This is a genomic window from Glycomyces lechevalierae (assembly GCF_027622945.1).
GTDB lineage: Bacteria > Actinomycetota > Actinomycetes > Mycobacteriales > Micromonosporaceae > Glycomyces > Glycomyces rutgersensis.
The window spans coordinates 129,626-240,440 of record NZ_JAPZVQ010000003.1 but is presented as its reverse complement, the minus strand read 5'-3'; the positions used below and the strand labels follow the sequence as shown (position 1 = coordinate 240,440).

The following is a 110,815-nucleotide window of genomic DNA, read 5'->3' as shown; positions in this document are numbered from 1 at the left end:
CCCGCCGCCGGGCGTGTGCCCGCAAGCGCGGCGGGCCGGGCGTCGGGCGCGGCCCGGCCGCGCGCCGGCGGCGCGCGCCGCGGCGCGCGCTGCCGGAGGACTCAGCCGCTCTCGCGAGTTCTGGGTCCGTTAGTTAGACCCGGCGGTGCCCGCCGGTCGACATCTCCACGGGGTGCGATTACGCCTGGGCGTGCTCGACCTTCAGGACCCGGTAGCCGTTGGCGCTCGCGTGCTTGTCGACTTCCCAGCCCTCATCCCCGAGCCAGCGCGCGAGCGAGTCGGCGCCGAGGTGCTTGGAGACGACGAGCCATGCGACGCCGTCCTCCTTGAGGCGGGGCAGCCAGGTCTCGAGGAGTTCATGCAGCGCCTCCTTGCCGACCTTGATGGGCGGGTTGGACCAGATCTCGTCGAAGCGCAGGTCGGCCGGGACGTCCTCGGGGGCGGCGACGTGCACGGTCCCGGGGGCCTTCTCGGTGTTGCGGCGGGTGAGGTCGAGGGCGCGGCGGTTGACGTCGACGGCCCAGACCTCGGCGTCGTCGCGCTGGGCGAGCACGGCGCTGATCGGCCCGTACCCGCAGCCGAGGTCGAGGAAGGTCCCGGCGGCCTCGGGCGGCACGACCTTGTGCAGCAGCACGCTCGTCCCGGGGTCGAGGCGGTTGCCGGAGAAGACCCCCGTGGAGGTGGTCAGCTCGTATTCGACGCCGTCGAGCTCGAACTCGACGGTGCGCTCACGGTCCTCGACGGCGGGCTGCTCGCTGAAGTAGTGCTCTGGCTGGTCGGCTGGGCCTTTGGACATGCCCCACATTGTCGCGCGCCGGGCCCGAGCCGGTCGCCGGGATCCGCCGGTTAGAGACCTGCGCCGTCCGCCCGGCCCGCAGTAGTGCATGACATACGACCACCGGCCCGATGAGCGGCGGCCGCACCGCCCCTCGACCGGCGCACGACCATCGCTCCCCACCTGACGCGGTGTACCGCGTGACATGTCACCGACTCCCCGGACCGTCGCACCGTTCGCGCGCGTCAAGGCAGTACATGACATGTGATATGTCACGCGGCACCCCTTGTCACCCGGGGAGATGAACGCCGCTCGACCCCGTCCTTCTCCCGGGGGAACGTTTCCCGGTTTCGGCGGTTTCCGGGTCTAAGCTGCCTCCATGGCACATGGCCCGTCACCGTTCGGAGTTCCCCAGGAGACGCAGGCGCCCCGGCCTCCGGACAATCCAGGATTCGACTGGGCGGAGCTCGACGAGCGCTCGCAGATGCGCGCGCCCACGGCGCGACTCAGCCCCGAAGACCGCACGCCGACCGTCCGGCTCGCACCGGGCCGGTCGCTGCCGCCCGCACCGGGACAGCGGTCGCCCGAGGAGGAGATGGAAGCGCACCTGGACCAGATCCAGGCTTCGCGCCCCCTGCGCCGCGCGGCTCAACGCGCCCGGCGCCGCACCCGGTGGTGGCTGGTGGCGCTCGCGGTCGTGAGCGCGCTCGCGGTGGCCGGGGCCTGCGCGGCGGGGGCGTTCATCGTGCTCCGCGAGGGGGAACCGGACCCGTCCGCGTCGAGCGCGGAACCGGCGGCCGACCACCCGTCCTCAGTAGACGAGTCGGCGGCCGCGCCCGAGGTGGTCGATCCGATCGCCAGCCGCGCCACCGACACCGCGCCGATCTCGGTCGAGGAGTTGTTCGGCGCGGACTCGATCACCCCGGCCGGAGGCACGGGGGCGTACGAAGTGCTTGAGACGGAAGAACTCTCGAACTGCGCCGATGCGGGGCTCGACGAGCTCGCCGATCTCTTGGACGACGCCGACTGCACCCAGACCGTGCGCGCGACCCTGATCAATCCCGACGGCGAGTACGCGGCCACGGCCGGCGTCCTCAACCTCGCCGACGCGGCCGAGGCGGACGCGCTGCGCGCCGCGATCGAAGCGGGCCTCGAAGGCGGGTTCGCGGCGCTGCGCACGGACGGCGAGGCGGCGGAACTGGGCCGGGCCGCGACGATGGTCGGCTACAACACCTACGGGCACTACTTGATGTACGTGGTCATCGGCCGCACCGACGGCGAACCGATCGAAGAGGCGTCGGACCCGGTGCGCGCCATCGTGGGCGACCTCGTCGACGTCTGGTTCATCGACCAGCTCAACCCGAGGCGCGACGTCCACTAGCGAGAGCCGGGGCCCGAACGTGAACGGAGGGTCCCGGCAAATCGGACACTTGGGGACCCCCCGATTCCATTCTCCCGCAAGGGCCCGACACCGGATCGCGCCCGGGAAACGTGAAGGGAGGGTCCCGGCAAATCGGGCATTCGCAGGCGCCCCCGAATCGACGATGCCCCGCTGCTACGACATCGATTCGCCGGCCTCCATCCGCGATCGCGCCCAACGCTTCGAACACCGCCGTCCGCCGCCTCCACCGCGCGCTCGCCATCCGCCGTCTCCGCCGCCCGCGCTCTTCAGCGCGGGCGGTTCTCGTTGTGCGCCTCCGCTTTTCGACGAATTTCCGGCCTCACCGCCCAGACCGGGTCGTGTCGGGAATGTGAACAATCTACTGTGACTATTGCCATAGCCGATCATCCCATGATTTGATCAATCCAGGCCTGCGTCCCATCCGTCCCCGGCAGGCCCACCCCGCGACCGGCCCCGGCCGCTCCCCGACCGCCTCACTCAGGAGCCGACATGCCTTCCTGGACCCTTCCCGCCCGCCGCGCGCTGGCCGCGCTCATCGCGACCGCGCTGGCCGTCCTCTCGCTCATCGTCCTCGACGCCGCACCCGCCGAAGCCGTTCGGCCGCCGGGCATCCCGTCCACCTCGACCGCGCAGACCGAGCTCAACGCCCTCACCGTGGCCGCCGAGTCGCACGGCGACACCTACGACCGCGACCTCTTCCCCCACTGGAAGGCCGTGAGCGGCACCGGAAGCTGCACCGCCCGTCAGTACGTGCTCAAGCGCGACGGCCAGAACGTCGTCACCAGCGACGGCTGCCAGCCGACCTCCGGCAACTGGCAGTCCGACTTCGACAACACCTGGACCACCACGGTCTCCAACGCCTCCATCGACCACGTCGTGGCCCTCTCCGAGGCCTGGGCCTCCGGCGCCTGGGCCTGGACCACCGCCCAGCGCCAGGCCTTCGCCAACGACATCAACTCCCCGCAGCTCTGGATCGCCACCGTCTCCGTGAACGCAGCCAAGAGCGACTACGACCCGGCCGAGTGGATGCCCGTCAACACCACCGGCCTGCGCTGCGACTACGTCAAGGCCTGGACCCACGTCAAGTACCTGTACAAGCTCACGGTCGACGCCGCCGAGAAGTCGGCGATCCAGTCGGCCCTGACCACCTACTGCGGCTCCTCCGGCGGCACCCCGACCGACTGCAACGGCTCCAAGACCACCGCCGCCGCGATCCCCGAAGGTTCGCCGCTGAACTCCACGATCGCCCTCTCCTGCACCGGGACCGCGTCCTCCACGAGCTCGGTCACCGTGAACATCACCCACCCGTACAGCGGTGACATCACGATCGCGCTCATCGCCCCCGACGGCACGAGCCGCACCCTCAAGGCCGCCGGCGGCTCCGGCGCTAACATCGCGACCACCTACAGCGTCAACCTCTCCACCGAGAACCGTTCGGGCACTTGGACGCTGCGCGTCACCGACACCTACTCGGGCGGCTCCAGCGGCACGCTCAACAGCTGGTCGCTCAGCATCTGACCCGCAACCGAAGGGGGCCGGGCGCTGGCGCGCCCGGCCCCCTCTCATCCACCGCAGGTGTCAAGATTCGTCCGAAGTGGTCAGTTCCCCAGCCGACCGCTCCAGTGCGCCACGCCGCGGCGGATCGAACCACCCTCGCCTGCTTTGACGCCGCCGCGCTCCTCCCCGTTCCATTCGGGCGACTGCGTCAGATAGAAGAGGTAGCCGAGCGCCGGCGCGACGATCACCGCCGCGATCCCCACGGCCACGAGCAGCCCCTGCAGGGTCGCCCGCGCGCCCGCGCCCTCGGCGATGCTCACCTGGTCGACCAGCACCCACGGGTACTGCCCGATCCCCCACCCGGCCATCACGGCCGCGACCGCGATGACGGCGCTCAGTCGGGCCGGGCCGAAACGCCTGCGCCACAACAGCACCAGCGTCGCGATGCCGCCCAGCGCGGAGAGCGCCATGACGGGCGCGGCGCGGCCGGTCAGGCCGTCCCAGAACGTCGGCGCGTCGTGCTCGATCGGGATGAGCCCGGCGAACACCACGACCCCGGTCCCGGCGCCGACCACAAGGGATCTGATGCGCAACTGCGCGGCCAGCGCGGTCTCGCCGCGCCGGGCGGCGTCCGCCGTCAGGAACGTCGCGGCGAGGAACGCGCAGGTCCCGACCGAGATGAATCCGGTGAACAGCGCGGTCGGGTTGATCCAGGACGACCACGGGTCGCCGTTCCCGCCGGCGGGCACGCGGCCCGAGGCGAGCGCGCCCACGATCGTGCCGAGGAAGAACGGCGCGAGCACCGAGGAGGTCGCGAAGACGATCCCGAACAGCTTTGCCTGCCAGAGGGTCTCGCTGTACTTGCGGAACGCGAAGCTCGCGCCGCGCAGCACGATGCCGACGAGGGCGAGCACGAGCGGCACGTACAGGGTGGTCATCGCGGCGGCGAACGACTCCGGGAACCCGGTCCACCACATGACGAGCACGTAGATGAGCCAGACGTGGTTCGCTTCCCAGACGGGACCGATGCTGTGGTCGATGAGCGTCCGCAGTGGAGCGCCGCGCCGGGCGCCGCCGGCGGTGAGGTCGTGGAAGCCCGACCCGAAGTCCGCGCCGCCGAACAAGGCGTAGGCGACGACCCCGGCGAACAGCGCTGCGGCGACGGCGAATTCGAGCGTCATCATTTCGCGGTCTCCTTCGAGCCGGTGCTCTCGAGAGCGCCCTCTTCTTCATCGGTGCGGTCCCGGGCCTCGGCGGGCCCTTCCGCGGCGAGCTGCTTCGGCCCGTACGGGCTCGGCAGGTCGGCGGCGCCTTCGCGCCAGCGGCGGGCCATCGAGCGGAGGATGACGATCGCGGCGATCGTCATGCCGCCGTAGAGGACCACGGAGCCGCCGTACATCCACCACAGGCCGGCCGAGTGGTCGGCGGCGGCTTCGGTGGTGCGCATGACGCCGTAGACGATCCACGGCTGGCGGCCCACTTCCGTTGCGATCCAACCGGCTTCCATCGCGATCATGGCGAGCCCGCCGGTGATCGCCATGAACCGCAGGAACCACTTGTTCTTCAGCAGGTCGAGTCTCCGCCAGCGCAGGAACCAGTACAGGGCGACGGCCGCGAGGAGCAGCAGGCCGATCCCGATCATGGTCTGGAACGAGTAGTGGGTGAAGTTGACGGGCGGCTCGTCCTCCTCGGGGATCTGGTCGAGGCCGGGGACGGGCTCGGTGAACGAGTTCAGCGAGGCGACCGACGAGAGGTACGGGATCTCGATGGCCCACTTGACTTCGCCGTCGATGTAGAAGCCGCCGATGGTCAGCGGGGTCGCGCCGTCGGCGGTCTCGTCGGCGTACTCGAACGCGGCGAGCTTCGCGGGCTGCCGTTCGGCGAGGTCGTGGCCGAGGAAGTGCCCGGCGAGCGGCTGCGCGAGGGCCGCGATGGTGGCGAACGCGAACGGCACCATGAACCCGAGCCGGTGGTGGCGGTCGCGGCGGCCCTTGAGCATGCCGACGGCGTAGACCGAGGCGATGGAGAAGCCGACGACCATGTACGCGGCGAGCCACATGTGCGCGAACGCGAGGAAGGCGTGCTGGTTGAACAGGACCGCCCAGGGTTCGATGTTCACGACCTCGCCGTTGACGATGTCGAAGCCGACCGGGGCGTTCATCCAGGCGTTCACCGCGAGGACGCAGTAGGTGCCGATGACGCCGGTGATCGCCATGGGCAGCACCATGAGCAGGTGGAGTTTCGGGGGCATCTTGCCCCAGCCGTAGAGGTAGATGCCGAGGAAGATCGCCTCGAGGAAGAAGGCGAGGCCTTCGAAGGCGAAGGGGAGTCCGAGCACGTCGCCGAAGCTGCCCATGAGGCCGGGCCACAGGAGGCCCATCTCGAAGCTGAGGACGGTGCCGGAGACCGCGCCGATCGCGAAGAGCACGGCGGAGACCTTGCCCCAGCGCTTGGCGAGGTTGAGCGCGACCGGGTCGTTCTTTCGGATGCCGCGCAGGTGCATCACGAAGATGATGGCGGGGAACGCGACCCCGAAGCAGGCCAGAATGATGTGCCATCCGAGGGACAGCGCCATCTGCTGGCGCGCGGGCATGAGCCCGGCCGGGTCTGCGGCGGCGACCACATCGGACGCCTGGGCGAGGAGCTGGGTTGCATCCATGCCTTGAAGCTACGGCCTCGAAAACCCGGAATCACGCACTTGTGAATGCTTTCACAAGGGCCGCGAAGGTGAGATCGAACGTGTTCAAAAACTTCGTTACCAGCGAATACACGCCCGGACCTCGGCAACCGGCCGAGCGGCTAGGACGCTGCGACCGCAGCGCTCAATTTCGTCCGCCCGCGCGTCAGAGCGCGTCGGGAAGGCCGAAGCGGCTCAACGGACCCGGGTCGACGAAGCGAATGATGGCGCGGATCCGGTCGCGGCGGAACGTGAGCACCGTGAGCCCCGGCGGGTAGGCGAACCCGGGCCCGGGGTCCATCACGTAGTAGCCGAGGGCGGGCTGGCGGTTCACGCGGGTCGGCAGTTGGCGGACCGTGTGCGCGGCGCGCCATGCCGCGCCCGACGCCAGGAACGCCGCGATCGCCTCGCGGCCATGGTACTCGTGCGGCGCGGGCGGCATGGACAGCCACGCGTCGTCGGTCAGGAGCTCGACGACGCCGTCGATGTCTCCGGCGGTGAGCGCGTCCGCGAACCGCCGCGTCAGCGCCCGCTCCTCCTCCGAGCTCTCGGGCGGTGGATCCTCGCCCGCGCGGTGCCGGTCGACCGAGGCCCGCGCCCGCTGCAGGATTCCCTTGAGCGCGGTCGGGCCGGCGCCGATCATGTCCGCGACCTCGCCCGCGGGGAAGCCCAGCACGTCGCGCAGCACCAGCGCGGCGGCCTGCCGGGGCGGCAGCAGCTGCAGTCCGGTGATGAACGCCAGCTCGACCGCCTCCCGCCCCACGTACCGCGCCTCAGGGCCCGGATCGGCGTCCGCGACCTGGTCGAGCAGCGCATCGGGATAGGGCTGCAGCCACGCCACCTCGTTGCGGCCGTTCGGCTCCGGCACGCGGAACGGCGCGGTCGGCTGCGCGATCCGGCGGCGAGCGGCATCGCGTTTCGCGTTCAGGCAGCGGTTGGTCGCGATGCGGTAGAGCCACGTCCGGATCGCGGCGCGGCCTTCGAACCCGGCGATGCCCTTCCAGGCGGCGACCATCGTCTCCTGCACCAGGTCCTCGGCGTCGGAGAGCGAGCCGAGGATGCGGTAGCAGTGCAGCCGCAGTTCGCCCCGGTACGGCTCCGTGAGCTCGCGGAAGGCCTGTTCGTCCCCGGCGCGGGCGCGATCGAGCACGGTCTGGGTCATGCCCGCATCCTCGCACCGCCCGCCGACATTGTCGCGGCGATCGGGCCGGGACCGTTCCGCCCGGCCCTCCGGCGGTGTCCAACCCAGTGAACCGAGGAAAGGAAAGTGCAATGACCGCAACGAGCACGCCCCTGGAGACCGCCCCCGCCTACTACAAGGCGTGGACCGGAGACGCTTTCGAGCACGCCATGACCTACCTGGCCGATCACGTCGTCTGCGAGACGCCGATCGGGCGCCTCGAGGGCGCGGCCGCGTTCCGCGCGTTCCTCGAACCGTTCGCGCAGCAGCTCATCGGCTCATCGCTGGTCGCGGCGTACGGCGACGAGGACGCCGCGATGCTGATGTACGGCTCGACGACGCCGTTCGTCACAGACCTCATGGCCGCCGAGCACATGACCGTCCGGGACGGCAGAATCACCCGCATCAGACTGGTCTTCGACCAGCTTCCGGGTGTCGAAGCCCGAAAGGCCGCCGGCATCGAGTGACGACGCGGGCCCGGCGCTTCCGCGCCGGGCCCGTTCGGACGCATGCGTCGATCGCGGCGGATCGCCCACCCGAACGCGGACGGGCTACGCCCCCAAGGCCGAGGCGGTCTCGATCAGGTCCGCCAGCTCGTCCACGTCCGGGTCCTCGCTCGTCTCGGCGAGTTCCCGGGCCGCGGGCAGCAGGTCCTCGCAGTCGAACGCCGAGCTGCCGCGCAGGATCTCCGCGAAGGCCGCCGCGACCAGGTCGACGCTCAGGTGCGAGCCCGGGTCCTCGCTCAGATCCTCGGTCGGCAGGACCGCCTCGGCGGTGCCCGTCTCCTCCCCCTCCGGGTCCTGCCAGCGCACGCCCACCGTCGCCACGTCCCCGCCATCGCCCGTGAGCGTCAGCGCGTACAGGGCCGTCACGCTGTGGCCGGGCCCGACCTCGCCGCCGTCCACCCCGTCGTCCTCGAACTCGTCGTCGGCGATCGCGCGGTTCTCGAAGCCGATAAGGCGGTACTCCGCGACGGTCGCTTCGTCGAAGGTCACCTGGATCTTCGCGTCGCGCGCCGCGACCCCGAGCGTCGAGGTCAGGCGCTCGGAGAACACGCGCTCGGCCTCGGACTCGGTGGCGAAGTACACGGCCCAGCCGTCCCCGTTGTCGGCCAGCTGCTCCAGCAGCTCCTGGTTGTAGGAGTCGCCGACGCCCACGGTCAGGAGGGTGATGCCCGCGGCGATGTCCTCGCCCAGTTCGTCGAGCATCGCGTCGTGCTCGGTGAGGCCGACGTTCGCTTCGCCGTCGGAGAGCAGGATGACCCGGTTGTCCTTGGCCGGGTCGAAGACCTCGCCGGCCAGTTCGTAGCCGTCCTCGAGCCCGGCCTGCATGTTGGTGGAGCCGCGGGCGTTGAGCTCGCTGATCGCCTCGTGCAGCTCCTCGCCGTCGCCCACGTCCGTCATGCCTTGCAGCACTTCGGAATCGGACTCATAGGTGACGATCGCGACCGCGTCGGTCGGCCGCAACTGGCTCACGAGCAGGTCGAGCGAGTCGCGGACGAGCTCGATCCGGTCGCCTTCCATGGAGCCGGAGACGTCGATGACGAAGGTCAGGTTCACATCGGCGCGTTCGGTCTCGGGCTCGCTGCGGGTCTGGAGGCCGACGCGCATCACGTGGGTCGCGTCGCCCGCGTCGTACCATTCCGGCAGTTCGGCGCTGTCGACGCTGACCGCGAACCCGTTGCCGTCGGGTTCGCTGTAGCCCTGGTCGAAGTAGTTGACGAACTCCTCGGGCCGTATCTGGTCGGCCGGCGGCAGAGCGCCGTCCTCGAGCGAGCGGCGCGCGTAGTCGTAGGAGGCGGTGTCCACGTCGACCGCGAACGTCGACTCCGGATCATCCGCCGGCGAGACCGGCTCGTTCGTTCCGTACGTCTCGTCGGCGGGCGCTGGCGCCGCCCCTGACATGTCTTGCACTGCACCGGAATCGGAGCCGGGACCGGAGCAGGCGGCGACGGCGATCAGCATGAGGGCAGCCGGAATACCGGCCACGTGGTGGCGTCTCATGGAGGGGTTCCCTTCTCACTCGGGATATCGGGGTACTTCCATGAGACAGCCGTTTCCGCGTTTCGGTTCCCCTCGTTGCCGAACCGTGATGGCGCGGTGAGCAAACAGGACCCGACCGTGACCGGGCCGTCACCGAGTAACAACTCGGTCACTATTGGTCGCAGCAGCCCTTGGCGCGACCTTGGAAGCGACACCTGAAACGAATGCCGGGCCGCATGGGCCGAGGCTCAAGCGGGCAGCGACAAAGAGGTCTGAGGGCGGGTGGGTGTGCCCAGCGGCTGACAGGCAGCGCGGGGGACGCGGGTGATCCCCTCTCGGTTTACCTTGCGCCCCAGGATGTTTGCGGGTGGCGGCGGGGCGGGCCGGGGCGAATATTGATAGTCCTCTATGGAATGTTCACTCTATCGGGTGATGACACCAGCACGATGGGATGTCATCATTGAAGTACGAACAAGGAAGCGAAAACAGCCAGATCATTCGAGAACAGGCGAGGAGGCGAGACCCATGGCCGCATGCGACACCCACACCACTCCGGCCCTCTCCCCCGCCTCGAACCTCTCTGCTTCTGCCGATCGCCGCTCTCAGGCAGCGGCGATCCGCACGGCCCTCGATGAGGCCGCTGCCGGTATCAATGCCTTCCACTCCCAGGTCCTGTCCGCAGTGATTGCGATGAAGGAGCAGGGGCTGCACCGCTCGGAGTTCGGGTTCTCGGCGCTGCGGGATCTGTTGCTGTCGCAGTTCGACTTCACGTACAACACGGCAGGATCCATCGCGGCCATCGCAAGACTGTCAGGGAAGTTCCAGATCCTGGCCAAAGCGGCAACGACAGGAACAGCACGGATCGACCAGGTCGCCTATGCCGTCCGCCAGCTCGACCAGACCCCGGCCATGCGCCTGTTCGCCCGCACCCCCTTCAGAACCCCGGTCCCCTCCCCCTTCGACCCGGACATCCTCTGCGCCACGCCTGAGGCGATGGTCGCCCAGTACTGCGCTCATGCTTCCTTCAAAGACCTGCGCCGACACCTCGATGAACTGTGGGCCTCGATCGCCGAAGAGACCGAACTGTTCGACGAGTTGGGCGAGCAGTCCCTCCAGCGGCTCGAACTCACCGAGACCGGCAACGGCATTTGGCACCTCGAAGGCACCCTGTCCGAGGCGACCGGCAGGCTCTTGGACAAGTACTTGAAGACCGCCTGCCCGCCCCCGCGCCAAGAAGACACCGAGGCCGGCAGCGAAGACGACAGCGAGGGCCTGCTGCCCGCGCAGGCGAACCGGAACGCCGAAGCACTCCACCAGCTCCTGGCCGGGTACGGGTCCTCCCCGCAAGCCGCCACCAGGCATGGGCACACTGCCACCCTGGACCTGGTCGTGGACATCGAGACCCTGCAGGGCAAGGAGACCGGCCGCCTCCCCCTCCTGGAAGGCCAGCCCATCAGTGTCGCCCGTGCCCGCCTCCTCGCCTGCGAAGCCGGGGTCATCCCCTCGGTCTTCAACTACACCACCGGGGAAGCCGTCGAACTCGGCAGGGCCATGCGCCTCCCGAACGCTTCCCTCCGCCGCAAGCTGGAGCTCGAGCAACCCGAAGGGTGCGCTTGGCACGGCTGTGACCGGCCCGTGGCTTGGACTGAGGCGCACCACATCCAGCACTGGGCCGACGGCGGTGTGACGGCCGCCGAGAACCTGATCCTGCTCTGCAGGTTCCACCATGGGCGCATCCACACGACCGGTTGGTCGGTGGAGAAGACCGGCCCGGGCCAGGCGATCATCACCCACCACGACGGCCACGAACCCGCCTTGAGCGCCCCCGGTGCATCCAGGTGCGGCTGCTCCGACTGGCGCACCGATACCGACATGGACACCGAGAACCAAGGCTCGGACTGGGATGTGTTCCCCACCGGGCTCTACCGCTCGGAATGGTCCGAGAGCATGAAACCCGAACTCGATGGGATGGCTGAGGCCATCGACCGCGACCGGGCATTGCAGGCCATGCGGGCCGCCAAGGCAAGATGCCGAGAGAAGTTCAGGGCACCGAGCCCGCCCTCCCCGATACCGGTCTTAGGCTGCCCCAGCAGGCAGACTGCTGGGGGGAAGCGCCGCAAGGGCAACAACCACCATGCAGCGCAGCCTGATCCCCAAGAGGGATCGGGCCCCTCGGCATGCCCGGGGCAGGAAACCAACCCCTGCCAACACCCTCCCATCGCTGCCGGGTTGAACCAGGACCGGATCAGGCAGGGCAGCCGCAGAACGACCGGGCCCTGCCACTACCTCGTTGTCGCTGCCCGATTGAACCTCGACACACTCTGACCGGAAGGCCGGAGGCAGACCAGAGCCCCGCCAACACCTCGTCGTCGCTGCCAGGTTGAACCCCGACACACTCTGACCGGAAAGCCTGAGGCAGACCAAAGCCCCACTCCCGCCTCGTCGTCGCTGCCAGGTTGAACCTCGAAACGATCGGACCGAGCAACCGGAGACCGGCCGGGACCGCCTCAGGCCTCGTTGTCGCTGCCGGGTTTGAACCTCAAGGAGATCGGATCAGGCAGCCGGAGGGCGACCGGGGCCCTGCCACCACCCTGTTTGTCGCTGCTCGTCCTAACCCTGATCCAGCCAGACCGAGCAACCGGAGACCGGCACGGCCCGGACTGCAGGAACTGCGCTCGCTCACACCGTCACGCCGTGACGATGTCGCCTTTCAATGGAACGAGCTTTTCGGCGATCGCTTCGATCGTCGGTCCATCCACGCCGGCCTCGGTAAGAGCGGCCGCGAGATGCCCGACGACGAGGTTGAAATCTGCTTCAGTGATGCCCATACCCTCATGGGCCTTCTGCATCGACCGCCCGCTGTAAGGCCTGGTCGCGCCCAGCGCCATCCCCACGAACCTGGCTTGGTGCCGTTTCAGTCCCTCGATGTCGGTCGCCGCGAAGTAGTCCTTCAGCTCAGGGTCGCCGAGGACCTTCCCGTAGAAGATCTCCACGACCGCCTCAACTGCGGCTTCCCCGCCGATTCGGTCGAAGATGGTATCCGGTGCCTGCGTCTCAGTCATGCCACCGAGCATCGGAGGCGGACGCTACGGGCCGGTCACCATCCGATTCGCGCCGGGTTACTTCGCGCTATCCGGTTTCACACACAGATAAACGATTACCGGAAATGCGGCGTCCAGTCGAACGCGCCTAACGCGTCCGAACCCGGCGCGTCAGATCCACCCGGGCCTGCCAGTCCTTCGGGTCCTCGGAATACGAGACCTCGAGCAGCGTGAGACCGTGCGGGCCGACCACGTGGACGTCGTTCGCCCGCTGGCCGATCGTGAGGATCGAGGCGAGCCACTCCTCGTCGCGGCGGCCGTCGCCCACCGCGAGGGCAGCGCCCACCAGGCTGCGGACCATCGAGTGGCAGAACGCGTCCGCGCGCACCGTCGCCACCGCGACGCCGTCCTCGTCTCGCGCCCAGTCGTACTGATGCAGCTCCCGGATCGTCGTCGCGCCTTCGCGCTGCTTGCAGAAGCCCACGAAGTCGTGCTCGCCGATCAGGCGCTGGCAGGCGGCGTGCATCCGCTCCACGTCGATCGGCCGCTGCCACGCGAGGGTGTCCAAGCGCCGCAACGGGTTCACGCCCCAGGTCGCGTCCGCGACCCGGTACCGGTACCGGCGCCACTGCGCCGCGAACCGCGCGTTGAAGGAAGGGTCGACGGCCTCGACCGAGGTCGCCCGCACGTCAGCCGGGAGGATGCCGCGCAACCGCCACAGCAGCTTCTCCCCCACGGCCTCCCACTTCGCGGTCGGCACGTCGACGTGCACGACCTGCCCGGTCGCGTGCACCCCCGCGTCGGTCCGCCCGGCCACCGTGAAGTCGGCGATCTCGCCGAACAGCAGCTCCAGCGCGCGGATCACCTCGGAGGCCACGGTCCGCAGCCCGGGCTGCAGCGCCCACCCCGAGAACGCGGCCCCGTCGTAGGCGACGCCGAGCCGCAACCGGGTCTTGTCCACAACCTCGTCCACAGCAGTCCTTCCGGATAAAGCAAACCGCGCGCAGAGCGTGAAGCCCTGCGCGCGGTTCAACGGCCTTGCTAGTCGACCAGCTCGATGATCGCCATCGGAGCGTTGTCGCCCTTGCGGTTCCCGGCCTTGATGATCCGGGTGTAGCCGCCTTCGCGGTTCGCGAAGCGGGGCGCGACCTGCTCGAACAGGTCGTGCGTGGCGTCCTTGTTGCGCAGCTTGGCCAGCGCCAGACGGCGGTGGTGCAGCGTGCCCTTCTTGCCGTACGTGATGAGACGCTCGGCGTAGGGGCGCAGGCGGCGAGCCTTGGTCACCGTGGTGGTGATGCTGCCGTGCTCGAACAGGGAGGCCGCGAGGCCCGAGAGCATCAGCTTCTCGTGAGCCGGGGAACCGCCCAGGCGCGGGCCCTTTGTAGGTTTGGGCATTGTCTTGCTCCTCTTGGTTTGACGCGGCCGGCCGTCTTACGGAACCGACCGCCACTGGTCGGGAAGCTTAGAGCTCCTCGGTCTCGCGGAGATCTTCACCGTCTTCTTCGTACTCGTCGTGTTCGGCGACCGGCGACCCGCCGTAGGCCACAGCGGCCTCGCTCGGGTCGAAGGTGCCGGGCGAGTCCTTCAGGCTCAGGCCCATGCCGGCGAGCTTCATCTTGACCTCGTCGATCGACTTCTGCCCGAAATTCCTTATATCGAGCAGGTCGGCCTCGGTGCGGTTGATGAGTTCGCCAACGGTGTTGACGCCCTCGCGCTTGAGGCAGTTGTAGGACCGGACGGTCATGTCCAGGTCCTCGATCGGCAGGGCCAGGTCCGCGGCGAGCTGCTGGTCGGCCGGGCTGGGCCCGACGTCGATGCCCTCGGCCTCGGTGTCGAGCTCGCGGTACAGGCCGAACAGCTCCACCAGAGTCGAACCGGCCGACGCCAGCGCGGTGCGCGGCGTGGTGGACGGCTTGGACTCGACGTCGACGGTGAGCTTGTCGAAGTCGGTGCGCTGCTCGACGCGGGTCGCGTCGACGGAGTAGGCCACCTTGAGCACGGGCGAGTAGATCGAGTCGACCGGGATGCGGCCGATCTCGTTGGTCTCGCCCTTGTTGGCCGGCGACGAGACGTAGCCTCGGCCGCGCTCCACCACGAACTCCATGTCGATGCGGCCCTTGGAGTTCAGGGTCGCGAGCTTGAGTTCGGGGTTGTGGACCTGCACGCCGGCGGGCGGCTGGATGTCCCCGGCGAGGACCTCGCCCGGGCCTTCCTTGCGCAGGTACATGGTGGCCGGCTCGTCGTTCTCCGAGGAGACGCAGATCTGCTTGACGTTCAGCACCAGTTCGACGACGTCTTCTTTCACGCCGGGAATGGTGGAGAACTCGTGCAGGACGCCGTCGATCTTGATCGACGTGACCGCCGCGCCCGGGATGGACGACAGCAGCGTGCGCCGCAGCGAGTTGCCGAGCGTGTAGCCGAAACCGGGCTCCAGGGGTTCGATGGTGAACTTGGAGCGGGTCGGGCTGATCTGCTGCTCGGTGAGCGTGGGCCGCTGAGTGATAAGCACTGTGCGATGTTTCCTTTGTTCGGGGCGCCCGCTATTTGACGCCTAGACACTTGGACGTTGCCGTCGACAAGGCTCGCAAGCTTCGCCTTGGCGGTGACGATCTCCGTAACGGAGCCGCGATCAGACGCGGCGGCGCTTCGGCGGACGGCAGCCGTTGTGGGGCTGCGGGGTGACGTCGTTGATCGAGCCGACCTCGAGGCCGACGGCCTGGAGGGAGCGGATCGCGGTCTCGCGGCCCGAGCCCGGGCCCTTGACGTAGACGTCGACCTTGCGCATGCCGTTGTCCATCGCACGGCGGGCGGCGGCCTCGGCGGCCATCTGCGCGGCGTACGGGGTCGACTTGCGCGAGCCCTTGAATCCGACCTGGCCCGAGGAGGCCCAGGAGATCACGGCACCGGTCGGGTCGGTGATCGACACGATGGTGTTGTTGAAGGTGCTCTTGATGTGGGCGTGCCCGTGGGGCACGTTCTTCTTCTTGGCGCGCGGGTTCTTGGAACCGCCGCGAGTCTTCGGTGGCATCAGCTGGTCTCCTAACGTGCCTTCTTCTTGCCCGCGACGGTCTTCTTCGGACCCTTGCGAGTACGGGCGTTGGTCTTGGTCCGCTGACCGTGGACCGGAAGGCCGTAGCGGTGACGGAGACCCTGGTAGCAGTTGATCTCGATCTTGCGGCGAATGTCCGCCTGCACCTCGCGGCGCAGGTCACCTTCGACCTGGTAGTGCTCTTCGATGTGGTCGCGGAGCTGCACCAGTTCTTCGTCGGTGAGGTCCTTGACGCGCTTGTCGCGGTCGAGTCCGGTCGCCGCGATCGTCTCAAGCGAGCGCGTGCGGCCGATGCCGAAAATGTAGGTGAGTGCGATCTCCAGGCGCTTGTCGCGCGGGAGGTCGACTCCGACCAGGCGTGCCATTCAGGCGTACTCCTAGCGTTGTCGGAGGTCTGACCACTGCCTTCTCGCCGGGGTCTGATCCCCTGCCCTGATGGGCGATGCGAGCCCCGGCCTCCGAGCCGAGGGTTGTGCTTGCGCACTGGCGGCGGTTTCCCCTTCTGGGGCCTTTCTTGCTGGCGTTGTGCTGCTTTAGCCCTGACGCTGCTTGTGACGCGGGTCGGAAGAGCAGATAACCATCACTCGTCCGTGCCTGCGGATCACGCGGCAGTTCTTGCAGATCACTTTGACGCTCGGCTTGACTTTCACGAGTCCTACTTACGTGTAGTCGTCAGGTCAGCGGTAGCGGTAGACAATCCGCCCGCGCGACAGGTCGTACGGCGAGAGCTCCACCACGACCCGGTCCTCGGGGAGGATACGGATGTAGTTCTGGCGCATCTTGCCACTGATGTGGGCGAGTACCTTGTGGCCGTTGGTGAGTTCCACCCGGAACATAGCGTTCGGGAGGGACTCGACGACCTTGCCCTCAATCTCGATGGCACCGTCTTTTTTCGGCATGTCCTCCGCTACCGTGACAACTCGGTCTGAAAACCCCGCACCCCTTGACGGGCCGGAGCTACTGGCACGCCGACCCTAGGTCGGGTCGGCATTGGAATGGCGCGGCGCTTCACCAACGGCGTCCGGGTGCACGGCGACACCCGGAGCGCATGGCTACCCACTTGGGGACGCACTGCACCACTGAGCGAGTCTACTCGCGCTCCAATACCGTCTACCAGGGGGTTGGCGGTGACGGAGGGCACTGACGGCGCCTCCGAAAGACGCGAGCGGAGCGCCGCCCGGATTCCCGGTCGCCCGGGGAGCCGGGCGGCGCTCATTGCACGCTCAGGCTTACTTCGAGTAGTACTCGACGATGAGCTGCTCGTCGCAGATCACGGGGATCTGCTTGCGCTCGGGCACGGAGAGGAAGCGGGCGATCAGGCCTTCGAGGTGAGCCTCGATGTAAGCCGGAGTCGTCTCGCCCGCCCACGCGCCAGCGGCGGCGAGCTGGAACGGCGTGGTCTCGCGGGACTTCTTGCGCACCTGCACGAAGTCGCCGGCCTTGAGCCGGTAGGACGCGATGTCGACCTTGCGGCCGTTCACGGTGAAGTGGCCGTGGTTGACGAACTGCCGCGCCTGGTAGATGGTGCGGGCGAATCCGGCGCGGAGCACGAAGGCGTCCAAGCGGGACTCGAGCAGGCCGACCAGGATTTCACCGGTCTTGCCGGGCCTACGCGTGGCTTCGGCGTACAGGTTGCGGAGCTGACGCTCGGAAACGTTGTACTGCGCGCGGAGACGCTGCTTCTCGACGAGCTGGTTCTTGTAGTCCGATTCCTTCTTGCGGCCGCGGCCGTGCTGCCCCGGAGGGTAGGGACGGCGCTCCATGTACTTGGCGGCCTTCGGCGTCAGAGCGATGCCGAGGGATCGGGAAAGCTTGACTTTCGCCTTAGCTTGCAATGATCTCTCCAGTAATTCATGCGTTGCCTCGAACGACATACGAGGCATAATGCGCCCCTGACCTGCAGAAACGCGTGAGTGTAGCGCGCTCAGTTAAGCCCAGGATGCTGGGGACTGGCGCGCACACGGTGGTACAGCCGGTGCCGAGCCCGGACTGGCCGGGAATCTCCCGTCCGAAGACGGAAGATGCACCCGACCAGGTTACGCGGCGCTTTCGCCGCCGCCCACTCGGGCTGCGGCGAGAGTGACCAGGCGCTCTACGAGCTCGCCGTACGAGATGCCGTAGGCCGCGAACGCCTGCGGCACGCCGCTCATCGGCGTCATGCCCGGCATGGTGTTCACCTCGTTGAGGTAGACCACGCCGTCCTCGCCGAGGAAGCAGTCGACGCGCGCGAGGTCGCGGCAGTCGAGGAGCCGGAAGACCTTGCGGGCGAGGGCCTGGGCCTGCTCGGCCACGCCCTCCGGGTAGTCCGGGTGCAGGTTGAACGGCTCGGGGTTGTCGAGGTACTTGGCCTCGAAGTCGAACCAGCCGTCCTCGCCCTTGGCGAGGACTTCGAGCGGGAAGGTGATCTCCAGGTCGCCGTCGAGGGTCTCGACGACGCCCATCTCGATCTCGCGGGCGTTCTCGAAGGCCGCCTCGAAGACGACCTTGTCGTCGACCTCGCGGGCCTTGGCGACCGCTTCGACGAGTTCGGCGCCCGACTTGACCTTGCTGATGCCGAGGCTCGAGCCGGCGCGCGCGGGCTTGACGAAGATCGGGAGGCCGAGCTTGCCGATGACGGCTTCGGCGTCGAGTTCGTCCCCGGCCTTGAGCACGTCGAACGCGCCCTGCGGGACGCCTTCGGCGGCGAGGAGGCGCTTCGAGAACTCCTTGTCCATGCACAGCGAGCTCGAGAGCACGCCGGAGCCGACGTACGGCACGCCGGCCATCTCGAACAGGCCCTGGATCGTGCCGTCCTCGCCGAACGGGCCGTGCAGGACCGGGAAGAGCACGTCGGCCATCGGCTGCGCGCCGGGGCCGAGGTCGATCGCGACGGCCTTGCCGGCTTCGGCGGTCACCTCGGGCAGCGCCTCGGGGGACTCGATCGCGAACGCGACGTCGGGGGAGAGTTCGACCCATTCGCCGCTGCGGGTGATGCCGATCGTGGTGACGTCGAAACCCCTGTCGCGCAGCGCTTTGGCCACACCGGAGCCGGAGGCGCAGGAGACCGGCTGTTCCACACTGCGTCCGCCGAAGAAGACGGCTACGGTCGGTTTAGTCATTTGTCGGACCTCAAACTGTCGGTTTCGGGTTTGGTCTCGCGTCCCATGAGTTCGGCGACCGCGGCTCTGGGGTCGAGCCCTTCGTGGCAGACCCGTTCCACGGCATCGCAGATCGGCATCTCCACGCCCACCTTGCGGGCGAGATCGGTGATGGAACGGCAGCTCTTGACGCCCTCGGCGGTCTGCTTGGTGACGCGCGCGGCCTCTTCGAGGGTCGCGCCGAGCCCGAGCTGCTCGCCGAAGGTGTGGTTGCGCGACAACGGGGACGAGCACGTGGCGACGAGGTCGCCGAGCCCGGCGAGCCCGGCGAACGTGGTCGGGTCGGCCCCGAGCCGCATGCCGAGGCGGGTGGTCTCGGCGAGGCCGCGCGTGATGATCGTGGCCTTCGTGTTGTCGCCCATGCCCATGCCGGCGGCCATGCCGTAGGCGAGGGCGATGACGTTCTTGACCGCGCCGCCGAGCTCGCAGCCGACGACGTCGGTGTTCGTGTACGGGCGGAAGTACGAGGTGGTGACGGCCTTCTGCACGTCGACGGCCCGGCCGTGGTCGATGCACGCCACGACGGAGGCCGTGGGCTGCTCCTCGGCGATCTCGCGGGCCAGGTTCGGCCCGGAGAGGACCGCGATGCGCGACTGGTGCGCGCCGGTGACCTCGGCGATGACCTCGGTCATGCGCTCGGTCGAGCCGAGTTCGATGCCCTTCATGAGGCTCAGCAGGGTCGCGCTCGGCTCGAGGTGCGCCGACCAGGCGGCGAGGTTCCCGCGCAGGGTCTGGCTCGGGACGGAGAGGACCACGAGGTCCGCGCCGGCCAGCGCCTCGGCGGGGTCGTTGGTGGCGCTCACGAGGGCCGGGAGTTCGATGTCCGGGAAGTAGTCCGGGTTGCGGTGGTCCGCGTTGATCGCGTCGGCGACCTCGGCTCGCCGGGCCCACACGGTGACCGGGGTCCCGGCGTCGGCGAGGATCTTGGCGAACACGGTTCCCCAGGAACCGGCCCCCATGACGGCTGCTCTCACTCGGAAGACTCGCTTTCTTCAGATCGGTGCTGCCGGGGATCGAACAAAGGGGGTGCTTCCTGGCCGCGGATCTCGGCGAGGCCCGCGCGGAGGGCCTCCATGATGCGGTCGGTGACCGCGGCGAGGTCTTCGCGGGTGGGTTCCTTGCCCTGCCAAGGGGAGAGGTCGACGGGCGGGAGGGCCCGGACGGTGACGGGCTTGCGGCCGATCTTGAACTTGGGGTCGCGCTTGCGGTCGTGGATGCCGAGGGCGCCCCACTGCACGATCGGGATCACGGGGGCCCCGGAGTCGAGGGCGAGGCGGGCGATGCCGGTCTTGCCGCGCATCGGCCACCGGTTCGGCTCCTTCGTCACGGTGCCTTCGGGGGACATGATGACCACGTGCCCTTGGGCGAGTTCGCGTTCGAGGGTGCGCAGTGAGTCGGCCGCTTCGGCGCTGCCGCGCTTGACGGGGATCTGGCCGGTGCTGCGCACGAGCGGGCCGACCAGCGGGATGCGCAGGATCGACTCTTTGAGGAGGAACCGCGGGTGGCGGCCGGCGTTGTACACGTAGTGGACGACCAGGAGCGGGTCGATGTCCGAGTAGTGGTTCCAGACCAGGATCGCCGGGCCCTTGAGGGGGATGTGCTCCATGCCGGACCAGGACCGCTTGGAGAGCCCGAGCATGCCGCCTTTGACGATGTTGGCGTAGATCCGGACGTCGGGGCGGAGGGCGTCGCCGCCGCGGCGGCGGAAGGTGTACTGCGCCTCGGGCCTCGGCTCGGTCACCTGCTGGCTCGCTTTCTCGGGGAGGCCTCGGCCGCATGGGTTCGGCCGGTGCCGTCGTGTACGGGATCGTCAGTGCATTGCACTCTAACGCCCGCGCCGGGCCCTTCAGGCGACGGTAAGCAAAGGGTGGGGTTTGACTCCTCGGTTCGGGGTACACGGCTACGTCGCGTGAACCCCCAGGTACGCGGCGCGCGGGCCTCGGGGCGCGAGACGGCGGCGGCGGTACCCGAGGGTTGCGCGAAACCCGCTATGATGTCAACATAGAGTCACAATGACATCTACCTTGCCGACCGGACGTGTCGGCTCGGATCTCGACTCGACTCGGAGTGAGTGACATGAACTGGCGTCTCTTCGGCTGGCTCGCCGCCCTGTTCGGCGGAGCGGTCCTCGCCGTGATCATCGTGGTGAACGTGATCCAATTCGTGCTCGGGGCGATCGGCGGCATCCTCGCCTTCATCTTCAACTTCGCCCTCTTCATCGCCATCGTCGGCGGCGTCATCTGGCTCGGCCTCAAGGCCAAGAAGGCCCTCGGCGGGCGCAACAACCCGCAGATCCGGAAGTAGTTCCGGAAAAAGAGGCCCAGCCGGAAGTAGTTCCGGACAAGGAGTGCAGCCGGAAGTAGTTCCCGAAAAGAGGCGCAGCCGGAAGTAAGAGCACTCGATACCCCTTCGGCACCTGGAATTCGGCGCCCGCATGGGCCAAGCTGAGACCATGCAGGGCACCATCTCGAACTTCAACGAGGACACCTCCGGCGAGGTCGTCCTGGACAACGGCCGCCGCGTCCCCTTCGACGCGGCGGCCTTCGCCGTCTCCGGCCTGCGGTTTCTCCGCCTCGGCCAGCGCGTCGACCTCGACACCGACCCCGAAGGGCGCGTCGTCGCCGTCCGGATCCCCACGATGCACGCCTAGACGCGCGCGGGAGCCCGTACTCCGCGCGAGTGGCAGACTTCCCCCGATTGGGCAAGTCCCAGTACCGTATGAAGCGTGAGTGTGGAACAGGACACTGTCGGGAACGGGGCGCCGCAGAGGCAGATCGCCGCCGCTGGCGGCCTGTTGTGGCGCAACGGCGAGCGCGGCCTCGTCGAGGTGATCGCCGTGTGGCGGCCCAAAGTCGGGAACTGGTCGCTGCCGAAGGGCAAGCTCGACCCCGGCGAGCACCCGCTCACGGCGGCGTGCCGCGAGGTCGAGGAGGAGACCGGGATCCCGGTCATCCCGCAGATGAAGCTGTGCCGGGCCTCGTACGTGCTGCCCAATCCCGCTGGGGACGTGCTGAAGTACGTCGACTACTGGTCGATGCGCACGGAGAAGCCCGATGCGGCGTTCACCGCCGACGAGGAGATCGGCGAGCGGCGCTGGATCACGCTCGCGGAGGCGCGGGAGGCGCTGACGCGCCCGCGGGACCAGCAGGTGCTCAAGGCGTTCGGGGCGCTGCCGGCGGTGACCGCGACGGTGATCCTGGTGGCCCCGGCCGAGGTCGAGCAGGGCTGGGACGGGCCGGACGTGACGCGGCCGTTGAGCGCGCGCGGCCAGGACCAGGCGGTGCGGGTGGCGGCGCTGGCGTCGCTCTACCAGCCGGACAGGGCGTTCAGCGCTACGGGCAGGGCGAGCGTGCAGACGGTCGAGCCGATCGCGCAGGCGGTGCGGTGCCGGCTGGGCGGCGACTCGGCGTTCGACACCGAAGCGCACGAACGCAATCCCGAGCGTTCGAGCGCGCGCATCCGGGAGCTCGCGGGCGGCGGCGGGACGGCGATCGTCTGCGCCGAGCCGGAAGTCGTGAGCGACACGGTCGCGATCCTCGCGGATGAGGACGGCGTCGAGACCGCCGATGTCTCGACGAGGTCCGGAGAGGCCTGGGTGCTGTCCCTGTCGGGCCAGAAGCTCGTTGGTGTGGAGCGACTGTAGGGAAGCGGTTCGCGGGCACGGAGCGAGCCGCTGAGGGCCGTGTTTCGGGCCCCCGAGTGGCAACCCTGACAGGGGGGTACGACATTTCGGCGCCGGCGGTGACGGCGGTCATGCAGATGCCCGGATTCGGGGCGGCTCGACGAACCCGGCATCAAGCCGTTTCGAGATGCGCCGCTCCGCACACGCAGCGAGCCGCGCCCCGTTGGCACGGGCTCATCGAACGCGGCATCGAGCTGTTCGAGATGCGCCGCTCCGCACATGGAGCGGCCCGCACCTCGCTCGCGCGGGTCCCATCGAACCCGAAGTGCACGTGCTCGATCGACCGGCGGGCGCACTCGGGGCGGTCCGGGCGGCCGTCCCGCCCCTCGGACCGCCACGCCGCTCCCTCCCCCCGGTTCGCGGTACCGTTGCCCGCGCGACCGCGCCCTGTCCCCGGTCGCGCAACGATCTTCAATGAGCCACGGTCTTTGTTGAGCACCGTCTAGGAGGAACGCCTTGGCCAGCGCACCCACCGCCCTGCAGAACTGGGCCGGGAACGTCCGCTTCTCCCCCAGCCGCTTCGAAGCGCCCGCCACACTCGCCGAGGCGCGCACCGTCGTCGCGGCCGCGCCGCGCCTGCGCGTGCTCGGATCGGGCCACTCGTTCAACACGATCGCCGCCTCCGACGCCACGATGATCTCCCTGGCGGGCATCGAGCCCGAGGTCACGATCAGCGCGCTCACCGGCACCGTGCGCACCTCCGGCTGGATCACCTACGCCGCGTTGAGCGATGCCGTGCACCGCGCCGGCTTCGCCCTGCACAACATGGCGTCCCTGCCGCACATCTCCGTCGCCGGCTCGATCGCGACCGGCACGCACGGCTCGGGCGACCGCAACGGGAACCTCGCGACGGCCGTGGCGGCCGTCGAGTTCATCGGCCCCGACGGGGAACTGCGCACCGTCTCGCGCGGCGACGAGGACTTCCCCGGCTCCGTGGTCCACTTGGGCGCCTTGGGCGTCGTCTACGCGGTGACCCTGGACCTCCTGCCGGGCTTCGAGATGCGCCAGTACGTCTACGACGGCCTCGCCCTCGACCAGGCGCTCGCGCACTTCGACGAGCTCACCGGTGCCGCCTACAGCACCAGCCTGTTCACCGCGTGGGGCGCGTCCCCGCAGTTCCAGTACTGGGTGAAGCAGCGCACCGCCGACCAGACCCACCCGTTCCCGCAGGCGAACTGGTACGGCGCGCCGCTCGCGGACGGCAAGCGGCACCCAGTGCCCGGGGTCGACCCGGAGGCGTGCACGGTGCAGCAGGGGCAGACCGGCCCGTGGCACGAGCGCCTGCCGCACTTCAAGCCCGAGTTCACGCCCAGCGCGGGCGACGAGCTGCAGTCGGAGTTCCTGATCGACCGGGCGGACGCGCCCGCGGCGCTCGAGGCGCTGGCGGGGATCGGCCCGGAGCTCGCCTCGGTGGTGCAGATCTGCGAGGTGCGCACGATGGCGGCCGACGACCTGTGGCTCTCGCCCGCATTCGGGCGGGACACAGTGGGCCTGCATTTCACTTGGGTGAGTGACTTCGCGAGGGTGGAGCCGGTGATGTCGGCGGCGGAGGAGGCTTTGGAACCGTTCTCACCGCGGCCGCATTGGGGCAAATTGTTTTCGATACCAATGGATGAAGTCCGTTCGCGTTATCCGCGAATGGGCGACTTCGAGAAACTCCGCGCCCGCGTCGATCCAGAGGGGAAGTTCGGCAATGACTTCTCGGAGGCTGTCGCCGGCGGTGCCGCACGCTAGTCGGCGCTGCCGTCTGAGCCGCGGACGCCGGTAAAGCACGGGTAAAGCAACGAGGGCATTCAGGTGGATCCTGAATGCCCTCTCCCCGTGCGAGTCGGACGGGTGCCTCACCGTGCCCCGAACCGGTTCGGGGCCGCGGCATCAGCTACGTCCGCGCTTCGTGGTCTTCTTCGCCGCCGTCTTCTTCGCGGTGGACTTCGCCGCGGTCTTGCGCACGGCCTTCTTCGCGGTCGCGGCCTTCTTGGCCGTGGTCTTCTTCGCCGCGGTCTTCTTGGCCCCCACGCGGCTCGTGGCGGTCGAGCGCGTCGCCGTGGAGGCGGCCCGCGTGGTCTTCTTCGCAGCCGTCTTCTTGGCCGTGGTCTTCTTCGCGGTGGCCTTCTTCGCCGGCGCGGCCTTCTTGGCGGTGGCCGACTTGGCCGCCTTGCGCTTGCCGGTCACGAGCTCCTTGAAGCCGGTGCCCGGACGGAACGCGGGGACGACGGTCTTCTTGACCTTCACCGCTTCCCCGGTGCGCGGGTTGCGCGCCATGCGGGCGGCGCGTTGGCGCTTCTCGAAGACGCCGAATCCGGCGAAGGAGACTTTCTCCCCTTTCACCACCGCGCGCTGTATCTCGTCGATCGCGACATCCACGACTTCTTTCGCAGCGGCCCGGTCGCCAGTGCGAGCGGCGATCCGTTCGACGAACTCTGCCTTGTTCACGAGTCCTACCCTCCCGATAGTCCTTGAAGCCATACCAGCTTGTTAAGCGCACGTTATGACGTTTCGAAAGCGAACGCAACTGTTTCCGCGAAAATAGACCCGTTGTGTCGCAGGGAATTTTTATTCAGGTGCCCGAAATCGACGCTCGCAACCCCGTTGGGAGGGACCCGAACACGCCTGGAGCCGGTGGCATCGCCACCGGCTCCGTACGTGATTGCTAACTGGATCGGGCTCCGGACACTAGACCTGAGCGGGGAGAGTCCTAGGCCGCCAAGCGTCCCGGTTCGACTCGTACGCCGCGATCTTGTCCTCGTCGCGCAGTGTCAGGGCCACGTCGTCGAGCCCTTCCATCATGCGCCAGCGCAGGAACTCGTCGAACTCGAAGCTCCAGGTGCGGTCCCCCGCACGGACTTCGCACTCCACGAGGTCGACGGTGACCTCCGACTCCGGGTGGAGTTCGGCGCGCAGCCACAGCTCCTCGACGGCCGCCTCGGGCAGCTCCACAGTCAACAGACCGTTCTTGAGGGAGTTGCCGCGGAAGATGTCTCCGAAGCGCGGGGCGATGACCGCCTTGAACCCGTAGTCCTTCAGGGCCCAGACGGCGTGCTCGCGCGAGGAGCCGGTGCCGAACTCGGTGCCGGTGACCAGGATCGTCGAGTTCCGGTACTCCGGCTGGTTGAGGAGGAACTTCTCGTCCTCGCGCCACTCGGCGAACAGGCCGTCCTCGAAGCCGGTCTTGGTGACCCGCTTGAGGTACACGGCCGGGATGATCTGGTCGGTGTCGACGTTGGAGCGTCGCAGCGGCGCGACGCTGCCGGTGTGGGTCGTGAACTTGTCCATGATTCCCTGCCCTTCCTACAGATCCGCCGGGCTGGCGAGGTGGCCGGTGACGGCCGTGGCGGCGGCGACGGCCGGGCTCACCAGGTGCGTGCGCCCGCCCTTGCCTTGGCGGCCCTCGAAGTTGCGGTTCGAGGTGGAGGCGGCGCGCTGGCCCGGCGTCAGCTGGTCCGGATTCATGCCCAGGCACATCGAACAGCCGGCGAAGCGCCAGTCGGCGCCCGCTTCGATGAAGACCTTGTCGAGGCCTTCGGCGATGGCCTGCTCGCGGACCTTCGCGGAGCCGGGCACGACCATCATGTTGACGCTCTCGGCGACCTTGCGGCCCTTGATGACCTCGGCGGCGGTGCGCAGGTCTTCGATGCGGCCGTTGGTGCACGAGCCGAGGAAGACGACGTCGACGTCGATCTCGCGCATCGGCGTGCCGGCCTCGAGGCCCATGTACTCCAGGGCCCCGGCGGCGGTGGTGCGCGCGATCGGGTCCTCGAAGTCCTCGGGTGCGGGGACGGTGCCGGAGAGCTCGACGCCCTGCCCGGGGTTGGTGCCCCAGGTGACGAACGGGCTCAACGAGGCCGCGTCGATGACGATCTCCTTGTCGAAGACGGCGCCCTCGTCGGTCTTGAGGGTCTGCCAGTACTCGACGGCGGCGTCCCAGTCCTCGCCCTGGGGCGCGTGCGCGCGGCCCTTGACGTACTCGGCGGTCTTCTCGTCCGGCGCGATCATGCCGGCCTTGGCGCCCCACTCGATGGACATGTTGCAGACCGTCATGCGGCCTTCCATCGAGAGCTCTTCGATGGCCTGGCCGCGGTACTCGACGATGTGGCCCTTGCCGCCGCCGGTGCCGGTGATGGAGATGATCTTGAGGATCAGGTCCTTCGCCGAGACGCCTTCGGGCAGCGAGCCGTTCACGGTGACGGCCATGTACTTCGGCTTCGCCTGCGGCAGGGTCTGCGTGGCGAGCACGTGCTCGACCTCGCTGGTGCCGATGCCGAACGCGATCGAGCCGAACGCGCCGTGCGTCGAGGTGTGGGAGTCGCCGCACACCACGGTCATGCCCGGCTGGGTGAGTCCCAGCTGGGGTCCCACGACGTGGACGACGCCCTGGTTCTCGTCACCGAGCGAGTGGATCCGGACGCCGAACTCCTCGCAGTTGGCGCGGAGCGTCTCGATCTGCTTGCGGCTGGTCGGGTCCGCGATGGTGAAGAGGTTGTCGGTGGGCGTGTTGTGGTCCTCGGTCGCGATCGTGAGATCGGTCCGGCGGACTTTGCGCCCTGCCTGCCGCAGGCCGTCGAAGGCCTGGGGGCTGGTCACCTCGTGGAGGAGGTGCAGGTCGATGTAGAGCAGATCGGGTTGCTGGCCGCCCGTGCGTACCACGTGGGCGTCCCAGACCTTCTGCGCGAGGGTGCGCGGTGCCGTTCCCTCGGATTCGTGTGGTGTAGGTGACATCTCTGTTCCCAGTCGTTGGACTTCTCGAAATATGGGAGGTAATGTTCAGCTCGTGAGAACGAATACTATCAGCGGAGTCGGCGTCCTTGACAAGGCGGTGCTCATCCTCACGGCTTGCACCAACGGCGCCAGCCTGGCTGAGCTCGTGCACGAGACCGGGTTGCCCAGGGCAACGGCCCACCGGCTCGCACAGGCCCTCGAAGCCCACGAGATGCTGCAACGCGACCACGAGGGCCGCTGGCGCCCCGGCCCGAAACTCGGCGAGCTCGCCGGGTCGACGGCCGACGTCCTCCTCAGTGCCGCCGAACCGGTGCTCAACCTCCTCCGCGACCAGACTGGCGAATCGACCCAGCTGTACCGCAGGCGGGCCGACGAACGCGTCTGCGTGGCCGCCGCCGAGCGCGCCTCCGGGCTGCGCGACACGGTGCCCGTCGGCGCAGGCCTCCCGATGACGGCCGGCTCGGGCGCGCAGGTGCTGCTCGCGTGGGAACCGCCGGAAGGGATCCTGCCGCTCCTGCCCAAGTGCCGCTTCTCGTCCAAGACCCTCGCCGAGGTCCGCCGCCGCGGCTTCGCGCAGTCGGTCGCCGAACGCGAACCCGGTGTGGTCAGCGTCTCAGCTCCCGTGCGGGACAAGACCGGCCGCGTCGTCGCCGCGATCTCGGTGTCCGGCCCCATAGAGCGTCTCGGACGCCGCCCGGGCGACCGCCTCGGCATGGCCGTCATCCGCGCCGGCCAGAAGCTCTCCGGCCTCTAACCCTTTCCATCGTCAACCCCTGCACGGCCCGGCGGCACCTGTCGCCGGGCCGTAACGCTGCGCGGAGAGCTGCCTCACACGTGAGCAGGCCATGAGCGTGCTAAATTATAGTCAGACTGGTCAGAATTCCGGAATGAGCGGAGGCGGGCCCATGCACTGGCAGGTCCAAGACGCCAAGAAACGCTTCAGCGAGCTCGTCCGCGCCACCAAGACCGAAGGCGCGCAGTTCATCACCCGGCACGGCCGCGAAGAGGCCGTGATCCTGAGCGTGGAGGACTACCGGCGCCTCGCCGGAGCGCCCTCCTTCAAAGCGCTGCTGCGGGAACCGCCGTTCCTCGACGACTTCCCCGACACCTCGGACCTCCGCGCGGAGCTGCCGCGCGAGCAGGACCTGGGGTTCGACCTGTGAGGTACCTGCTCGACACCGACGTCCTGAGCGAGTTGCGAAGGCCGGAGCCGAATCGCGGCGTCATGCGCTGGTACGACGCGACCTCCGACGCCGAGATGCACTTGAGCGTCATGACCATCGGCGAGTTCCGCAAGGGCCTGGCGAGGCTGCGTCGCAAGGACTCCGAACGGGCCGCAGCGCTCGCGCTCTGGCTCGACCATCTGCTGGTCCCGTACGAATCCCGGGTCCTGCCGGTCACGCCGGAGATCGCCAACGTCTGGGGCGAGCTCAACGACCCCGATCCGCTGCCGATCATCGACGCGTACATCGCCGCGACCGCGATCGTCCACGACATGGTCCTCGTGACCCGCAACGTCAACGACTTCCAGCGGACCGGTGCACGGCTGCTGAACCCGTTCGCCTAGCGCACCTCGGTGTCCGCGAGGGCGGCTTGTGCCTTGGCGAGGTGTTTGGCGTGGGCCCGGTGTTCGCGTTCGAGGACCGGGGAATCGGGGGCGTGGGTTTCGAGGTAGCGGATCGCGACCACGTCGTCCTGGCAACGGCCCAGCAGGTTCTGAAGGCGCTTGGCCTCGGCGGCGACCGTCTCGGCGGGTTCGCCGAGGGCCGTCGCGGCCTCGGCGGTGTAGCGGGTCCGCTTGGCGATGTTGCGGGCCTGGTGCCGGGCCTCGTCCGGGTGGGGCGAGGTCGCGATGGCCGCCACGGACACCGCCAGGTCCCGGCGGGCCGCTTCGACGATCGGGGCGAGCACGGCATCGGCGGGCCGCTCGGCGGCCTCGCTGAAAGCCGGGGCCTCGGCCATGTCCCTGGCGGCGGCCAGCAGGTTGGCGGTCCGCTCGCGGGAGCAGGCCTGGATCAAGGGCCCATAGGCGAGGCGTTCCTGCTCCTCCAGGGCCGCGAACCAGTCGGGCCGCTCGTCGCCGAGGCGCTTCGCGAACCGGATCCGCAGCACTTCGAGGTCGCGGACGTTCCCGAGTTCGGTGGCGAGCCAGCGGAGTCGCCGCCGCCTGAGCGGCACCTCGGCGTAGAGCCCGGAGTAGGTCGACAGCAGCGATCGCAGCCGCCTGGTGGCGACGCGCATGCGGTGCACCGCGTCGGGTTCGCGGCGCATGACCGGCTCCCGAAGTCGCTGCAGCGCCTCGGCCTGTACCGCGAAGTACTCGTGCACTCCCGTTCCGGCGCTTGGTGTTTCAGACATCGGCCCTCCCCCGTCGACAGGCCTCCCATTACACAGCACGGCGCCCCGGCTCCCGGAACGGGAGCGGGGCGCTGTGGCTTCTCTGTTCCCTATGCGGCGTATGCCGTTTTCGGTGGCCTATTCGAGCGGGCCGACCGCGGTTTCGATCTCGGCCTTCAGGGTCGGGCCCTCGACGAGGTGTTTGACCTGTTCGATGACCGGGGCGAGGAACTGGTCCGGGCCGGGCTTGCCGGCGATCGGGGCCACGGCGGCGGTCGCGGCGCGGGCGGCCGGGGACGGGATGAGCGGCAGGCGGAGCTGCAGGCCCTGCGTGGCGGCCAGCATCTCGACCGCGAGGAGGGTGCCGAGGTTGTCGAGGATCGTGCGGAGTTTGCAGGCGGCGGCCCAGCCCATCGAGACGTGGTCCTCCTGCATGCCGGAGGTCGGGACCGAGTCGACCGAGGCGGGCGCGGCGAGGCGGCGGTTCTCCGCGACGATGCCCGCGGCCGTGTACTGGGCGATCATCAGCCCCGAGTTCACGCCCGGGTCCGGACTGAGGAACGCGGGCAGGCCGCGGTTGCGGGTCACGTCGAGGAGGCGGTCGACGCGGCGTTCGGAGATCGAGCCGACGTCGGCGGCGGCGATGCCGAGGAAGTCGGCGGCGTAACCGAGCGGCGCGCCGTGGAAGTTGCCGGTGGACTCGACGCGGCCGTCCGGGAGGACCACCGGGTTGTCGACCACTGAGCGGAGCTCTTGGGCCGCCACGGTCTCCGCGTAGGCGAGCACGTCGCGGGCCGCGCCGGCGACCTGCGGGGCGCAGCGCATCGAGTAGGCGTCCTGGACGGCGTGCGCGAGGTCGTTGCGGTGGGAGTCCATGACCTCGGAGTCCTGCAGCAGCCGGTGGATGTTCGCGGCGCTCCTCGCCTGGCCCGGTTGCGGCCGGATCTCGTGCAGCTCGGGCTGGAACGGGCGGTCCGAGCCGAGCATGGCCTCATTGGACAGTGCGGCGCACACGTCGGCCATCGTCAGGAGGTGGCGCAGGTCCGCGACGGCCAGGATGAGCATCCCGAGCATCCCGTCCGTGCCGTTGATCAGCGCCAGCCCTTCCTTGGAGGACAACGTGATCGGCTCGAGCCCCGCGCGTTCGAGGACCGGCCCGGCCTCGAGGCGCGTGCCGTCGGCCGCGCGGACCCAGCCTTCGCCGAGCATGACCAGCGCGCAGTGCGCGAGCGGCGCGAGGTCGCCCGACGCGCCGAGCGAGCCGTGCCGCGGGACCCAAGGGGTGATGTCCGAGTTCAGGAGTCCGGCGAGCGCGTCCGCGATCACGGGGCGGACCCCGGAGCGGCCCATGGCGAGTGAGCGCAGGCGCAGCAGCATCATGGCGCGCACGACCTCGTCGGGCATCGGGTCGCCGACGCCGGCCGCGTGCGAGCGGATGAGCGCGTGCTGCAGCTCGCCGCGACGCTCGGGCTCGACGAAGGTGTTCGCGAGCGCGCCGAAACCGGTCGAGACGCCGTAGACGGGCCGGCCTTCGCGCTCGATCCCGTCCACGATCGCCCGGCTGGCGGCCATGGCCTCGCGAGCCTCGGCGTCGATCACGACCTCGGCGCGGTCGCGGGCCACCGCGATCACCTCCTCAGGGGTGACCGGGGCCGGCTTGATGTGGACTGTGGACATCGCTCCTCCTCAACGCACTATGTCGCCGTCGTGTACGACGGCCTTCACTAGGGGCGTCCCCGGCCGGTAGGCCAGATGGACGTGGCTGGGCGCGTCGAGCACGACCAGATCGGCGCGAGCGCCGACGGATATGCGGCCGATGTCCTTGCGGCGCAGTGCCTTCGCTCCGCCCGCGGTGGCGGCGGTGAGCGCTTCGGCGGGGGTCATGCGCATCTCGCGCACGGCGAGGGCGATGCAGAACGCCATGCTGCTCGTGAACGACGAACCGGGATTGCAGTCGGTCGCGAGGGCCACGGTCACGCCCGCGTCGATGAGGCGGCGGGCGTCCGGATACGGCGAGCGCGTCGAGAACTCCGCGCCCGGCAGGAGGGTCGCGACCGTATCGCCGCTCGCGAGGGCGTCCACGTCGGCGGCGGTGAGGTGCGTGCAGTGGTCGGCGGAGGCCGCGCCGAGCTCGACGGCGAGGCGGACGCCGGGCCCGGCGGTGAGCTGGTTGGCGTGGACGCGCAGGGCCAGACCGGCTTTCGCGCTCGCGGTGAGGACCGCGCGGGCCTGGTCGCCGTCGAAGGCGCCGCGCTCGCAGAACACGTCCGCCCATTTGGCGTGCGGCGCACAGGCTTCGAGCATGGGGCCGCAGGCGAGGGCCGTGTACTCGTCGGGGTCCGCGCCGGACGGGACGGTGTGCGCGCCGAGGTACGTGGTCTCGGCGGTGAACTCGCTCGCGATCTGCAGCGACCGGGCTTCGTCGGCGACGGTGAGGCCGTATCCGGACTTGATCTCCACTGTGGTTGTGCCCTGGGCGAGCATCTCGGTCGTGAGCTGGGAAGTGTTGGCGCGCAAGCCTTCGTCGCTCGCCTCGCGGGTCGCGGCGACGGTGGTGCGGATCCCGCCGCCGGTGTACGGCTCGCCGCTCATGCGCGCGGCGAACTCGGCGCTGCGGTCGCCCGCGAAGACGAGGTGCGCATGGCTGTCGACGAACCCAGGGATCACGGCCCGGCCGCCGGCGTCGAGTCGTTCATCGGTTTCGGGCGCTGCGGTGTTCGGGCCGATCCAGACGATGTGCCCTTCATCGGCGACGACCGCGGCGTCGTGCAGGACGCCGAGTGTCGGGTCAGCGGTGAACAGCTCGCCGATGTTGTCGATCAGGAGGCTCATCGCCGGTCCTTTCGGAAAGCGGTCGAAAGTGTCGGGACGACGGTGGCGCCGGTCGGCGTTCGCTGAAGCGACGAGAGGGGCGCGGCACGTTCGCTGCGATTTGGATCGTTCATGCCCACAGGCCTCCGATCGAGGCTGCGAGTTCCGCGCCCGCGTCAACCCGCAGGTGCCTTCCACCTGCGACGATGCGGCGGCCGTCGGCGATCACGTCGGTGATGTCGGCTGCCGTGGCGGCGTAGACGACTCCGGCAGGATCGATGCCGGCGGTGCGCGGCGTCCCAAGGTCCACGGTGACCAGGTCGGCCCGCGCACCCGGCTCGATGCGGCCCGCGTCAGGCCAGCCGAGGGTGTCGTGCCTGGTCATCGCGTCGAGCAGTTCCTGGGCGGTGAAACGGCCGCGCTCTTCACTGACGAGCCGCTCGTGCATCTCGACCGCGCGCGCCTCCTCGAACATGTCCACAATGGCGTTCGAGTCGGTGCCGAGCGAGAGCCGCACGCCCGCTTCGGCGAGTGCCCGCGCCGGGCCGAGGCCGTCGGCGAGGTCGCGTTCCGTCGTGGGGCAGAAGCACGCGGACGTGCCCGAGCGGCGCAGGAGGTCGATGTCGTGACCGGCGAGGTGGGTGGCGTGGACGGCGGTGAGGTCGGGGCCGAGGAGCCCGCAGCGCTCGAGCAGTTCGGCTGGGCTGCAGCCGTGCTCGAGCCGGCAGGACTCGTTCTCGGAGCGCTGTTCGGAGAGGTGCACGTGGACCGGGCGGCCCTCGGTCGAGCATGCGAACGCGGCGATGGCCTCCTCCGGGACGGCGCGCACCGAGTGCACCGCGCCGCCGATGACCGCGTGCGCGGGCGGCTTGAGCTTGTCGACGCGGTCGAGCCAGGCCTCCAGGCCGCCGTCGCCGAAGCGCCGCTGCGCGGGCTCGAGCGGCAGGCCGAAACCGCCCGCCAGATAAAGAGTGTCGAGCAGGGTGATCCGGATGCCTGCGTCGGCGGCGGCCTGGATCAGGGCCTCCCCCATGGCGTTCGGGTCCGAGTACGGGCGCCCGCCCGGCGAGTGGTGCAGGTAGTGGAACTCCCCCACAGTCGTGATCCCCGCGAGCGCCATCTCGGCGTAGACCCCGCGAGCCAGGCGGTAGTACGAGTCCGGTTCGAGCCGTTCGGATAGGGCGTACATGCCGTCGCGCCACGTCCAGAACGTGCCGGACCCGGTGTGAGTCCGCCCGCGCAGGGCCCGGTGGAACGCGTGCGAGTGCGCGTTCGCGAAGCCCGGGAGGGTCACGCCCGCAAGCACATCGCCGCGCTTCTTGCTGCCTGGCCTCACTTTGGCGATGCGGCCGTCGGCGACCTCGATCGCCACCGACTCGGCCGGGCCGCCCGGAAGCAGGGCGTGCTCGGCCCAGAAGGTCAGCACGCCAGGTCCCGCAGCACGGCCGCGAGCGCGGCGACGCCGGCGGCGCAGTCCTCGTCGCTGGCCGCCTCGCCGGGCGCGTGGGAAATGCCGTGGGGGTTGCGCACGAACAGCATCGCGGTCGGCACGTGCGCCGAGAGCACTCCGGCGTCGTGGCCCGCCGCGGTCGGCAGGATCGGGGCGCCGCCGAGGAGCCCGGCGATCCGGTCGCGCAGGGACGCGTCGAACTCGACGATGGGCGTCTCGGACTCAGGGCTGATCTCGAAGCCGGTGCTGTCCCGACCCGCCCGTTCGGACACTTTGGACACGAAGCCTTCCAGGATCTCGCTCAGCACGGCCTCGTCGGGGGCGCGGGCGTCGAGCCACGCGGTCACGGTCGAGGCGATCGCGTTGGTGGCGTTCGGCTCCACCTCTACGCGGCCGACCGTGGCGACGCCGCCGGCGATCCGGGCCTCCTTGCGGGCGGCGAGGACCGCGAACGCGAACGTCAGCATCGGGTCGCGCCGGTCGGGCAGGCGCGTGGTCCCGGCGTGGTCGGCCGTGCCGGTGAAGACCATGCGCCAGCGGCCGTGCGGCCAGATCGCGGTGGCGACGGACACCGGCGACTCGCTGCCGTCGAGGGCGCGGCCCTGCTCGATGTGCAGCTCGATGAACGCGGCGAGGCGCGCGAGCCGTTCGGGATCGGGCCCGAGGAGGTCGGGCTCGCCGCCCGCCTCGCTCATGGCCTCGGCGAGCGTGACGCCGTCGGGGTCGGTGAGCGCGCGGGCGCGGCCGGGGTCGATCGCGCCGGTCATGAGCCGCGAGCCGAGGCAGGGGACGCCGAAGCGCCCGCCTTCCTCTTCTGTGAACGCGGCGATGCCGATGGGCCGCTTGAGGATCGCACCGTCGGCTTTGAGTTGGTCGACGGCCAGGAACGCCGAGACGATCCCGAGCGGGCCGTCGTACGCGCCGCCGTGCGGGACCGAGTCGAAGTGGCTGCCGGTCAGGACCGCGCCGTGCGGATGCGGCGCGTCCGGATCGATGACCTGCTCCTTCTCCGCGTCCCACCACGCGTAGAGGTTGCCGTTGCGGTCCTCCTCGTAGCGCAGGCCGCGCCGCTTCGCCTGGGTGTGGAACCAGGTACGGAGGTCCAGGTCCGGCTCGGTCCAGGAGAACCGCACGTACCCGCCCGGCTCTCCCCCGGCAGACGCCGCGCGGCCGATCGGCTCGATCTCATTCCACAGTCGACGGAACTCGCCCGTGTCCATGTCAATCCCCGTTTCAGTTGCGGCCGCGGCTCAGGACTCCTTGAGCGGTACGCGGACCCCGTGATCCTCCGCCACCGCCTCGGCCTCCTCGTAACCGGCGTCCACGTGCCGGATCACGCCCATCGCCGGGTCGTTCAAGAGCACCCGTGCGAGTTTTTCGGCCGCGAGCGGCGTCCCGTCGGCCACGGTGACCTGCCCGGCGTGGATGGACCGGCCGATGCCGACCCCGCCGCCGTGGTGGATCGAGACCCAGCTCGCGCCCGACGCGGTGTTGACGAGGGCGTTGAGCAGCGGCCAGTCCGCGATCGCGTCCGAGCCGTCCTTCATCCCCTCGGTCTCGCGGTAAGGGCTGGCGACCGAGCCGCAGTCGAGGTGGTCGCGGCCGATCACGATGGGGGCCTTGAGGGTCCCGTCCGCGACCATTTCGTTGAAGCGCACCCCGGCGACGTCCCGCTCGCCGTGCCCGAGCCAGCAGATCCGGGCCGGGAGGCCCTGGAACGCGACGCGCTCGCGGGCGAGCGAGATCCACCGGTGCAGGCTGCGGTTCTCCGGGAACAGGTCGAGCACGGCCTGGTCGGTCGCGGCGATGTCCGCCGGGTCGCCCGAGAGGGCCACCCACCTGAAGGGGCCCTTGCCTTCGCAGAACAGCGGCCGGATGTACGCGGGGACGAAACCGGGGAACGCGAAGGCGCGCTTGCAGCCCCCGAGGAAGGCCTCGCTGCGGATCGAGTTGCCGTAGTCGAACACCTCGGCGCCCGCGTCCAGGAAGCCGACCATGGCGGCCACGTGGTAGGCCATGGACTCCCGTGCGCGGTCGGTGAAACCGTCCGCGTCGGCCCGCGCGAGCTCGGCCGCCTCGGCGTGGTCGACTCCGGCGGGCACATAGGACAGCGGGTCGTGCGCGGAGGTCTGGTCGGTGACGATGTCGATCTCCACGCCCCGGCGCAGCAGCTCGGGGAAGACCTCGGCGGCGTTGCCGACCACGCCGATCGACTTCGCCTCGCCACTGCGCTTGGCGGCCAAGGCCTGTGCGACGGCGTCGTCGAGATCGGCCGCGACCGTGTCGAGGTAGCGGGTGCGCACGCGCCGCTCCAGACGTTCCGGATCGACCTCGACGATCAGGCACACGCCCTCGTTCATCGTGACGGCGAGCGGCTGCGCGCCGCCCATGCCGCCGCAGCCGGCCGTCAGCGTGAGCGTCCCTTTGAGACTCCCACCGAAGCGTTTCTCCGCGACCGCCGCGAACGTCTCGTACGTGCCCTGCAGGATCCCCTGCGTGCCGATGTAGATCCACGAACCGGCGGTCATCTGGCCGTACATCGTCAACCCGAGCGATTCGAGGCGCCGGAACTCGGGCCACGTGGCCCAGTCCGGCACCAGGTTCGAGTTGGCGATGAGCACGCGCGGCGCCCACTCGTGGGTGCGCATCACGCCGACCGCGCGGCCGCTCTGCACCAGCAGCGTCTCGTCCGCCTCAAGCGTGAGGAGGGTCCGCAGGATCGCCTTCAGGTCGTCCCGGCTGCGCGCCGCCTTGCCGGTCCCGCCGTAGACCACCAGGTCGTCGGGGCGCTCGGCCACCTCAGGATCGAGGTTGTTCTGGAGCATCCGGTACGCCGCCTCCGCCTGCCAGGTCTTGCAGTGCAGGTCAGGGCCGTGTGGTGCGTGCATGTATCCGCTCCCCGTCAGTGCCGGATCGATCACAGATTGCCGCGCTTGGCCTGCTCCTTCTCCAAGGCCTCGAACAGGGCCTTGAAGTTGCCCTTGCCGAAGCTCAGCGAGCCGTGGCGCTCAATGATCTCGTAGAACATTGTCGGCCGATCCTGTTGCGGCTTGGTGAAGATCTGGAGCATATAGCCGTCTTCATCGCGGTCCACCAGGACGCGCCGCGCCTGCAGCTCCTCGATCGGCACCCGCACCTCGCCGATGCGTTCACGCAGCTCAGGGTCCTCGTAGTAGGCGTCAGGAGCCTCCAGGAACTCCACTCCGCGATCGCGCATCGCGTCGACGGCCGCGAGGATGTCGCTGGTCGCGAGCGCAATGTGCTGGACGCCGGGGCCGCCGTAGAACTCCAGGTACTCGTCGATCTGAGACTTCTTCTTGCCCTCGGCGGGCTCGTTGATCGGGAACTTGATCTTGCGGCTGCCGTTCGCGACGACCTTGCTCATGAGCGCGGAGTACTCGGTGGCGATGGCGTCGTCGACGAACTCGACGATGTTCGTGAAGCCCATGACCCGCTCGTAGTACTTGACCCATTCGCGCATCTTGCCGAGCTCGACGTTGCCCACGACGTGGTCGATGGCCTGGAAGAAGCGCTTCTGCGGCGGCGCGACCATCGGTTCGGCCGCGACGAAGCCGGGCAGGAACGGGCCGTCGTAGTTCGACCGGTCGATGAGGACGTTCCGGGTCTCGCCGTAGGTGCCGATGACGGCGCGGCGGACTGTGCCGTGCTCGTCGGTGAGGTCGTGGGGCTCCTCGATCGCTATGGCGCCCTGCTCGATCGCGTGCTTGTAGTTGTCGTCCACATCGGGCACTTCGAGGGCGACCTCGATGACGCCGTCGCCGTGCGCGGCGTAGTGCCTGGTCGCCTCGGCGTCGGCGGTGACCCCGCCGGCGAGGACGAAGACGACGCCGCCGGACTTGAGCGCGAATTCGGCGTGGTCGCGGAAGCCCTGCTCGGGGCCGCGGTAGGCGAAGAGCGTCATCCCGAAGGCGGTGGAGTAGTAGTGGGCGGCCTGGCGGGCGTTGCCGACGTAGTAGCGGACGTGGTCCCAGCCCTTGATCGGGAAGGCGTCCTCGCGGATGTCGTGTTCGACGGCTCCGACCAGGTCGGCATCAGTGGAGCGGTTGGCAGTGTCGACCATGGCGGCCTCCTCGTCCTCGGTGCTCATTTCCGGCTCGCAAGCATCGCCGGGATGGGCGGTCGACTTGATCATTGTTCAGATCCTGGGACTGGGCAAGCAGTGAGTTTCCTGATGGTCATCTTGCACAGATCTACCAGATGTCTGGCCCATACACTGGTCAATATGACTAACGAAGCAGGGATCGATGCGCTCGACGCGAGACTCATCGAGCTTCTCGAGGCGGAGCCGCGGATCGGCGTGCTGGAGTGCTCGCGGAGGCTGGGGGTGGCGCGCGGGACGGTGCAGGCGCGGCTCGACAAGCTGACCGAGCGCGCGGTGGTGCGGGACTTCGGGCCGAGGGTCGAGCCCGCGGCGCTCGGGTATCCGGTGACGGCGTTCGTGACGTTGGAGCTGCGGCAGGCCGTCGGGCACGAGCACATGGCGCAGCGGCTCGCGAGGATTCCGGAAGTGCTTGAGGCGCATACGGTGACGGGGCAGGGCGACATGCTGTGCCGGATCGTGGCGCGCACGAACGCCGAGCTGCAGGGCGTGATCGACCGGGTGCTGGCGAGCGAGGGGGTCCAGCGGGCGACGACCGTGATCGCGCTGGCCGAGCAGATCCCGTACCGGACCCTCCCGCTCGTCAAGCAGGCCGCGGACCTCAGCTGAGTGCGGGCAGGATCGTCCCGCTCACCTCGCCCAGGCCGATCTGGCCGCCGTTCACGCTGCGGGCGGTCGCGTTGATGACGACCGTGTCGCCGTCCTCCAGGAATGCGCGCGTCTCGCCCTCGCCGAGGTTGACCGGGTCCTTCCCTCCCCAAGTGAGTTCGAGGAACGAGCCGCGCTGGTCCGGCTCCGGACCCGAGACCGTCCCGGACGCGTACAGATCCCCCGTGCGCAGCGAAGCGCCGTTCACGGTCATGTGCGCGAGCATCTGCGCCGGGGTCCAGTACATGCCGCCGAACGGCGGCCGCGAGACCTCGGTCCCGTTCCAGCGCACGGACATCGCCAGGTCGTACCCGAACCGCTCGGCCTCCTGCAGGTACCCGAGCGGGGCCGGGTCCTGCACGGGTGCAGCGGTCTTCGCGCCCGCCAGCGCGTCGAGGGGCGTGACCCAGTGCCCGATCGAGGTTGCGAAGGACTTGCCGAGGAACGGCCCGAGCGGGACGTACTCCCAGGCCTGGATGTCGCGGGCGGACCAGTCGTTGACGAGGACCGCGCCGAAGACGTGCTCGGTGAAGTCGTCCGGGCTGACCGGGGTGCCGAGTTCGGTGCCGACGCCGACGACGAAGCCCACCTCGGTCTCGATGTCAAGGCGCACACTCGGGCCGAATTCGAGCGGGCCGTCCTTGGCCTTGCGCTGCCCGCGCGGGCGGATGATCGGGGTGCCGGAGGGAACGACCGTGCCGGCGCGGCCGTGGTAGCCGACCGGGAGGTGCTTCCAGTTGGGCAGCAAAGGTTCGGCGTCGGGACGGAAGAGCCGGCCGAGGTTCGTCGCGTGGTCCTCGGAGGCGTAGAAGTCCACATAGTCCGACACGGCGAACGGGAGGTGCATGCGGGCCTTGGCGACCGGGGTGAGGAGGGTCGCGGACTGGTCCTGGAAGCGGCGGTCGCTGAGCAGTTCGGTGAGCTGGTGGCGGACGAGGCGCCACGCGGGCGGGCCCATGGCCATGAAGCCGTTCAGGTCGTGCTCGTGGAACGCGGGGCGGATCCAGGGCAGGAAGAACGTGCCGGTGGCGAGGGCGCGCAGGTCGAGGACCTGGTCGCCGATGCGGACGCCGATGCGGGGGCCGGGGTCCTTGGCGGTGGAGAAGACGCCGTACGGGAGGTGGTCGAGGCCGAAGGGGCCGAGGTCGGCGCCCTCGACCCAGCTGGTGGCGGTCATACGGTGTCCCTTTTGTTCGAGGTCCCTCGGTGCAGGAGTCCCAGTTCGGTGAGGTCGCTGAGCGGTTCGTCGATGCTGCAGGAGCCGTAGCCGGTCCAGAGGGCGCGGGGACGCTGCAGGACGCGGCGGGCGCGTTCGGCGAGATCGGCGGTGTCGGTGGAGGCGAGGGTCGCGGCGAGGTCGGCGGTCAGTGCGCCGTCGGAGGCGTCGGCGGCCGCGACCAGGACGTTCAGGAAGCCGTGGTGGTCGAAGCCGGTGGCGGGGTCGCGGTGGCGGACGGCCTGGTGGAGCCCTGCCGTGAGCTTGAACTGGAGCCCGCGGAGGCGGCAGCCGGCGATCGCGGCGGCCAGGGTCTCGGGCGCGGGGAAGAACTCGGCGGCGAGTCCGCCTGTGCGGAACTTCGGGGTGAACCCGGTGGGCCGCACGGCGTCGAGGGCGTCGTCGCCGAAGGGCAGTTCGGCGTAGACGGGTTTGCCCCAGGCGGGCGCGTGCGCGGTGAGGTGTTCGAGCGCGTGCCGCGACTCGTAGTGCAGGACCTCGACCTGCGGCGGGAGTGCGGACACGTCAGCGGCGACCCGTTCGAGCTCGCCGTCGACGATGACGCCGATGCGCAGCGGGCCGCGTCCCAGGTGCTCACTGAGCTCGGCGAGCCGGGACTGCGGTACCAAGAGCGGGCCGATCATGGCCTCGTACCAGGACTGGCGGTACCCGCGGTGGGCGGGGACGGCCGTTTCCATGGGCGCGCTGCCTGGTGGGAAGAGCGCCGCGTCGTCGATCAGGCCCCGCAGCATCGCGGGTATCGGTCCAACCATGAGCCGAGCCTAGGGCTTCGGTGCGGCTCCGGTCCAGCGCTCCGCGCAGCTCGTGCGCGAACGGGCCCGGTCCACGCGCGGGTGCGCGCGGACCACTCGAAATCGAACGGCCGGAAGGTTATCCTCAGGGCATAACCGCCGCCGAGCGGGCGTCACCCTCGCCCGCCGACGCGTACCGACAAAGGAGTCGACGTGCCGTTCTACCGTTCCGTCGGGCAGATCCCCGACAAGCGACACACGCAGTTCCGCCAGGACGACGGGAGCCTGTACTCCGAGGAGCTGATGGGCCAGGAGGGGTTCTCCTCGGACTCCTCGCTGCTCTACCACCGCTTCCGGCCGACCGCGATCTCCTCCAGCACCGAGCACCGGCCCGAGAAGGCCGAGCCGGTCGCGAACCACCCCCTCAAGCCCCGGCACTTCCGCACCCACAAGCTCAACGGCGGCCCCGGCGACGCGATCTTCGGCCGCAACCATTTGCTGTCCAATGCGGACTGCCGCATCTCGTACGCGGTCGCGACCGATCCGTCCCCCCTGTACCGCAACGCGATCGGCGATGAGTGCATCTACGTCGAGGCCGGCGCGGCGCGCGTCGAGACCTCGTTCGGCGCCATCGACATCGGCCAGGGCGACTACCTGATCATGCCGATGTCCACGATCTACCGGGTCGTCCCTACTGGCCCGGAAGCCCTCCGCACTCTGGTGGTCGAGTCGACGGGCCACATCACCCCGCCGAAGCGCTATCTGAGCGTCCGGGGCCAATTCCTCGAACACTCCCCCTACTGCGAACGCGACTTGCGAAGCCCGGAGGAACCCCTCCTGGTCGAAGGCGAAGACGTCGACGTCTACGTCCAGCACCGCGGCCGCGGCTCGGCGACGCTCTGGACGAAGTTCACGTACGCCCACCACCCGTTCGACGTGGTCGGCTGGGACGGCTGCCTCTACCCGTGGGTCTTCTCGATCCACGACTTCGAGCCGATCACCGGCCGCATCCACCAGCCCCCGCCCGCGCACCAGGTCTTCCAGGGCCCGAACTTCGTCATCTGCAACTTCGTGCCGCGCAAGGTGGACTACCACCCGGACGCGATCCCGGTGCCCTACAACCACCACAACGTCGACTCCGACGAGGTGATGTTCTACTGCGGCGGCAACTACGAGGCCCGCCGCGGGTCCGGCATCGAGCAGGGCTCCATCTCCTTGCACCCGTCCGGCTTCACCCACGGCCCCCAGCCCGGCGCCCCCGAGCGCTCGATCGGCGCCGACTACTTCGACGAACTCGCCGTCATGGTCGACACCTTCCGCCCTCTCGAACTCTGCCAGCCCGCCATCGACGTGGAGGACACGAACTACGCCTGGACCTGGAACCGCGACCCCGCCCAATGAATCGTCCCTGAGTCGTCCGTGCTTCGGCCTGGCGCCCTGTTCCCTCTATGAAGTCGATGGCCAGGGCTTTGCCCCAGGCCGGAGCACCCTCAGGCAGACCAGCGGCCTGTGTGCTCGCACGGCAAACTCAATGGCACTTTCGAGGGAAGTACCGAGCTCCCATATCCACTCCAGTCCGGTTGCAACCGTCCATCCATCTCCACGAATAAAAACGCTGGAACCGCTCAGCCATTCCGCGAAGGGATACCATGATCCCCCAAGCTCCCTTTCCAGTTCTTCGGCAAGCACACGATGACCAGATCCCGCCAAGATCGGATCAACGATAAGCGGCGCATCATTACTGAAATTCGGACCGAACTCGTTGCTCGGCATGATCTCGAGCCCACCAAACGAGCGAAGAGCCGAGTCAGCAACCTGAGATAGATCATAGCCCTGAAGGCGTAGTTCCTCCACCCATCGATCTATATCAAATTGACGGTTCACACTCCAACCCGATCGAGCCAAAACATCCAGCGTTTGTCGACTAAAAGTTTCCGCGTGCATATTCGACCTACCCCCAGCTAATATTCAAGGCAGTCAACAATCGATTACATCTTCCACATGGACTCGCGGGCGAGCCATGCTCGCCACTGCGAGAGGACATCGGATTGCGGACGTTGATGGTCTGCATCGTGCCTCCGGTAATCGCGCCGACACCTTCGCGCTTGTATGCCTGAATAAGGCACCCGACCTCAGCACAACCACCGTGATGCCCCGCCGCCTCAACCGCATCCTGCAACTCGGGCATAGCCTCAATTTCTGCACTGGTTCCGTGGCGATTGGTGCTGAGGTAAGTCTCGCCCGAAGGGGAAGTGTACTCCGAGGCGAATTTGGTACCGCCGACCTCTCTTTGGCTGTCTGCAAACTCTTGGAGTCCGCAGTTGTGGGTGAGGAAGTTGCTGTCTCCGGTTGCTACGGAGAAGGTGTGGTCTTCTTCGACCGTGAGGTTGTAGACGGTGGTGAAGGAGGCGTGGACTTCGATCGCCGTGATCTGGGTCCAGGTTCCGGCGCTGGTCCGGAGGAATTGGCCGGACTTCAGATCGACGGCGTCGAGCCACTGGCCGGGCATCGCCGACTCGGGGTTCTCAGCGAAGTCGGCCTCGTCTGCGGCCCAGATCGGGTGGCCGTCCGTCGCAGTGACGGTGGAGTCGGCCTTGCCGTCGCCGTCGGTGTCGACGCTGATGTCGACCAGGATGCGGGCGCCGGTGCCCTCGATGCCGGTGATGACCTCGCGGGCGGCGGTCTCGCCGGTCTCCTCGTCGGTAGCGAGCACCTTGTCGCCGGGCTCGACCTCGCTGATGGGTTTGGTCGATCCGTCGGCCATCACCACTCTGGTTTCAGCGGTGAAGGAGTTGCCGATGCATGATGAGGGCGCATCGCTCGTACCGCCAGCCTCCAGCCGCTTGCGGGCGCGCTCGGTGGCCTCCTCGACGGCATCGTTGTAGCGCTTCATCGTGCTGCGCGCCCAGGACAGTTTCTCCTGGAATGCCGTGACCGCCTTGTAGATCTTCTTGGCGGCCTTAAAGAGCTTCCCGGCAAGCTTCGCGACCTTCGCCCATGGGATCAGGTCCATGAGCAGCGAGGCGCAGGACATCATGTCGCCCGCTCCGACGCACGACATGATGTCGTTGACGCCGATCAGGTCGAGCAGGATTTCCGCGCCGACATCGATGACCACATCGACGATGGAGATGTTCAGGATGTCCTGCGCCGCATCGGCGTCCTGCTGCAGGTCCTCGTCGACGTCGCGTTCCGCGTCGGCCTTCGCCCGTTGTTCGTCGGTGACCGCGCCGGTGCCTTTGCCGGCGCCGCACGCCGCCGAGGTCCCCGCGTACTTCTGGCAGTCCTCCTTGCTGCGCAGATCCTTGTCGTTCTGGTAGTACGAGCAGTCGCCGTCGATGCAGGAGCCGTTGCTGTTGTGCCCCGGGGCGAGTCCAGAAGGGTCGGAGAAGGATACAGGCGAGTGGTTCGCGTAGGAGTACCCGCCCATCTGCTGCGAGTCGGTCGGATTGAGCACCGGGTCCGCGGATATGAAGCGTCCCAGCAACGGGTCGTACTCTCTGGCGCCCAGGTGGGTCAGGCCGGAGGGGTCCTCAGGCGCGCCGAGGAATCCGCGCTCATCGACCCAGGACTCGGCCGGCGTTCCCCGCTCGTTGCCGTAAATGTCGAAGTAGCGGACCTGAACCGCGTGCGAATCCATGTCGACCGCGGCGGTCGAGGTGCCCTGGAGGTCGGCGCCGAGCCACGACAGATTGTCGTCGTTGGTACGGATCGCCACTTGACTGCCGCCGTGCGCGTAGTAGCGCGACGCGCTGAGCGTCCCGTCCGCGGCCTTGACGACCTCCATGCCCGGGAGGAACACCGTCATGGTGCCGTCCGGATCGGTCCTGGAGATCCGACTGCCGTCGGCGGTGTAGTCGTAATCAGTGGTCTTGCCGGCGGTAGAACTCGTTTCAAGTTCGCCCTCAGGTGACCACGTCAGCGTCTGGGCGGCACCGTTCGCGTCGGGACGGGAGGTCGTGTTCCCCGCAGAGTCGTACGCGTACGAGAGGGTCTTCGATCCCGAGCTGTTCGCGATCGTCGCTGACGTGAGGGTGTGCGGTTGCGCCCCTTCGTACTTGTAACCCACGCTCTCCGCGGCCAGGTGGTCAACCTGGCTGCTGCGGTTGCCCGAGTCGTCGAACGTCCAGGACTGCCAGTACGGCGCCGCTCCGCCGACCTGGCTCGTGCTGGTCGGCTCCGCGTCGCAGACTGCCGGAGTCGCGCCGGTCCACGCGTCGGTGATGCGCTTCAGGTAGTCGTAGGCGAAGCACTGCGTGTCCGCGCCGAGGTTCGACTGGTTGTCGATCGAGGTGATCAGACCGCCGTCGGTGTACTCGTATGTCAGGTCCGAGATCACATGGTCGGGACCGGTGGAGATCTCGAAGCTCGACCCGGTCATGCGCCGTGTGCCGTCTTCATAGGTGAAGGCCTGCCAGGCGACCGGTGCCTCCGACACGTTCGGGCCGTCCGGGTCCATCGTCATCTGCGCGATCTCGGCGTACTTCGTGTAGGTCGAGTCGGAGACGTACCACTGCCTCGGCGAGTAGGTCGTCTGCGGCAGACCGAGATCGGAGTAGGTGGTCACCACTTCTTCCGCGGCCAGCCCGCCCGCGGCCGGGTAGGTCACCTGGGCGACCGAGCCGTCCCTGTTGTAGGTGTACCGGAAGTCGAACGAGCGATCGAGCGCACCGAAGCTCCCGTCGAGCGTGTACCGCACGCCGACAGGACGACTCGCGGCGTCATAACCGAGCACGCGGGTCTTGTAGAGGTTGTCGTCCTCGTCCCAGGAGGAGGTCGTCGCAGGAAGACCGAGGCCGAAGAGGTCGTATTCGTAGGCCTCCATGAGCGGGCCGTCGAAGGCGTCCTTCATGACGTACAGGACGCGGCCGAGCTCGTCGTACTCGTACCAGATGCTCTGCTCGGTCGAGGCGGTCACCGGTTTGGTCACCGATTCGGTGAGGCCGTTGTCGTAGTAGGTCGTCTCGGTGCGGCCGGTGTCGGGGTCGTTCACCGCGGTCTGGCGGCCCAGGAGGTCGTACTCGTACGTCCACTCGTTGCCGCCGGTGTCGGTCATCGCGCGCAGCCGGTCGGCATGGTCGTACTCGTACGTGATCGAGTCGTAGGCGCCCGCAGGGTCGGACGTGTGGAGGTTCCGCACCTCCACGGTGTTGCCGCTCTCGTCGACGACCGAGGTGGCCGCGCGGCCGTCCGGGTCGATGACGGTGACTTCCTCACCGTCGTACAGCGTCTTGGTGCGGTACTGCTCGATCCCGTGCTGCAGGAAAACCTCAGCGGTCACCCGTCCGGCGGTGTCGTACTCGTACGCGGTCATGCCCGGGATGTCGTTGTCCGAGGCCGTGAACTGCGAGGTGGACGGCGCCTGGTCGTTGTAGTAGGCGCCGTACTGCTTGTGGACGAGCCCGTGCGTGTCGTAGACGGTGTCGGTGATGATCCGGCCGCCGTCGGGCGCGGGGATCTGGGTCTGGCGCGAGCGCATGAGACCGTCGAACAGCTCGATCGTCGTGGTGTAGGTGCTGTTCGCGTTGATGCCGTGGGTGACGGTGGCCGAGGCCTCGTCGTTCCGCAGCAGGTACTCGAACTTCGCTGACGGTTCGTACCCGTCGGCCTTCGTCCGGTCGGGCGTCCAGCCGGCGACGAGCCTGCCGAGCGCGTCGTACTGCATCTCGGTCAGGTTCTGGTTGGCGTCGGTCGCCTGAAGAACGTTGGCGCGCAGGGGATCCAGAGTCTGGGTGTTCTGGTGTCCGAGCGGGTTCGTCGTGGTCACACCGGTCACGGGCCCGCCGGTGGTGGGCGTATAGGCCGTCGTCGTGACGTTGCCGTCCACATCGGTCGACGTCACGCCGCGACCGTACTGGTCGACCGTGATCGATCCCGTGGTCAGGTAGACCGGCGCGCCGCTCGCGTAGTCCTTCGCGGTCTCCGTCTTGGTGATGTCGCCCTTGGTCGGGGCCGTCGTGTGCGTCGTCGCGTAGTCGTAGTAGACGCGTTCGTCCGAGATGAGGTCCCCAGGGAGCGACGGCGTCGCCGCGCACTTCGCCGAAAGGGTCTGTGTCCGCACAGGCAGGTTCACGATCCAGGCGGTCGTGTTGCGAGCGTAAGTGATCTTGACGCACTGCTCGTCGCCGTCGACGCCGGTCACGCCCGAGGACTCGGTCGAGATGGCCATGCCGTACGAGTCGTACTTGGTCGTCGCGGTGACCGTTCGCCAAGTCCCGTCGGACAGGACGGACGACGAGGCCACGACACTGGTCCCGGTGTGGCGGGCGTACACCGTGCCCCAGTCGCGAACGCGGGTCGCGGTGGGCTCGGAACGCCAAGGCGTGGTGACGGTCTTGGAGATCGGCGCGCCGTCGAGGAACGTCGTCTCGGTGCGGGGGCGTCCGGCGAACTCGTCGTGGTCGGTGATCCCGTCGACCTTGACCGAGGTGGTCGTGCCGTCGGGGAGCTTCTGGCCGTCGAGTCCGCGGAAGTAGGTGGTCTCGCTGACGAACTTGTCGTCGGAGCCGTCGCCGGTGATCGTCCGCAGGCCTGAGTAACCGCGGTAGTCCGACCAGGTCTTGTACTCCTTGTCGGTCAGGCCGTCGTCGTCGGCGTAGCGCCAGGCGGGCTTGCCGATGTACTCGTACGCGGTCGTGACCGGCGGCGAGCCGCCGGTGGTGTCGATCTCGGCGACCTCGGTGACGACGTATTTGTGGTACCAGTCGTACTCGGTGACGCCGTTGTTGTCCTCGGCGAGCTTGGTGACGACCGGCATGCACCGCATGTCGTTGTCCTGAGGGGACGACGGCATGACGCCGGCCTTGGCGTCGCATTCGGTGTCGGTGTAGTTGACGGTGGTGACGCCGCCGGTGCCGTTGCGGATCGCGGAGATCCGGAACCAGTTCATCGGAGCCTTCGTGTCCAGGGTCTTCTGGACGCGGTTGTAGAGCTGAATCCCGTCGAACGTGACCTGCGGCAGCGCAATCGGCGTCGTGCCCGCGAGGCCGGTACGGGTGATCCCGTCGAGCCAGAGGCCGGCGCGGGTCGAGTCGCCGGGGTCGGGCCATGACTGCGCGAGGCCCCACTGGTCGACGCCCTTCCAGGTCCCTCCGGTGTAGACCTGGGTGGTGATGGACGCGAGCCGCTGGTCGGTGAAGAACGTCGGCGAGTAGATGCCTTCGCAGTCGGCGACGGTGCCGTCGCAGTACTGGTCGAGCGGGACGTCGGGCCAGTTCTCGGGGTGGTCGTAGTCGCAGGTCGATCCAGCGAGGCAGCGGTCGGCGAGGTCGAAGACGACACGGTTGACGGCGCCGGTGTAGGCGTCGCCGGAGCGGAGGCCGTAGTCGATGCGGGCCAGGTTCGCGCCGCGGTCGTAGTCGACCGGCTGGTCGGCGTCGAGGTTGAGCAGGTAGTGGTTGGTCTCGCCCTCGTAGAAGTACGCCATCGCGTTGCCGTGGGTGTCGACGACCCAGTCGAGGCGCCAGCGCCAGGCCTGGTCGCACCAGGAGTCCGCGAAGGAGGTCGCGTGGCAGGGCTCGTCGGGGTGGTTCCCGAAGACCGGGACGGTGGAGGTCGACTGGGTCTCGGACTTGCCGGTGCCGTAGCCGGGCAGGCGGTTGAGCCCGAAGAAGTACTGGACGCCGGCGCCGGTGGTGACCTTCCAGTACTCGCCGTTGTCGTCGCCGTTGTTCGCGCCGGAGAGCTTTTCCACGCGGGAAGCGTCGTCGTTCTTGATCTTCCACTTGCCGGTGTCGTCGTCGCGGACGAGCTCGCCGCCGGAGCCGTTGAGGGAGAGGACGGCGTTGTCGGTGGCCCAGCACTGGTCGCCGCCGGTTTCGGCTTCGGCGGGGTTGTTGGCGTCGTCTTCATCGTCCATCTGGCAGGACGTGTAGTTCCGCTCGATGTACCCGGGGTCGAACGAGAAGCCTTCGCCGATAGTGGAGGGCTGGTTGTTCGTGGACTCGTTTCGGCCGTCGACGGCCGAGGACGAGTACGCGAGGGCGATGGAGGGATCGAGGCCGCCGACGGAGGACGGGGCGTCGATCGGGTACGACCAGGCGAAGTCGCCGGTGGGATTCCCGGCGGACCAGGTTGAGGACGGTGCGAGGCTGGTCGCGGCGAAGGTGCCGTTGTCGCCGGAAGCGGAGGCGGCGAGGGTGACGGCCGCGGTGGACGAGCCCTGGGCGTGGCCGCCTTCGGTGCCGGTCGCAGTAGTCGGGACGTAGCCGCCGCCGGTTCCCGTGGGTTCGAGGGCGATCTCGGTGGTGAGCGTCCCGTCGATGCCGTTGTGGGTGGAGGGGATCTCGGCGCCGGACGCGTTGTAGGCCTTGAGCCGGTCGTCCCAGTCGGCGCCGCCCGCATTCCGGTAGGCGCTGTAGTCGAAGACGGCTTCGACGGTGCCGGGTTCGGCGGAGCCGTCGGTGCGTTCGAGGTTCCATCGGAGGCCGTCGGCGGCCGAGGCGGCCCCGAGTTCGACGCGTACACTCGACGGAGCGTTAGCGCCGACGCCACGGATTGTGACGCCGAGTTCGGCGATCTCGACCCGCTCGCCGGGCGGGAGATCGACGTCTACGGATGTCAGTGCCGGGAACGCGACCTCTTGGTCGCCTTCGAGAACGCTGTTCTCGGAGGCGTCTTCAGGCAGTTCGACGTCTTCGGGTGTGAAGTTCTCACCGGGAACGGACAATTCCTGATCTATCTCATCAGGACGGTACTCGGGTTCCCAAACCCCCACCCACATGAGGAACCCAGCGGTAAGCGCCGTGATGCCGGCGAACGTGATGCCGCGCTTGACCAGGGTCTTTCGCGATACTCGCCAGGGCATGTCGACGACGTCCACTATCGTGGGGCGCTTCGATCTAGCCTTGTCGTTGGGGCGCTTGGGCTCGGGCGTACGGGGGGCGTCGTCCACAGGGGCTCCTGGAGGGGTACATGAAGTTGTTTCGGACGGGACTGTAGCAGAGTCCTCACAGAACAATCAACCCCTTCTCGACGAGTCCGTACTTGCGCCCATTTGGTGGGACATGGACTGTCCTCTGACAACTGTCCCTGGCATACTCTCCGCAGCCGCGTGCTCGCACCGGGCCCCGGCGACCCCGAACCAATCGAATAGGGAGCCCCCCTTGCGATCCATACCCCGCAGACCGATCGCGCTGCGCCTGACGGCCTTGGCCGCGGGCGCAGCTGCGTTGTCGGCCTTCATCACCCCGCCGCCTGTGCTCGCGCAGGAGACCCCCGCGGAAGGCGTTCCCCCCGGGTCGGACTCATCGGAGACCGGGACCGACACCGAGATCTCGGACGCCGTCACCGAAGCCGCCGCGACCGGCGCGAACGTCGAGATCGACTCGCTCGCAAGCGCTTCGTCAGAGGTGTTCGCCGCCCCTGACGGGACGTTCGTCGAAGAGATCGCGCTGGAGCCGTACCAGGCGCAGACCGACGACGGCACCTGGGCCGAGATCGACAACACGCTCGTCGACTCGGGGGCGGGCGCCTACGTGCCGGCGAACTCCGACCTCGGCATCGAACTGTCCGCCGGCGGAACCAGCGACCTGGTCACCATCACTGACGTCCACGGCCGCACCGTGACCTACACCTGGCACGAGGCGCTCCCGGTGCCGACGGTCACCGGTGACACCGCGGTGTACGCCGAGGTCCTCCCCGGCGTGGACCTGAAGGTGCGCGCGACGAACACCGGCTTCGCGAAGGTCTTCGAGGTGAAGACCCCCGAGGCCGCCGCCTCCGCGGAAGTGGCGAGCATCGAGCTCGGACTCGTGCTCGACGGCTTCACGGCCGCGGTGGGAACCACTGGGGCACTTGAGATCAGCGACTACGAGGGCAATGTGGTCTTCGGCGGTCCGACGCCCCTGATGTGGGACTCGACCGTCCCCGACGAAGGGGTCGGCGACGCCGTCAGCGACGGCTGGTCCCCCTCGACCTATTCGATGAGCGCGACTGTCGGGGCGGCGTTCGCCGACGGCGTGCTCACCCTCGCCCCCGACCCGGCCATGCTCGCGGATCCGGCGGCGGTCTACCCGATCCGGATCGACCCGGAGGTCGTGAAGCTCGATTCGAGCGCGTGGGCGATGGTCTCGGACTACTCGTCGTACCGCAACCGCAGCTACTACAACGGCGGATCGTTCGAGCGGGACCCCAACGGGACCGCGCGCCTCGGCCGTGCGCACAAGGCCGACGGCTCGATGGAGCAGACCTGGCGTCTGGCGTTCGAGTTCAACACGTCGAAGTTCCGCGGCAAGGACATCATCGACGCGAACCTGCGCATGACCATGACGTACTCGTGGATGCGCTCGTGCGACGGGATCTCGGCCACCGCCGACCTCCACGAGCTCGACGCGGGAAACCTGAAGAACTGGACCTGGAACGACCAGGGCAGCTGGGGCGCCAAGATCGCGTCCCGCGACGAGGGCATCGCCTCCGGCTGCGGCGCACCGCGTCAACTGTGGACGGACGTTACGGACTACGTCCAGGACGTCGCGAACTCCAGCGACAGGAAGATCCAGTTCGGCCTGAGATCCTCGTCGGAGTCCTGCGGCGACCAGTGCCCGAGCTTCCGCCGCTTCGGACCTGAGAAGGTCGGCGACGGCCACACCGGCTTCTACCTGAGCGTCAAGTACAACACCGCTCCGAACAAGCCCGGCTCGTTCACGATCGACGGGCAGTCCTGCGCCCCAGGGAAGACCGTGAAACTCGGCGCGGGCACCTCGTGGACCGTGACCGCGAAGCTCTCCGACGACGAGGGCGACAACATGGACGGCGTCCTGAGTTGGAAGGACCAGGTCTCGGGAACCACGAAGGCCTGGAACTCTTCCGGCGCCGACGCGTCGAGGGCCACCTGGACCGTGAAGGCGTCCGACGTGACGGGCCAGACGTACACGGCCACGGTGGCCGCCAAAGACAGCCGTGCTACGGGCGCGAGTGCAGGCGGCTGCACCGTGCTCATCGACACGACGCCTCCGGTCAAACCGACAGTCGTCTCCACTGACTATCCGGCCGACGGCAAGCAATACGGAGCCGTCGGCAAGACCGGCCGGTTCACGATCGACTCGACCTCAGCGGACACCGCCGGATACTCCTGGAGCATGCAGGACGCCTACGGGGACAACACCGCTCCGGTCTCGACATTGGGCGCAGCGGCGACGATCGCGCTCGACCCGACCGTCAGCGGCACACAGAACCTGAGCGTCTGGGCGTACGACCAGCACGGGAACGTCTCGAGCAAGACCACGTACACCTTCAGTGTCAACCCGAACGGGTCACCGGTCGCGCACTGGAAGCTCGATGAGACCGAGGGCACGACGGCCGCGGACACGAACTACCCCGGCTACCCCACCGACGCGTCCTGGCCGCTGACGCTCACGAACGGCACGTGGACCGGCGGGACTCCCGCCGACGCCGCCGACGACCATCTGCGGTACCTCACCTTCGACGGCGACGACCAGGCGGCGACCACTGCACCGGTGATCCCGACGAACTCGTCGTACACCGTGTCCGCGTGGGTGAGGATTCACCAGACCGATGTGGACTACACTATCGCGTCGCAGGATGGCCTCGTCAACTCGGCGTTCATGCTCAAGTACGACGGCGAGAGCCACAAGTTCCTGATGGTGGCCTCGAACCAGGACTCGACGGCCTCGGGCCTGCTGGCGGTGTCGGCAGGTTCGAACATCACCGCCGAAGCGGGCGTCTGGTACCACGTCACGGGAGCCTTCTCATTCGCAGACCAGAAACTCAAGCTCTACGTCGACGGGCAGCTCCAGAACACCGCGGCGTTCGGCGACGAGTGGCGGTCGACGAAGGGGTTCGCCCTCGGACGTGACCTCTGGGGAGGCAAGAAGGGCACCTATTTCGCCGGTGACGTAGACGACGTCAAGGTCTGGGACCGGGAAGTCCAGATCGGCGAGATCCAGCGGCTCGGTCAGCACGCCGAAGGCAGCTGGGACTTCGAGTCTCAATCTGTCAAGTTCTCTGACATTTCGGGCGGAGGCAATGACCTGACCGGCTCGGGTGCAATCGATCTAGTCGAGGGCTTCCAAGGCTCCGCCGCTCAACTCAACGGCAGCAACGCGACCGCGACCACAGACGGGCCGGTCCTCACCACCAGCGGGGACTTCACTGTCGGCGCCTGGGTGCGACTCGACCGCGACGGCACCACCGCGAACGTGATCAGCCAAGACGGAGCTCACAACGGCGGGTTTTATCTCGGATACCTCAGCGCCCGCGACAAGTGGTCGTTCCGTGCCGCCAGCGCAGACGTCGCCAGCGGGTACACCTGGACCGAGCTCGACGCCGATACGCCTGTGCAGATGGGCCAGTGGACGCACCTTGCGGTTACATACGAGGCCTCGACCGGGACCGCCTCGATCTACGTCAACGGCCTGCCCGCCGGGCAGAAGACCGGGTTCAAGCTCTGGTCGGCCACCGGTCCGCTCAGGGTCGGATCGGTACTGCACCGCGACGCCGTGGCCGATTACTGGCCGGGCGCGATCGACAATCTCAACGTGAACACCGGCGTCTTCGACGACCAGCAGATCAAAGCCCTCGCCGACGGTACGGTCCGCGAAACCCACAGTGAGCTGGTCGCCGGCGACTTCAACGGCGACGGATTCGACGACGCGCTTGCCGTGGTCGAGGCCGACGGGCTGTACTCGGACATTTACTTGATGAAGAACGACGGCGCCGGGAACCTGGTGCGGTCGGTCGATCCGGTGTTCGAGTCCGACTCACTCAACTTCGACGCGACCCGCGACTGGCGCGTGAGCGACGCGGTCTGGCGCTCGGGCGATGTCAACGGCGACGGGCGCGACGACCTCGTGGTTGCAGTCCCCGGCGACGACCACTTCGAGGTCTGGGCCATGCCCGCCTGCGGACCGAGGGACCGCACCTGCACCAAGGACGGAGGAACGTTCAGCCACAATGCGATCGAACGGCTCGACCTGAGCGCCGCTGGAGACTGGGAGCTCGCTGAGACGCAGCTTCAGTTGGAGGACCTGTCGGGCGACCAGGCAGACGATCTGGTGCTGATGCGCGGGGATGCGAACGGCGCCTACTCGATCTGGCGGTCGAAGTTCGTCAAAACCGCTGGCAAATGGTCGTTCGAGGCCCCCGTCCAGGTGGCAAGCGGCACTGGTGACACTCGCTTGATCGAGCTGGCCGCCGGCGATTTCGACGGCGACTGGTGGGGCGACGTCGTTGAGATCCGCACCGGCGCCGACGGCAGCGCCGACATCTACATCCGCTACGGTTCGAAATCCGGACTCGGTTCTCCCGTGTACGCATTGGACACGCCGAACAACTGGGATACCGAGCGATACAAGTTGACGCTCGCCGACATGAATGCCGACGGGCTGCCGGATCTCGTCACCACCTACCGCTTCGACAACCGCATCCGACTCCAAGCCGCCATGACCAAGCCTGACCGGGCCGGCTTCGAACCCAACACCGCTTATGGGTACTCGGACCGTTGCACCGGTTGCCTCTCGGAAATGACGCCATGGGTGCACACCGACCTCGCTGGCGGCGACTTCAACGGCGACGGCAAGGAGGACCTGTTCTTCCTCCGCGCGGGAACCGGCGGCGCCATCGGGGCACTGTGGGCGCGCAAGTCCACGGGCGACAACTTCGCCGGCCCGGAACCGATGTGGGCGGACCCGCAGACGTGCTTCGGTACCGAAGGCGACGTCAACGGCGACGGCTACCGAGACGCGGTCTTGCCACTGCCGGATTACGACGTGAACGGCGTTCTGAACTCCGGCGCGTTCTACTTCGTGGACGGTGCGACCGGGGCCGCGAGCCTCGTGCACCAGGACAGCGCCGGCGTCGAAGGCGCGGCGGAGGCCGACGATCAGTTCGGATTCTCGGTCGCCACCTACGATGCGAACCGGGACGGCTGTGCCGATATCGTCGCGGGTGCACCGGGCGAGAACGGGATCGGTTACGTCCAACTCCTTCCAGGTTCGCCGGAGGGCATCGACCCTAGCGCCGATACGATGCTCGCGCAGAACTCGAGCGGCATTCCGGGCGCGAACGAGGCTGGGGACAGATTCGGCCATTCGGTGACCGCGGCGAACCGCACCGACGGCACTCCTGTGCTGATCATCGGCATCCCCGGCGAAGACGTCCAGACGGATACCACCGGCGCATACCGAGACGGCGACACCGAGATCGCCGAAGTGGTCGACGGCGGTGCGATGGTCTACCTCCAAGGGGACTCGAAGGCCTGGGTCGACCAGAACACGGCCGGAGTGACCGGTGCGGTGGAAGCGGGCGATCAGTTTGGCTGGTCGATCGCCGCCACACGGACACGGTTCATCGTCGGGGTCCCATTCGAGGACGGCGGCACCGCGCAACTGACCGACTCCGGCGGAACGCTCGTGTTCACTCATGAGATCTCCCCCGAAGGCTGGCCGGTCGACACCACCTGGATCGACCAAGAGGACGCCGCACTCGCCGCCGGCCTCGAGGCCGGTGACCAGATCGGTTACGACGTCGCCGCCGTCGACTACCGAGCTGGCGGTACCGGCGTGGAGTCTGTCACCACCGCCTTCGCGATCTCGGTGCCTTGGGAGGATCTAGTGGACAACACGGTGGCCAACGCCGGCATGGTGCATCTAGTCAACATGGACAGTGCGGGCAATTTCACGCTGGGGGCCAATTACACCCAAGGGTCGAATCTCGGGGACAGCGCCGAAGGCTCCGACCACATCGGTTTGAGCGTCGGGCTCTACAACCTCAATCCATCGATAGCCGTGGACAACAACCGTCTGAAACTCGTGATCGGAGTCCCTGATGAGAACTTCGCCACGGGAGACGATGACGGGCTGGTGCATGTCACCGGTGTATCGGCTCCGGCTGCCGGCATCGATACGATGATCAGCGATCCATCGGCGAATGCCAACGGCAAATTCGGAACTGAAGTCGCAGCGACCAACCACGGTGTCTACATGACCGCTCCGGGATCGGGCACGGTGAACTGCCTGGCCTGGAGCGCCGTCCCGGCGGCATCGCGTCAGACGGTGACCGCTCCGCGGCTCTGAACGGGTTAGGAGAGAGTCAAAGGCCGCCGGGCCGAGCGTTCGGCGGCCTTTGGTTGTCTCGCGTCAGGTTCGAGCGGTGAGGCGGGCGGCGATCACGGGGGTGTCGAGGTCGGTGGCGGGGCGCCATTCGGCAGCGTGGACTTCTTCGAGGTGGGGACGGAGTTCGGGGTCGTCGCAGCGGAAGAGGTAGCGGATGTCGTAGTGCCAGTGGGCGCCTTCGGCTTTGCGCGGGTTGGCGGGGATGGGGTGGACGTCGATGTGGATCGGGGTCGGGTCGGCGAGGGTGAGGGCCGCGGGTTCGATGCCGGTCTCTTCGACGGCTTCGCGGAGGGCGGCCGCGGGGAGGGAGTCGTCGGCGGGTTCGAGGTGGCCGCCGGGCTGGAACCAGCGGCCGATGGTCTTGTGGTGGATGAGGAGGACCTCGCCGGCGGGGTTGACGAGGATCGCCGAGGCGGTGACGTGGCCGGTCATGGTCGCGCGGTCGAAGGCGTCCGGGCCGGTGAGGGCGAGGAGCGGGGCGATGGACTCGGCGTCGTCGGGCCAGCGGTCGAGGTAGGCGGCGAGCTGGTCCTTGAGGTGGGCGATGGTGATGGGCACCGCCGCATTCTGCCATAGGTGTGAGCGGAAGCCGCTGGGCATTTATATAAGACGTGTATATAATTGATCTATGGTTTCTCGCAGCCCTGACGGCATCGATCTCCTGGCCGCCCGACTGATCTCCCAGGGCAGCCGGTTCGCCCGCACCGCCTCGCGCAGCGCGGGCGAGCAGCGTTCGCTCATCGCGCTGCGCGTGCTCGCGAACCTCCAGCAGGAGGGCGATCTGCGGGTCGGCGAGCTGGCGAAGCGGGAGACGATCACGCAACCCGCGATGACCGCCACCGTGAACCGGCTGGAAGAGGACGGCCTGGTCGCGCGGGGTGCCGACCCCTCGGACGCCCGCGCGTCGATCGTGCGGATCACCGATTCGGGTGCCACTGAGCTCGCCGCGTTCCGGATGCGCGCCGCCGCGAGGGTGCGGCCGGTGATCGAGACGCTCGGCGAGGACGACCTCGCCGTGCTCGCCAGGGCCGCCGAGCTGCTCGAAACCCTCGCCGACCGGCTCAACGACCGGTAGTCCCCCGTACAAGTAGTCAAGAGGAAGCACGCCCATGTCCGACGTCAGCAAGAAGGCATCGATCCTGCGCCAGCCGACCGCCGTGTGGGCGATCGCGTTCGCGTGCACCGTGTCGTTCATGGGGATCGGGCTCGTCGACCCGATCCTCCCCGCGATCAGCGAAGGGCTCGAAGCCTCGCCGTCGCAGACGATGCTGCTGTTCACCAGCTACCTGCTCATCACCGCGATCGCGATGTTCTTCAGCGGCTTCATCTCGAGCCGCCTCGGCGTCAAGCGCACGCTGCTCGCGGGCCTCGCGCTCATCGTCGGGTTCGCGGCGCTCGCGGGCACTTCCGAGACGGTGAACCAGATCATCGGCTTCCGTGCGGGCTGGGGCCTGGGGAACGCGCTGTTCATCTCGACCGCGCTCGCCGCGATCGTCGGCGCCGCGAGTGGCGGGAGCCGCCAAGCGGTGATCCTCTACGAAGCGGCCCTGGGCATCGGCATGGCGATCGGGCCGCTCCTCGGCGGCGCGCTCGGCGAAGCCTCCTGGCGCGGGCCGTTCTTCGGGACGGCCGCATTGATGGCGGTGGCGCTCATCGCGATCGCGGTGCTGCTCCGCAGGTCCGACGCGAAGCCGGAGCCGGTCGCGTTCGGCGCGGGCCTCTCGGCCCTGCGCAACCCGGCGCTGCGCACGCTCGCGATCACCGCGCTGTTCTACAACTACGCGTTCTTCACCCTGCTCGCCTACACGCCGTACCCGCTCGAAGCGGCGGCCTCGGCGAAGGGGCTCGACTTCGGGGCGCACGAACTCGGCCTGGTCTTCTTCGGCTGGGGCGCCGCGCTCGCCGTCACCTCGGTGTTCGCCGCGCCGGTGCTCACGCGGCGGTTCGGGCTCATGCCGGTGCTGCACTCGATGTTCGTGCTGCTCGCGGTCGGCTTGGCGGCCATGGCGATCGGCGTCCGGTCGGTGCCCGTGCTCATCGGGGTCGTCGTCGCGGCGGGCCTGTTCCTGGGCGTGCTCAACACGGCCCTGACCGAGACCGTGATGGAGGCGACGGACCTGCCGCGGAACGTGGCCTCGTCGACCTACTCGGGCGTGCGGTTCCTCGGCGGCGCAATCGCCCCGGCCGTCTCCGGCGGCATCGCCGAGGCCATGGGCGCGGGCGCGCCGTACTGGTTCGGCGTCGGCGCGCTCGGCGTGTCGATCCTGGTGCTGGCCACCGGAAGGCGCACGCTCGGCCACCTCGGCCGCCCGCACGCCACGGCGAAGGCCGAAGCCCAGCTCATCACGGCGGGCGACGCCGCCTGACTCAGACGGTGATCACGAGTTTGCCGGTGGCGCTGCCGTGCTCCATCGCCTCGTGGGCCTTCACGAAGTCCTCGAGCGGGAACGTCTCGGAGACATGGACTTTCAGCTCGCCCGCGTCCGCGAGGCGGGCCAGGCCCTGGAGGCCGATCAGGTCCGGTTCGACGAGCATGAAGTCGGTGCGGATGCCGCGCGCGACCGCCTCGGGGAACTCGGCGTCGCGCTTGGAGTAGTAGAGCTGGCAGAGCACGCCGCCGTCGCGGAGCACCGAGATCGAACGCTCGGCGTAGTCGCCCGCGAGCGTCGTGAGCGCGACGTCGACGTCCGAGACGACGTCTGCGAAGTCGACGGCCCGGTAGTCGATCACCTCGTCAGCGCCGAGGCCGCGCACGAACTCGTGCTTCCCGGCACTGGCGGTGGCGATGACATGGGCGCCAACGGATTTGGCGATCTGGACGGCGAGGTGGCCGATGCCGCCGGCAGCGGCGTGGATCAGCACGGTCTGACCCGCCGAGAGGCCAGCATTGTCCACAAGGGCTTGCCAAGCGGTGAGGCCGCAGAGCGGGAGCCCGGCCGCCTCGATGTGCGAGAGCGACTCCGGCTTGCGCGCGAAGTGGCGGCTCGGGGCCGTGACGAACTCGGCGTGCGTCCCGGCCTGGTGCGGGAAGCTCGGCATCCCGAAGACCTCGTCGCCGGGCTTGAAGCGGGTGACGCCGATGCCCACCTTCTCGACGACGCCGGAGACGTCCCAGCCGAGGATGAACGGCGGCTGTCCGATGTAGAGGCCGATCTCGCGGGCGGCCGGGTCGACGGGGTTGACACCCGCCGCGCGGACGCGGACCTGGATCTCGCCGTAGTACGGCTCCGGCCGCTCGACCTCGGTCAGGGCCAGCACCTCCGGCCCGCCGAGGGTCGTCTGGGTCACGGCGCGCATCATCTCGGGCACGGCTGGTCCTGTCTCCTGGAGTCACGGGGCGGTAGGGCTCGATTCTATGCCGGGTTCCGCCAGGGCCCGCCGCCACGGCAGGCCCCGGCAAGAACCGTGCTTATCGCTTGCGGCCGTAGGTGAGTCGCCGCAGCAGTGTCTCGGCCGGACCGCGGTAGCCGCGGCGGTGCGCCAGGTACGCGGCCCACACGGTCAGCGCCCACACGGCGGCCGCGCAGACCTGCGAGACCAGCAGCGGGCTGCCGACGCGGTCGTCCAGGCCGAGGAAGAACGGCGTCGCGAGCACGAGCCAGGCCACGGACTGGAACAGGTACCCGCTCAGCGACCGCTGGCCCAAGGCGCTCACGGCCGTGACGACGAGCCCGGCGGGCTTGCGGGTGAGGACGTGCGCGAGGAGGCCGAAGATCGCCGCGTAACCCACGCCGCCGAAGAAGCCCGAGGTCTCGTACAGCATCTTCATCGCGGCGGCCGTGTCGTCCGCGACGTGGATGAAACCGCCGCTGAGCAGCGCCATCGGCATCCCCGCGCCGACCGCCACGGCCAGGCCGCCGACCGCGGTCCAGCGCAGCAGCGGCAGGTGCCGCTCGGGCTCCTCGAGGAAGCGGCGGCGGCCCGCCCACGCGCCGACCCACACCATGAGGATCATCGGCAGCACCGTCGCGGTGTGCATCGGCCACTCGGCGAGCCGTTCGCCCACTGAAGCGAGGTAGCCGCCGGCGTCGACGGACGGGAAGGGCGACACGGGGATCGTTGCGTTCCCCGCCTGGAAACCGGCGGCGACCAGGCCCGCGAGGACGAGGGTGTAGAGCCCGCCCACGGCGATGTACCAGGGCGCGAAGCGGTGGACCTTGTCGGTGCGCTGCAGCAGCAGGAGCGTGAACGCGATGCCGATGAGCCCGTAAGCGCCCAGGAAGTCCCCCGAGTAGAGCAGCACGCCGTGCGCGATGCCGAAGACGAAGAGCCATGCGTTGCGGCGCAACAGCACCCGCCGCACCTGGCCGGGGGTCGCGCCCGCCTGCGCCTGGCGGCGGGCGAGCTGCACGAGGCCGTAGCCGAACATGATCGCGAACAGCGGGAACGCCCGCGCGTGGATGAACTCGACCATGAAGAAGTTGTAGAAGCGCTCGAAACCGCGCGGGTCGGTCTCGACGCCCGGCGCGCTGGCGAGGAAGTAGCCCGCGGCGTTCGCGAGCGCGATGAAGAGGAGCATCGCGCCGCGCGCGAGGTCGGGCGCGAGCGCCCTTTCGGTGGGGCGCACGGGGCCGCGGCTGATGCGCGGCTCGGCGAGCGTGGCTTGAGCGGTCATGTCGATCCTTCGGGGTTTCGCGATCGTTTGATTTAGTGTCTTAGGGATACTATCCTAGGGATATTAATAGCATGTGCGATGATGCTCCCGCAAGCCGGGATTCGAAGGGACGGAGGTGGCCGCAGCGCATGGACGAGACGCAAGTGCCGGATGAGCTGGCGCGACTGTGGCGGATCACACCGGAGTCCCGCCTCGGGCGACCCGCGAAGCTCGACGTCGGCCGGGTCGTGGACGCCGCGATCGCGCTGGCGGACGCCGAAGGCCTCGCGGCGGCGACGCTACCGAAGGTCGCCGAATCCCTCGGGGTCACCAAGATGTCCCTCTATCGCTACGTGGGCTCGAAGGACGAGCTGCTGACGCTCATGCGCGACGCCGTCGCCGGCCCGGTGCCATCCTCACTGGACGGTACGGGTCCGTGGCGCGAGCGGCTGCGGCTGTGGGCGGTCGAGCAGCGCGGGATGTTCGTGCGGCACCCGTGGCTCGCGACCGCGCCCGTCTCGGGACCTCCGCAGGGCCCCAACCTGATCGGCTGGTTCGACGCCGGACTGCGCACACTGCGGAGCACGGGCCTCGACTGGCCCGCGAAGGTCGGCGTCGTCATGCTCGTGGGCGAGTACGTGAGCGGCAACGCCCAACTGACGCTGGGCTTCGAGGCCGCCCGCGCCGACACCGGCGAGGACCAGGCGGCGGCCGAGCAGGCCTACGGGCGCGCCATGGCGGCGCTCATCTCGGCCGAGCGGTTCCCCGACGCGGCGGCGCTGTTCGCCTCGGCCACGTTCGAGGACACCGGCGCGGACACCGCACAAGAGGACTTCGACTTCGGCCTGGAGCTCATTCTCGACGGTGTCGCCGCCTTGATCGCGGCGAGCGACTGACGGTTCACGCCCACCAACCGATGGTCACGAGCGACAGGGCCGCCTAAACGCGCTCGCCTTTCATCAATTCGCATCACATCAGCTGAACGTGTGATTGAGTGTCTTTTGTCTACCGTGAAAGAGAGTCGTTTAAGGCAATCGCCGTTCTGACATACTGCTCCATTCTGGATGGCTGAAATGGGGGCATCCAATGACGGCAGGACTGCGGAGTTCGCGGTGGCGAAGGCTCATCACACTACTCGCCGCGGCAGTCACCGTAGGCATTCTCGCCGTCTGGATGACGTCATACCCAGGTGGTGCCCAGGCCCAGGACGCTCCGGTGGGACTGGGGACAGCCGCCGATTTCTCGGTACTGGCAGGCTCGACCGTCACCAATACCGGGGACACCCTTCTGGAGCAGGACCTCGGAGTCCACCCCGGAAGCGCCGCTACGGGCTTCCCGCCTGGCGTGGTCGAGGGCGATATCCACTTGGCAGACGCGGTCGCCGAACAGGCGAAGCTGGACCTCGCGACCGCCTACAATGACGCAGCCGCGCGCACCCCGTTCATCAACTTGGACAACCAAATAGGCGGACTTACCTTGGAGCCCGGGGTCTACCGGATAAGCGCGGCGCAGCTCACCGGTCAACTGACGCTCGATCTCCAGGACGATCCCAAGGGCGTTTTCATCTTCCAGATCGAATCCACACTCATCACCGCATCGAACAGCAGCATCATTTTCATCAACGGCTCCTCGCCCTGCAACGTCTACTGGCAGGTCGGCAGCTCGGCGACGCTGGGAACCGGCACCGACTTCCTCGGGAACATCATGGCCTCCGCGTCGATCACCATGAACACCAATGCAACGCTGCAGGGGCGGGCGCTCGCACAGACCGCCGCGGTGACACTTGACACCAACACCATTTCCGAACCGGAATGCGCACCAGACATCCCACCGACCACTGATGAGCCGACCACGGACGGACCGACCACGGACGGGCCGACCACCGATGGACCGACGACGGACGGGCCGACCACCGACGGGCCGACGACCGATGGACCGACGACGGACGGACCGACCACCGATGGACCGACGACGGACGGGCCAACCACGGACGCGCCGACCACCGACGGGCCGACGACCGATGGACCGACGACGGACGGACCGACCACCGATGGACCGACGACGGACGGACCAACCACGGACGCGCCGACCACCGACGGGCCGACCACCGACGGGCCGACGACCGATGGACCGACGACGGACGGGCCAACCACGGACGGACCGACCACGGACGGGCCGACGACCGACGGGCCGACGACGGACGGACCGACCACCGACGGGCCGACCACCGACGCGCCGACCACCGATGGACGAAGCTCTGACGCGACCAGTCCGTCCGCACCTCCCCGCTCCGGGGCGGGAATGCCCATAACCGGCAACAGAGCATTGATGGCCATTGCGACCGTAGGGCTCGCGCTTGTCGCAGCAGGTGGACTGGTCTCGGTCTTCGCTTGGCGCCGCGCACATCAGGATTGATCTAGGACGTCAGCGTCGCGCCAAGCCATTCCGGTACGGCACTTCGTCCTTCGCCCGACCGAGACGCCACAGCAGTAGCGGGACAGCTCTTCTAGGCGCGGAGGACTGCCGGGTTCTGGCAATGCTGCAGCGGTTTCCCGTTGAGGAACCGCGCGACCTCCTCGGCGGTGATCCGCGCGGCGTTGTGCGCGGTCTCGCGGCTGGCGCCCGCGAGGTGCGGGGTCATGACGATGCCTTCGGTGCGCAGCAGGCGCGAGCCGGCCGGAATCGGCTCCTCGGGGTAGACGTCGAAGCCGGCGGCGAAGAGGCGCCCGCTCTCGAGCGCGTCGCAAACCGCGTCATAGTCCACGAGGGACCCTCGGGCGCAGTTGACGAGCACGCCGCCGTGCGGCATCCGGGCGAGCTCGGCCGCGCCGATCATGCCGGTCGTCTCGGGCGTGACCCGGGCGTGCATCGACACGACGTGGGACTGCGCGAGGAGGTCGGGCAGGTCCACCTGCTCGGCGATCCCGTCGAGGGCGGCCGGGTCCACATAGGGATCATGGACGACGACCCGCGCGCCGAAGCCGTTCGCGATGCGCGCGACACGGCTCCCGATGGCGCCGTAGCCGATCAGGCCGACCGTGCGGCCTTCGAGTTCGAGGCCGACCGAGTCGTACCGGTAGTAGTCGCCGCGCCAGGTGCCGCCCGCGAGGTCGCCGTGGACCTGCGGGATGCGGCGCATCGCGGCCAGCATCAGGGCAATGGTGTGCTCGGCGGTGGCGGTCGCGTTGCGTCCCGGCGTGCTCGTGACGGCCACGCCGAGCGCGGTGGCCGCTTCGAGGTTGACGTTCACGGGCCCGCCGCGGCCGACGGCCACGAGTTCGAGGTCGGGGCAGGCGCGCAGCACCCGCTCGGTGATCGGGGCCATCTGGGTGACGCAGATCCGGACGCCTTGCAGCGCTTCGATGATCGCGTCCTCGGACCCCGAGGCCTCCTTGACTTCGGCTACGGGGCCGAACGGCACATCCGGCCACGGGAGCGCGAGTTCGGTGATGTGCAGGTCCGCATCGACGTGGGCGCGCAGTTCCTCGGCGAGCAGGGCGGGCAGGACGAAGCTGTCCCCCGCGGCGAGCACTCGGACGGTCATCGGCGGTCCTCCTCAGGCACGGCCATGTCGATGGGAGTGTTGTACTGCAGCAGCGAGCGGCGGCCCCCGGCGACCCTGACCTCCGTCAGGCCCACGTTGCGCACCAACGGGAAGCGCCGCCGGTACTCCGAGAGCGGGATGCCGAGCCAGTCGCACAGCACCACCCGCATGAGGGTGGAGTGCCAGACGACGAGGACGCGGCCGCCGTCGAACTCGGCGGCGATCTCGTCGAGGCACGCGGTCGCGCGTCTGACGGCCTCGACCGGGTCTTCGCCGCCTGGCAGGTGGTTGCCCACCGGGTCGCGGTCGAAGGCCTCGTACCGGTCGGGGAAGCGCTCGCGCATCTCCGCGCCGGTGAGGCCCTCGCCTTCGCCGAACTCGATCTCGCGGAGCCGGTCGTCTTGGTGCGGAGGGAGTCCGGCGGCGGCAGCGGCGGGAGCGAGGGTCTCGACGGCACGCGCGAGCCCGGAGCTCCAGCAGGCCGCGAGCCCGGCGGTGGCCGCCCACGCGGCCAGGCGTTCCGCCTGCTCGCGGCCGCGGCCGGTCAGCGGGATGTCGCTCGCGCCGGTGTAGCGGTTCTCGGCGTGCCAGACGGTCTCCCCGTGGCGCACCATGACGATGTCGGTCAGTGTTCGGCCCTCCGGTAGGCGTGGGTGGTCAGCGGCTGCGGGAGCCGGTCGCGCAGGTGGTCGACGAACCGCAGGTACAGCTCGGTGAGTGACGAGTGCCGGCGCTTGTCGGGTGCGATCTCGGCGCGGATGCGGACCATGGCGGCCGCGGTCTCCTTTATGGAATGTCCGGTGGCGGTCGCGGCCAGGACGGCCATGCCGACGGCCGATTCGGCCTGTTCGGGCAGGAGCACGCGGCGGCCGAGCATGTCGGCGCGCAACTGCGACCAGTACCGGTTCGCGGCCCCGCCGCCGGTGAACGTCAGGGCGCCGTCGGTGGGCGCGCCGAGCAGGTCGAGGTAGTCGAAGCAGAGTCGTTCCACGCACGCGAGTCCGGTGAGGACCCCGTGGAAGCGGTCCACGTCGTCGGCGGTCTCGCCGATCGTGAACGGCTCGAGATCGGTTGCGGTGAAGGGGAAGCGCTCGCCGCGTGCGGCGGCGAGGGGGTAGACGACCGGGCCGGGATCGCGGTACGCGGCGCGTGCGGTGAGCAGGTCGAGGTCGGCGCCGGGCAGTAGGCGGCTGAGCGCGCCGGCGCCGCTGCTGGACGCGCCGCCGGGCAGCCAGGTCTCACCCGGGCCGCGGTGGCAGTACACGACGCCGCCCGGGTCGCGGATCAGGTGGTCGGAGACGCCTTTGAGCACGAGCGTGGTGCCCAGCACCGAGTTCCAGGAGCCGTCGCCGAGCGCGCCCGCGCCGAGTTGCGCCGCGCAGCCGTCGGTCATGCCCGCGACGATCGGCGTCCCGGCCGGGATGCCCGTGGCCGCAGCGCCTTCGGGGCCGACCTCGCCGATGACGGTGCCCGGGCGGGCGACCTCGGGCAGGATCGCGGCGGGGAGGCCGAGCCGGTCGAAGACCGTTGCGGGCCAGGCGTCCGCGAGGAGGTCGTATCCGGTCTTGAGCGCGTGGCTCGCGTCCGACGCGAGTCGGCGGCCGGCGAGCCGCCAGGTGATGAGGTCGGCTTGATGGAGGAGCCGTGATCCATCCTCTATGGATCCTTGCTCGTCGAGCCAGGCGAGTTTCGGGAGGGCCCAGCTCGGTTGCATCCGCTGGTAGCCGAGGCGCTGCCAGACCTCGGCGCCGATGTCGTTGACGCGCTCGGCTTCTGCGGTCGCGCGGGCGTCGTCGTACATGAGGCCCGGGGTGAGCGGCGTGCCCGCGGCATCGGCCAGGAGGATCGTCCCGGAGGTGGCGTCCACGGCGAGACCGCCGATCCTGGACGGGTCGAGGCCGCGCATCGCCTCGCGCGCGGCGGCGCAGGTCGCGCGCCACCACTCCTCCGGGTCCTGCTCGTGCCGGTCGCCTTGGCGCACACCGGTGAGCGGGTGCGAGCCGCGCCCGAGCACCGCGCCTTCGCCGTCCACGGCGAGGACTCTGACGCTCTGGGTGCCGACGTCGACGCCGATCCAGATCCGGTCACGCACGGCGCGCCGCCTGCCGCCGCCAGCCTTCGCGGGCGATCGCCCGCAGCTCGAGGAACTCCTCGTAGAGACTCGCGTATCGTTCGGCCGCTTCGGGATCGGGCTCGAACCGGTCCCCCACGCGCACATACTTGTCGGCCGCGGTGCGCAGGTCCGGTTCAGCGCCCGTCGCGACGAGGCCGGAGAGGAACGCGCCCTTCGCGCCGACCTCGGTGTCCGCCGAGCGGGCCACCGGCACGCCGGTGACGTCCGCGATCATCTGGCACCACAGGTCGCTGCCCGTGCCGCCACCGCAGACCCGCAGTTCGCGGACCTCGGCGCGGGACGCGACCAGGCAGTCCTTGATGGTGAGACTCAGGCCCTCGAACACGGCCCTCGCGAGGTGCTCTCGGTCGTGCTCGAGCGAGAGGCCCCAGAACGTGCCGCGCGCGGCGGTGTCGAGGAACGGCGCGCGCTCGCCGGCGGGCGAGAGGTAGGGCAGGAACACCAGGCCGCCCGCGCCCGGTGCCGCGAGGTCGGCGAGGTCGCTCAGCGCGTTCGGGGAGTCGAGGTCGAGCATCGTTGTGGCCCAGTCGATCACCTCGGTCCCGGCGAGGGTCGGGTACACGCGCAGGAGCCGCCCGGTCGAGTCCAGCGCCACCGAGAGGCCCGCGGGTTCGCCCGAGGTGTCGGGCTCGTCGCGCACGACCTCGGTGCACAGGGTGGTGCCGAGGATCGTGCACCCGGTCCCGGCCACGGTCGCTCCCGCGCCGATCGCGGTCGAGGCGACGTCGTAGGGCGCCAGGACGACTGGAATGCCTGCGGGGAGGCCGAGTTCGGCGGCGGCCTCGGGACGCAGGGTCGCGGCGCGGCGGTCGTCGCCCACGATCTCGGGCAGCAAACGGGCCGCGGTTCCGAAGCCGAACAGGTCCACGAGCTGCTGCGAGTAGGCGCGCGCCTCATGGTCGAGGAACGGCACGGAGACGTCCGACTCGTCCGCGACGACCAGCCCGGTCAGGCACCGGAACACCCAGCCGCCGCAGGTGAGGGCCGCGCTGGAACGCGCGATCCGGTCGGGGTCGTGCTCGTCGAACCAGGCGAGCACTGCGTTCGGCAGTCCGGGGAACGACAGGGAGCCGTTGGCGCGGAACGCGTCTTCGAGCAGGCCTTCGTCGCGCCAGCGTTCGATGATCCCGGCCGCCCGGCCGTCCGACCACAGCACGCCGGGGCCGGTCGGCTCGCCACGGTCGTCGACGAGCCAGCAGCCGTCGCCTTGCGCGGTGAGCGCGATCCGTTGCGGCGGTTCGGGAAGCCCGTCCACGAGGTCGCGGACGGCGGTCGCGACGGCCTCCCACACCTCCCCCATGTCCTGCTCGGCCCAGCCCGGCTGCGGCCGGAGCACTGCCACGGAGGAGCGGGCGATGGCCAGTTCCGTGCCGTCGTCGCCGTGGAGGACGGCCTTGATCGCGGTGGTGCCCGCGTCGATCGATATCGAGGTCATGGCGTCATCCTCGCCCATGCGCCTGGCGCGAGCGCCGGGCGAAGGAGTCGAGCGCGACGGCGACGACGAGCACCGCCCCGGTGACCATGAACCGGTACGACGAGTCGAGGTTCAGCAGTGTCAGTCCACTGGAGATCGACTGGATCACGAGGATGCCCAGCAGCGCGGAGAAGGCCGAGCCGCGCCCGCCGAAGAGGCTGGTGCCGCCGATGACGGCCGCCGCGATGGCGTTCAGGTTCACGTCGCCGGTGCCGGTACTCTGCGTGGCGGCCGCGAGGCGGGCCGCCGCGAGGACGCCGCCGATCGCGGCGAAAGTGGAGCAGAGCACGAACACCCAGGAGTAGACCCGTTTGACGTTGATGCCGGCCCGCCGCGCCGCCTCGGGGTTGCCGCCGACGGCGTAGACCGAGCGGCCGAACTTGGTGCGGGACAAGACGTAGTGCATGACGAGCACGAACGCCACGAACAGCATGAACATCCAGGCCACGCCGCGTGTGCGGTTGAGGTAGTAGACCGCGAACACCAGGGCGGCGAGGATCAGGGCCGAGCGCATGACCAAGAGCCGCATGGAGACCGCGGAGAGGCCCGCCGCGCGGCGGGTGCGCGCGCCGATCCAGCCGGCGGCGAAGACGCCCGCCGCGGCGAGGACCGCGAACACGTACGCGAGCCAGGCCGGCACGAACCACAGCTGCGCGAACTGCACCAGGTTCGAGTCGTACGGCAGGTTGACGGCGTTCTGGCCGCGCAGCAGCCACAACTGGACGCCGAGGAACGCGAGGAGCCCGGCGAGGGTCATCACGAAGCTGGGCACCGCGAACCGGTTGAAGCCCTGGCCGTAGACCCAGCCGATCACCGACCCGGCGGCGACGGCCGCGGCGATCGCGATCCACGTCGGCTGTCCGTACTGGACCATCACCATCGCGGTGATGGCGGCCGAGACGCCGCTGACCGAGCCGACGGAGAGGTCGATCTGGCCGACCAGCAGCACGCACACGATGCCGAGCGCGAGGAACCCGACCGGCACGATGTCGAACGAGAGGTTCACGAGGTTGGTGCTGGACAGGAAGGTGCGGTTGAGAAGCTGGAAGACCGTCCAGATCACGATGATGCCGCCGAAGACCGGCAGCATCCCCAGGTCGCCGTCGCGCACGCGGCGGACGGCGGCGCGGACGCTGTCGCCGAGGGTCTTCGGGGCGAGCAGCCGCTCGTCCTGGAGGTCCACGGCGGGCGCGTTCTCCACTCTGGTCACGACTCCTCCGTTCCCGCGGCGAGGCGCGAGGCGCGCTTCGACACCGCGTTGTCGGCCGCGCCGGTGATCGCCGCGACGATGTCCTCGGAGGAGACCGAGCGGGCGTCGAACACGCCGTTGTTGCGGCCCAGGCGGAGCACGGCCACGCGGTCGGCCACCGCCCGCACGTCCGCCATGTTGTGGCTGACCATGACCACCCCGAGCCCGTTGTCCCGCAAGCGCTCCACGAGGTTGAGCACCTCGGCGGTCTGGGCGACGCCGAGCGCCGCGGTGGGCTCGTCGAGCAGGATCACCTTCGGGTCGCCGAGCAGGGCCCGGGCGATCGCGACGGTCTGGCGCTGCCCGCCCGAGAGCGCCGCGACCGGCACCTTCAGGGTGGGGATCTTCGCCGAGAGCTGGCGCAGCAGCTCCCATGACTGCTGCTCCATCGCCACGTCGTCCAGCAGGAACGGGCGCAGCTCGCGGCCGAGGAAGAGGTTCGCCTTCACGTCCAGGTTCTCGCACAGCGCGAGGTCCTGGAACACGGTGGCGATGCCGAGCGCGTGGACCTGCGCGGGCGATTCGAGGGCGACCTCCTCGCCCTGGAAGCGCACCGCGCCGGCGTCGGCCCGGTACACCCCGGCGAGGATCTTCACCAGAGTGGACTTCCCGGCGCCGTTGTCGCCGACGACGGCGACCACTTCCCCGGCGCCGACGTCGAGGTCGACGTCGGCGAGGGCGGCGACCGCGCCGAAGTTCTTGGTGATCCCCCGCAGCGACAGCACCGGCGGTGCCGCGGATTCGGTGATGGTCATGATCGGTAGTCCTTGGGGCCGAAGGGCTTAGGCGATATCGAGGGCGGCACAGGCGTCGGCGTACTCGGCCGTGCAGACCTCTTCGACGGTGAGCACGCCTTCAGGGCCGAAGATGACGTCCTTCAGGTTCTCCTGCGTGACGACGGTGGGCTCGAACAGCGCCGAGGGCGTGTCGAACAGGGTCGCGTCGGATTCGGGCTCGTTGCCCTGCATGAGGTCGTAGGCGACCTCGGCGGCGGCCTCGGCGACGATCTTGATGGGCTTCGAGATGGTGTTGTACTGGTCTCCGGCGATGATGCGCTGGATCGCGGCGAGCTCGGCGTCGTTGCCCGTCACCGGGGGCAGCGTGGTGTCGGCGGCCTTGAACGCGGCGATCGCGCCGCCGCCGGTGCCGTCGTTGGCGGCCACGACCCCTGCAATGCCGCCCTCGAACTGCGCGATCTGGCCGCTCACCCACTGCTGGGCCTTCTCGGGCGACCACTCGGGGGTGTCGTACTCGGCGAGCAGCTCGTAGCCGCTGTCGTCGATCGCGTTGTGGATGCCGTCGCGGATCAGGCCGGCCGCGGCGTCAGTGGGCGAGCCGTTCACCTGCAGCAGACCGCCTTGCGCACCGGACTCGTCCAGATGATCCACAAGGGACTGCCCGATGGCCTCGCCGATCGCCTCGTTGTCGAAGGAGACGTAGAAGTCCGCGGGCTTGTCGGGGATGGGCCGGTCGTAGGCGACGACCTTGACGCCCTGGGACTGCGCGGTCTGCACGATCGTCGCCGCCGCCGTGGAGTCCACCGGGTCGAGCACGATCACCTTGGCGCCCTGCGCGATCGCGGCGTTCGCCTGCTGCTGTTGGAGGGCCGCGTCACTGTCCGCGTTCTGGTAGATCACCTCGCAGTCGGCGCACAGCTCGCCCATCTTCGCCTCGAACAGCGGGGCGTCGTACTCCTCGTAGCGGGTGGAGGCGAGGTCGGGCATCAGGAACGCGACCGCGCCGGTGCCGCCCTCGCCGCCGTTCGCGGCGGGCTCCTCGGCGCAGGCCGCCAGCGCGGTCAGGGCAATGAGGCCGGTGAGGGCGCCGGCTGCAACTCTTCTCATCTTCGACTCCCTTGTCGATCCCTTGCGGGAGGGGTTGGAACGAGTAGAGCGACCGTAAGCCCGAAGGCAGTAGGATGTCACTACCCGAACAGAAACGAACATCGACGATGTTGCAAACAACCCGCGGGATGTGCCGGAAAGCGCCGGACTTTCGCTCCATCAGCCCGTTCACATCGTTAGACACTGGAAGAACCCGAGTTCACGGGCCGAACATCGATCGCACGCCCCCGAGCGGGCTGGTGTTCACTTCACACGGAATGAACAGAGGTGGCAGATGCCCTCAGAGACCGAAGCCGGCGCGGACCGCGCCCCGCAGACCCGCCGCGAGCAGATCCGCTCGCGCGTCGTCGACGAGGGCTTCGTACGCATCGAGCAGCTGGCCGCCGACCTCGGCGTCACCCCGATGACGATCCGCCGCGACCTCGACTTCCTGCAGAGCAAGGGCTGGCTGCGGAAGGTGCGCGGCGGCGCGACCGCGCAGCCGTCGACCGCGTTCCACGGCGATGTGCACCACCGGATGCAGGCCATGGCGCCGGAGAAGGAGGCGCTGGCGCGGGCGGCGCTGCCGCTGGTCAAGACCGGGCAGTCGATCCTGCTGGACGAGAGCACGACGGCGCTGGCGCTGGCGCGGCTGCTGCCGGGGCTGGCGCCGCTCACGGTGATCACGCATTTCGAGCCGGTGATCAGGGAGCTCGCGGGGAGGACCGGGATCGATCTGATCTCGCTGGGCGGGGACTACTACCCGGCGTACGACGCGTTCCTGGGGATCCGCACGGTCGACGCGATCGCGGGGCTGCACGCGGATGTGCTGTTCGCTTCTACTACGGCGATCACGCGGGGGAACTGCTACCACCAGTCGCCGGAGACGGTGGCGGTGAAGCGGGCGCTGATGGAGGCGTGCGACCGGCGTGTGCTCCTGGTGGACCACACCAAGTTCCAGCGGCGCGGGCTCTACCAGCTCGCTCCGGTGGCGGCCTTCGACCTGGTGATCGTGGATCCGGGCATTCCCGCCGAGCAGCTCGAGGAGCTGCGTTCGAAGGCTCCGAAAGTGCTGATGGCGCAAGGGAACTGATCAGGTCTCGTTCCAGTTCCAGTCGGTGATCTGGGTGCGCAGGAGTCGCGCGGCGGCAGGGAGGCGGTCCTCGTTGCCCCAGTGGAGGCTGAGGGTGCGGTTGCAGTGGGGGTGGTCGACGGCGACCCAGGTGACGCCCGATTCGGGGAAGGTGAAGCGGGCGATCTGCGGGAAGAGGCTGAGTCCGAGGCCGGCGCCGACGAGGGTGTAGGTGGCGGCGGGTTCGTCGATCTCGCAGACGATGCGCGGTTCGAGGTTGCGGTCGGCGAAGAGCCAGTCGAGCAGGCGGCGTTGCCATTGGCCGGGGCGAGTGATGACGAACGGTTCCGACGCGATGTCCTCGACGGTCACCGACTGCTCCCCGCCGAAGCGGTGGCCGGGAGGGGTGGCGAGCCAGACCTGTTCGACGTGCACGACCGCGGAGGTGATGCGGGGGGCGCTGACCGGTTGCGAGGCGAGGCAGAGGTCGACCTCTTCGGCGCGCAGGGCCTGCTCCATCTCGTGCGGGGCCATCTGGAGGAGGCGGACCTCGACCTCGGGATGCGCGGCTTTGAACGCGGCGATCGGGCCGGTGAGCGGCAGAAATGTCTCCGAGGCGAGCCGCACGCTGCCCCCGCCGCCTTCGACGGCTTCGGCGACGGCGCGGCGGCCGGCCTCGAGTTCGCCGAGGGCGCGCTCGACGTAGTCGCGGAAGAGGGTCCCGGTCGCGTTGAGCCGCAGGCGGCCCGCGCGGTGGAAGAGGGGCGTGCCGAGTTCGGCTTCGAGGCGGGCGATGGTGCGGCTGAGCGAGGGCTGGGCGACGCGGAGCTGGGCAGCGGCGCGACTGAGATGCTCTTCACGTGCGACCGTGAGGAACTGGTGCAGGGCGTTCAGGTCCATTTTCGTCCTCTCATGCCGTCGGTGTTATGACACCATAGCGATATTGGTCTTTGATGTCTTAACCGATCGGTCATATCGTCGATGGCGTGGAAACCCTCGAAGCAGTCGACACCGCCGCCCCGCCCGGCCGCGGCCCCGGAGTCCGCACCGCCGTCAGCGGCTGGGTGCTGCGCGTCGCGGCGGCCCTCTTCCTGATCGGCGGCTATCTCCAGCCGGTGTTCGCGGGCGTGTACCTCAGCGGGGACTTCGACGGCCTCGCCATGCACCTGATGGGCGCGGACACGTTGTCGGTCATCAGCATCGCGCAGGTCGGCGCGGCCGTCGCGGTCTGGATCCGGGTGCGCCGGGCCTGGCCGTTCTGGGCCTCGCTCGCGCTGATGCTCGGCGGGGTCGCGCAGTACTTCGCCGGGATGGACGGGGCGCTGTGGCTGCACCTGCCGCTCGGCGTCACGCTCATCGCCGGGATCACCGTTGTGACTGCGGCGCTGTGGATGCGGCCGCTGCCCCGCCGGGTGAAGGGGGCGCGGACCGATGGCTGACCTCAACGTCTCCCGGCGCCGCCTGTTCGGCATCGGCGCGGGCATCGGCGCCGTCGCCGCCGGCGGCATCGCCCTCTCGGCCGCCTGGGCCCGCCGCCCCGCCGAGACCGGCGACCAGCTCGTGAGCGAAGTGCCGCTGCCCCAAGCGTTCTCGATCCCGCTGCCGATCCCTGCGGTGGCGGAACCCGTCTCCTCCGGCGACGATGGCGACCGGTACGAGATGGTCCAGATCGAGACCGAAGCGGAGATCATCCCCGGCTATCAGACCCGGCTCTGGACGTACAACGGCACGTTCCCGGGCCCCACCATCGAATCGCGGCGCGGCCGCCACGTCACCGTCTCGCACCGCAACGAGCTGCCGGTCCCCACGGTCGTGCACCTCCACGGCGGCCGCACTCCGGCCTCCTCGGACGGCTACCCGACCGACCTCGTGCTCCCCGAAGGCTGGGCCGAGACCGCCGCGCACGGGCACGGCGGCCACTCGATGACCGACGACCTCGCCGTCGTGACGAACGTCCAGCGCGACTACGGCTTCCCGCTCGACCAGCGCGCCACCATGCTCTGGTACCACGACCACCGCATGGACTTCACGGCCCCGGCGATCTGGCGCGGCCTCGCGGGCCTGCACTTCGTGCGCGACGAGGTCGAGGACGCCCTCGACCTGCCGCGCGGCGACCGCGAGATCCCGCTGATGATCGCCGACCGCGCCTTCGACGCGGACGGGCAGCTCGCCTACCCGTCGCTCGACCCGACCCTGACCGGCGAGATGGGCGTCGAAGAGCCCTACCTCGCTGGCGTCCTCGGCGACGTCGTCCTCGTGAACGGCGCCCCCTGGCCCGTGCACGAGGTCGACTCCGGCCTCTACCGCCTCCGTATCCTCAACGCCTCCAACGCGAGGCACTACGAGCTCGAGGCCGTCGCCGATTCCGGCGAGCGCCTCCCGCTCACACAGATCGGAGCGGACCAGGGCCTCCTCGAAGCCCCGGTCCGCCACGACACCCTCCCGATCGCCCCAGCGGAGCGCTACGACCTGCTGATCGACTTCAGCCGCCTCCCGGTCGGCACGAAGGTCCGCCTGGCGAACCGCCTCGGTACCGACCGCACCGCGGATGTCATGGCGTTCCACGTGGTCCGCGCAGGCGAGGCCATGCCGATCCCCGAGACCTTGGCGGACGACCTCCCCTCCTGGGACCGCGCCGACGCCGCCGTCACCCGCGACATCGCCTTCCGCGCCGGCCGCATGGACGACGGCCGCCACGGCTGGCTCATCGACGGCCTCCCCTTCGACCCCAACCGCACCGACGTCACCGCCCGCCTCGGCGACACCGAGGTCTGGCGCCTCATCGCCGACGTCCACCATCCCGTCCACCTCCACCTCGTCGGCTTCCGCATCCTCTCCCGCGGCAACGCCGGCCCCCACTCCCACGACGCCGGCCTCAAGGACACCATCGCCCTCCGCCCCGGCGAATCCGCCGAGATCATCACCCGCTTCGACGGCTACCGAGGCCGCTACCTCTTCCACTGCCACAACGCGGAGCACGAGGACATGGGCATGATGGCCAACCTCGAAGTGGTCTGAAGCGAGGGCGGCGGGATTCACGAAACCCGCCGGCTCCCTCGACGCCGATGGCAACGGCCGACTGACGGCTCCGGCCACGCTCGCGCGGCCGGAGCCGTCGTGGTCGCCTGCGGTGTCAGGCGCGGTCGTGGAGGGTGATTCGGTAGCCGTCCGGGTCGGCGAAGGTGAACGTCCGGCCGAAGGGGCCGTCGATCGGCGCGGCCACGACGGTGTGGCCGTCGGCGACGAGGGCATCGTGGATGGCCTGGACGTCGGTGGCGTGGAGCCAGATCGCGGTACCGATGCCGGGCTGGGCAGCGACATCGAGGTCGGTGCCCGGAACGAGGTCGCGGATCGCGAACGCGATCGGCTCGGTCTCGAAGACGACGGCATGCGGAGGCCCGGCGGGCGAGCGGACGAGGCCGAGGTATCGCTCATAGAACGCCTGCGAGGCGTCGAGGTCTCGCGCTTGGAGCGAAACGAAGTCGGGGCCGGTGACGGGCATGTGGTGCTCCTTCTGTTCGTGTCAGTTATCTGACACGAGCCAGTGTATGTCAGAATACTGACATGAGTCGAGACGGTGTCGGTATCGATTTGGAGACGTCACTGGGCTACCTGCTCAAAGAGGCGTCGAGCGCCCTCCGGGTGGCCATGGAGGAGGTGCTGCGTCCGCTCGGCATGAGCGTCACGCACTACTCGTGCCTCGAACTCCTGGCCCAGCGGCCCGGCCTGTCGAACTCCGAGCTCGCACGGGGCGCGTTCGTGACGCGCCAGACGATGAACGTGCTGCTCCAAAACCTGGAACGGGAGGGCTACGTGACCAGGCCCGCGAAGCCGCCCGCCGGGAAGGCGCTCCCCACGCGGCTGACGCCTCGCGGTCGTCGCAGCCTCGAGCAGGCGAGCGCAGCGGTCCGGTCCGTCGAGACCAGAATGCTGGCCGGCATGACCGAGACCGAGCAGTCGGCCGCTTTCGGCATCCTCCAGAGCATGATCCTGTCCCTGAAGAAGGGCGATCCGGCGGCCGACGGCGACGCAGCGCCTCGGTGAACCGGCCTTTCGCCTCGTTCGCCGGCAATGTCGGTGTCCCCGGTTAGGCTCGGAGGCATGGACGGCGAGCTGTTCCCAAGGGACCGTACCGAGGTCGCTCCGGGTGCGGTGCTGCTGCCGGACTGGCTCGACGAGCAGCGGCAGCGGGAGCTGGTCGCGGCATGCCGCGAATGGGCCCGGCACCCGGCCGGCATGCGCACCGTGCGCACTCCGGGCGGCGGCGTCATGTCAGCCAAGATGGTGGCGCTCGGCTGGCACTGGCGCCCGTACCACTTCTCGAAGACCGCCGACGACGGCTCACCGGTGAAGCCGTTCCCGCCCGAGCTCGACGAGCTCGCCCAAAGGGCGATCGCCGATGCCTTCAGCCAGGAGAACAGCCTCGGATACGACATGGCGCTGCTCAACTTCTACGACGCCAAGGCGCACATGGGCATGCACCAGGACAAGGACGAGCTGTCGAAGGCCCCGGTCATATCGCTCAGCCTGGGCGACACCTGCGTCTTCCGCTTCGGAAACACCGAATCGCGCTCGCGGCCCTACACCGACCTGGAACTGCACAGCGGGGACCTGTTCGTGTTCGGCGGCGCTTCGCGCTTCGCGTTCCACGGCGTACCGCGAATCCTCCCCGGCACCGCCCCCCGACGGCTCGGCCTCACCGGCCGCCTCAACCTGACCTTGCGCGCCACCGGCATGAGCTCGCCCTAGACCAAGCGCCCGCGATCCTTCCGAGGAGCAGAAACAAAAGAACACCAGGCCGGTCGGCCTGGTGTTCGCAAAAGAAAGATGTTGGCTGGGGTACCTGGACTCGAACCAAGAACAACTGAACCAGAATCAGCCGTGTTGCCAATTACACCATACCCCAATGGTGTTGACGCTTCGAAGCTTGCTGCGCCGACGGGATGTAACTGTACCGGATGCGCCCGCGCCCCTACAAACGGGTTCCCGTGATGGAGACAACATGGAGGAAAGGGCGCAGAGGACGGGGTTCGCGGCGGCGGGCGATCGGGGCGTGAGGCGAAAATCTTCGCGATGGAGGGCAACCGGGCCCGCGGCTCCCGCGTATTGAGCGAGCAGGCCCCGCCGCATCCACCGCACCCGGCGCGGGCCCGCCCCTACCCGTCATCTGAAAGAGGCCCCGTGACAACCAAGGAGCAGCAAGAGGCCGAGTTCCGTTCCTTCGCCATCGCCCAGCGCGACAGCCTGCGCAGGTACGCGTACCTGCTCTGCGGGGACTGGTACGAGGCCGACGACATCGTGCAGAAGGCGCTGACGAAGATGTTCGCGGCCTGGCGGCGGGTCGAACCGGGCGGCGCTCCGGCGTACGTCCGCAAGATCGTCACCAACGTGTACATCTCCCATCGACGCCTCGCCTGGGTCCGCCGCGAGCGGGTCAGTTCCGAACTGCCCGTTCAAGAACTCGACCGTCCACAAGAGGCTGTAGATGTGCGGCTGGAACTGGTGGCGGCGTTGAACCTGCTGCCCGCCAGGCAACGCGCGACGCTCGTGCTCCGGTACTGGGAGCAACTGTCCGTCGATGAGACCGCGAACGCCATGAGCTGTTCGACGGGAACCGTGAAGAGCCAGTCCGCCAAGGGCTTGCGCAAACTCAAGGAGCTCCTTCACGACTCCCCCGTCCTGGCCCGGGCGTAGCGAAGAAAGCGAATAGCGATGAACCTGCATGACGACCCGGGCGCGATGTTCCGCACCGCCCTGCCCGAAACCCCGCCTCCCCCATCCGATCTCGACCTCGACCGCATCGTCCGCGACGGCTACCGCGCCCGACTCCGCCGCCGCGCCGTCCTCGGCGGTGCCGCGTCCACCGGCGTCGCCGCGGTCGCCGGCCTGCTCGCCCTGACCGTGATCGGGCTCCCGGGCGGCGATCGCGACCCGTCCGACGACGCCCAGCCACCCGCCGAGGAGACCTTCGAGGAGGCCGTCGAGGATCCGGAGATGGCGGGCTACCCCTACGACTACGCGTGGGAGTACACGGTCGACCCTATGACCAATGCGATCGTCGCGCCGCAGGAGGCCGAGACCATCGGCGCCGACGCCGCCACGGCCTTCGGCCAGCTGCTGGCCGACGCCGGCATCTGGGAGGACCCGGTGAACACGTTCGACACCGGCGAATGCGAATTCGCCGACGAGTCGGGCCAGCCCGTCGAGGGCTGCGATGATCTCGAGACCGGCCTCCACGTCAACCCGCTCCAGCGGCCCGGCAACTACGGCCAGACCTACCTGCGCAGCTACGCCGGCGGCGAGAGCGAAGAGGTCGGGGACGGCCTCCGGACCACCTTCAGCCTCGAAGTGCTGTGGCCGGGGGGCTGGACCGCCGAGCCCGGTCCCGTCACCGACCAGCTCTTCCCCCAGCACCTGATCAGCGACGGCCCGTACTACACCGAGGCGGCCCCCGAGTTCACGACCTCCGACATCGGCGACGGCCGCACGCTCATGGTCGCCGACCACGGCTGCGCCTACGACATCGCCGTGGTCTACCCCAACGGCACCGGCCTGCGGCTCTCGTGGGACGTCGACTGCGACGGCGGCACCCCGCACCCGGTCGACCTGCAGGCCCTCACCGACGCGGCGGTCTCGATGCCGCAGTACGAGTTCGACACGAGCACGCTGACCGAGGTCGACGAGCTCATGGAGGTCCCGGTCGGCTGGGTCGACGACGGCGACTGGGAGTACACCGAGCGGGCCGCGCAGGACGCCGGCGCGACGATCGACGCCGCGAACGCCGCCCTCCGGGACCTGTACCCGGAGGCCTCCCTCGAGTCCGGCTCGGCCCGCACGCTGGGCATCAACGGCCGCGGGCTCGTCACCACGCGCAGCTACCACGGGTACGGGACGCTCCCGTTCGAGACCACGATCGACGAGTCGACCGGCCCCGTGAACTTCGAGCTCCGCTACTACCTGCCGGGCGGGTGGCTGCCCGGGATCAACCAGTTCCTCGACCGGGGCCCGTACCTCGCGGGCTGCACCGAGACGGCCACGTGCACCGCCTGGGAGGACCCGGACGGCACGTCCTGGGCCGCCGAGGAGGAGACCACGACGTACGAGCCGCAGGCGGGCGAGGATTGGGAGGCGTACACCGACCACACGCTCGAGCTCACCATGTTCCACCCGGACGGCTGGGCCGCGAGCGTCTGGGTCTCCTGGGCCGACGACACGCCGATCGACGCCGACATGCTCGCCGGGATCCTGAGCGCGATGCCCGCGCCCGAGTACGACGAGGAGGCGGTCCCGGCCATCCCGGCCGGGTAGGCACGGAACCCCTTGTCCCCCTTGAGCAACGGCGAGGCGGGGGGGGGGGGGGGGTGGGGGGGGGCGCGCGCCGTCCGCGCGCCCGGGGGGGGGCGGCGCGACGGGCCCCCGTTCCCCCCCCCCGCGGCGGGCGCCCGCACCTTCGCGGGGGCCCCGCGCCTTCCCCCGTCGCGGCGGCCGGGGCCGCCTAGTTCACCACGGTCCAATCCCGCGAGCCGAGGTACTCCGGGCGGTGCTTCTCAGCCGCGAACGGCGCCTGCAGCGAGTTCTCGACACTGTTGAACACGATGAACAGGTTCGAGCGCGGGAACGGCGTGATGTTCCCGTTCGAGCCGTGCATGCAGTTCGAGTCGAACCAGATCGCCGAGCCGGCGGGCCCGGTGAACTGGTGGATGCCGTGCTTGTCCGCGAGCATCCGCAGCGAATCGTGGTCGGGCGTGCCGATCTCCTGCTTCACCAGCGAGGCCTTGTGGTTGTCCTCGGGGGTCTCGCCGACGCACGAGACGAACGTCTGATGCGAGCCCGGCATGATCATCAGCGAACCGTTGAAGTGGTAGTTCTCGGTCAGCGCCAAGGAGAGGCTCACCGCGCGCATGCGCGGCATGCCGTCCTCGGCGTGCCAGGTCTCGAAGTCCGAGTGCCATTCGAACGGCGCGCCGCCGAAACCGGGCTTGTAGTTGACGCGGCTCTGGTGCACGTACACGTCCGAGCCCAGGATCTGGCGGGCGATCCCGGCGATCCGCTCGTCGCGGATGAGCTCGGCGAAGTGCGGCGAGAGCCGGTGCACGTCGAAGACCGAGCGGATCTCGTCGGTGCTGCGCTCGCGGATGACGCGCTCGTCGCCGTCCAGCGCCGGGTCCTGCAGGATGTGGTTGAGTTCGGTCTGGGCCGCGGCGAGCTCGCCCGGTTCGAGCAGCTGCTCGATGGCGGTGAAGCCGTCCAGTTCGTGCGCGCCGAGCTGGTTCTCGCTCAAAGGCCCGTCGCCGGGACGGCCCCATACGGCGGGGTCCTCGGTGCGGTAGACCAGGCGCGGTTCCCTGAAGCGCCTCGTCGGGTAGAGGTCGGTGGACTGCATTGTCGTTCGCTCCTCACTGCGCCGCAAGGAAAGCGGCACATCGATCGGCTAGCTTTCCTCGGTGAGCAGGGGGTAGGTGCCGTCGGCGTCGTGCACCTCGCGGCCGGTGACCGGCGGGTTGAACACGCACACGCAGCGCAGGTCCCGCTCGACGTCGAGCGTGTGCCGCTCGCCCCCGTTGAGCAGGTACATCGTGCCCGGCGTGAGGGCGTGGACGTCGCCCGTCTCGTGGTCGCGGAGTTTGCCGGACCCTTCGATGACGTAGACGGCCTCCACATGGTTGGCGTACCGCATGGTGGTGGAGGTCCCGGCGAACAGGACCGTGTCGTGCAGCGAGAAGCCGACGCCGTCGCGGGCGAGCAGGAGGCGCCGGGAGCGCCACGTGCCGCGGGCCTGGTCGCGGTCGTGCCCTTCGACATCGGCGTCCGTGCCGATGAGGTCTTCGAGCCTGCGGACGATCATGCGATGCCCTTTCCGGGCGCCGCCTTCGCGGCGACCTCCTTCTCCACCGTTGCGACGGCTTCGCGGACGATGGCGACGCCCTCCTCGAAGTCGGCGCGGGGGGTGGTGAGCGGCGGGAGGAACTTGACGACCTCGTCCTCGGCGCCGGAGGTCTCCATGAGCAGGCCGTTCGCGAAGGCCTCCTGGCAGACCTGGCCGGCGTGCTCGGGGTTCTCGAACGCCATGCCGCGCGCGAGGCCCCGGCCGCGGGTGGTGATGCCGAGATCCGGGTGGCTGGCGGCGATGTCGGCGAGCTCGCCGTCGAGCCAGGCGCCGTCGCGGTCGACGCCGGCGGTGAAGTCGTCGTTGCGCCAGAACGTCTCGAGCGCGGCGGTGGCGGTGACGAACGCGGGCGCGAACCCGCGGAAGGTCCCGTTGTGCTCGCCCGGCTCCCACACGTCCAGGTGCGGCTTCATGAGGGTGAGCGCGAACGGCAGGCCCATGCCGGACAAGGACTTCGAGAGCGTCACGATGTCCGGGTAGATCCCGGCGCGCTCGAACGAGAAGAACGGTCCCGTTCGGCCGCAGCCCATCTGGATGTCGTCGACGATGAACAGCATGTCGTGCTCGCGGCACACGTCCTGGAGCCCGCGCAGCCACTCGGTCGTGGCAACGTTGATGCCGCCCTCGCCCTGCACGGTCTCCACGATGACGGCCGCGGGCTGGTCGAGGCCGGAGCCGGAGTCCTCCAGAAGGCTGCGCAGCCACAGGAAGTCGGGCGTCTGGCCGTCCATGTAGTTGTCGTAGGGCATGGTCGCGGCGTTGTTGAGCGGCACGCCCGCGCCGCCGCGCTTCATCGAGTTCCCGGTGACCGCGAGGGCCCCGAGGGTCATGCCGTGGAAGCCGTTCGTGAAGGACACGACGGTCTCGCGGCCGGTGTACTTGCGCGCCAGCTTGAGCGCGGCCTCGACGGCGTTGTTCCCGGCCGGGCCGGGGAACTGGACCTTGTACTCGAGGTTCCTGGGCGCGAGTACGACGTCGCGGAAGGTCTCCAGGAAGGTGCGCTTGGCGCCGGAATAGGTGTCGAGGGTGTGGACGACGTTGTCCTCGGCGAGGTAGGCCAGCAGGGCCTCCTTGAGCACGGGGTGGTTGTGCCCGTAGTTGAGCGAACCCGCACCGGCGAAGAAGTCGATGTACGACCTTCCCTGCTCGTCGTCGATGCGGCTGCCCTTGGCGGTGGTGAACACCGTGGGCCAGTTGCGGCAGTAGGAGCGGACTTCTGATTCGACCTGTTCGAAAACCTGCATGATCTCTTCTTGGTCTGCCTGGTTGGCTGTTCTCCGCTTCCCGGCTTCCCCAGCTTGATGAGTCCACCGGGCGCATACCCGGGCCGGCACGTGTCGGTGCCCGGGTAGGGCTGGGCTCAGTCCGGCAGCACGCCGTCGAGCACGCGCGCCGGTCCCTCGATCGGGCCGATGCGGTGCAGCACTTCCGGCTCGTGGCCGGCGCCGAGCTCGCGCTCGGAGAACAGCACGTCGCGCGTCAGGTCCGCGCCGTTCGCCTCGGCGAACGACTCGAACAGGCGCATCGACGCTTTGTTGTCCGGGGTCACCGTCGTCTCGACGAAGCGGACCCCGTTGGAGCACATGCGATGGACCGCGCGGTCAAGCATGTGGCGTGCCAGTCCCCGGCGGCGGTGGCCGGGCGCGACCGCGACCTGCCAGACGAAATACACGTCCGGCGCATCGGGCCTGCGGTAGCCGGTGATGAAGCCCGCGATGTCGCCCCGCGGGCCGCGCGCGACGACGCTGGTGTCCGCGAAGTCGCGGCACCACAGCAGGTAGGCGTACCTGCTGTTGACGTCGAGGTTCCCCGCCTCGCGGGCGAGGTTCCACAGTTCGGACCCGTCGGCGGGGGTCGGCGAGCCGAAGCTCAGGTCCCCGCTGGGATCGGTTGTCTCCCTGACCTGGGTGGCCGGGCCTTTCGGGCCTGCGTCACTTGCGTCACCGGATGGCATGCGATCGACCGTAGCAAAGAAAACGCCGATTGTTAAGTCGGCGAGAACGATATTGTGAAGTTCAGATTGAATGATCTTGCGTTCGACCGCCTCGCGGCTCAAGTTGTTCTAGAGCTCGACCGCCTCGGCGACATGCCCCTGCGGGTCGAGGCGTTCGAGCCCCGCCCGCTCGGTGATCGACTTGCGCAGCGCCAGTTCGGGATCGACCCCGGCCGCCCGCGCGGCGGCCACGGCGGCGAGCAGGAAATCGCCCACTTCATCGGCTTCGAGCTTCAGACCCTCGGGCAGTTCCGGCAGCTCCAGCTCCTCGCCCTGGTCGTGGAAGCGCTCGATGACCTTGGCGGCCAACGCGAGCGACGGCAGCTGGCGCGACACGCCGTCGGCCGGGTGGTCGCGGTGCGGCTTCTCGGCGGCCTTCGCCTCGTTCCAGTGCTCGTAGAGGTCGTCCGGGTCGGCGTCGCCCCACACGTGCGGGTGGCGGCGGATGATCTTCTCGACCAGGTCCCCCGCGACGTCGTCGATGTCGAAGTCCTCGGCGAGCGAGGCGTGCAGCAGCGGCTGGAACAGCAGGTCGCCCAGCTCCTCGCGCAGCTCGTCGGCGTCGCCGCTCCCGATGGCGTCCAGGACCTCGTACGACTCCTCGAGCAGGTACGGGCCCAGCGTCTCGTGCGTCTGCGCGCGGTGCCACGGGCAGCCGTCCTCGGCGTGCAGCCGCGCCACGGCCTCGACCAGGTCGAGCAGGCGTGCGCCGGGCGGATCCCAAGAGCCGTAGACGATCTCGAGCTCGACCTCGCCGCCGGCGACGTACTCGGCGAGGGCTTCGCGCAGCTCCTCGTCGCCGTCCTCACCGACGATCCACACCCCGCCGGTCTCGATGAACTCGGCGGCGTCCTCGACGAGCTCCACATCGATTCCGGCGTCGCGCACGGCTTCCACGGTCGGGCTCTCGAAGAACGCGGCCACGGCCTCGGCCTCGTGCAGGGCGTCCCAGGCCTCGACGGTGAGCAGCCCGGCGGGGATGCGCGGCGAGGTCAGGAGCCAGGTGATGTCGCTCAACGCTGCGGCACCTCGACCTTGAACACGCCCACGAGGGGGCTGATGTCGAGGGTCCCGTAGCGCGGGTTCAGGGAGACGTCGTACTCGGCGATGTACTCGTTCAGGTCGTCGGCGAACCCGGCCTGCTGCTCGCCCCACATCCGCACGACCTCGCCGACCACGTTCGGGTCCGCATTGGCCGCCGTGTAGAACTGCCCGACCTCGTCCTCACTGAGGTCCGCCGCCGCGAGCCATTCGCTCACGATGCGCTGCACCAGGTTCTGGTCGCTCGCCGCGGCCGCGTTCAACGCCTCGGCCTCGTCGTCGGTCAACTCCCGCGGCTCGGCCGACGACGCGAGCTCGTCGCGATACTTCACCGCTTCCATGTACAACGCCTCGAACTCGCTCTGGGCGTTGTTCGTGTCCGGGGCCTCCAGCTCGAGCGCCTGCCCGAGCTCGGCGTAGAGCACGACGGCGGCGGCGTTCTGGCGGCTGTCGCCATAACTCACGTCCTCGAGCGTCGCCCCCTGCTCCAGGTACGAGGCCACCTCCCCGTCCACGTACCCGTCGAGTGTGGCCTCCGTGACGCGCTCATCGCCGACGAACATCGCGGCCCCTTGCTCGCTCCCGCAGGCCCCCAAGGCCAACAGTCCGACCGACGCCACCGCGACAAGCCTGAGTTTGCGCACAGCACTTCCCTTCCACTCGACTGCCCCTGTGACCTTAGCCTCACCAAAGTTCCCTCCACAATCCCCCCACCCCGCCCGATTCCTCCGGGCTGTCCGAATTCCGACAAGGTGGTTCACGAACCGAGAGCCCTTCACTACCTTCCGCAGTCATGCCGAGAAAGAAGCAATCCTTGATCGTCAAGAACTGGGGCTACCTCCTCCTCGTGCTCGCGATCGCCTTCTGGGCGATCCGCGACATCGGGCCGGGGACGACGCTCATCGCCTTCGCACTGGCCGGGACGTGGACGCTCGTCGCCGCCCCGGTCTGGTGCGGCGCGGAGAACCGCGACGGCACGAGCTGCCGCCGCAACTCATACGGTCTGCTCGGCGGCTGCAGCCTCCGTCAGCACCGCTGGCAGAAGTTCAAGGGCCTCTTCAAGGCCAAGGAGATCCGCGAGGCATTCCGCGGATGGTTCACGGGTCCCGCCAACCAGATCGCGGCCTGCGCGCTGATCGCCTCGCTCGTCGGGACGGTCGTGACGCTCACGCAGTTCCTTATGGCGCTGGCCGCATAAGGGCTGGAACGGCTAGTCGGCGCTGGGTTGGTTGGGGTCGTGGGCGATTTTGGGTTTGCGGCGGGGGCGGGGTCGTCGGCGGGGGCGGGGGTTGGGGTGGGAGTGGTGGAGCTGGTCGATCTCGTAGCGGAGGTACCAGGGCTCCCAGCCGTTCTGGCGGAACCATTGGCGGGCGGTGCGGGAGGCGAGGCCGCCGAGGACGCAGAGGGCGATGAGGATCCACAGCGGGGCGACGATGAGGGCGAAGACCTCGCCGTAGGTGCGGGCGACGCCGGTGATGCCGATGAGGACGTTCAGGGGGATGAGGAGGAGTGTGGCGGCGCGGGCCCATTTGCGGCCGAGGCCGAGGGCGAGGACGACCATGACGTAGGGGACGGTGTAGACGACGAGGGCGGGGAGGACGACCGCGATCGGGTAGCTGGTGCCGATGTCGATGGCGCCCTCGAGGTCGGAGAGGAGCGGCACGCCCGTGGTCTCGCCCTTGAACCAGTTGAAGAGGCGGGGGCCGACGCCGACGCTCACGCTGACGAGCATGAAGTACTGGAAGACCATCATGACCTGGGCGAGGTCGACGGAGTGCGGTTTGTCGTAGAGGGCGTTCGGGTCGGTCGGGATGCTGTTCACGAGGGCTCCAAGGGACTCCGATGTGCCGGGTCCCTCAAGCGTACGGCCGCAACGGCGTTGCGTGAAGGCGTGAGCGCGGGGCGGGGTTCGGTTAGGGTCTCGCCAGTGGACACCTTGCGACCTTCCGATCTCGCCCGTGAGCACGGGCTCTCGACCCAGGCGGTGCGCAACTACGAGGCCGAGGGTTTTCTGCCGGCCGCGTCGCGCACGCCCAGCGGGTACCGGGTCTACACGGAGGTGCACGCGGCGGCGCTGCGGGCGTTCCTGGCGCTCGTCGCGGCGTACGGGCATGCGGCGGCGGGCCGGATCATGCAGGCGCTCAACGCGGGTGAGCGGGATGATGCGTTGGCGGCCATCGATCGCGGGCATCTGCAGTTGATGCGGGACCGTGAGACCCTGGACGCGGTGCGCGGGGCGATCGGGCATCTGACGGCCGAGCCGGTTCCGTTGCGGTTCAGCGGGTCTGCGCCCTTGACGGTGGGCGAGCTGGCGCGGCGGCTCGAGGTCACGGCCGCGACGATCCGGAACTGGGAGGAGGCGGGGATCCTTGCGCCGGAACGGGAGCCTGGCACGGGCTACCGGTTGTTCCGGAACGAGGACGTGCGGGACGCCGAGCTCGCGCATCTGCTGCGGCGCGGCGACTATCCGCTGGAGCGGATCGCGGCGGTGGTGCGGCAGGTCCGCACGGCGGGCGGGACGGAGGAGCTGGCGCGGGCGCTCGACGGCTGGGGCCGCCGGCTGACGGAACGGGGCCTGGCCATGCTGGAGGCCGCCGCGCAGGTGAGCCGGTTCCTGCAAGTCAGCGGGTGAGGACGGCGTTCGCGGGCGAGTGAATCCGGTTCACCGGCCGGTGGAGCGGGGGCGCGGCCGGACCCGGTGCCTGAGCCGATCGGTGGAGGCGGCCCTCGCCGGCGCGTGAAGCGGGCCCATCGAGATCTAGGAATTGACAAGCCTTGATATCGCACTTACCATTGCACCGTCACTCTCCGAAAGTTTCATGGAATCTCCGAAACTTTCGGAGATTCGTTTCCCCTCCTCCGCAACGGAAGTCGAACCCATGGAACGTCACCCCCGCGCGCGGCGGCCCCGCCTGCGCGCCCTCGTCGCCGGAGCCGGAGCGCTGGTCCTCCCCGCCGCGCTCGCCTTCGGACAGCCCGCCGCCGCTCAGGACGAGGGCACCGTCGTCTACGCCTCCGACTTCGCGGACGGCACCGTCGGCGACTGGACCCCGCGCGGTCCGGTCACCCTCGCCGTCCAGGACGGCGCGCTCCTGACCACCGGCCGCACCGCCGACTGGAACGGCCCGGCCCTCGACCTCACCGGCATCGTCGTCCCCGGCGGCGTCTACGAGATCTCGCTCGACGTGCGCCTCGCCGACGGCAGCGCGGGCGACAAGGTCAGCGCCACCGTGCAGCGCGACGCCGGCGGCTCGACCTCGTACGACAGCGTCGTCTACCAGGCTGCCGCAGGCGCGGAGTGGGCCACGCTCTCCGGCCGGTACTCGATCGCCTCGGCCGCCGAGGCCCTCACGTTCTACGTCGAGTCGCCGACCCCCGACGCCTCGTACCTCATCGACGACTTCCAGGTCACCGAGCTCACCCCGCCCGGCGTCGACCCGACGCTGACGCCGGTCAAGGACGTCCTCGCCGACGACTTCCGCTTCGGCGCGGCCGTCGACCCCCGCGACCTCGCGGCCCCCACCGGGGACCTGCTGAACCAGCACTTCAGCCAGATCACGGCCGAGAACCACATGAAGCCCGAAGCGATCCAGCCGGTCGAGGGCCAGTTCAACTTCGACGCGGCCGACCAGCTCGTCGAGTACGCCGAGGCGCACGGCATCGAGGTCTACGGCCACACGTTCCTGTGGCACGGGCAGACCCCCGCCTGGTGGTTCACCTACCCCGCCGGGCACCCCAAGGCCGGTGAGCCCCTTGGCAGCTCCGCCGAGGACCGGCAGATCATGCTCGACCGCCTCGAAGCGCACATCGGGGCCATCGCCGCGCACTACGGCGACCGCATCCAGGCTTGGGACGTCGTCAACGAGGTCATCAGCGACAACGCCACCGAGGTCTACCGCAACAGCCGCTGGTACCAGATCTTCCAAGGCCCCGAGTACATCTCCGAGGCCTTCCGCATCGCCCGCGAGCAGCTCGACGCCGTCGGCGCCACGGACGTGAAGCTCTTCATCAACGACTACGGAACCGACAACCCCGCGAAGCGCGACAACCTCTACAACCTCGTGTCGACGATGCTCGCGAACGGCGTGCCCGTCGACGGCGTGGGCCACCAGACCCACATCAGCCTCAACACCTCGATCAGCCAGATCGAGGCCAGCATCGACAAGTTCGCCGCCCTCGGCGTCCTCCAGGCCGTGACCGAACTCGACGTCTCGATCGGCGCGCCCGCTGCGGGCGTGGAGTTCCCCGAGCTCGAGTCCCGCCTCATCCAGCAGGGCCACTACTTCAAGGACCTGTTCGCCATGCTCCGGCAGAAGGACCTCGAGTCCGTGACCGTCTGGGGCCTGCACGACGGCCGCAGCTGGATCCGCACCGAGGAGCGCCCGCTCGAGGCGCCGCTGGTCTTCACCGACGACCTGCAGGCCAAGTGGGCCTACTGGGGCATCGTCGACCCGAGCCGCCTCCCGGCGATCCCCGAGGAGCCCGAGCCCGACTACGCCCGCGTCCAGGTGCCGCTGGCCAAGACCGCGCCCGTCATCGACGGCGTCGAGGACAAGGCCTGGAAGAAGGCCGCCACGGTCGCGACCGGCGTCACCGTCGAGGGCAGCGCGGACGGCGCCAAGGCGGACGTCTCGCTGATGTGGGACGACGAGGCGATCTACGCCCTGTTCGAGGTCACCGACCCCGAGCTGGACGCGACCAGCGTCAACCCCTGGGAGCAGGACTCCGTGGAGGTGTTCCTCAACCCGGGCAACACCAAGGACGGCGGCTACGGCGACGCGGACGGCCAGTACCGCGTGAGCTTCGGCAACGCGGTCAGCTTGGGCGGCAACGGACCCGACGCCGGCGCGATCACGAGCGCCGCGAAGGTGACGAGCACCGGCTACACCGTCGAGATCGCGATCGCCCTCGCCGAGGGCCAGGGCGTGGTCGGCGCCGAGCACGGCCTGGAACTCCAGGTCAACGACGCCACGGGCGGCGTCCGCACCGCCGCGCACACCTGGTACGACCCGACCGGCCAGTCCTGGAGCACCAACAAATACTGGGGCATCGCCGAGCTGGTCCGGAAGGTCAAGTAGCCGTCCGGCCGTGAATGCATGAGCAGGGCGGGACCGCAGGCAGCGGTCCCGCCCTTTCGTATCGGGCGCGATGTCGGCCCGCCGTGCCACCATGGGGGCATGTGCCGCAGTGTGAAGACCCTGTTCAACTTCGATCCGCCCGCCACCGGCGAGGAGGTCCACGCCGCCGCGCTCCAGTACGTGCGCAAGATCAGCGGCTCGACCCACCCGTCGCACGCCAACCAGGAGGCCTTCGACGCGGCCGTCGCCGCGATCGCCGCCGCCACCCAGGAGCTGCTCGACAACCTGGTGACGACCGCGCCGCCGAAGGACCGCGAGGTCGAGGCCGCGAAGGCCAAGGCCCGCGTGGCCAAGCGCTTCGGCACCGAGGATTAGGACCGGTCCGAGGACCTCCCCCGCGCGGCCGTCGGTGAGAAGCTGAGACCTGCACACGTGGGGAGGGCGCTCATGCGGTTCCAGGGGTATCGGATCGTCGTGACCGGGGCCGGCCGGGGCTTCGGCCGGAGCTTGGCGATCGAGCTGGGCCGGGACGGCGCGGAGCTGTTCCTCGCCGCCCGCGATTTCCAAGCGGCCGAAGCGGTCGCCGAGACCGTGCGGCACCTCGGCGGGCGCGCCCACGCGTTCGAGTGCGACCTCGCCGACCCCGAGTCGGTGCGGGATTTCGCGGCGACCTTGGGCGAGGTGGCCGACCGGATCGACGTGCTCGTCAACAACGGCGCCCCGTACCTGGACGCGGGCGGGTTCCTCGAAGCCGACGACGCCCAGGTGGCCGCGACGATCGGCGCCGGGGCCACCGGGACCGTGCTCGTCACGAAGACGCTCCTGCCGCTGCTGCTGCGCAGCGACCGGCCGGACATCGTGACCATGGTGTCCGGCTGCGGCGAGTACGGCAACCACCGGTCCGAGGCGCACGAGGCGTTCTACGCCGCGAAGGCCGCCCAGGCCGGGTTCACCGAAGTGCTCTCGAAGCGGTTGCGGCCCAAAGGAGTCCGAGTGATCTCGCTGTACCCGCCGGACTTCGACAACCCCGATCCGCTCGGCCCGGATTGGGACGCCGAGCGCGGCAGCGGGGACGCGCTGTCGGCGCGGTCGGTGGTCGACTGCGTCCGGTTCGCGATCGGGCAGCCGCGCGACTGCTTCATCAAGTCGTTCTACTTCGAGCAGGTCTGAGTCGGCGGGCGACTCGTCAAGCGCGGTGCAGGTGCAGTGCTATCGCGCGGTTGACGTCGCTCGTGGTGACGATGCCGACGAGGCGGTCGGCGCTGAACACGAGGGCGCGGTGGTCGTGGCTCTCCGCGAGGCGCGGGATCAGGCCGGTCACCGGTTCGTCCGGATCGGCGAAGGGGATCTCGCGGGGCGGGCAGGCGGCGTCCCGCAGCGTCGTGGCCGCGCGCCGCGCGTGGGGCACGGCGATCAGGCGGTTGAAGGTGATGAGCCCTTCGACGCGCCCCTGGCCGTCGACCAGCGGGAACGCGGAGTGGCGGCGCGACACGGCGTACTCGCCCAGGAACGCCTCGACGCTCAGATCCCCGGAGACGGTCTCGGGGTCCCGCGTCATGACCTCCCCGACCCGCACGCCCGCCAAGGCGGCTCCGGTCTGCGCCTGGCGCTCTTCGGCGCCCGCCATGACCAGGATGAACATGCCGAGGAGCAGCCACCAGAGCCCGAATCCGAATCCGAACAGGAACTCCAGACCGCCGAGGAGCAGCAGGACCATGCCGAAACCGCGTCCCATGCGCGCGGCCCAGACGGCCGCGCTCGCGCGGTCGCCGCGAATCGCCCAGAGCACCGCCCGGAGGACGCGGCCCCCGTCGAGCGGCGCCGCCGGCACGAGGTTGAAGGCGGCGAGCAGCACGTTGACGACCGCCAGATAGGAGGCGACCGCGACCCAGAGCGGGCCGACACCGGTGACCGCCAACGCCCAGGCGAGCGCGGCGAACACGGCCGCGGACGCGAGGCTGGCCGCGGGCCCGACGATGGCGATGGCGAAGTCGGCGCGCGGCCGGGACGCCTCGCCCCGGATGCGGGAGACGCCGCCGAGCAGCCACAGCGTGATGCCCTCGACTTCGAGTCCCTGGCGTTTGGCGACCACCGAGTGGGCGACCTCGTGGGCGAACAGGGAGGCCATGAACAGCACCGCGGCCAGGGCGCCGGCGGCGACTCGGGCGGCGGTCGGCTCGTCGGGGTAGGCGTGGGCGAATCCGGAGGTGACCACGGCGAACAGGAGCGCCATGGTGCCGAGGGCGCTCCAGTGCGCGCCGATCGCGACGCCGGCGACAGTCCCGAGTTTCAAGGTCGCCCTCATGCTCGGAACGTACCTCGTTTCAGGTCGCGCAAACCCGTTCCGAGCAGCGCGTTCGCGTCTCGCGGCGGGCCGCGCGGCGGAGGGCCGACCGGGTCGCGACCCGGTCGGCCCTCGCGTTCAGCGGATGCGGTCGTAGACCAGCGAGACCGTGCCGTCCTCGCCCGCGTGCTGGCTCACGAGCTGCCACTGTCCTTCGGGCAGTTCGCCGTCGAAGAGGCGCGGGCCCTCGCCGAGGAAGACCGGGAAGAGCGTGATCGCGAGCCGGTCGACCTGGTCGGCGGCCAGGAGCGCCTTGATGACGCTCGCGCTCGCGAGCACCAGGATGTCCCCGCCTTCGGTGTCCTTGAGGTCCGCCACCGCCTCGGCGGTCGGCTTGTCCACGACCTCGGTCCGCTCCCACGGCGCTTCGTCCAGTGTGGAGGAGAGGACGGTCTTGTCCGTTTCCACCAGCCACTTCGCGAAGGCCTCGTCGCGGGGGTCGACGCCCTCGGCGCCGATCACGGTGGGCCAGAAGCCGAGGAAGCCTTCGGCGTTGACGCGGCCGAGCAGGGCCGTGGTCGCGGTCGAGTGCAGGGCGGCGAGGTGGTCGCGGGCGGTGTCCGAGACGGCGTACGGCATGACCCAGCCCATGTCGAGCGGGTTGGCCTTGGCGTAGCGGCCGTCGAGGGACAGCGCGGTGTTGGTGACGACGCGGCGGTTGTGCTGCTGAGCGTTCATTTCAGGCTCCTTGGGAGTTGCGTTCGAGGATGGTCGTGAGCTTGTCGAGCGTTTGGCCGAAGCCGGACTCGATGCCGGCGACGAAGTCGGCGGCGTCCACGGCGCTGTCGGTGAGGCGCCAGTGGACGTCGAGGTCCGTGCCCGCGCCGGTCGGCCGGAGGCCGAACTCGACGTGGGAGGTGAAGGCGGGGCCGCTGCCGTCGGGCAGCAGCGGGGAGAGCCGGTAGGCAAGGCGCTCATCGGGAACGGCCGCGGTGACCTCGCCTTCGGCGCGGCCGGCGATCACGTCCGTGCCCGGGTCGTCGATGTCGCGGTACTCCAGGACGACCCGGCCGCCGGGCCGCGCGTCGAAGACGAGCTCGGAGACGCGGTAGTCGTCGGGGGCCCACCACTCGCCGAGCAGTTCCGGCTCGGTCAGGTGGGGCCAGACCTCGGCCGGGGCGGCCGGGAGGGCCCGGGTGAACCGGAACGAGCGGCCGTCGGCCCAGCCCGCGCCCGTCGCCGCGAGGCGTTCGGCCGCGGCGCTCGCGGCGTAGGCGTCGAACCCGCCGTGGCCTTCAGCGGCCTCGGCCAGTGCGGTGAGCGCGGTCGCCAGGTCCCGCAAGGGGGTCGAGCGGAGCGCGTAGATGCGGCGCTGGCCGTTGCGCTGGGAGGCGACGAGGCCGGCGCGTTCGAGGGCCTGCAGGTGCTTCGTGGTCTGCGGCTGGCGCGCCTCGGCCAGTTCGGCCAGGACGCCCACCGGCCGCGGCCGTTCGGCCAGCAGGTTGACGAGCCGCCACCGGGCCGGGTCGGCGAGTGCGGCGAGGATTGCTTCCATGAGGAAAAATATGCCCCATGGAGAATATTCTTGTCAAGGAATAAGTTTGAAGTTCTTCAGGCGACCGTGCTTCAGGCGACCTCGGGGATGATGTCTTTGACCAGGTCAGCGCACCACTGCAGGAGCGCCAGGCCCTCCAGGGGCTTGCCGCCGATCCGCGACGTGGTCGGGCGCGGGACGCTGATGAGGCCCGCGGGCTCCTTGTAGTGCGCGTCCGGGTAGTGCCGGCCGAGGCGGAGCTGCTTCGAGTCGGGCAGTTCGACCGTGGAGAACCGGAGGTTCTTTCCTTGCAGGCCGATGTCCGTGAGGCCGTGCGCGCGGGCGAGGAGGCGGAAGCGCGCCAGGTGGAACAGGGTCTGGACCTGGTCGGGCGCGGGCCCGTACCGGTCCTCCATCTCCTCGCGCACCTCGTCGAGCTCGGCCTCGGTGTGCACCTCGGAGATCTTGCGGTACATCTCCAGGCGCAGCCGCTCGACCTCCACGTAGTCGAACGGGATGTTCGCGTCGAGCGGCAGCTCGACCTTCACGGGCGCCGGCGGCTCCTCGGCGCCGCCCTTGAAGGAGGCCACCGCCTCGCCGACCATGCGCAGGTACAGGTCGAAGCCGACGTCGGCGATGTGCCCGGACTGCTCAGCGCCCAGCAGGTTGCCGGCGCCGCGGATCTCGAGGTCCTTCATCGCCACGTACATGCCCGCGCCGAGCTCGGAGTGCTGGGCGATCGTCGCCAGCCGCTCGTGCGCGGTCTCCGAGAGCGTCTGCTCCGGCGGGTACAGGAAGTACGCGTACGCCCGGTCGCGGCTGCGGCCCACCCGGCCGCGGATCTGGTGCAGCTGCGAGAGCCCGAGCAGGTCGGCGCGTTCGACGATGAGCGTGTTCGCGTTCGGGATGTCGATGCCGGACTCGATGATCGTGGTCGAGACGAGCACGTCGTACTCGCCCTCCCAGAAGCCCTGCATGATCTTCTCGAGTTGGCCCTCGCCCATCTTGCCGTGCGCCACGGCGATCCGGGCCTCGGGAACGAGCTCGCGCAGCCTCGTCGCGGCCCGGTCGATGGACTCGACCCGGTTGTGCAGGTAGAACACCTGGCCGTCGCGCAGCAGCTCCCGGTGGATCGCGGCGGCGACCTGCCTGGCCTCCCAAGCGCCCACATAGGTCAGCACCGGGTGGCGCTCCTCGGGCGGGGTGGCGATCGTCGACATCTCGCGGATGCCCGTCACCGCCATCTCGAGCGTGCGCGGGATCGGGGTGGCGGACATCGTCAGCACGTCCACCGCGGCGCGCAGCGCCTTCAGCTTCTCCTTGTGCTCCACGCCGAACCGCTGCTCTTCGTCCACGATGATCAGACCGAGGTCCTTGAAGCGGGTCTCGGCCTGCAGGAGCCGGTGCGTGCCCACGAGGATGTCGATCTCCCCCGCGGCGATGCCCTTCTGGATCTCGGCGGCCTCGCGCGTCGACTGGAAGCGCGAGAGCTGCTTGATCTTCACCGGGAACTGGCCCATGCGCTCCACGAACGTGCCGTAGTGCTGACTCGCGAGCAAGGTGGTGGGCACGAGGACCGCGACCTGCTTGCCGTCCTGCACGGCCTTGAACGCGGCCCGCACCGCGACCTCGGTCTTGCCGTAACCCACGTCGCCCATGACGAGGCGGTCCATGGGGACGCGCGCCTCCATGTCCGCCTTGGTGTCCATGATCGCGGACATCTGGTCGGGGGTCTCGATGTACGGGAACGCGTCCTCGAGCTCGCGCTGCCATGGCGTGTCCGGGCTGAACGCGTGCCCTTCGGCCGCTTGGCGGGCCGCGTAGAGCTGGATCAGTTCGGCGGCGATCTCGCGCACGGCCTTGCGGGCGCGGCGCTTCGTCTTCTGCCAGTCCGCGCCGCCGAGCTTGTGCACGGTGGGCTGCTCGCCGCCCACGTACCGCGTGAGCTGTTCGAGCGAGTCGGTCGGGACGAACAGGCGGTCGCCCGGCTGGCCGCGCTTGGAAGCGGCGTACTCGATCACGAGGTATTCGCGCTCGGCCCCGCCGATCGCGCGGCGCACCATCTCCACGTACTTGCCGACGCCGTGCGCGTCGTGCACCACGAAGTCCCCAGGGGACAGCTCGAGCGGGTTGACCATGCCGCGGCGCTTGGCGGCCTTGCCTTTGCGCGGCTTCTGGGCCGCGAGGGCCTTGCCGCCCGCGATGTCCGCGGCCGTGACGACCACGAGACCCGAAGCCGGGTCGACGAATCCGAGCGTGAGCGTGCCGGTGCAGGCGACGACCTCGCCGGACCGGAACTCCTGCGGCGCGGCCTCGAGGTGCGCGCCGATGCCCTCGGCCTTCAACTGCTCGGCGGCGCGCTCGGCCCCGCCGAGGGCCGGGTAGACCACGGCGACGGCGCGGCCGTCGCGGGTCCAGGCCTGCATGTCGGCCACGAGCTGCGGCGTGTTGCCGTGGTAGCGCGGGGTCTCGGTGACGCCGAGGTCCACGGTCACCGCGTCGTCGGGCGAGACTGATCCATAGTGGAGCGGTTCGCCGGTGATGGCCGCGAGCTCCGCGGCGGTCCCGTCCTCTTCGGGGGCGACGGCGAACGGCGAGATCGTCCACCAGCGCTGGCCCTTGGCGAGCGCGGCGGTGCGGGCCTCGGCGAGGTCGTGGAACGTGCCCGCGCCGAGGTCGACGGGGGCTTCGGCGCCGGCCGCGGCGGCCGCCCAGGAGGCGTCGAGGAACTCGTTGGAGGTGGCGACGAGGTCGAGGGCGCGGCTGCGGATGCGCTCGGGCTCGATCGCGACGACGAGGGCGTCCCGGGGCAGGACCTCCTGGAACAGTTGCAGCTCATCGGGTCCGGCGAGCGCGGGCAGCAGGGACTCCATGCCTTCGACCGGGATGCCCTGGGCGAGTTTGGCGCACATCTCGGCGAGGCCCGGGTAGGTGCCGCCGAGGGCGGCGGCCTTCTCGCGCACCTCGTCGGTGAGGAGGAGTTCGCGGCAGGCGACGGCGCGCAGTTCGGGGGCCTCGTCGAGGGAGCGCTGGTCGGCGACGGAGAACTCGCGGATGGAGTCGACCTCGTCGCCGAAGAACTCGAGGCGCAGCGGGTGCTGGGCGGTGGGCGGGAACACGTCGAGGATGCCGCCGCGCACGGCGAACTCGCCGCGCTTCTCGACGAGGTCGACGCGTTCGTAGGCGAGGTCGACGAGGTGGGCGGCGAGGTCGGTGAGGTCGGTCTCGTCGCCGCGCCGCAGTTGCACGGGCTCGCGTTCGCCGAGGCCTTTGAGCTGGGGCTGGAGGGCGCCTCGGACGGGGGTGACGATGACGCGCGGGACGTCGCCGGCGTGGATGCGGTGCAGGAGTTCGAGGCGGGCGCCCACGGTGTCCGAGCGCGGGGAGAGGCGCTCGTGCGGCAGCGTCTCCCACGCGGGGTAGAGCGCGATGTCCTCTTCCGCGATGTAGGAGGCGAGGGATTCGGCCAGCTCCTCGGCCTCGCGGGAGGTCGCGGTGATCGCGAGCACGGGCCCGCGCGCGTTGGTCGCGGCCTGGGCGAGCGCGAGGGGGCGCGCGCCGGGCACGGCGACGACGTCCACGGGACGGTCGGAGGACGCGGCGAGCTCGGCGATGCGGGCGAGCTTGGGCGCCTTCGCGACGGCCGTGAGCAGGCTCGCGAGTTTCGGAACGGATCGGCCTTCGGACATGCGGACTCCTGCGAGGTTCCGGGTTCGGCTGTGCTCGAGGCACGACGATTGGCCGGAATCCAGGTCCACCCGGCCATACATGGCAGGTGTCCCGATTCCGGCAACCGGTCGAGTCTACCTCGCGCCGTCCGCTGCGCAGACCGCGATTATTCGGCGGCGCCCTGGCCGGTGCTGGTGTCGAAGATCAGGTGCTGCACCTCGGGCACGTTGTAGAGCATGCCGATCACGACGAGGACGGTGAGCACGGGCAGGAGGATGCGGTTCTCCTCCTTGCCGCCGGCGCGGAGGGCGATCTTGTTGGGCAGGCCGATGTCCCTCCAGCGGCGGCCCTGGATCGGGATCGGGAAGAACAGGGGCGAGCCCATCTTCGTGATCATGTCCCCCAGGATGTGGATGAAGCAGCCTATGCCCATCGCGAGGCCGAGGATCCAGTAGTCGCGGCCTTCGGGCAGGAAGCGGTACATGCCGTAGGAGGCGGCGAGGGCGACGCCGGTGGTGACGACCCAGCCCTTCTTCTCCACGGTCTCGGCGAGCAGGCCGCGCACGGCGAGACCGGTGAGCACGAACAGGATCGCGATGACGGCGGGCTTCCCGAACTGGGCGGCGAGGAACCCGGTGCCGGTGCCCACGAGGGCGGCGTGGACGGCGGTGTGGGTGAAGGTGCGGTGCCCGTTCTTCCGCTTCTTGTCCTTCTTGGACTTGGTGAGGAGGTAGAACCAGTAGCAGAGGCGTTCGACGCATTCGGCCACGAACAGTGAGGCGACGCCGAACGATCGGGCCACAGTGGACCCGCCCTTGTTCTCGGTCACCTTGCCGGCGCAGTCGATGTCGGGGTAGAGCGCGGCGCCGGCGGCGACGATGGTGCCGACGACGAGTTCGGCGGAGGACTGGTCGATGCCGAACGCGATGTCGGCGACCGCCGAGCCCGCGAGCCACAGGGCGGCACCGGACATGGCGTGGGTCGGGCCCATGACCATAGTGGGGACTCCATTCAAGGGCAGTTTCGGGAGCAGAGTCTGCAAGCTGTGGAGACTATCCCACACGCGCCCGACGCGCGCGGTCCCAGGCGCGGCGAACCCCCAGTCCCGCAACATCATTCCCGTATCGCAACCATCGGGACCGCTACCTGCGGCGGCGTCTCGCGCTATGGTCGAGGGGTGTTCGACTCCTCGCAGCTCGCGGCCTATCTCAAACGCGTCGGGATCAGGGCCCCGAGGCGACCGACGCTGCACGCGCTGCGCCGGATCCACCGCGCCCACATCGACGCGATGCCCTACGAGAACCTGGACATCCAGCTCGGCCGGCCGCTGCGGCTCGACGCGGACTCCTTGTACGCCAAGCTGGTCGAGGGCGGGCGGGGAGGGTACTGCTACGAGCACAACGGGACGCTCGCGTACGCCTTGGAGGCCATGGGCTTCGACGTGCGCCGCGTCCTCGGCGGAGTCGCCCGCGAGACCGAGGGCGACGGCAACTGGTGGAACCACATGCCGCTCGTGGTGCGTTTCCCCAACGGGGACCAGTACTTGGCTGACGCGGGCATCGGCACGGGCTTCCGCGATCCGCTGCCGATCCGCAACGGCAGCTACCGGGTCGGGCCCTTCAATTTCGGGGTGTGGAGCATCGGCAATGACGAGTGGCGCTGCTCGATCGACCCTCGCGTCACCAACCTGACCTTCGACTTCACCCTCGACCGCCGGGAAGTCGCCGAGTTCGAGGCGAGGTGCACCGAGCTCTCGACCTCCCCCGAGTCGCCGTTCGTGAAGACCCTGACGGTGCAGAACCCCGGCGAGACCGACATCTGGGTCCTGCGCGCCCGCACCCTCACGGTCCACGACCCGAAACTGCCGGAAGGCAAGTCGGTCCGCGTCGTGGCCGACCCGGCCGACTTCGCCGCACTACTGCGCGGCCGCTTCAACCTGACGCTGAGCGACACCGAGATCCAGCAGCTCTGGGCGAAGGCGCTCGAGCAGCACGAACGGAAGCTCGCGGAAGACGCGGCCGCGAAGCAGGCCTCGGTCTGATCAGCCCCGGCGGCAGAGTCGGAAGCCGATCAGCGACCAGACCAACCCGGCCTGCCCCTCGGTTGCGGCCCATGTGATGTAGCCCGAGGCCGGTTCACCCGAGGTCAAACCGGCAGCGACACCGAGGACGAGCAAAGGCAGGCTTGCGATCATCAGGACCGCCGTGGGACGCGGACCCGATCGCTTCCGGAGGCATGCCGCCCCGAGCACCGTCGCACCTATGTAGACCAGGTGCGAGAGCATCCAGGCAGGTACGCCTGCAATCGCCACGACCCCCTCGGCCCCGCCCGGCTCCAGCGGCCCGACCGCGTTCGCCAGGAACCCGACCGCCGTCGCCACGAGCCCGGCCGTCATCAGGCCGCGCCCCCAGGCCCCGAGCCGCCCGAGCTCCGCGCGATGCCGCAGCCCGAACACCCGGAACCCCGCCAGCACCAGGAGCACCCCCGCCAGCCCCGCCCAGTCGGTCGACTGCGGCAGCGCCGCACTGACTCCGGGGAAACCGATGGCGGCGAACACGATCGCACCAGCGCACATCGCGGCACCCGCTACAGGTGCGCGGCGAGGCGTCGAACCGGTCGCCGACAAGTCATTGCCGGCCGAGGGGTCGATAAGCGCAGTCATGTGTCCTCCCAGACTCAGGGGATGGTGTCCGCCGATCAGCGGGATCGAATCCATGGTCGCCACCAGCAGTGCCCACGAACTCCCCTTCAAGGGTGAGCGTGATCCCCCGCCAGAGTGAGCGAGATCTGGAGCCGCGTCCAACGCGGCTGAATCCTCCTTCCTTTTCTCCCGTTCCCGATTCACTTGCACGGGAAGTAATGCCGATCCCGCGCACCTTCAACAAAGGTGTGGGGCAGTGCTTCCCGGAGACACGGTGGCGTACCGGCCGGGATGCTCCTTCCTTGCGCACCACAAAGATGCGAGTGTGGAAGGGATTGTTTCGCCATGGGTGTGGTGTTGCCGAGTCGGGTCCTCTAATGCCCGATCTGGCATCACCGATCATGCTGGCGGTCTAACAAGCGTGTGCCTCGTTCAGAGCACTGCCGCGGTCGAGGTGATCCCGACCAACGATCTCCCACCCAGCACGCCCCCTTTGAAAGGGTCGTGGTCCGCTGTGGAACCCGATAGCACGAGAGGACTGAAACCACCGCTTCGTCAAGGCGCTGGTCTCGGAATCGGTCTGGTTTGGGTTTCGGCCAGAGGCTTGGCGTAGTCTGCTTGCACCTAATCGCCACCTGTACGTTTTCCGTATCCCTGTGCGTACATCAATCATCCCTCGCACCACCCCACACCGTCATCACCCACAGGGGTATAAGACCCTCACATTCGCCCCAACCCCACTGCGCCCCAAGGGAACAGCCAACACCGGCCCCCGCGGTCGGAAGTGTCGCCCACCCCAAAACAAACCCACATCCCGCCATCCGACCCGCCCGATCCACAGCCTCTTCGTCGCCGCCCGCCTGAACCGCAACCCGACTCCGAACAGAAAGCCGCCCAGCCGCCGCTCCGACAAGCAGCCTCATCCCACTATGGATGGAAACGCCGAGCGAACTCTCCCCTCCGGTCGTTCGGTTTCGTTCGGATCCCGCCGCGTCCGCCCCCGCGCGAGCAGGATCGGATCTCCAGGGCGACACTCCCCTGGGGAAAGGAATACCGATGAGCAATCGGGTTCGAACCTCGCTCGTGCGGTCGCTGCTCGCGGCCGCCGCGGGCACCCTGGCCCTGATCCTGATCGGCGCGTCCCCGGCGGCCGCGCACTACGTGTACCAGGAGGCCTTCACGTACCGTAGCAACGACCTCTGCGTCTTCGACCGCTCCGAAGTCTCGCACGGCGATGGCAACGGGTACGCGCGCGTCGACATCGACGCCTCCACGGTCCTTGCGACGCCCTCGGGCGCCTACCCGTGTGCCTGGGGGCTCGATCGACCGGCCGGCTACATCAGCGCCAAGATCGAGACGTACGTATGGCTCGGCACCTACTGGTACCTGTGCGACCAGACCGACTGGGTCTACAACGACACCACCTCGACGGAACTGGCCATCCAGGCCCGGATGATCGGCCAGCCGATCTGCGGATCGAGCTACTACGCCACCAACGGCGTCGGCTACGTGTGGAACAACAACTGGTTCGGCGGGGCGGTCTGGTCGGGCGCACACTACCTGCCCGACTACTCGTTCAGCGGCATGGAGGCCCCGACCGAGATGCCCGAGCTCGGTGACACGGTCGGCGTCGCCGACGGTTCCGGCCGGCCGGTCGTCGACTCCGACGGCAAGCCCGTGACCGTGGTCGTCGGCGCACCGCCGGCAGGCGGCCCGAGCGCCGACGCCGGAGCGGGGACGACCGTGACCGCCGAGGACGGCACCGAGGTCGTAGAGGTCGAGACGCACCCGGCCGCCGCGTCGGTCCTCACCCGGTAACACCCCGAGCGGCGGGCCGTGCCTTCACACTCCGGGCACGGCCCGCCCTTCGCTGTTCAGGTCTTCGCTGCGCTGCCGCGCGGCCTCATACAGAGCCACAGACCCGGCATTGGCCGCGTTCAAAGAAGAAGCCGCCTTGGGCGACATGGGAATCCGCGCGGTCGCATCGGCGAGCTCGAACCAGGACTTCGACATCCCTGTGGTCTCATTCCCGACCACGAGCAAAGTCGGCCCGCGCAGATCATGCTCCGACAAAGCCTTCTCCCCACGCTCATCCGTGCCGATGACAGCAGGCGCATGCGGCTGCTTCCGAGCCCACTCCGCCACCTCGTGCGCGGAGGCGGCGCTCACCACCGGCATCGCGAAGAGACTCCCCGTCGAGGCGCGAACCGCCTTGGGGTCGTAGGGATCCGCCGCATTGCGGCCGGTGATGACCACGGCGTCCGCGCCGAAGGCGTCGGCCGAACGGATGAGCGATCCGACGTTCCCCGGGCTCGTCGGCCGGTCGATCACGATGCCGAGCCAATCCGGACGCGTCTCGAGGTCGGCGAGCTTCCGCTGCGGGATCTTCACCTGCGCCAGGAGTTCGGGCGGATTGTCGTCCTCCTTCTCGCCGAGCTCGGCGAGGAGCGGGCCCGCGACGGCGGCCTGCTCGATATGCGGGCGCTCGAGAAGCCCACGGGCCCAATCGGAGAGCCGGCCCCGGTCCGCGTCGTAGAGCAGGGCCTCGATCGTCCAGCCGTGCTCGACCGCGAGCGAGATGGGCCGCACGCCCTGCACCAGGAACGACCCGGCGCGATGCCGCTTGTTCCGATTGCGCAGCAGGGTCTCCCACTGCTGGTACTTGGCGTTCCGGACGCTCACCTGCAGGACTCTGGCCATGGCCTCAACGTTTCGGGTCGTGGGAACGGGTGCGCGCAGAACCTACCACGCGCACCCGCAGCCCCAAATCCCGCGAAACCGGACGCGAATTCCAGGACCGGATCAGCCGGTGTTGCGCAGACCCGCCGCGATGCCGTTCACGGTGATCAGCAAGGCGCGCTTCAGCTGCGGGTCGACGTCGCCGTCCGCGCCGCCCTCGGAGCGGTACCGCTTGAGCAGCGAGATCTGCAGGTGGTGCAGCGGCGCGAGGTAGCGGTCGCGGACCTCGAGGGTCCGGGACAGCTGCGGGTTCGCGTCCAGCAGCTTCTCCCCGCCGGTGAGGGCCAGGACCTCCGCGACCGTGCGCTCGTGCTCGGTCTTGATCGTCTCGAAGATCGGCTGCAGCTCAGCGGGAACGAGCGTCGACACGTACTGGCTCGCGATCGAGAGATCGGTCTTCGCCAGCGTCATCTCCACATTGGAGACGAAGTTGCGGAAGAAGTGCCACTTCTCGTACATCTCGGCGATGTCGTCGCCCAGGCCCGCCTCACGGGCGGCCGCCAGGCCCGAACCCACGCCGTACCAGCCCGGCACGATCTGGCGCGACTGCGTCCAGCCGAACACCCACGGGATCGCCCGCAGGCCGCCGAGGCCCGCGTCCGTGTTCGGGCGCTTCGACGGGCGCGAACCGATGTTCAACGCGCCCAGCAGCTCCGTCGGGCTCACGGCCCAGAAGTAGTCCGCGAGGCCCTGCTGCCCGGTCAGCTCCCGGTACGTGGCCTTCGAGGCCTCCGAGGTCTGGTCCATGACGCCGAACCAGCGGCCCAGCACGTCCGGCTGGTGGCGCGGCTCGGTGTGCAGCAGCGTCGCCTTCAGCGAAGCGGCCACGGTCAGCTCGAGGTTCTCCCGGGCCAGCGCGGGCAGCGTGTACTTGTCCGACAGGACCTCGCCCTGCTCGGTGATCTTGATGGCGCCGTCGAGCGTGCCCGAGGGCTGCGCGAGGATCGCCTCGTGGGTGGGGCCGCCGCCGCGGCCGATGGTGCCGCCGCGGCCGTGGAAGAGGCGCAGGCGTACGCCGTGCTTGTGGGCGACGTCGCGCAGTTGCCTTTGGGCGCTTTGGATGTTCCACTGGCTGGCGGTGATGCCGGCGTCCTTGTTGGAGTCGGAGTAGCCGAGCATGACCTCTTGGACGTCGCCGCGGGCGGCGACGATCGCGCGGTACGCGGGGAGGCTGAGGAGCCGGTCGAGCAGCGTGTCCGCGCCGGCGAGGTCCTCGACCTCTTCCATGAGCGGGACGAAGCCGATGTCGGCGCGGCCGCGGGCGACGTCGACGAGGCCGGCGTCGCGGGCGAGGATCGCGGGGGCCAGGACGTCCGCGGGGTCGTGGGTCATCGAGATGATGTACGACTCGACGATCGACTGTCCGAACTGGACCTGGGCGTCGCGGATGGCGTGGAAGACGTTGAAGGTCTTGCGGTTGCGCTCGGCGAGCTCGACGTTCGCGGGGGCGAGGGGCCGCTGGCCGGAGAGCTCCTTCTCGAGGAGCGCGTCGCGCTCGTCCGAGGTGAGGTCGGCGTACGGCTTGTCGAGTTCCCCGGTGGCGTCGTACAGCTCGGCGAGGACGGCGTGGTGGGCCTCGGAGTGCTCGCGCACGTCCATGGTGGCGAGCTGGAGGCCGAAGGCGGCGACGGTGCGGATGACGCGGTCGAGGACGCCCTTGGCGGGGAGCTGGCCGCGCTGGCGGGCGAGGGAGTCGCGCATGACCTGGAGGTCGGCGAGGAGTTCGCGGCCGTCGGCGTAGTCGAAGCCGGCGCGGTGCGGGAGGCCTTCGGCGTGGCGGGCGCGGGTGTTGGCGAGCTTCGCCTCGATCGCGCGGGCCTTGAGGCGGTAGGGCTCTTCGGCGTAGATGCGCTTGTACCGCTCGGGGATGTTGTCGAGGATCTTGAAGTCCGCGGCGACGGAGTCGAGGAGTTCCTGGGCGGCGGGGCGCACGGTCTGGGAGACGGAGAGCTCGTTGATGAGTCCGGCGACGGCGCCTTCGGCGGCGGCGATGCCGTGCTCGTGCTGCATGAGCAGGACCTGCTTGGTGACCTCGGGGGTCACGAAGGGGTTGCCGTCGCGGTCGCCGCCGATCCAGGTGCCGAACTTGAGGGGCGCGGAGCCGGGGCGGGGGGAGCCGCCGAGGTCGGTGAGGGTGGCGTTGAGGTCGGTGAGGACCCGCGCGGCCGCGTCCCGGTAGAGGTCGGTGAGGTAGTAGATGGCGTTGCGGGCCTCGTCGGTGGGCTCGGGCTTCTCGACGCGGAGTTCGTCGGTCTGCCAGAGGAGGTCGATGATCTCGGCGAGGCGGGAGTTGACGGCGTCGACGTCGGCGGAGCCGAGGACGGCGCGTTCGGCGGTCTCGGCGTCGAGGAGGTCGGCGATGCCGCGGAGCTTCATGAGGATGGAGCGGCGGGCGGCCTCGGTGGGGTGCGCGGTGAAGACGGGGCGCACTTCGAGGCGTTCGGCGGCGGCCGCGATCTGGTCGGCGGGGATGTCCTCGGCGGTGATCTCGGCGCGGGCCTGGGAGAGCCAGCCGCCGTTCTCGGCGCGGGAGCGGCGCATGTCGCGGGCGCGGTGGACCTGCTCGGTGATGTTCGCGAGGTGGAAGTAGGTGGCGAACGCGCGGGCGAGGTCGACCTCTTCGTTCACGTCGAGCTTGGCGAGGCGGGAGGCGACGGCCTCGGGCTGGTGGCGCACCAGGCCGCGGACCTCTTCGACGAGTTCGAGGAGCTGGGGGCCCTCCTGGCGGACGAGGGCCTGGCCGAGGAGGTTGCCGAGCCGGCGGATGTCGCGGCGGAGCTGCTTGTCGTCGGTTCCGCTGGAGGAGTCGAAGTAGTCCATGGAGGTCTCCACTGGTGGTCTGGGCAAACCCGAGGGGCTGGCCGCGCCGACGTCCTTGTCCGCGGTCACTTGCTGCACTAGTGCTCTTAAGCGCTGTCAGCGTAACTTACCGGTAATGGGTGCGCCACTTTCTCAGTCCGCCATGCGGGACGATCCGGTTCATAAGCGCCTGGCGCGGGTGAGGCCAGTGACGGTCCCGTGGCATACGCTGGTGCGACCGAATCCGATGCCGCCCCTGCCCGAAGCACTGCGAAGGGATCCCGACCGCCGATGTCTGACTGGGTACTGCCCGATGAGATCCTCGCCGAGGCGCCGAGCCACACACCCCTGCCGCACGAATTGGCCGACCTGGAACTGCTGCTGTACGGCGCGTACGCGCCGCTGCGGGGGTTCATGGGGGAGGCGGAGGCGCGTTCGGTGACGAAGACCGGCGTGCTGCCGGACGGGACGGCGTGGCCGGTCCCGGTGACGCTGGACGTGCCGGTCGCGACCGCGCGGCTGCTCGACAACCCCGACCCGAAGCGGCGTGTGCTTCGCATCACTGACCCGGAGGGGGCGCCGGTCGCGGCGGTCGAGTGCCACAGCCTCGACGCGCTCGGGCCGGACATGGTCCGGGTCGGCGGCCCGGTGCGGCGCATCGCCGACGCGGCGCACGGCGTGTTCACGGGCCTGCGGGCGACGCCGGAGCAGGCGCGGACGACGTACACGAAGCCGCGGGTGCTCGCGCTGGTCGCGGACCGGCCGCTGCACCGCCCGCAGTTGGCGCAGCTCGCGCGGGCCGCGCACAATCTGGCCGCGCACGTGCTCGTCATGATCCCGACGGGCGACGAGACGAACGGCGATCGGGAGCTGCGGCTGCCGACGGCGGCGCTGGTGCGCTCGGTGCTGGCCGCGAAGGACCGGCTCCCGACCGCGACCGTGCTGACGGTGCCGCTGTCGAAGCGCGGCGACAAGCTCCGCGACGGGCTCCTCACCGCGAAGGTGGCGGCGGCGTACGGCGCGACCCACATCATGACCGGCCGCGACGGCCTCGGCGGCGGCGACGGCGTGCGCTCGATGGTGCCGCGCGAGCTGGCGTACGACACCCGGGACGGCCAGTGGCGGCCCATCGAGGACATCGAGCCGCCGTTCCGGCGCATCGCGTTGAGCGACGCCGAGATCGCCGACATGCTCGACCGCGGTTTCGGGCTCCCCGAATGGCACACGCCGCCGAGCGTGGCCGCCGAGCTGCGCAAGGCGCGGCCGCCGCGCCGCCAGCGCGGGCTGGTGCTGTTCTTCACGGGCCTTTCCGGTTCGGGCAAGTCCACGATCTCGCGCGGCGTGTACGAGGCGCTGCTGGAGGACGGGACGCGCACGGTGTCGCTGTTCGACGGGGACGTGGTGCGGCGGCTGCTGTCGAGCGGGCTCGGGTTCTCGCGGGCGGACCGTTCGGTGAACATCCGCCGGATCGGGTTCGTGGCGGCCGAGGTGGCGCGGCACGGCGGCATCGGGATGGCGGCGCCGATCGCCCCGTACGAGGCGGACCGGGCGGAGGCGCGGCGCATGGCCGAGGCGGCGGGCGCTGACTTCGTGCTGGTGCACGTGTCCACCCCGCTCGAGGTGTGCGAGGCGCGGGACCGCAAGGGGCTGTACGCGAAGGCGCGGTCGGGGCAGATCCCGGAGTTCACGGGGATCTCGGACCCGTACGAGGAGCCGCCGGCGCCGGAGCTGGAGATCGACACGAGCGAGATCACCATCGGGGAAGGGGTCGAGCAGGTGCTCGAATACCTTTCGGAGGGCGGCTGGCTGGAGCCGACCGGCCTGCGGTTGGCGTAGAGGCGAAAGGAAGGCCCCGGGTCGGCGACCCGGGGCCTTCGCTTTGCCTCGTTAGAAGAGCGTGGACCAGTAGTCCCAGAAGCCGGTGCCCACGATCATGACCACGGCCGCGTAGAGCAGGGTCAGGCCGATCCAGTGGTAGCGGAGGAGGTCGTCGACGGCGTCGCGCCAGTCCTCTCCCACCGGGATCGCGCCGGTGCGGAGGTTGCGGACCGTGGTGAACCAGAAGATGGGGAGGACCACGGTCCACACCGCCATGCACCACGGGCAGAGCACGCCGATCTGGTACACGGACTGGTAGATCAGCCAGGACACGAAGGCGAGGCCGCCGAGCGCGCCGAGGTTGAAGACCAGCGCGATCCAGCGCGGCAGCGAGACCTTCGAGAGCCAGAGGGCGCCCATGAAGACGACGAGCGGGAACGCGACGAGGCCGATCATCGGGTTCGGGAAGCCGAACACGGACGCCTGCCAGGTGTTCATCACGGTGCCGCAGGAGAGGACCGGGTTGAAGTCGCAGGAGATCGCGTGCGAGGGGTCGATGAGCGAGGCGATGCGCTCGTAGGTGAGGTCGAACGCGGCGGCCAGGCCGACCAGGCCGCCCAGGAGCAGCACGAGCCCGGTGACGGTGCGCCCCCGGGCTTCGCGTGAGCCCTCGCCGAAGGCCTCGTCCATTCGCGTCCCCCCAGTGTCAGTGTCGGTCGGCCCGGTCTCGGTCGATGTCTCGATGATCATGACAATCTAACGATGGCAACGAAGTCGAGGTTGCGGACCAAAGTCCCGAGTTGTCCCGATTACGGCGGTCAGGCCCGCAGGGACTTGCCGCCGTCCACGACGAGCGTCTGCCCGGTGATGTAGGAAGCCGAAGGCGCGCAGAAGAACACGGCGGCCGCCGCGACCTCTTCGGGGCTGCCGGGGCGGCCCATCGGGCCGTCGAGGCCCTTCTGGAGTTCGGGCACGGTGGAGGAGCCGGTGCGGATGAGGCCCGGCGCGATCGCGTTCACGGTGACGCCGTCGGCGACGACCTCGGTCGCGAGGGCCTTCGTGAGGCCGGTGACGCCGGCTTTGGCGGCGGCGTAGGCGGCTTCGGCGGGGACGGCGGTGACGACGCCGGTGGTGGCCGCGACGTTCACGATGCGGCCCCAGCCGCGCTCGGCCATGGACTGGACGAACGCGCGGGAGACGAGGAACGCCGTGTCGAGGTTCCGGGTGACCTCGGTCTGCCAGTCCGCATAGGACAGTTGGGCGACGGGCTTCACCACGGCCGGATCGGTCTTCGAGGTGAGACCCGCGTTGTTGATGAGGATGTCGACCTCGCCGATCGCCTCGGCGACGGCGTCCGCGAGACCGCCCACCTCCGCTTCGTCCGCGAGGTCGGCGACGAAGCCGATCGCGCCGATCTCCTCGGCGCGTTCGTGAATCCGCTTGGTGGTGGAGACGATCGCGACCGAGGCGCCCGCGAGGCGCAGCCGGGTCGCGATGGCGAACCCGATCCCGTCGGGCGCGCCCGCACCGGTGACCAGCGCGATCTTCCCGGCGAGCGAGTCGAGTTCCTGCAGCCGGCCGCGAGAGGACCGCGTCGCCTGAGTGCCGCCGTTCGACGGCAGGTCGATGACCTCGGCCAGGCCCTGGTCGACGGTGCCGTAGGGATCAGCGGCATAGGCGTCGGCGTCGTAGTCGGCGGTCTCGAAGGACGAGTCGAATGCGTCGGCGCTCGTGCGCGGTTCACTCATCCCCGCAGTCTCTCACGCCACCGTTACCAAACAGATCACCGGCAGGCCGAACCGCGCCAAACCCCCACCATCGGGTCACCCGGCCAGTGCAGGCCCGGCAAAGGCGAAGCGGTGCAGGCGATCGGCGGCTCCGCCGTCATGCCGTCCACAAACCCCCACCCACCACGAGAGGGGAAAGCAGTGTCCGCCGCAAATATCCCGCCCGGGTCCGACAAGAACGGAGGTTCGCGGAGCAGGTGTCACCCGAAAGGAGTCGCCACGCCACGAGCGCAGCTCGTTTCCGGTGCCGCGATCTCGCACTCGGGCGGACTCGGCGCCATGCCACGTGGCACCATCGGAGGATGGACCCGCACCCCGAGTCCGGCCTCGGTCCGGTGCTGACCGCGCTGGCGCGCAGCGCGGTCGCGACCTCGTTCGCGCCCAAGCCGCCCGGCGCGGCCGCGCTCATCGCCTCCGCACCCGAGACCGCCGCCCACAGCCCCGCCCTCGCCGAACGCGAGGCGACCTTCGTGACCCTCGAACGCGACGGCCGCCTCCGCGGCTGCATCGGCACCCTGACCGCCTTGCGGCCCTTGGGCGTCGACGTCGTCCGCAACGCCCGCCTCGCCGCCCGCGACCCGCGCCTCCCGCCCGTCGACGAGACCGAGGTCGACGCCCTCGACCTCACCGTCACGGTCCTCACCCGGCCCGAGCCGATCGCCGTGCGCGCCTTCACGTCCCTGCTCGACCACCTGCGCCCCGGCCGGGACGGCCTGACCCTCAAGGACAGAGGCGGCCGCCGCGCCACCTTCCTGCCCTCGGTGTGGACGAGCCTGCCCGAACCCGACCGGTTCGTCGCCGCGCTCCTGCGCAAGGGCCGCTGGCCGCGCCACCTCTGGGCCACCGAGCTGCGCTCGGCCGCCTGGCCCGAAGACCTTGCGGCCGAACGCTACGGCGCCCGCGAATTCTCCGGCTGAACTACTCCGGCAGCGTCACCAGCGTGCCCTCGGCGACCTTCACCGCCGCGCCGGAGACCGAGACCGACACGGCCGCACCGTGCTCCACCACGACCTCGCCGTGCAGCGAAGACGGCCGGTCGATCTCGGCGCCCTGCGCGATCTCGTACGAGTGCACGCCGTCGCCGCTGATCAACCCCTGGTCGACAAGGTGCACGCCGAGCGCGACCGCCGCCGAACCCGTCGCCGGGTCCTCGCCGACCCCGCGGTGGAACAGGCGGGCGTGGACCGCGTGCGAGTCCTCGTCGAAGCTGAACACGTAGACCTTCTCGAGGTGGCCCGGCACGTCGACGGCGGCGGCCACGTCCTCGTCGGCGAGGCGCACGAAGTTGTGGTCGAGGCCGGCGCTGGCGTTCTTCGGGGTGCCGAGGATCTTGGCGGCGTCGAGACCGATCGCGGCGGCCGCGGTCTTCGGGTCGAGCTCGGGGCCGACGGCGATCGCCGTGGAGGTGAGCTTCGCGGTGCCGCCGTCCACAGAGACGTGGATGAGGCCCGCGCCGCATTCCTGGACGACCGTGCCGCCGCCCGGCGCGACCCGGCCGGACTCGACGGCGGCGATCGCCGCGCCGATCGTGGGGTGCCCGGCGAAGGGAAGTTCCTCCGCAGGGGTGAAGATCCGGGCGAGATAGTCGGCGCCCGGCGCGGCGGCCGGGAGGACGAACACGGTCTCGGAGAAGTTGAACTCTAGGGCGATCGCCTGCATCTGCACGGTGGTGAGTGCCTGGCCGTCGAAGACGACGGCGAGTTGATTGCCCGCGTAGGCGCGGTCGGAGAACACGTCGTAGATCGCAAAGGGAAGCATGGGCCAGTTATAGCGCGGCGTCCCGGAAGGCGCGGCCGGCGCGGCGCGGCCCGCCGGGCGGTAAGGCGACGCTCACATTGCCGCAGCGAATCGCCTCGTTACGATTGAGTCATGTCTGACAACGCTGCCGCTGTCAAGGACGTGATCGAGGCCGTGCACGAAGCGCTCTCGCACGTCAACGACCCCGAGATCCGCCGCCCGATCACCGAGCTGGGCATGGTCGACACCGTCGAGGTCGACGGCGGTCGCCTGTCTCTGAAGATCCTCCTCACCGTCGCGGGCTGCCCCATGCGCGACACGCTGCAGCGCGACATCGCCGGCGCCGTCGACGGCGTCGACGGCGTCTCCGAACTCGAGCTCGAGTTCGGCGTCATGAGCGAGCAGCAGCGCGCCGACCTGCAGACGAAGCTCCGCGGCGGCCGCGCCGGCGCCGAGCCGGTGATCCCGTTCAACCTGCCCGAGTCGCGCACCCGCGTGTTCGCGATCGCCTCCGGCAAGGGCGGCGTCGGCAAGTCGTCGATGACGGTGAACCTCGCTGCGGCCCTGGCGCAGAAGGGCCTCTCTGTCGGCGTCGCGGACGCGGACATCTACGGGCACTCGATCCCGCGGATGCTCGGCGTCGAAGGCGCGCCCACCCAGGTCGAGGACATGATCATGCCGCCGCAGGCGCACGGCATGAAGGTCATCTCGATCGGGATGTTCACGCCCGGCAACACCGCCGTGGTGTGGCGCGGGCCGATGCTCCACCGCGCGCTCCAGCAGTTCCTCGCCGACGTGTACTGGGGCGAGCTGGACGTGCTCCTGCTCGACCTGCCGCCCGGGACCGGCGACATCGCCATCTCGGTGGCGCAGCTCCTGCCGACCGCGGAGCTCGTGGTCGTCACGACCCCGCAGCAGGCGGCCGCCGAGGTCGCCGAGCGCGCCGGGGCGATCGTCACCCAGACCCACCAGAAGCTCGCCGGTGTGGTGGAGAACATGTCGTGGATGGCGCTGCCCGACGGCACGCACATCGAGCCGTTCGGCTCCGGCGGCGGAAAGACCGTCGCGGAGGCGCTGACCCGGGACGTGGGCGCCGATGTGCCGCTGCTCGGCCAGATCCCGCTCGACCCGAAGCTCCGCGAAGGCGGCGACGCGGGCGTGCCGCTGGTGCTCTCCGACCCCGACTGCGAGGCGTCCCGCGCGATCCGCGCGATCGCCGACCAGCTGGCGGTGCGGAAGGTGTCCCTGGCGGGCAAGCAGCTCGGCCTCAGCCCGGTCTAGAACCTCGGAACGTTTTGAGCGGCGGCCCTCCGGTGGCGGGGGGGCCGGCGCGCGTTTTGCCCCGGGTGCGGGTAAAAGTTTTGGGAGGGGGTCG

Annotated in this window: 95 protein-coding genes, 1 tRNA gene and 1 pseudogene; 35 read left to right on the top strand and 62 right to left on the bottom strand. The window is 69.4% G+C overall.

The genetic code is table 11. The annotated features are described in order from the left end of the window. Nucleotides 1-178 precede the first annotated feature (178 nt). Complete coding sequence (locus O2L01_RS07450) at nt 179-796, bottom strand: class I SAM-dependent methyltransferase (protein ID WP_270121283.1); 618 nt, start codon at nt 794-796, stop codon at nt 179-181. 358 nt (nt 797-1,154) lie between these two features. Here O2L01_RS07450 and O2L01_RS07445 point away from each other — a divergent pair, with 358 nt between their 5' ends. Together O2L01_RS07445 and O2L01_RS07440 are read left to right on the top strand one after the other, a co-directional pair. Next, nucleotides 1,155-2,156 carry a hypothetical protein gene (locus O2L01_RS07445; RefSeq protein ID WP_270121282.1) on the top strand — a complete coding sequence of 334 codons (1,002 nt, stop codon included), beginning with the start codon at nt 1,155-1,157 and terminating at the stop codon, nt 2,154-2,156. A gap of 510 nt (nt 2,157-2,666) precedes the next feature. Next, nucleotides 2,667-3,695 carry a proprotein convertase P-domain-containing protein gene (locus tag O2L01_RS07440; protein ID WP_270121281.1) on the top strand — a complete coding sequence of 343 codons (1,029 nt, stop codon included), beginning with the start codon at nt 2,667-2,669 and terminating at the stop codon, nt 3,693-3,695. Between the two features lie 80 nt (nt 3,696-3,775). Here the strand turns inward: O2L01_RS07440 and O2L01_RS07435 are convergent, their stop codons facing one another. From O2L01_RS07435 to O2L01_RS07425, 3 genes are all read right to left on the bottom strand, one after another. Next, nucleotides 3,776-4,855, bottom strand: a complete 1,080-nt coding sequence (locus tag O2L01_RS07435) for a cytochrome d ubiquinol oxidase subunit II (RefSeq protein ID WP_344469154.1) — start codon at nt 4,853-4,855, stop codon at nt 3,776-3,778. After that, the gene (locus O2L01_RS07430; protein WP_270121279.1) at nt 4,855-6,333 is read right to left on the bottom strand and encodes a cytochrome ubiquinol oxidase subunit I; all 1,479 of its coding nucleotides are present in this window, start codon (nt 6,331-6,333) and stop codon (nt 4,855-4,857) included. Before O2L01_RS07430 ends, O2L01_RS07435 begins: the two co-directional genes overlap by 1 nt. A gap of 184 nt (nt 6,334-6,517) precedes the next feature. After that, a complete protein-coding gene (locus O2L01_RS07425) occupies nt 6,518-7,513 on the bottom strand; it encodes an RNA polymerase subunit sigma-70 (protein ID WP_270121278.1) in 996 nt (331 codons plus the stop codon). Nucleotides 7,514-7,623: 110 nt separating this feature from the next. Between O2L01_RS07425 and O2L01_RS07420 the strand changes: the two genes are divergently transcribed. After that, nucleotides 7,624-7,998 carry a nuclear transport factor 2 family protein gene (locus O2L01_RS07420; RefSeq protein ID WP_270121277.1) on the top strand — a complete coding sequence of 125 codons (375 nt, stop codon included), beginning with the start codon at nt 7,624-7,626 and terminating at the stop codon, nt 7,996-7,998. A gap of 84 nt (nt 7,999-8,082) precedes the next feature. Here the strand turns inward: O2L01_RS07420 and O2L01_RS07415 are convergent, their stop codons facing one another. Beyond that, entirely contained in the window at nt 8,083-9,534 is a 1,452-nt protein-coding gene (locus tag O2L01_RS07415) for a vWA domain-containing protein (protein WP_270121276.1), read from the bottom strand. Between the two features lie 504 nt (nt 9,535-10,038). Here O2L01_RS07415 and O2L01_RS07410 point away from each other — a divergent pair. Then, complete coding sequence (locus O2L01_RS07410) at nt 10,039-11,838, top strand: HNH endonuclease signature motif containing protein (protein ID WP_270121274.1); 1,800 nt, start codon at nt 10,039-10,041, stop codon at nt 11,836-11,838. 362 nt (nt 11,839-12,200) lie between these two features. On the opposite strand, the gene O2L01_RS07405 is transcribed toward O2L01_RS07410, so the two are convergent. The 12 genes and pseudogenes from O2L01_RS07405 to O2L01_RS07350 form a co-directional block, all read right to left on the bottom strand. Further along, nucleotides 12,201-12,575 carry a group I truncated hemoglobin gene (locus O2L01_RS07405; RefSeq protein WP_270121273.1) on the bottom strand — a complete coding sequence of 125 codons (375 nt, stop codon included), beginning with the start codon at nt 12,573-12,575 and terminating at the stop codon, nt 12,201-12,203. Nucleotides 12,576-12,702: 127 nt separating this feature from the next. Then, nucleotides 12,703-13,527: a tRNA pseudouridine(38-40) synthase TruA gene (truA, locus tag O2L01_RS07400; RefSeq protein ID WP_270121272.1), complete on the bottom strand. Its 825-nt coding sequence runs from the start codon at nt 13,525-13,527 to the stop codon at nt 12,703-12,705. Between the two features lie 74 nt (nt 13,528-13,601). Next, nucleotides 13,602-13,949: pseudogene (gene rplQ / locus O2L01_RS07395) on the bottom strand (50S ribosomal protein L17); the annotation flags it as partial. A 67-nt stretch (nt 13,950-14,016) separates the two neighbouring features. Continuing rightward, nucleotides 14,017-15,063 (bottom strand): DNA-directed RNA polymerase subunit alpha, encoded by a 1,047-nt coding sequence (locus tag O2L01_RS07390; RefSeq protein ID WP_208495377.1) that lies wholly within the window; start codon nt 15,061-15,063, stop codon nt 14,017-14,019. A gap of 120 nt (nt 15,064-15,183) precedes the next feature. Then, nucleotides 15,184-15,582, bottom strand: coding sequence for a 30S ribosomal protein S11 (rpsK, locus tag O2L01_RS07385; protein ID WP_091053358.1), 399 nt, complete (start codon nt 15,580-15,582; stop codon nt 15,184-15,186). Nucleotides 15,583-15,593: 11 nt separating this feature from the next. After that, nucleotides 15,594-15,968: a 30S ribosomal protein S13 gene (gene rpsM, locus O2L01_RS07380; RefSeq protein WP_208495378.1), complete on the bottom strand. Its 375-nt coding sequence runs from the start codon at nt 15,966-15,968 to the stop codon at nt 15,594-15,596. Nucleotides 15,969-16,136: 168 nt separating this feature from the next. Next, nucleotides 16,137-16,253: a 50S ribosomal protein L36 gene (gene rpmJ / locus O2L01_RS07375; RefSeq protein ID WP_081913453.1), complete on the bottom strand. Its 117-nt coding sequence runs from the start codon at nt 16,251-16,253 to the stop codon at nt 16,137-16,139. A 27-nt stretch (nt 16,254-16,280) separates the two neighbouring features. Next, nucleotides 16,281-16,502 (bottom strand): translation initiation factor IF-1, encoded by a 222-nt coding sequence (infA, locus tag O2L01_RS07370; RefSeq protein ID WP_026929479.1) that lies wholly within the window; start codon nt 16,500-16,502, stop codon nt 16,281-16,283. Nucleotides 16,503-16,832: 330 nt separating this feature from the next. Then, on the bottom strand, nt 16,833-17,477 hold the full coding sequence (gene rpsD, locus O2L01_RS07365; protein WP_270121271.1) for a 30S ribosomal protein S4: 645 nt from the start codon (nt 17,475-17,477) through the stop codon (nt 16,833-16,835). Between the two features lie 162 nt (nt 17,478-17,639). Next, nucleotides 17,640-18,701 carry a D-alanine--D-alanine ligase family protein gene (locus O2L01_RS07360; protein WP_270121270.1) on the bottom strand — a complete coding sequence of 354 codons (1,062 nt, stop codon included), beginning with the start codon at nt 18,699-18,701 and terminating at the stop codon, nt 17,640-17,642. Further along, on the bottom strand, nt 18,698-19,699 hold the full coding sequence (locus tag O2L01_RS07355; protein ID WP_270121269.1) for an NAD(P)H-dependent glycerol-3-phosphate dehydrogenase: 1,002 nt from the start codon (nt 19,697-19,699) through the stop codon (nt 18,698-18,700). The genes O2L01_RS07360 and O2L01_RS07355 overlap by 4 nt, the downstream gene beginning before the upstream one ends. Before the next feature lie 11 nt (nt 19,700-19,710). Next, nucleotides 19,711-20,481 carry a lysophospholipid acyltransferase family protein gene (locus O2L01_RS07350; protein WP_270121268.1) on the bottom strand — a complete coding sequence of 257 codons (771 nt, stop codon included), beginning with the start codon at nt 20,479-20,481 and terminating at the stop codon, nt 19,711-19,713. Nucleotides 20,482-20,816: 335 nt separating this feature from the next. Here O2L01_RS07350 and O2L01_RS07345 point away from each other — a divergent pair, with 335 nt between their 5' ends. The 4 genes from O2L01_RS07345 (at nt 20,817) to O2L01_RS07330 (ending at nt 24,156) form a co-directional block, all read left to right on the top strand. Beyond that, complete coding sequence (locus tag O2L01_RS07345) at nt 20,817-21,044, top strand: hypothetical protein (protein WP_270121267.1); 228 nt, start codon at nt 20,817-20,819, stop codon at nt 21,042-21,044. 130 nt (nt 21,045-21,174) lie between these two features. Next, nucleotides 21,175-21,390, top strand: coding sequence for a cold-shock protein (locus tag O2L01_RS07340; protein ID WP_270121266.1), 216 nt, complete (start codon nt 21,175-21,177; stop codon nt 21,388-21,390). 75 nt (nt 21,391-21,465) lie between these two features. Continuing rightward, complete coding sequence (locus tag O2L01_RS07335) at nt 21,466-22,383, top strand: NUDIX hydrolase (RefSeq protein WP_270121265.1); 918 nt, start codon at nt 21,466-21,468, stop codon at nt 22,381-22,383. A gap of 495 nt (nt 22,384-22,878) precedes the next feature. Continuing rightward, the gene (locus O2L01_RS07330) at nt 22,879-24,156 is read left to right on the top strand and encodes a D-arabinono-1,4-lactone oxidase (RefSeq protein ID WP_270121264.1); all 1,278 of its coding nucleotides are present in this window, start codon (nt 22,879-22,881) and stop codon (nt 24,154-24,156) included. Between the two features lie 141 nt (nt 24,157-24,297). On the opposite strand, the gene O2L01_RS07325 is transcribed toward O2L01_RS07330, so the two are convergent. The 3 genes from O2L01_RS07325 to leuC all read right to left on the bottom strand — a co-directional run bounded on the left by O2L01_RS07325 (nt 24,298) and on the right by leuC (nt 27,138). Beyond that, entirely contained in the window at nt 24,298-24,855 is a 558-nt protein-coding gene (locus tag O2L01_RS07325; protein WP_270121263.1) for an HU family DNA-binding protein, read from the bottom strand. Nucleotides 24,856-25,095: 240 nt separating this feature from the next. After that, nucleotides 25,096-25,695, bottom strand: a complete 600-nt coding sequence (gene leuD, locus O2L01_RS07320; RefSeq protein WP_270121262.1) for a 3-isopropylmalate dehydratase small subunit — start codon at nt 25,693-25,695, stop codon at nt 25,096-25,098. Between the two features lie 15 nt (nt 25,696-25,710). Further along, entirely contained in the window at nt 25,711-27,138 is a 1,428-nt protein-coding gene (leuC, locus tag O2L01_RS07315) for a 3-isopropylmalate dehydratase large subunit (protein ID WP_270121261.1), read from the bottom strand. Nucleotides 27,139-27,205: 67 nt separating this feature from the next. Here leuC and O2L01_RS07310 point away from each other — a divergent pair, with 67 nt between their 5' ends. The 3 genes from O2L01_RS07310 to O2L01_RS07300 all read left to right on the top strand — a co-directional run bounded on the left by O2L01_RS07310 (nt 27,206) and on the right by O2L01_RS07300 (nt 28,705). Then, nucleotides 27,206-27,892 (top strand): IclR family transcriptional regulator, encoded by a 687-nt coding sequence (locus O2L01_RS07310; protein ID WP_344469158.1) that lies wholly within the window; start codon nt 27,206-27,208, stop codon nt 27,890-27,892. 133 nt (nt 27,893-28,025) lie between these two features. Continuing rightward, nucleotides 28,026-28,301 carry a type II toxin-antitoxin system Phd/YefM family antitoxin gene (locus O2L01_RS07305; RefSeq protein ID WP_270121260.1) on the top strand — a complete coding sequence of 92 codons (276 nt, stop codon included), beginning with the start codon at nt 28,026-28,028 and terminating at the stop codon, nt 28,299-28,301. Further along, nucleotides 28,298-28,705: a type II toxin-antitoxin system VapC family toxin gene (locus O2L01_RS07300; protein WP_270121259.1), complete on the top strand. Its 408-nt coding sequence runs from the start codon at nt 28,298-28,300 to the stop codon at nt 28,703-28,705. Before O2L01_RS07305 ends, O2L01_RS07300 begins: the two co-directional genes overlap by 4 nt. Here O2L01_RS07300 and O2L01_RS07295 read toward each other — a convergent pair. From O2L01_RS07295 to hppD, 7 genes are all read right to left on the bottom strand, one after another. Further along, nucleotides 28,702-29,496, bottom strand: a complete 795-nt coding sequence (locus O2L01_RS07295; RefSeq protein WP_270121258.1) for a CHAD domain-containing protein — start codon at nt 29,494-29,496, stop codon at nt 28,702-28,704. The genes O2L01_RS07300 and O2L01_RS07295 overlap by 4 nt on opposite strands. Nucleotides 29,497-29,613: 117 nt before the next feature. Then, a complete protein-coding gene (gene hutH / locus O2L01_RS07290; RefSeq protein ID WP_270121257.1) occupies nt 29,614-31,152 on the bottom strand; it encodes a histidine ammonia-lyase in 1,539 nt (512 codons plus the stop codon). A 9-nt stretch (nt 31,153-31,161) separates the two neighbouring features. Continuing rightward, complete coding sequence (hutI, locus tag O2L01_RS07285) at nt 31,162-32,307, bottom strand: imidazolonepropionase (RefSeq protein WP_270121256.1); 1,146 nt, start codon at nt 32,305-32,307, stop codon at nt 31,162-31,164. 109 nt (nt 32,308-32,416) lie between these two features. Continuing rightward, nucleotides 32,417-33,712: a formimidoylglutamate deiminase gene (locus O2L01_RS07280; RefSeq protein ID WP_270121255.1), complete on the bottom strand. Its 1,296-nt coding sequence runs from the start codon at nt 33,710-33,712 to the stop codon at nt 32,417-32,419. After that, nucleotides 33,706-34,956, bottom strand: coding sequence for an allantoate amidohydrolase (locus O2L01_RS07275; protein WP_270121254.1), 1,251 nt, complete (start codon nt 34,954-34,956; stop codon nt 33,706-33,708). Before O2L01_RS07275 ends, O2L01_RS07280 begins: the two co-directional genes overlap by 7 nt. Nucleotides 34,957-34,986: 30 nt before the next feature. Next, entirely contained in the window at nt 34,987-36,624 is a 1,638-nt protein-coding gene (gene hutU, locus O2L01_RS07270; protein WP_310284471.1) for a urocanate hydratase, read from the bottom strand. 29 nt (nt 36,625-36,653) lie between these two features. Then, on the bottom strand, nt 36,654-37,817 hold the full coding sequence (gene hppD / locus O2L01_RS07265) for a 4-hydroxyphenylpyruvate dioxygenase (protein ID WP_344469160.1): 1,164 nt from the start codon (nt 37,815-37,817) through the stop codon (nt 36,654-36,656). A gap of 162 nt (nt 37,818-37,979) precedes the next feature. Here hppD and O2L01_RS07260 point away from each other — a divergent pair, with 162 nt between their 5' ends. Further along, nucleotides 37,980-38,465 carry an Lrp/AsnC family transcriptional regulator gene (locus O2L01_RS07260; protein ID WP_270121251.1) on the top strand — a complete coding sequence of 162 codons (486 nt, stop codon included), beginning with the start codon at nt 37,980-37,982 and terminating at the stop codon, nt 38,463-38,465. Here O2L01_RS07260 and fahA read toward each other — a convergent pair. Both fahA and O2L01_RS07250 read right to left on the bottom strand, forming a co-directional pair. Beyond that, entirely contained in the window at nt 38,458-39,681 is a 1,224-nt protein-coding gene (gene fahA / locus O2L01_RS07255; protein ID WP_270121250.1) for a fumarylacetoacetase, read from the bottom strand. The genes O2L01_RS07260 and fahA overlap by 8 nt on opposite strands. Then, a complete protein-coding gene (locus O2L01_RS07250) occupies nt 39,678-40,493 on the bottom strand; it encodes a hypothetical protein (protein ID WP_270121249.1) in 816 nt (271 codons plus the stop codon). Before O2L01_RS07250 ends, fahA begins: the two co-directional genes overlap by 4 nt. 192 nt (nt 40,494-40,685) lie before the next feature. Here O2L01_RS07250 and O2L01_RS07245 point away from each other — a divergent pair, with 192 nt between their 5' ends. Beyond that, on the top strand, nt 40,686-41,873 hold the full coding sequence (locus O2L01_RS07245) for a homogentisate 1,2-dioxygenase (RefSeq protein WP_270121248.1): 1,188 nt from the start codon (nt 40,686-40,688) through the stop codon (nt 41,871-41,873). Between the two features lie 45 nt (nt 41,874-41,918). Here O2L01_RS07245 and O2L01_RS07240 read toward each other — a convergent pair whose 3' ends face one another. Both O2L01_RS07240 and O2L01_RS07235 read right to left on the bottom strand, forming a co-directional pair. Continuing rightward, the gene (locus O2L01_RS07240; RefSeq protein ID WP_270121247.1) at nt 41,919-42,416 is read right to left on the bottom strand and encodes an SUKH-3 domain-containing protein; all 498 of its coding nucleotides are present in this window, start codon (nt 42,414-42,416) and stop codon (nt 41,919-41,921) included. 7 nt (nt 42,417-42,423) lie between these two features. After that, on the bottom strand, nt 42,424-49,140 hold the full coding sequence (locus O2L01_RS07235) for an RHS repeat-associated core domain-containing protein (protein WP_270121246.1): 6,717 nt from the start codon (nt 49,138-49,140) through the stop codon (nt 42,424-42,426). Nucleotides 49,141-49,576: 436 nt separating this feature from the next. Here O2L01_RS07235 and O2L01_RS07230 point away from each other — a divergent pair, with 436 nt between their 5' ends. Continuing rightward, the gene (locus tag O2L01_RS07230; protein WP_270121245.1) at nt 49,577-55,504 is read left to right on the top strand and encodes a LamG-like jellyroll fold domain-containing protein; all 5,928 of its coding nucleotides are present in this window, start codon (nt 49,577-49,579) and stop codon (nt 55,502-55,504) included. A gap of 63 nt (nt 55,505-55,567) precedes the next feature. Here the strand turns inward: O2L01_RS07230 and O2L01_RS07225 are convergent, their stop codons facing one another. After that, nucleotides 55,568-56,101 carry an NUDIX hydrolase gene (locus tag O2L01_RS07225; protein WP_270121244.1) on the bottom strand — a complete coding sequence of 178 codons (534 nt, stop codon included), beginning with the start codon at nt 56,099-56,101 and terminating at the stop codon, nt 55,568-55,570. 70 nt (nt 56,102-56,171) lie between these two features. Here O2L01_RS07225 and O2L01_RS07220 point away from each other — a divergent pair, with 70 nt between their 5' ends. Together O2L01_RS07220 and O2L01_RS07215 are read left to right on the top strand one after the other, a co-directional pair. Next, complete coding sequence (locus O2L01_RS07220) at nt 56,172-56,618, top strand: MarR family winged helix-turn-helix transcriptional regulator (protein ID WP_270121243.1); 447 nt, start codon at nt 56,172-56,174, stop codon at nt 56,616-56,618. A gap of 34 nt (nt 56,619-56,652) precedes the next feature. After that, nucleotides 56,653-57,909 carry an MFS transporter gene (locus tag O2L01_RS07215; RefSeq protein WP_270121242.1) on the top strand — a complete coding sequence of 419 codons (1,257 nt, stop codon included), beginning with the start codon at nt 56,653-56,655 and terminating at the stop codon, nt 57,907-57,909. Between the two features lies 1 nt (nt 57,910). Here O2L01_RS07215 and O2L01_RS07210 read toward each other — a convergent pair whose 3' ends face one another. Beyond that, entirely contained in the window at nt 57,911-58,840 is a 930-nt protein-coding gene (locus O2L01_RS07210) for an NADP-dependent oxidoreductase (RefSeq protein WP_270121537.1), read from the bottom strand. Nucleotides 58,841-58,952: 112 nt separating this feature from the next. Then, nucleotides 58,953-60,158 (bottom strand): DUF418 domain-containing protein, encoded by a 1,206-nt coding sequence (locus O2L01_RS07205; protein WP_270121241.1) that lies wholly within the window; start codon nt 60,156-60,158, stop codon nt 58,953-58,955. A gap of 128 nt (nt 60,159-60,286) precedes the next feature. On the opposite strand from O2L01_RS07205, the gene O2L01_RS07200 reads away from it, so the two are divergent. Then, complete coding sequence (locus O2L01_RS07200; RefSeq protein WP_270121240.1) at nt 60,287-61,033, top strand: TetR/AcrR family transcriptional regulator; 747 nt, start codon at nt 60,287-60,289, stop codon at nt 61,031-61,033. Nucleotides 61,034-61,352: 319 nt separating this feature from the next. Beyond that, the gene (locus tag O2L01_RS07195; protein WP_270121239.1) at nt 61,353-62,552 is read left to right on the top strand and encodes an ice-binding family protein; all 1,200 of its coding nucleotides are present in this window, start codon (nt 61,353-61,355) and stop codon (nt 62,550-62,552) included. Between the two features lie 91 nt (nt 62,553-62,643). Here the strand turns inward: O2L01_RS07195 and O2L01_RS07190 are convergent, their stop codons facing one another. Genes O2L01_RS07190 through O2L01_RS07160 form a run of 7 tightly spaced genes read right to left on the bottom strand, consistent with a single transcriptional unit; the run spans nt 62,644 to nt 70,382 of the window. After that, nucleotides 62,644-63,681, bottom strand: a complete 1,038-nt coding sequence (locus O2L01_RS07190; protein ID WP_270121238.1) for a 2-hydroxyacid dehydrogenase — start codon at nt 63,679-63,681, stop codon at nt 62,644-62,646. Continuing rightward, a complete protein-coding gene (locus tag O2L01_RS07185) occupies nt 63,678-64,295 on the bottom strand; it encodes a histidine phosphatase family protein (protein WP_270121237.1) in 618 nt (205 codons plus the stop codon). Before O2L01_RS07185 ends, O2L01_RS07190 begins: the two co-directional genes overlap by 4 nt. An 11-nt stretch (nt 64,296-64,306) precedes the next feature. Further along, nucleotides 64,307-65,773: an FGGY-family carbohydrate kinase gene (locus tag O2L01_RS07180; protein WP_270121236.1), complete on the bottom strand. Its 1,467-nt coding sequence runs from the start codon at nt 65,771-65,773 to the stop codon at nt 64,307-64,309. Beyond that, entirely contained in the window at nt 65,766-67,250 is a 1,485-nt protein-coding gene (locus tag O2L01_RS07175) for an FGGY-family carbohydrate kinase (protein ID WP_270121235.1), read from the bottom strand. The genes O2L01_RS07180 and O2L01_RS07175 overlap by 8 nt, the downstream gene beginning before the upstream one ends. Nucleotides 67,251-67,254: 4 nt before the next feature. Continuing rightward, nucleotides 67,255-68,499: a sugar ABC transporter permease gene (locus O2L01_RS07170; RefSeq protein ID WP_270121234.1), complete on the bottom strand. Its 1,245-nt coding sequence runs from the start codon at nt 68,497-68,499 to the stop codon at nt 67,255-67,257. Then, nucleotides 68,496-69,293, bottom strand: coding sequence for an ATP-binding cassette domain-containing protein (locus O2L01_RS07165; RefSeq protein ID WP_270121233.1), 798 nt, complete (start codon nt 69,291-69,293; stop codon nt 68,496-68,498). The genes O2L01_RS07170 and O2L01_RS07165 overlap by 4 nt, the downstream gene beginning before the upstream one ends. A 27-nt stretch (nt 69,294-69,320) precedes the next feature. Continuing rightward, complete coding sequence (locus tag O2L01_RS07160) at nt 69,321-70,382, bottom strand: substrate-binding domain-containing protein (RefSeq protein ID WP_270121232.1); 1,062 nt, start codon at nt 70,380-70,382, stop codon at nt 69,321-69,323. Between the two features lie 274 nt (nt 70,383-70,656). Here O2L01_RS07160 and O2L01_RS07155 point away from each other — a divergent pair, with 274 nt between their 5' ends. Continuing rightward, nucleotides 70,657-71,454 (top strand): DeoR/GlpR family DNA-binding transcription regulator, encoded by a 798-nt coding sequence (locus O2L01_RS07155; RefSeq protein WP_270121231.1) that lies wholly within the window; start codon nt 70,657-70,659, stop codon nt 71,452-71,454. Here O2L01_RS07155 and O2L01_RS07150 read toward each other — a convergent pair whose 3' ends face one another. Next, nucleotides 71,455-72,333 (bottom strand): LysR family transcriptional regulator, encoded by an 879-nt coding sequence (locus tag O2L01_RS07150; RefSeq protein ID WP_270121230.1) that lies wholly within the window; start codon nt 72,331-72,333, stop codon nt 71,455-71,457. An 86-nt stretch (nt 72,334-72,419) separates the two neighbouring features. On the opposite strand from O2L01_RS07150, the gene O2L01_RS07145 reads away from it, so the two are divergent. Then, nucleotides 72,420-72,872 carry a hypothetical protein gene (locus O2L01_RS07145; RefSeq protein WP_270121229.1) on the top strand — a complete coding sequence of 151 codons (453 nt, stop codon included), beginning with the start codon at nt 72,420-72,422 and terminating at the stop codon, nt 72,870-72,872. Then, on the top strand, nt 72,865-74,451 hold the full coding sequence (locus O2L01_RS07140) for a multicopper oxidase family protein (protein ID WP_270121228.1): 1,587 nt from the start codon (nt 72,865-72,867) through the stop codon (nt 74,449-74,451). The genes O2L01_RS07145 and O2L01_RS07140 overlap by 8 nt, the downstream gene beginning before the upstream one ends. A gap of 115 nt (nt 74,452-74,566) precedes the next feature. Here the strand turns inward: O2L01_RS07140 and O2L01_RS07135 are convergent, their stop codons facing one another. Next, the gene (locus O2L01_RS07135) at nt 74,567-74,935 is read right to left on the bottom strand and encodes a VOC family protein (protein ID WP_270121227.1); all 369 of its coding nucleotides are present in this window, start codon (nt 74,933-74,935) and stop codon (nt 74,567-74,569) included. A gap of 62 nt (nt 74,936-74,997) precedes the next feature. Between O2L01_RS07135 and O2L01_RS07130 the strand changes: the two genes are divergently transcribed. Together O2L01_RS07130 and O2L01_RS07125 are read left to right on the top strand one after the other, a co-directional pair. Further along, a complete protein-coding gene (locus O2L01_RS07130; RefSeq protein WP_270121226.1) occupies nt 74,998-75,477 on the top strand; it encodes a MarR family winged helix-turn-helix transcriptional regulator in 480 nt (159 codons plus the stop codon). Nucleotides 75,478-75,534: 57 nt separating this feature from the next. Continuing rightward, a complete protein-coding gene (locus O2L01_RS07125; protein ID WP_270121225.1) occupies nt 75,535-76,182 on the top strand; it encodes an alpha-ketoglutarate-dependent dioxygenase AlkB family protein in 648 nt (215 codons plus the stop codon). An 82-nt stretch (nt 76,183-76,264) separates the two neighbouring features. Here O2L01_RS07125 and O2L01_RS07120 read toward each other — a convergent pair. Then, nucleotides 76,265-76,339 (bottom strand) — tRNA-Gln (locus tag O2L01_RS07120). A gap of 275 nt (nt 76,340-76,614) precedes the next feature. On the opposite strand from O2L01_RS07120, the gene O2L01_RS07115 reads away from it, so the two are divergent. Further along, nucleotides 76,615-77,127, top strand: coding sequence for a SigE family RNA polymerase sigma factor (locus tag O2L01_RS07115; RefSeq protein ID WP_270121224.1), 513 nt, complete (start codon nt 76,615-76,617; stop codon nt 77,125-77,127). Nucleotides 77,128-77,145: 18 nt separating this feature from the next. Beyond that, nucleotides 77,146-78,741 (top strand): hypothetical protein, encoded by a 1,596-nt coding sequence (locus O2L01_RS07110; protein WP_270121223.1) that lies wholly within the window; start codon nt 77,146-77,148, stop codon nt 78,739-78,741. Between the two features lie 187 nt (nt 78,742-78,928). On the opposite strand, the gene thpD is transcribed toward O2L01_RS07110, so the two are convergent. From thpD to O2L01_RS07080, 6 genes are all read right to left on the bottom strand, one after another. Continuing rightward, the gene (gene thpD, locus O2L01_RS07105) at nt 78,929-79,816 is read right to left on the bottom strand and encodes an ectoine hydroxylase (protein ID WP_270121222.1); all 888 of its coding nucleotides are present in this window, start codon (nt 79,814-79,816) and stop codon (nt 78,929-78,931) included. Nucleotides 79,817-79,864: 48 nt separating this feature from the next. Beyond that, nucleotides 79,865-80,278 carry an ectoine synthase gene (locus O2L01_RS07100; protein ID WP_270121221.1) on the bottom strand — a complete coding sequence of 138 codons (414 nt, stop codon included), beginning with the start codon at nt 80,276-80,278 and terminating at the stop codon, nt 79,865-79,867. Beyond that, the gene (gene ectB / locus O2L01_RS07095; RefSeq protein WP_270121220.1) at nt 80,275-81,564 is read right to left on the bottom strand and encodes a diaminobutyrate--2-oxoglutarate transaminase; all 1,290 of its coding nucleotides are present in this window, start codon (nt 81,562-81,564) and stop codon (nt 80,275-80,277) included. The genes O2L01_RS07100 and ectB overlap by 4 nt, the downstream gene beginning before the upstream one ends. Before the next feature lie 116 nt (nt 81,565-81,680). Next, the gene (ectA, locus tag O2L01_RS07090; RefSeq protein ID WP_374727662.1) at nt 81,681-82,274 is read right to left on the bottom strand and encodes a diaminobutyrate acetyltransferase; all 594 of its coding nucleotides are present in this window, start codon (nt 82,272-82,274) and stop codon (nt 81,681-81,683) included. Nucleotides 82,275-82,382: 108 nt separating this feature from the next. Continuing rightward, complete coding sequence (locus O2L01_RS07085; protein WP_270121218.1) at nt 82,383-83,330, bottom strand: nucleoside triphosphate pyrophosphohydrolase; 948 nt, start codon at nt 83,328-83,330, stop codon at nt 82,383-82,385. Beyond that, nucleotides 83,327-83,917 (bottom strand): hypothetical protein, encoded by a 591-nt coding sequence (locus tag O2L01_RS07080; RefSeq protein WP_270121217.1) that lies wholly within the window; start codon nt 83,915-83,917, stop codon nt 83,327-83,329. The genes O2L01_RS07085 and O2L01_RS07080 overlap by 4 nt, the downstream gene beginning before the upstream one ends. A gap of 251 nt (nt 83,918-84,168) precedes the next feature. Between O2L01_RS07080 and O2L01_RS07075 the strand changes: the two genes are divergently transcribed. Beyond that, nucleotides 84,169-84,552 carry a hypothetical protein gene (locus O2L01_RS07075; protein WP_270121216.1) on the top strand — a complete coding sequence of 128 codons (384 nt, stop codon included), beginning with the start codon at nt 84,169-84,171 and terminating at the stop codon, nt 84,550-84,552. A gap of 12 nt (nt 84,553-84,564) precedes the next feature. On the opposite strand, the gene O2L01_RS07070 is transcribed toward O2L01_RS07075, so the two are convergent. Beyond that, nucleotides 84,565-85,176 (bottom strand): hypothetical protein, encoded by a 612-nt coding sequence (locus O2L01_RS07070; protein WP_270121215.1) that lies wholly within the window; start codon nt 85,174-85,176, stop codon nt 84,565-84,567. A 105-nt stretch (nt 85,177-85,281) separates the two neighbouring features. On the opposite strand from O2L01_RS07070, the gene O2L01_RS07065 reads away from it, so the two are divergent. The 4 genes from O2L01_RS07065 (at nt 85,282) to O2L01_RS07050 (ending at nt 89,602) form a co-directional block, all read left to right on the top strand. Then, nucleotides 85,282-85,986 carry a TioE family transcriptional regulator gene (locus tag O2L01_RS07065; protein WP_270121214.1) on the top strand — a complete coding sequence of 235 codons (705 nt, stop codon included), beginning with the start codon at nt 85,282-85,284 and terminating at the stop codon, nt 85,984-85,986. A gap of 247 nt (nt 85,987-86,233) precedes the next feature. Continuing rightward, entirely contained in the window at nt 86,234-88,432 is a 2,199-nt protein-coding gene (locus O2L01_RS07060) for an endo-1,4-beta-xylanase (RefSeq protein WP_270121213.1), read from the top strand. A 99-nt stretch (nt 88,433-88,531) separates the two neighbouring features. Further along, complete coding sequence (locus O2L01_RS07055) at nt 88,532-88,807, top strand: DUF2277 domain-containing protein (RefSeq protein ID WP_270121212.1); 276 nt, start codon at nt 88,532-88,534, stop codon at nt 88,805-88,807. Nucleotides 88,808-88,879: 72 nt separating this feature from the next. Next, nucleotides 88,880-89,602: an SDR family oxidoreductase gene (locus O2L01_RS07050; protein ID WP_270121211.1), complete on the top strand. Its 723-nt coding sequence runs from the start codon at nt 88,880-88,882 to the stop codon at nt 89,600-89,602. Nucleotides 89,603-89,618: 16 nt separating this feature from the next. Here the strand turns inward: O2L01_RS07050 and O2L01_RS07045 are convergent, their stop codons facing one another. The 5 genes from O2L01_RS07045 to O2L01_RS07025 form a co-directional block, all read right to left on the bottom strand. Further along, on the bottom strand, nt 89,619-90,737 hold the full coding sequence (locus O2L01_RS07045) for a site-2 protease family protein (RefSeq protein ID WP_270121210.1): 1,119 nt from the start codon (nt 90,735-90,737) through the stop codon (nt 89,619-89,621). A 117-nt stretch (nt 90,738-90,854) separates the two neighbouring features. After that, the gene (locus O2L01_RS07040) at nt 90,855-91,454 is read right to left on the bottom strand and encodes a dihydrofolate reductase family protein (protein WP_270121209.1); all 600 of its coding nucleotides are present in this window, start codon (nt 91,452-91,454) and stop codon (nt 90,855-90,857) included. Between the two features lies 1 nt (nt 91,455). Next, nucleotides 91,456-92,271, bottom strand: coding sequence for a metalloregulator ArsR/SmtB family transcription factor (locus O2L01_RS07035; protein WP_270121208.1), 816 nt, complete (start codon nt 92,269-92,271; stop codon nt 91,456-91,458). Nucleotides 92,272-92,342: 71 nt separating this feature from the next. Further along, on the bottom strand, nt 92,343-95,939 hold the full coding sequence (mfd, locus tag O2L01_RS07030; protein ID WP_270121207.1) for a transcription-repair coupling factor: 3,597 nt from the start codon (nt 95,937-95,939) through the stop codon (nt 92,343-92,345). 146 nt (nt 95,940-96,085) lie between these two features. Further along, entirely contained in the window at nt 96,086-96,916 is an 831-nt protein-coding gene (locus O2L01_RS07025; RefSeq protein WP_344469164.1) for a metal-dependent hydrolase, read from the bottom strand. 180 nt (nt 96,917-97,096) lie between these two features. Between O2L01_RS07025 and O2L01_RS07020 the strand changes: the two genes are divergently transcribed. Further along, nucleotides 97,097-97,960 (top strand): arylamine N-acetyltransferase family protein, encoded by an 864-nt coding sequence (locus tag O2L01_RS07020; RefSeq protein WP_270121205.1) that lies wholly within the window; start codon nt 97,097-97,099, stop codon nt 97,958-97,960. Here the strand turns inward: O2L01_RS07020 and O2L01_RS07015 are convergent, their stop codons facing one another. Beyond that, nucleotides 97,961-98,635 carry a hypothetical protein gene (locus O2L01_RS07015; protein WP_270121204.1) on the bottom strand — a complete coding sequence of 225 codons (675 nt, stop codon included), beginning with the start codon at nt 98,633-98,635 and terminating at the stop codon, nt 97,961-97,963. A gap of 981 nt (nt 98,636-99,616) precedes the next feature. Between O2L01_RS07015 and O2L01_RS07010 the strand changes: the two genes are divergently transcribed. After that, complete coding sequence (locus O2L01_RS07010) at nt 99,617-100,378, top strand: hypothetical protein (RefSeq protein ID WP_270121203.1); 762 nt, start codon at nt 99,617-99,619, stop codon at nt 100,376-100,378. Nucleotides 100,379-100,402: 24 nt separating this feature from the next. On the opposite strand, the gene O2L01_RS07005 is transcribed toward O2L01_RS07010, so the two are convergent. Both O2L01_RS07005 and ppc read right to left on the bottom strand, forming a co-directional pair. Further along, the gene (locus O2L01_RS07005; RefSeq protein WP_270121202.1) at nt 100,403-101,260 is read right to left on the bottom strand and encodes a TrmH family RNA methyltransferase; all 858 of its coding nucleotides are present in this window, start codon (nt 101,258-101,260) and stop codon (nt 100,403-100,405) included. A gap of 102 nt (nt 101,261-101,362) precedes the next feature. Beyond that, on the bottom strand, nt 101,363-104,119 hold the full coding sequence (gene ppc, locus O2L01_RS07000) for a phosphoenolpyruvate carboxylase (RefSeq protein ID WP_344469166.1): 2,757 nt from the start codon (nt 104,117-104,119) through the stop codon (nt 101,363-101,365). Nucleotides 104,120-104,389: 270 nt separating this feature from the next. Here ppc and cysC point away from each other — a divergent pair, with 270 nt between their 5' ends. Continuing rightward, nucleotides 104,390-105,934, top strand: coding sequence for an adenylyl-sulfate kinase (gene cysC / locus O2L01_RS06995; RefSeq protein WP_270121200.1), 1,545 nt, complete (start codon nt 104,390-104,392; stop codon nt 105,932-105,934). A 51-nt stretch (nt 105,935-105,985) separates the two neighbouring features. On the opposite strand, the gene O2L01_RS06990 is transcribed toward cysC, so the two are convergent. Next, the gene (locus tag O2L01_RS06990) at nt 105,986-106,666 is read right to left on the bottom strand and encodes a vitamin K epoxide reductase family protein (protein ID WP_270121199.1); all 681 of its coding nucleotides are present in this window, start codon (nt 106,664-106,666) and stop codon (nt 105,986-105,988) included. A gap of 68 nt (nt 106,667-106,734) precedes the next feature. Next, a complete protein-coding gene (locus O2L01_RS06985; protein ID WP_270121198.1) occupies nt 106,735-107,664 on the bottom strand; it encodes an SDR family NAD(P)-dependent oxidoreductase in 930 nt (309 codons plus the stop codon). 341 nt (nt 107,665-108,005) lie between these two features. Between O2L01_RS06985 and amrA the strand changes: the two genes are divergently transcribed. Then, nucleotides 108,006-108,620, top strand: a complete 615-nt coding sequence (gene amrA, locus O2L01_RS06980; protein ID WP_270121197.1) for an AmmeMemoRadiSam system protein A — start codon at nt 108,006-108,008, stop codon at nt 108,618-108,620. A gap of 1 nt (nt 108,621) precedes the next feature. On the opposite strand, the gene O2L01_RS06975 is transcribed toward amrA, so the two are convergent. Next, a complete protein-coding gene (locus O2L01_RS06975) occupies nt 108,622-109,461 on the bottom strand; it encodes a PhzF family phenazine biosynthesis protein (protein WP_270121196.1) in 840 nt (279 codons plus the stop codon). Nucleotides 109,462-109,572: 111 nt separating this feature from the next. Here O2L01_RS06975 and O2L01_RS06970 point away from each other — a divergent pair, with 111 nt between their 5' ends. Further along, nucleotides 109,573-110,721 carry an Mrp/NBP35 family ATP-binding protein gene (locus O2L01_RS06970; protein WP_270121195.1) on the top strand — a complete coding sequence of 383 codons (1,149 nt, stop codon included), beginning with the start codon at nt 109,573-109,575 and terminating at the stop codon, nt 110,719-110,721. Nucleotides 110,722-110,815 lie beyond the last annotated feature (94 nt).

Bases quoted from the DNA above. Each gene is read 5' to 3' on its own strand.
- O2L01_RS07100 (WP_270121221.1), bottom strand. From the start codon at position 80,278: ATGATCGTCCGCAGGCTCGAAGACCTCATCGGCACGGACGCCGATGTC.
- O2L01_RS06970 (WP_270121195.1), top strand. From the start codon at position 109,573: ATGTCTGACAACGCTGCCGCTGTCAAGGACGTGATCGAGGCCGTGCAC.
- O2L01_RS07415 (WP_270121276.1), bottom strand. From the start codon at position 9,534: ATGAGACGCCACCACGTGGCCGGTATTCCGGCTGCCCTCATGCTGATC.
- hutH (WP_270121257.1), bottom strand. From the start codon at position 31,152: ATGTCCACAGTCCACATCAAGCCGGCCCCGGTCACCCCTGAGGAGGTG.
- O2L01_RS07215 (WP_270121242.1), top strand. From the start codon at position 56,653: ATGTCCGACGTCAGCAAGAAGGCATCGATCCTGCGCCAGCCGACCGCC.
- O2L01_RS07140 (WP_270121228.1), top strand. From the start codon at position 72,865: ATGGCTGACCTCAACGTCTCCCGGCGCCGCCTGTTCGGCATCGGCGCG.
- O2L01_RS07005 (WP_270121202.1), bottom strand. From the start codon at position 101,260: ATGGCCAGAGTCCTGCAGGTGAGCGTCCGGAACGCCAAGTACCAGCAG.
- O2L01_RS07440 (WP_270121281.1), top strand. From the start codon at position 2,667: ATGCCTTCCTGGACCCTTCCCGCCCGCCGCGCGCTGGCCGCGCTCATC.
- rpsD (WP_270121271.1), bottom strand. From the start codon at position 17,477: ATGTCGTTCGAGGCAACGCATGAATTACTGGAGAGATCATTGCAAGCT.
- fahA (WP_270121250.1), bottom strand. From the start codon at position 39,681: ATGACCGCCACCAGCTGGGTCGAGGGCGCCGACCTCGGCCCCTTCGGC.
- leuC (WP_270121261.1), bottom strand. From the start codon at position 27,138: ATGTCACCTACACCACACGAATCCGAGGGAACGGCACCGCGCACCCTC.
- O2L01_RS07130 (WP_270121226.1), top strand. From the start codon at position 74,998: ATGAGTCGAGACGGTGTCGGTATCGATTTGGAGACGTCACTGGGCTAC.
- O2L01_RS06990 (WP_270121199.1), bottom strand. From the start codon at position 106,666: ATGATCATCGAGACATCGACCGAGACCGGGCCGACCGACACTGACACT.
- infA (WP_026929479.1), bottom strand. From the start codon at position 16,502: ATGCCGAAAAAAGACGGTGCCATCGAGATTGAGGGCAAGGTCGTCGAG.
- O2L01_RS07340 (WP_270121266.1), top strand. From the start codon at position 21,175: ATGGGCCAAGCTGAGACCATGCAGGGCACCATCTCGAACTTCAACGAG.
- O2L01_RS07210 (WP_270121537.1), bottom strand. From the start codon at position 58,840: ATGCGCGCCGTGACCCAGACGACCCTCGGCGGGCCGGAGGTGCTGGCC.
- O2L01_RS07135 (WP_270121227.1), bottom strand. From the start codon at position 74,935: ATGCCCGTCACCGGCCCCGACTTCGTTTCGCTCCAAGCGCGAGACCTC.
- ppc (WP_344469166.1), bottom strand. From the start codon at position 104,119: ATGGACTACTTCGACTCCTCCAGCGGAACCGACGACAAGCAGCTCCGC.
- O2L01_RS07355 (WP_270121269.1), bottom strand. From the start codon at position 19,699: ATGGGGGCCGGTTCCTGGGGAACCGTGTTCGCCAAGATCCTCGCCGAC.
- O2L01_RS07175 (WP_270121235.1), bottom strand. From the start codon at position 67,250: ATGACCTCGATATCGATCGACGCGGGCACCACCGCGATCAAGGCCGTC.
- rpsK (WP_091053358.1), bottom strand. From the start codon at position 15,582: ATGCCACCGAAGACTCGCGGCGGTTCCAAGAACCCGCGCGCCAAGAAG.
- O2L01_RS07125 (WP_270121225.1), top strand. From the start codon at position 75,535: ATGGACGGCGAGCTGTTCCCAAGGGACCGTACCGAGGTCGCTCCGGGT.
- leuD (WP_270121262.1), bottom strand. From the start codon at position 25,695: ATGGACAAGTTCACGACCCACACCGGCAGCGTCGCGCCGCTGCGACGC.
- O2L01_RS06985 (WP_270121198.1), bottom strand. From the start codon at position 107,664: ATGAGTGAACCGCGCACGAGCGCCGACGCATTCGACTCGTCCTTCGAG.
- O2L01_RS07430 (WP_270121279.1), bottom strand. From the start codon at position 6,333: ATGGATGCAACCCAGCTCCTCGCCCAGGCGTCCGATGTGGTCGCCGCC.
- ectA (WP_374727662.1), bottom strand. From the start codon at position 82,274: ATGCCATCCGGTGACGCAAGTGACGCAGGCCCGAAAGGCCCGGCCACC.
- O2L01_RS07250 (WP_270121249.1), bottom strand. From the start codon at position 40,493: ATGGTTGGACCGATACCCGCGATGCTGCGGGGCCTGATCGACGACGCG.
- thpD (WP_270121222.1), bottom strand. From the start codon at position 79,816: ATGCAGTCCACCGACCTCTACCCGACGAGGCGCTTCAGGGAACCGCGC.
- O2L01_RS07220 (WP_270121243.1), top strand. From the start codon at position 56,172: ATGGTTTCTCGCAGCCCTGACGGCATCGATCTCCTGGCCGCCCGACTG.
- O2L01_RS07450 (WP_270121283.1), bottom strand. From the start codon at position 796: ATGTCCAAAGGCCCAGCCGACCAGCCAGAGCACTACTTCAGCGAGCAG.
- ectB (WP_270121220.1), bottom strand. From the start codon at position 81,564: ATGCAGGTTTTCGAACAGGTCGAATCAGAAGTCCGCTCCTACTGCCGC.
- O2L01_RS07185 (WP_270121237.1), bottom strand. From the start codon at position 64,295: ATGGTGCGCCACGGGGAGACCGTCTGGCACGCCGAGAACCGCTACACC.
- O2L01_RS07275 (WP_270121254.1), bottom strand. From the start codon at position 34,956: ATGGACACGGGCGAGTTCCGTCGACTGTGGAATGAGATCGAGCCGATC.
- O2L01_RS07190 (WP_270121238.1), bottom strand. From the start codon at position 63,681: ATGACCGTCCGAGTGCTCGCCGCGGGGGACAGCTTCGTCCTGCCCGCC.
- amrA (WP_270121197.1), top strand. From the start codon at position 108,006: ATGGACCCGCACCCCGAGTCCGGCCTCGGTCCGGTGCTGACCGCGCTG.
- O2L01_RS07040 (WP_270121209.1), bottom strand. From the start codon at position 91,454: ATGAACGCTCAGCAGCACAACCGCCGCGTCGTCACCAACACCGCGCTG.
- O2L01_RS07025 (WP_344469164.1), bottom strand. From the start codon at position 96,916: ATGGTCATGGGCCCGACCCACGCCATGTCCGGTGCCGCCCTGTGGCTC.
- O2L01_RS07155 (WP_270121231.1), top strand. From the start codon at position 70,657: ATGCCCTCAGAGACCGAAGCCGGCGCGGACCGCGCCCCGCAGACCCGC.
- hutI (WP_270121256.1), bottom strand. From the start codon at position 32,307: ATGAGCCTCCTGATCGACAACATCGGCGAGCTGTTCACCGCTGACCCG.
- O2L01_RS07055 (WP_270121212.1), top strand. From the start codon at position 88,532: ATGTGCCGCAGTGTGAAGACCCTGTTCAACTTCGATCCGCCCGCCACC.
- mfd (WP_270121207.1), bottom strand. From the start codon at position 95,939: ATGTCCGAAGGCCGATCCGTTCCGAAACTCGCGAGCCTGCTCACGGCC.
- O2L01_RS07165 (WP_270121233.1), bottom strand. From the start codon at position 69,293: ATGACCATCACCGAATCCGCGGCACCGCCGGTGCTGTCGCTGCGGGGG.
- O2L01_RS07160 (WP_270121232.1), bottom strand. From the start codon at position 70,382: ATGAGAAGAGTTGCAGCCGGCGCCCTCACCGGCCTCATTGCCCTGACC.
- O2L01_RS07110 (WP_270121223.1), top strand. From the start codon at position 77,146: ATGAACCTGCATGACGACCCGGGCGCGATGTTCCGCACCGCCCTGCCC.
- O2L01_RS07050 (WP_270121211.1), top strand. From the start codon at position 88,880: ATGCGGTTCCAGGGGTATCGGATCGTCGTGACCGGGGCCGGCCGGGGC.
- O2L01_RS07200 (WP_270121240.1), top strand. From the start codon at position 60,287: ATGGACGAGACGCAAGTGCCGGATGAGCTGGCGCGACTGTGGCGGATC.
- O2L01_RS07010 (WP_270121203.1), top strand. From the start codon at position 99,617: ATGAGCAATCGGGTTCGAACCTCGCTCGTGCGGTCGCTGCTCGCGGCC.
- cysC (WP_270121200.1), top strand. From the start codon at position 104,390: ATGTCTGACTGGGTACTGCCCGATGAGATCCTCGCCGAGGCGCCGAGC.
- O2L01_RS07410 (WP_270121274.1), top strand. From the start codon at position 10,039: ATGGCCGCATGCGACACCCACACCACTCCGGCCCTCTCCCCCGCCTCG.
- O2L01_RS07150 (WP_270121230.1), bottom strand. From the start codon at position 72,333: ATGGACCTGAACGCCCTGCACCAGTTCCTCACGGTCGCACGTGAAGAG.
- O2L01_RS07435 (WP_344469154.1), bottom strand. From the start codon at position 4,855: ATGACGCTCGAATTCGCCGTCGCCGCAGCGCTGTTCGCCGGGGTCGTC.
- rpsM (WP_208495378.1), bottom strand. From the start codon at position 15,968: ATGGCACGCCTGGTCGGAGTCGACCTCCCGCGCGACAAGCGCCTGGAG.
- O2L01_RS07445 (WP_270121282.1), top strand. From the start codon at position 1,155: ATGGCACATGGCCCGTCACCGTTCGGAGTTCCCCAGGAGACGCAGGCG.
- O2L01_RS06975 (WP_270121196.1), bottom strand. From the start codon at position 109,461: ATGCTTCCCTTTGCGATCTACGACGTGTTCTCCGACCGCGCCTACGCG.
- hutU (WP_310284471.1), bottom strand. From the start codon at position 36,624: ATGCACGCACCACACGGCCCTGACCTGCACTGCAAGACCTGGCAGGCG.
- O2L01_RS07240 (WP_270121247.1), bottom strand. From the start codon at position 42,416: ATGCACGCGGAAACTTTTAGTCGACAAACGCTGGATGTTTTGGCTCGA.
- O2L01_RS07295 (WP_270121258.1), bottom strand. From the start codon at position 29,496: ATGTCTGAAACACCAAGCGCCGGAACGGGAGTGCACGAGTACTTCGCG.
- O2L01_RS07305 (WP_270121260.1), top strand. From the start codon at position 28,026: ATGAGCGGAGGCGGGCCCATGCACTGGCAGGTCCAAGACGCCAAGAAA.
- O2L01_RS07345 (WP_270121267.1), top strand. From the start codon at position 20,817: ATGAACTGGCGTCTCTTCGGCTGGCTCGCCGCCCTGTTCGGCGGAGCG.
- O2L01_RS07260 (WP_270121251.1), top strand. From the start codon at position 37,980: ATGACTAACGAAGCAGGGATCGATGCGCTCGACGCGAGACTCATCGAG.
- O2L01_RS07205 (WP_270121241.1), bottom strand. From the start codon at position 60,158: ATGACCGCTCAAGCCACGCTCGCCGAGCCGCGCATCAGCCGCGGCCCC.
- O2L01_RS07405 (WP_270121273.1), bottom strand. From the start codon at position 12,575: ATGACTGAGACGCAGGCACCGGATACCATCTTCGACCGAATCGGCGGG.
- O2L01_RS07035 (WP_270121208.1), bottom strand. From the start codon at position 92,271: ATGGAAGCAATCCTCGCCGCACTCGCCGACCCGGCCCGGTGGCGGCTC.
- O2L01_RS07045 (WP_270121210.1), bottom strand. From the start codon at position 90,737: ATGAGGGCGACCTTGAAACTCGGGACTGTCGCCGGCGTCGCGATCGGC.
- O2L01_RS07080 (WP_270121217.1), bottom strand. From the start codon at position 83,917: ATGTTCGTCGGCGATGAGCGCGTCACGGAGGCCACACTCGACGGGTAC.
- O2L01_RS07015 (WP_270121204.1), bottom strand. From the start codon at position 98,635: ATGGATTCGATCCCGCTGATCGGCGGACACCATCCCCTGAGTCTGGGA.
- O2L01_RS07425 (WP_270121278.1), bottom strand. From the start codon at position 7,513: ATGACCCAGACCGTGCTCGATCGCGCCCGCGCCGGGGACGAACAGGCC.
- O2L01_RS07360 (WP_270121270.1), bottom strand. From the start codon at position 18,701: ATGACTAAACCGACCGTAGCCGTCTTCTTCGGCGGACGCAGTGTGGAA.
- hppD (WP_344469160.1), bottom strand. From the start codon at position 37,817: ATGGTCGACACTGCCAACCGCTCCACTGATGCCGACCTGGTCGGAGCC.
- O2L01_RS07420 (WP_270121277.1), top strand. From the start codon at position 7,624: ATGACCGCAACGAGCACGCCCCTGGAGACCGCCCCCGCCTACTACAAG.
- O2L01_RS07060 (WP_270121213.1), top strand. From the start codon at position 86,234: ATGGAACGTCACCCCCGCGCGCGGCGGCCCCGCCTGCGCGCCCTCGTC.